The organism is Pseudomonas sp. 18175 (assembly GCF_050432925.1).
In the GTDB taxonomy this organism is placed as follows: domain Bacteria; phylum Pseudomonadota; class Gammaproteobacteria; order Pseudomonadales; family Pseudomonadaceae; genus Aquipseudomonas.
The window spans coordinates 1-99,470 of the sequence record NZ_JBKFTO010000025.1 but is presented as its reverse complement, the minus strand read 5'-3'; the positions used below and the strand labels follow the sequence as shown (position 1 = coordinate 99,470).

Here is a 99,470-nt window from a genome sequence, read left to right as displayed (position 1 = left end):
GCTTGCCTGCGATAGCGGTCTGTCAGTTGAAATCTATTGCGCTGACACACCGCTATCGCAGGCAAGCTAGCTCCCACAGGCGTGTTTGGTTGTTTTCGAAGGAGGTGTCCGGCAGGTAGACTTCCAGTCCCGTGTAAATGTCTGCAGGCTGGAGTCGGTAATGCGTAAAGATAAGAAACAGGTGATTGGTGACGAGATCGGCGACGACCAGATCAAGTTGTTCCTGGACTTCGAGCCGGTTGACGCGACTTCCCCGTCCCTGCACAAACTGATCAAGGCCTACCGCGGCTTGCGTATCGACGATTTCGAGCGCTTCCTTGGCTTTTTCAAGGAAGCGGGCCTGGATCTTGACGGCAAGGACGAGCATGGCCAGACCTTCGTCGACCTGATCAAGGACCAGCGCAACGCGGACGAGTACATCGAACTGATCGAAAACGCTCGCGGCTGATTTTCCGGCCCATAAAAAAACGCCCTGACCTCATGCAGAGGGCGGGGCGTTTTTGCTTTTACTGTAGGAGCGAGCTTGCTCGCGAAGAATCTAAGAGCGCCGCGTTATTCCATATGCGCTGCGTTATCGTTGACGTTTTTCGCGAGCGAGCTCGCTCCTACAGGTTCAACCAGCTCCAGGCTGATGTTGTTCTGCGCGTTGATCTTGCGGTACAGCTCGGCGTCCGTCTCCAGAACCTTTTCCCGTGCCGGGAAGATTTCCTGCAGCTTGGCAGCCCATTCGCCTGCAGCTTTGCCCGGGAAGCACTTCTCGATCAGTTCCAGCATGATCGAAACGGTCACCGAAGCACCCGGGGATGCGCCCAGCAGCGCTGCCAGCGAGCCGTCTTTGGCCGCCACCAGCTCGGTGCCAAATTGCAGCACGCCGCCTTTCTTCGGGTCTTTCTTGATGATCTGCACCCGTTGGCCGGCCACTTCCAGGCGCCAGTCTTCGGCTTTGGCCTCAGGGTAGAAGCGACGCAGGGATTCCAGGCGCTGCTCCATGGATTGGCGCACTTCGCTGACCAGGTACTTGGTCAGGTCCATGTTGTCGCGGGCCACGGCCAGCATCGGGCCGATGTTGCCGGCGCGAATCGACAGCGGCAGGTCAAGGAACGAGCCGTGCTTGAGGAACTTGGTGGTGAAACCGGCGTATGGCCCAAACAGCAGGGATTTCTTGCCATCGACCACACGGGTGTCCAAGTGCGGCACGGACATCGGCGGCGAACCCACGGCGGCCTGGCTGTAGACCTTGGCCTGGTGGTGCTTGACCACTTCCGGGTTGTCGCAACGCAGCCACTGGCCGCTGACCGGGAAGCCGCCAAAACCTTTACTTTCTTCGATACCCGAAGCTTGCAGCAGCGGCAGGGCCGCGCCACCGGCGCCGAGGAACACGAACTTGGCGTCGACTTCACGGCTATTGCCGCTGTTGACGTCCTTGATGCTCACGGTCCAGCCGGCGCCGTTGCGCTTGAGGCCGGTGACGCGCTTGCTGTACTTGACCTGGGCGTCTGGCGAGCTGGTCAGGTGACCCAGCAACTGGTTAGTCAGGGCGCCGAAGTTGACGTCGGTACCGTTGAGCACGCGGGTGGCGGCGATTTTTTCGTCGACTGGACGGCCCGGCATCATCAACGGCATCCACTCGGCCATTTCGCTACGGTCTTCGGTGTAGCGCATATCCGAAAACGCGTGGTGTTGGCTGAGGGATTCAAAGCGCTTCTTGAGGAAGTCCACGCCTTTTTCGCCCTGCACGAAGCTCAGGTGCGGCACCGGGCTGATAAAGGACTTGGAGGAGCCAAAGGTGCCCTTTTTGGTCAGGTACGCCCAGAACTGCTTCGACACCTCGAACTGGGTGTTGATGTGCACGGCTTTCTTGATGTCGATGGAGCCATCGGCGGCCTGCGGCGTGTAGTTCAGCTCACACAGCCCGGCGTGGCCGGTGCCGGCGTTGTTCCACGGGTTGGAACTTTCCGCGGCACCCGAATCCATCAGCTCAACGACTTCCAGCTTGAGGCCGGGGTCGAGCTCTTTGAGCAATACGGCCAGGGTGGCACTCATGATGCCGGCCCCTACCAGTACTACGTCGACTGCTTCGTTATGCGCCATTTAACGCGTCTCCAAAATCTGCAGCACCAAATTGACGGCATGGCTGCCAGGAGTGACGGGGCGGTTCACGTGTTGCCCCAGGTTACCCATGGCCAGGATCGCCATGTCCGTTTCGCAATTCTTTGCAACTTCAGCACACGCTTCCTGCCGGGCTAATCTGCCTATGAACGCATTCATGGGCGCCTGTGGCAATTCGACTTATGGTCAAAGCGTGCGATTCGTGCAACCAATCCGTAGCGGACAGGCTCAAGCTCCGGTTTTTAAGGCGTGCTCGGTCCTGTGTGGTGGGGCTGTTCCAGACGCTGATGGTGCTTGTACAAACGCCAAACTATTCATTTGCTCGCCACACTCTTGTGAAGTTGTGAAAACCCGTTTTTTTCACGCTCTTTTGAAGACGTGAACCTCAAAAAAGGGCTGCCCCAGCCTGGCACCTGGCCCGGATACCTTGCCGACACGCGGCAAAACGGGCAAACAACTCAAGTGGCCGAGCGCAATGGCAGCTCTGGCAGATTCGATATAAAGACGGGTGGTTTGCAACGAAAACAGCAAGCACGCCAGCTCTATTCGATCTGTGTGGGCGGCTCTCTGTGGGCGATTGGTGGGTTAATGCCGGGGCATTAACGATGCTGCGGGGCCCGATCAGGAGACGTCCTTATAATCGGGGGGAGATTGTAGCGAAGAACGCCAAAGAAATGGGCGTGTTTTATGACTTTTATTAGGTGTTCGGTCAGGCGGCCAACGGCTGGTGGCGGGGCGACCGTACTGGGCGTGGGCTCACACGGGCATGGGCCGGCAGTGGACGGTGCATCCAGCTCAGGCGAATCTCCTCGATTTCCACCCAGCCAGCACCTACGGGAGGCTCGATGCACGCTTTGAACGCTTGGCAACGGCCTTGGGCATCGAGCAGGGCAAACTGGCGAAGCGCGGGCTTGCGGGTAAACAGCGACCAGAGAAAATGCATGGCGATCAACCTCCTTCAGATTGAAGCCAAGCATGCCTTGGCGGGATGACGAGCCGATGTCTCGGCTGTGACATCTCGGTGACATCGAACCGCTGCCGCCCTTACAGGTCTGAGGTTGTAAGTGACGCTGGTTCACGGCAATGGCGCACCGCTATACTGCCGACCTGTCGGTACCTGAATTCTGGAGAGAAGCGCATGTTGCAACGCCTGTTGTTCGGTTTGATCACTGTGACCAGCTTGACCCTGGTTGGCTGCGCCAACAGCCCGCAGCAACTGAGCCCGGAACCGAAACTCACCACGCAGTTGGCCCCAGTGGGTCATGGCCAGCCGGTGTCGGTGCGTGTGGTGGACGGTCGTCCGTCGCCAACCCTGGGGTCCCGTGGCGGCCTGTACCCGGAGACCGCACTGGTATCCGTGAACGCGCAAGACGTGCTGCCCAAGCTGCAAGCCCAGGCCGAAGCGGCCGTGCGCTTGCTGGGTTTCACCCCGGCCAACTCCCCAGGCGCGCCGCAGTTGACCATCACCCTGGCCGAACTGAAGTACCAGTCGCCTAAAGAAGGCCTGTACGTGACCGAAGCCTCCATCGGCGCAACCTTCAAGTCCGACGTCACCGCCGGCACCCGCCGCTACAGCGGCCGCTACGGCGCATCGCTGAACCAGCGTTTCGGCATGGCACCGAACCAGGAAACCAACACCAAGCTGGTCAGCGACGTGTTGAGCGACGCCTTGACCCGTCTGTTCAAGGACCCAAGCATCGGTTCTTTGCTCAGCTCGCAATAACCGATCCTTAAAAAAACCGGGCCCCGCGATGGGCCCGGTTTTTTTTCGTCTCCAGTTTTAGGCGGCAGTGTCGATACAGAAGTCCAGCAGGCTCACCCCCGTCAACAGATCGGCCTCCGGCAAGTCGGCATGCTGGTGCCCGCCAAGGGCGCAATACACCAGCCAATGGCGATCCTGGACGTTGAACGCCAGGCCGCCGATCAGCGCCTCCTGCTCATCGCTTTGGGCTATCAGATACAGCCGATCCTGGTTGTGCGCGTGCAGCATGACAAGCTCCTGAACGTTCGAAGGGCAACAGAGTGGCTTGTTAAGGTGACGTTCAGGTGACGCCGTAAATTACTGGATACATTAGCCGTTCGTGGGGGATGGAGCGTTTGCGGCGCTGGAGGCCACTATCGTTCAGGTTTGTATCTGGACTGATACCCAGACACTGTTTTACCGAGGTTTTTGATGGCGCTGCATGCACTATTGATCAATGTTGTTGCTTTGGCCGTGGCTTTCCCGGGTGCAGCGTTGCTGTTCATCACACGCCTGCGCGAACAGCGCGCGATGGCCGAACTGACCGCGCAAAGTGAAGACCGCCCCATTGACCAGCCGATGCTGTTTCTGGATGTGCGCACCGAGCGGGCGCATCGTTTGGCTTATCGGATTGGGTTTGCTTGCCTGGGGTTGGCATTGCTGACCTCCTGGATCAGCACCCGGCTCTAAAGCACACCACAAAACCAATGTGGGAGGGGCGGTGCGACGATTCGACTTGCTCGCGAATGCGGTGGGCCAGCCAACATCTCTGTGTCTGACATACCGCCTTCGCGAGCAAGCCCGCTCCCACATAAGCCCGCTCCCACATTTTTTGCTTCGGTGTTTACAGCGGGATACCCGCCTTGACCCGGTACTGATTCCGCACCGGCGTCGCATACTGCACCACCAAAAACGGCCGGTGCTCCGCCGGGCATTCATTCAAGCGTCGCTCCCATTCCGCCTTGGCCTTGGCCAGCTCATCAGCCGGGAACACTTCGGCCGCCGTCGGTACTTGCAACTGCGGGTCGGCATCGCTCCACTGGGCATACGCCAGGTAGTGCACCGGAAACAGGCGATAGCCGCCGAGAATCTGCCGGTCCATTTCCACGGCCAGCAACTTGGTGTCTTCAAAGCGCTCGGTGATCGGCGGCGCAAAGTTCACGTGCACCCGGCCTTTGTAGCCGGTGATGCCCAGGGCAATGCTCACGTCATCTTCGCCCGGCGCCTTGCTGTAGGTGCCCGTGGTGGCGCGGATGTACAGCTCGCGGGCCTTGGCTGAGTCGCACGGGTCGTACTCGTAGCTGATGGACACCGGGGTCAGGTTCAGTGACTGGATGACCTCGGCGAACGGCTCGTCCTTGCGGCTGACGTGGAACATCTTGAGGATCGCCGACTCGGTGCGATCATCCCCATCCTTGGCGCGGCCTTCGGCCTGGGCGATCCAGATCGACTCGCAGTCGTTGCGGATCGAATGGTTGATATAGGCCGACAGCAGGTTGAACGCTGCCATCTTCTCCTTTCGCCCGGTGATCGAGCGGTGCACGATAAAGCTCTTGTTCAGGCGCATCAGGTCGCTGACAAACGGCTTTTGCAGCAGGTTGTCGCCGATGGCGATGCGCGGCGTCGGCAGGCCGGCGTGGTACACGGCGTAGTTGACGAAGGCCGGGTCCATCACGATGTCGCGGTGGTTGGCCAGAAACAGGTAGGCGGTGCCGGACTTGAGTTGCTCGACGCCGGTGTAGGTCACGCCGTCGGTCGCGCGGTCGATGGTGTGGTCGACGTAATACTCGACTTTGTCCTGCAGCGTGGCCACGGTGGTGACGCCGGCAAATTCACGGCGCAGCTTGCGGGCGATCATCGGCTTGAGCAGCCAGCCCAGGGCGCCGGCGAAGCGCGGGAAGCGGAAGTGGGTCAGGATGTCCAGAAAGGCCTTGTCACTGAACAGCCGGTCCAGCACTGCCGGGACTTCGCTGTCGTTGTAAGGTCGGATGGTATCGAATTGGCCCATCATGCTCTCTTGTTAGAAACGGCTAGGGTAAGTAAAGGAAACATCAGGGTGCGGCTCGAGTAATGGGCTCGGCCGGAAATAGCCCTGTAAATAGACCGGCGATTATACGCACAAGTCACCTTGGAGGCTGCGATGCTGGAAAACGCGACGTACGATTGTCCTTATTGTGGTGAATACGTTGAGACGACGGTGGATTTGTCCGGTGGTGACCAAACCTATATAGAGGACTGCCAAGTCTGTTGCCGCCCGATCGTTTTCGATCTACAGGTCCATGGTGAAGAGTGGATGCTTGAAACCCGCAGCGAAAACGAATAACAGGTACACCCATGCAGCGAATCTACGAACCGGAAAACCTGATGGAGGGCGAGTTGTTGCAGCAAATGCTCGCCAGCGAAGGCATCGAGGCGCATCTGGTGGGGCGCCATTTGCTCGGAGGCACTGGCGAACTGCCGATTTTTGGCCTGCTGGGTCTTGAGGTGGACAACGACCGGGCGCTGGATGCCCGTGAGCTGATTACCGCCTATATCGGCGCGCAGCCGATGCCCGGTGATGAACCCGACAGCTTCCCCGACGTGCTGGTCTGTTAGGCTGTCGGTCGGTTTACCCCAAGAGTCGTGTTGCCCCATGTGTGGACGTTATGCCCTGTTTCGCTGGAACCCCACCTTTGCTGCCTTGCCGGGCTTCCCGGCCGACCAGCAGGCCCAGTGGAACATCTCCCCGAATGATTCGGTGCTGATCCAGCGCGCCACCGACGGTCAACGCACCCTGGCCCGCGCCCGCTGGGGCCTGACGCCGCCGTGGCTGACCGACCTGTCCCGCACCCCCGCCCATGCCCGTGCCGAAACCCTGGCCGAGCAGCCGATGTTCCGCGAAGCCTTCCGCCAGCGGCGCTGCCTGCTGCCGGCCAATGGGTTCTATGAGTGGCGCGGCACCCAGCGCAAGCGCCCGTATTGGCTGACGCCGGGGGAGGGCTCCACGCTGTTTTTTGCCGCGATCTGGGAGGCGTACCCGGTGCAGGAGCAAGTGTGGTTGAGTACGGCGGTGGTCACCCAGGCTGCACAGAGCCAGCGCCGGCCTTTGATTTTGGATGCGGCGGGGCAGGAGGCGTGGCTCAATCCCGAGACGCCGCTGCATACCCTGCAAGCCTTGTTGGCCAGTGAGCCATCAGCGTTGCGTGAGCGTGTGCTGGCCAATATGGTCAACGATCCCAAGCTCAATGGGCCGGAATGCTTGACCCCCGGTTAGGGCTGGATGTGGGATGTATCCGAAAGTCTGCGGTTAAACGTCTGGTGTATCTGGCGTTGATACAATTGAGCGCCTACGATACGCGCCATGTTTTCAGGGAGCGTGTATATGAAGAAATCATTGGCGGTAAGTGGATTGGCGGCAGCGTTGCTTCTGGTCGGATGTCAGTCGGTCAACACCACCAGCGGCGGTGCCGTTGGGGTTGAGCGCAAGCAGTACATGTTCAGCATGCTGTCGAGCCAGGAAGTCGACCAGATGTATGCCCAGTCCTATCAACAGACCTTGGGTGAGGCCAGCAGCAAGGGCCAGTTGGACAAGACCAGCGCCAATGCCAAGCGTGTGCAGGCCATTGCCAACCGTTTGATCGCCCAGGCACCGACTTTCCGCCCGGACGCGGCGCAGTGGAAGTGGGAAGTGAACCTGATCAAGAGCGACGAGATGAACGCCAACTGCGGGCCTGGCGGCAAGATCTTTGTGTACAGCGCGCTGATCGACAACCTCAAGCTGACCGATGACGAACTGGCCGCAGTGATGGGCCATGAAATCGCCCACGCCTTGCGTGAGCATGGCCGCGAAGCCATGTCCAAGGCCTACGGTATCGAGATGGCCAAGCAGGGCGCCGGTGCATTGTTCGGCCTGGGCCAGGATAGCCTGGCGCTGGCGGATACGGTGGCCAACTACGGCATGACCTTGCCCAACAGCCGCAGCAACGAAAACGAAGCGGACCTGATCGGCCTGGAACTGTCGGCCCGCGCGGGCTACAACCCGAACGCGGCGATCACGTTGTGGAACAAGATGGCCAAGGCATCGGAAGGTGCACCGCCGGAGTTCATGAGCACTCACCCGGCGTCGGATAGCCGGATTGCGTCGTTGCAGGCGGCGATTCCGAAGGTGATGCCGTTGTATCAGCAGGCTAAGAAATCTTGATCTTCCAGATAGTGTGAAGATCCAAATGTGGGANCGGAGTTCATGAGCACTCACCCGGCGTCGGATAGCCGGATTGCGTCGTTGCAGGCGGCGATTCCGAAGGTGATGCCGTTGTATCAGCAGGCTAAGAAATCTTGATCTTCCAGATAGTGTGAAGATCCAAATGTGGGAGCGGGCTTGCTGTGGCGAGCAAGCTTGCTTGCGCTGGGGTGCGAAGCGCCCCTAAACAGCCGGCGCCAGCTTCGCTGTCGAACGGGAGCAAGCTCCCTCGCCACAGCAAGCCCGCTCCCACATTGGATTGGGTTTACAGATTTAGATCCAGCCGCTGCTCTGCATGGCCTTGTACACCGCCACAACCGCCAGCACGAAAAACGCCGTCGCCGCCAACCGGCGAATCAAGGTCAACGGCAGTTTCTCCGCCGCAAAATTACCCGCCAATACCACCGGCACGTTGGCAATCAGCATGCCCAGCGTGGTGCCGATAATCACCAACCACAGCTCAGGGTATTGCGCCGCCAGCATCACCGTGGCGATCTGGGTCTTGTCACCGATTTCCGCCAGGAAGAACGCGATCAGCGTGGTCAGGAATGGCCCGAACTTGCGCGTAGTGCTGGCTTCGTCGTCGTCGAGTTTGTCCGGTACCAGGGTCCACAGTGCGGTGGCGCAGAAGCTCGCCGCGAGGATCCAGTGCAACACCGCATCTGAGAAGAAGCTGCCAAACCAGGCGCCCACGGCACCGGCTGCCGCATGGTTGGCCAGGGTCGCGGCGACGATGCCGGCGATGATGGGCCAGGGTTTGCGAAAGCGTGCAGCGAGGATGAGCGCGAGCAGTTGCGTCTTGTCGCCGATTTCGGCCAAGGCAACGATTGCGGTAGGTACGAGTAGTGAATCCAGCATCAGGTAAGTTTCCAGGGGCGGGTCGACACGGCTATGACACGTACAGCCTTCCCGCCCCGGGTAAGGTGTGCGTGTCATAGGTCTTGTCAAACCCCGGTCCGTCTGTGCGGACTCCTGGGTCGCATACGCCATGGTCTGTTGACCAAGTATGTTGACGTATGCCGGACGAGCATGGCGCTCGTGGGAGACTACTCCCCTAGGACGGAGCGGATTCTGCCTAGGCAAAATCCATTCGGCAAGCCTTCTTTTTCAAACGCCCGTCAGCCGCGCTTGGCGCGGTAAATGCGAAAACCATTGCCTTCGGCCTTGATCGCGCACACGCCCAGATGCTCTTCGATCAGCGGTTGGTACTTCAGGAAGCTGTTGGCCACAAGCCGAAGTTCGCCGCCTTTTGCCAGGTGTTTTGCCGCTTTTCGCAGCAGGTTCTCGGTGGCGAAATAATCGGTGTGCACGCCCACGTGAAACGGTGGGTTGCTCAAAATCGCGTTCAAACCCATCGGTGCTGCGTCAATGCCATCACCGGTCAGCACCTCGGCTTCCAGGCCGTTGGCAGCCAGGGTCAGGCGGCTGCTGGCGGCGGCGAAGGCGTCCACATCCAGCAGCGTCACGGTGTTGTGCGGGTAGCGACGTTTTACCGCAGCCCCCAGCACGCCCGCACCGCAGCCGAAGTCCAGCAAATGGCCGCTGGGCAGTTTGTCCAAGTGCTCTAGCAGCAGCTCGGTGCCGCGATCCAGGCGGCCATGGCTGAACACGCCTGGCAGGCTCACCACTTTCAGCGGGCCTTCGGCCAACGGCACGTCAAACACTTGCGCCAGGCTTTCCAGTTCCACCGCTTGCGGTGCGTTGGCCACGGTGACTTGCCACAGCTGGCAATGCCGCGCGCTATCCAGCTTGCGCGGTTTGCCGAAGGGGCTCATCTGCTTGGCGGCACTTTCGATGCCGGCTTTTTTCTCCCCCACCAAAAACAGCTCGACACCGGGCAAGCGTGCCGCCACGGCGTTGAGCAGGTAGTCGGTGAGGTCCTTGGACTTGGGCAGGAAAATCACCGCCCCATCGAAGGCCCGTTGCGGCACATTTACACCAAACTGGCTGCGCTCGGGGAAGCGTGCGTCCAGCGCTGCCTGGTCGCCGGCATGCCAGCACCAACCGTGGGCGTTGGGCAGGCGGCCCAACAGGTCGTCGGCAGGCAAACCGACCAGCAGCAGGTTGCCTTGAAAAAGTTCGGCCTGACGAAGCAGTACTTCACTGCGCGGATCCATGGTCTGCTCCTTGAAAAGGGGCGCAGTTTATCAACTGACGACACGCAGCGGGGCGCCGCTGAAAAAGCCCCGGGCGTTTTCCGCCAGTTGGCCGACGATCCGTTGGCGCGCTTCGCGACTGCCCCAGGCATTGTGCGGAGTGACGATCAGCCGGGGGATGTCATCGGCCAGCAGCGGGTTGCCGTTGACCGGTGGCTCCACACTCAACACATCGGTGGCCGCGCCGCCCAAGTGACCGCTGCGCAAGGCATCGGCCAGGGCCTGTTCGTTGATCAAACCACCGCGCGCCGTGTTGACCACAAACGCGCCCGGCTTGAGCAGCGCCAGTTCGCGGGCGCCGATAAAGTCGCGGGTGTGTTCGTTGAGCGGGCAGTGCAGGGTCAGCGCATCGACTTGCGCGAGCAATTCATCCAACGGCACACGGTCTGCGCGGGCAGGGCGGCCGGGGATTGCACCGAGCACCACGCGCATGCCAAAGGCTTCGGCCAGGCGCGCTACGGCGCCGCCCAGTTCACCGTGGCCAAGCAGGCCGAGGGTCTTGCCTTCCAATTCGACAATCGGGTGGTCCAGCAGGCAGAACTGCTTGGCCTGCTGCCACTTGCCTGCGCTCACATCCCGTTGGTAGTCCTTCAAGCGGGTCGCCAGGTTGAGCAGCAGCATGATCGTATGTTGTGCCACCGACGGCGTGCCGTAGCCCTGGCAGTTGCTCACCGTGATGCCGTGGGCGCGGGCGGCTTGCAAGTCGACGTTGTTGGTGCCGGTGGCCGAGACCAGGATCAGCTTGAGTTCCGGGCAGGCTGCCAGGGTTTCGGTGTTGAGCGGGATCTTGTTACTGATGGCCACCTGGGCGCCTTGCAGGCGTTCGATCACGTTCTGTGGCGTGGTATCCGAAAACAACTGCAGGTCGCTGAAGCTGTTGTGCAGTTCGCCGAGGTTCAGGTCCCCCAGGTCCAGGGAAGGGTGATCAAGGAATACGGCGCGGCGATTGTTCGTCATCAACTGTACCTTTTGCGACAGGGTTCGTAGGCGTAATCTGCCGAGCCTATCAGATGAAATAATCAGTTACTCAATTGGAGTGAGCATGTACCTCGCCGAGTTTTTGACCGTAGCCTTGATCCACTTGTTGGCGGTGGCCAGCCCCGGCCCAGACTTTGCCGTGGTGGTGCGCGAAAGTGTTACCCACGGCCGCCGCGCCGGCACCTGGACCGCACTGGGCGTGGGCTCGGCGATTTTCCTGCATGTGGGCTATTCGTTGTTGGGGATTGGCTTGATCGTGTCCCAGTCCATCGTGCTGTTCAATGCACTCAAGTGGGCGGCGGCGGCGTACCTGCTGTACATCGGCTTCAAGGCCCTGCGCGCGCAACCGGCCAAGCCGGCTGCCGAGGGCGAGTTGCACCGTGAAGCGGGCGAGCGCACACCGCGTGGCGCGTTTACCGCAGGGTTCGTGACCAATGGCTTGAACCCCAAGGCCACGTTGTTCTTCCTCTCGTTGTTCACAGTGGTGATCAACCCGCATACGCCGTTGGCGATCCAGGCCGGTTATGGCGTGTACCTCGCGGTGGCGACCGCGCTGTGGTTCTGCCTGGTGGCGATGTTGTTCAGCCAGCAACGGGTGCGCGCCGGGTTTGCGCGGATGGGGCATTGGTTTGATCGGACCATGGGGGCGGTGTTGATTGCGATTGGGGTAAAACTGGCTTTCACCAGCATGAAATAAGCGCGAATACTGGCCCAAAGCTAGCATTCATTGCCCCCTGCAAATCATTCCTTTGGCTGATTTGGCTGAAACATAAGCGCTCTACAGTGCAGATCTTTCAGCCAAGACCATGCAGTCATAAAAGGGATTCCTATGTTGCAGACCCGCGTTATCCCGCCCGCCGAAGGCGCGTACCAATACCCGCTGTTGATCAAACGCCTGTTGATGTCCGGCACTCGCTACGAGAAAACCCGGGAAATCGTCTACCGCGACAAGCTGCGCTACACCTACCCCACCCTGATCGAGCGGGTCGCGCGCCTGGCCAATGTGCTGACCGAAGCCGGCGTGAAGGCCGGTGACACTGTTGCAGTGATGGATTGGGACAGCCATCGTTACCTGGAATGCATGTTTGCCATCCCGATGATCGGCGCGGTGATCCACACCATCAACGTGCGTCTGTCGCCGGAACAGATCCTCTACACCATGAACCACGCCGAAGACCGCTTTGTGCTGGTCAACAGCGAGTTCGTCGGGCTGTACCAGGCGATTGCCGGGCAGCTCACCACCGTCGATAAAACCCTGCTGCTCACCGATGGCGAATCCAAGACCGCTGAGTTGCCCAACCTGGTCGGCGAGTATGAAACCCTGCTGGCCGCGGCCAGCCCCCAGTACGACTTCCAGGACTTCGACGAGCATTCCGTCGCCACCACCTTCTACACCACCGGCACCACCGGTAACCCCAAGGGCGTGTACTTCACTCATCGCCAATTGGTGCTGCACACCATTGGCGTTGCGACGATCATGGGCAGCGTCGACAGCGTGCGCCTGCTGGGCACCAACGACGTTTACATGCCGATCACGCCGATGTTCCACGTCCATGCTTGGGGCCTGCCCTATGTGGCGACCATGCTGGGCCTGAAACAGGTCTATCCCGGCCGCTACGACCCCGAATTCCTGGTGGAGTTGTGGCGCAAGGAAAAGGTCACGTTCTCCCATTGCGTACCGACCATCCTCCAAATGCTGCTCAACGCCAAGGCCGCCCAAGGCGTGGATTTTGGCGGGTGGAAAATCGTCATTGGCGGCAGCGCGCTCAATCGCACGCTGTACGAAGCGTCCAAGGCCCGTGGGATTCAACTGACGGCTGCGTACGGCATGTCCGAGACCGGGCCGCTGGTGTCTTGCGCCCACCTCAACGAAGAGCTGATGGCTGGCACCGAGGATGAGCGCACCACCTACCGCATCAAGGCCGGCGTGCCGGGGCCGCTGGTGGACGCGGCAATTGTCGATGGCGACGGTAACTTCCTGCCTGCCGACGGCGAGTCTCAGGGTGAGCTGGTGTTGCGTGCGCCGTGGCTGACCGAGGGCTATTACAACGAGCCGCAAAAGGGCGCCGAACTCTGGGCTGGCGGCTGGTTGCACACTGGCGATGTGGCCACCCTGGATGCCTTTGGCGTGATCGACATTCGCGACCGCATCAAGGACGTGATCAAGACCGGCGGCGAATGGATCTCCTCCCTGGCGCTCGAAGACCTGGTCAGCCGTCACCCGGCGGTACGCGAAGTAGCGGTGGTGGGCATCGCCGATCCGCAGTGGGGCGAGCGCCCGTTTGCGCTGTTGGTGGTGCGTGATGGCCATGTGATTGGGGCCCGTGAGCTCAAGGAGCACCTCAAGCCATTCGTGGAACTGGGCCATTTGAGCAAGTGGGCGATTCCAAGCCAGATCGCCGTTGTTACGGAAATTCCCAAGACCAGCGTCGGCAAGCTCGACAAAAAACGTATCCGCATTGACATCATCGAATGGCAGGCCAACAACAGCACGTTCCTGTCCACCCTCTGAACCCCTTCGCCGCGCCCGTCCGGGCGCGGCAATGCTCTATCTTGCGCCTTTACTTGTGATTTGCCGATTTTCAGCCATCCTTGCCGCGCCGACCTTCGTCGGTGTGGCGAAAGGGTTGAGGCAGACGGGTCGGTGATGCAAATCACACTTTAGAGGGATCAAGCACTACCCCCTGCTGGCTATAGTCCCTTCCAGAGTTTTTCAAGGATGTTCCGCTTCGGGCCATGGGGGCTCGGCTGCCGAGCGGCATTGGAATCGTTGTATTCCGGCCGTTACATGCATCCACAAGAAAGAACTCTCTGCCATAACAATAATGCACATGGAGTAGCGTCGATGACCTCAGTAAACCAGTTCTGGCGCCGGGCAAGATTGCCCCTGGCCGTCAGCCTCGCCTCTACGCTCGCCGGGCCCGCATTCGGCGTCAGTTTCAATATCGGTGAAATCGAAGGGAGTTTTGACTCGTCTCTTTCCGTGGGGGCAAGTTGGAGTACGTCCAAGGCCAACCGTGACCTGATCGGCGTCAATAACGGGGGTAAGGGCTTGTCCCAGACCTCCGACGACGGCCACTTGAACTTCAAGCGCGGGGAGACCTTCTCCAAAATCTTCAAGGGCATTCATGACCTGGAACTGAAGTACGGCGATACCGGTGTGTTTGTGCGGGGCAAGTACTGGTATGACTTCGAGCTCAAGGATGAAAACCGCGAGTTCAAGGACATCAGCGACAAAGGCCGCCCGATGGGCGCGCGTTCCTCGGGTGGGGAAATTCTCGACGCCTTTATCTACCACAACTACTCGATTGCCGATGAGCCCGGTTCGGTGCGTTTCGGCAAGCAGGTCGTGAGTTGGGGCGAAAGCACCTTTATTGGTGGCGGTATCAACTCCGTCAACCCAATCGACGTGGCGGCGTTCCGTCGTCCAGGTGCCGAAATCAAGGAAGGCCTGATTCCGGTCAATATGTTCTATGTGTCGCAGACCTTGACCGACAACTTGTCGGCGGAAGCCTTCTACCAGTTGGACTGGGAAAAAACTGTGACCGACAACTGCGGGACGTTTTTCTCGCAGGCTGACGTGATTACTGGTGGCTGCGATGACAACCTGCGCTTGCTCAGCAAACGTTCGACGCTCGCAGCGGCAGGTGCATTACCGTTCCTGGCGCCCTACGGCCTCAACATCAACGAAGAGGGTGTCCTGGTTAAGCGCGATGGCAACCGCGACGCCCGTGATGGCGGCCAATTCGGTGTGGCCATGCACTACAACTTCGAGCCGCTGGACACCGAGTTCGGCGCCTACTTCATGAACTACCACAGCCGGGCGCCGATCTTCAGTGCCAAGGGCGCTTCGGCTGCTACTTACGCGGCGGCCGGGGCATTCCCGATCGGGACGTTGCGCCCGCTCATCGTCGCCGGTAACTCCAGCTATTTCATCGAGTACCCAGAAGATATCCGTCTCTATGGCTTGAGTTTCTCTACGACGTTGCCAACGGGTACAGCCTGGAGCGGCGAAATCAGCTACCGGCCAAACGCGCCAGTGCAACTCAACACCACCGACATCCTCTACGCGGGTGTCACACCTTTGGTTGGCTATGAAAATGCTTCGCCGCTCAAAGGGGTGGCCGGGCAGGATCTGCATGGTTACAACCGCAAGGAAGTTACCCAGATCCAGACCACGTTCACCCACTTCTTTGATCAGGTGATGGGGGCAAGTCGTCTGACATTGGTCGGCGAGATCGGTTTGACGCATGTCGGTGGCTTGGAAAGCAGCGACAAGGCCCGTTACGGGCGTGACCCTGTGTTCGGTCCTGGCCGCGGCGCAATGTGTACCGCACTTAACACCGGTACGTTCAACGGTGCCGGCGCAGGCGTTGACCGCAGCAACCTCACCACCAACTGCAACAACGATGGCTTCACTACAGCCAACTCCTGGGGCTACCGTGGCCGAGCTATCTGGGAGTACCCGGATGTGTTTGCCGGTGTGAACCTCAAGCCTAACGTGGCCTGGTCCCATGACGTCAGCGGCTACTCGCCTGGCCCTGGCGGCAACTTTGAAGAAGGTCGTAAGGCCGTCAGCCTTGGGCTCGATGCCGAGTACCAGAACACCTACACCGCAAGCCTGGCCTACACCAACTTCTTCGGCGGCAAGTATTCCACTGTGGATGACCGAGACTTTGTAGCCCTGAGCTTCGGCGCGAACTTCTAAGCAAATTCTTTTCAGATGCCTGCATTTCAGGAAGAACCAGAACATGAAAATAAGTAAAAGAAGTCTGTTGCACGTAGGTGTGCTTGGGCTGTCGATCCTGGCCAGCAACGTCATGGCGGCAGTGTCGGCCAATGAGGCGGCCCAGTTGGGCACCACCCTGACCCCGATGGGCGCCGAAATGGCCGGTAACGCGGCTGGCACCATTCCGAAATGGTCGCCACTGCCCACCAATGCCGGCGCCGTCGATGCCCGTGGCTTCCTGGCCAACCCTTACGCCAGTGAACAACCGCAGTTCACCATCACCGCTGCCAACGTCGAGCAGTACAAGGACAAGCTGGCGCCGGGGCAGTACGCGATGTTCAAGCGCTACCCGGACTCCTTCAAGATGCCGGTCTACCCGACCCATCGCGGCGCCACGGTGCCGGCGGATGTGTTCGCGGCCATCAAGAAGAACGCCACCACCACCAACCTGGTGTCCGGTGGCAACGGCCTGGAAAACTTCGAAACCGCTGTGCCGTTCCCGATTCCAAAAAGCGGTGTGGAAGTGATCTGGAACCACATCACCCGTTATCGCGGCGGCAGCGTGACCCGCCTGGTCACCCAGGCCACCCCGCAAACCAACGGCTCGTTCAGCCTGGTGTATTTCAAAGACCAGTTTGTGTTCCGCGACAAGATGAAGGACTTCGACCCGAAAAACCCGGGCAACGTGTTGTTCTACTTCAAGCAGCAAGTGACCGCGCCAGCCCGTCTGGCCGGTGGTGTGCTGCTGGTGCACGAAACCCTGGACCAAGTGAAGGAGCCGCGTTCGGCGTGGGTCTATAACGCTGGCCAGCGCCGCGTGCGCCGGGCGCCGCAAGTGTCCTATGACGGCCCGGGTACAGCCGCCGATGGCCTGCGTACCTCCGACAACCTCGACATGTACAACGGTGCGCCGGATCGCTATGACTGGAAGCTCGAAGGCAAGAAAGAAATCTACATCGCCTCCAACAGCTACAAGGTCGATGATCCGAAGCTCAAGTACGCCGACATCATCAAGGCCGGCCACATCAACCAAGACCTGGCGCGTTACGAGCTGCGCCGCGTCTGGCACGTGGTCGCGACCTTGAAGGAAGGCCAGCGCCACATCTACGCCAAGCGTGACTTCTTCATCGACGAAGACACCTGGCAAGCGGCGGTGATCGACCACTACGACGGTCGTGGCCAACTGTGGCGCGTCGCCGAAGCCCATGCCGAGAACTACTACGACAAGCAAGTGCCGTGGTACGCCCTCGAAACCCTCTACGACCTGCAGTCCGGCCGCTACCTCGCCCTGGGCATGAAGAACGAAGAGAAACAGGCCTATGACTTCGGCTTCACCGCTACCACCAGCGACTTCACCCCGGCAGCGTTGCGCCAGGATGGTGTTCGCTAACGGCTGCTGACCGAGGCCGCATCCTCGTAAGCGAAGCCCCGACTGGTTCGGGGCTTTTTTATTTGAAGATATTTTTTGTCTCAGTTCTTTTTCAGTCATTTGTTGCAAAGATCTACAATCCCGCCGCTTTTACCGCTAGTCTGCGGACATCTGCAATGCCGACAACAGCCTTCTACAAGAGCCCGGCGATGACTGATCTGTCCCGAATCCAAGGGCCTGCCAGTGCGGTAATCCCGACCCTGGAAGGTCGCTTCTACAGGCCACCCCTGCCTGACGGCTACGTGCTGCGACCGCGGCTGTGCGAACGGCTGAGTGCCGGTCTGGAAGGGCGGTTGCTGCTGGTCAGCGCACCGGCAGGGTTCGGCAAGAGTTCGTTGGCGGTGGAGTTCTGCCAAGGCCTGTCGGCCCATTGGCACAGCCTATGGCTGGGCCTGGGTTCGCGGGACAACGACCCCGGCCGCTTCCTTGAACGCCTGCTCGACGGCTTGCAGCAATTCTTCCCGCAACTCGGCGCCCAATCCCTGGGCCTGCTGAAAATGCGCCAGCGTCACCAACCCTTTGCCTTTGAAGAATGGCTCGATGGGCTGCTTGATGAACTGACCGTGCACCTGTCCCCTCGCGCGCCACTGTTGTTGGTGCTGGATGACTACCATCTGGCCCAAGGCCCGGTGCTGGACCGTTGCCTGCAGTTCTTTCTCAATCATTTGCCCGATGGTTTGGTGTTGTTGGTGACCAGCCGCCAGCGCCCGGACTGGCACTTGGCACGGCTGCGTCTGTCGCGGCACCTGCTGGAACTGCATGAGCAAGACCTGCGCCTGACCCATGAAGAATCCCTGGCCGTGTTGGATCGCCATAGCAGTTCGTTGCAGGGCGAGGCCCTCGACAACCTGATCCGCCGCAGCGAGGGCTGGGTAGCCGGCCTGCGCTTCTGGTTGTTGGCTGCTTCCGAAGCGGGCGACGAAGAGGCCTTGCCGCAAAGCCTGCACGGCGGCGAAGGGCTCATCCGCGATTACCTGCTTGAAGAGGTGATCGATTGCCTGCCCATGGAAGTACAGGCGTTCCTGTTCGACACCGCACCTCTGGAGCGTTTTTGCAGCGAGTTGTGTGATGGCGTGCGTGAAGCCCACGACAGCGCTGAAATCCTGCGTTACCTGCAAGCCCATCAAGTGTTCCTGGTGCCCTTGGACGAACAAGGCCACTGGTATCGCTACCACCATTTGTTTTCTGATTTGCTGCGCACCCGGCGTGCCAGCAGCAACGTATTGCCGGCCGCCAGCCTGCACCTGCGGGCGTGCCGCTGGTTCAATGCCCAGGGTTTGATTGATGAGGCGGTGGAGCAGGCGCTACGTGCCGGTCACTTGGATGTGGCGGCTAACCTGGTGCAAAACCTCTCCGAAGAGCAACTGCTGGCCGAGCAGAATGTGGGCATGCTGCTGCGCTGGAAGATGGACTTGCCCGACAGCCTGTTGATCAGCACGCCACGTTTGATCGTGCTGTACAGCTGGGCCTTGGGCCTGGCCTGCCAATTGGATGCGGCGGAGGAGTTATCCGGTTACCTCAGCCGGTTCCTGCCGGCACCCTCGGCCACTGCGCAAAAGTCGATGCTGGCGCAGTGGTTGGCGTTGAGTGGGATCATCGCCAGGGGCCGTGGCAATCGCGAATTGACCCAGCGCTATTGCAGCGAAGCCTTGGAAAGCCTGCCGCAACGGCGCTATGGCCAGCGCTTGATGTGCCTGTCGACACTGTCCAACCTGGCGATTGTCGACGGCGATTTATGGCGTGCCCGGGGCCTGAACCGCGAATCCCTGGAGCTGGCGCAGCGTGTCGGCAACCCATTGTTCGAGGCGCTTGCCCATTACGACCGCGCGCGAGTACTGCAAGCACGTGGTGAAATCCTGCGTTCCCTTGACGAAGTGCGCCAGGGCCTGCAACGCCTACATGGCCTGGCGCCGCAGCGGTTGTACGCGGTGCGCGCTCGGTTGTCGCTCTATGAGGGCTTTCTGCTGTTGGTGCGCTGCCAGCCCGAAGCCGGTATCGCCCGATTGCGCGCCGGCCTCACCGAGGCTCGGGCCTGCCGCGATATCAGCGTGCTGATCGGGCATTGCGTGATTGCCAACTTCGAAGGTCGGCGCAATGACTTTCCCAAGGCCTTCGCCGAACTGGCCGAGGCCGAGCGCCTGATGCATATCTGGGACGTGCCGCCGATCTACTACCTGGCGATGATCACCCTGATCAAATGCGAGCTGTGGCTGGCCCAGGGCCGAACCGACCTGGCTGATGCTTGGCTTAGCCGACTGGGGCAGACCTACAACGGCGAACATGCCGCTGCCGCGCCGGAATTTCATCCGCACTTGTCGCAACATATCGGCTTGCAACAAGCGGCGCTGGATGCCACGCGGCATCAACCCGACGCGGCGCTGCAACGCCTTGAAACGCTGGCGCAGCAGGCCCAGGACAACGGGCGCCAGATGATCGCCTTGATGGCCCTGACCCAGCAGGTGCAACTGCTGCTGGACAGTAGCCAGGAAGCCAGGGCGTGCCCGGTGTTGGCTCGTGCGCTTGAGGCTGGAGCGGGCGGTGCACTGCAACCTTTCCAGCGCTTGCTGGAAAACCACCCCGACTGGATGCGCGAGCAACTCGGCAAAGACCCCCATGGCCTGCTGAACCAGAGCCTGCTGGCGCTGTTGCCTGCGGTGGTGGTAGCCGAGGCGACATCAACTCATGAGACCCTGAGCGTCCGGGAGTTGGCCGTGCTGCAACTGATTGCCCAAGGCTGTTCCAATCAGGAAATCAGCAACCGGTTGTTTATCTCCCTGCACACCGTGAAAACCCATGCGAGCCATATCAACAGCAAGCTGGGGGTCGAGCGGCGCACACAGGCAGTGGCGCGGGCGCAGGAGATAGGGCTGTTGGGATAGTCGTTGAAACATGCAGGAAGAAACTTGTGTGCTTTCTTGCCTATTGGAATGCCCGTAGAATCTGAATCCTTTTCCATGAGCTTAGCAGCGGCTCCTCAAGCGTAAGGCACATGCATGAAGCTCGAAAAAATGACCTTGCAAAACTTTCGCTGCTTCGATCAGGTAGAGGTCGAATTGCACCCTTATCTCACCGTGCTTGTAGCGGAAAATGGGCAGGGTAAGTCTGCCTTGCTTGATGCCATTCGAATTGCGCTGTGGCCGTATGTAAGCAGTTTTGATTTGGCACGAAATAGTTTTAATGATCCTGGCAACGGTATTGCTATAGACGATGTGCGCCTTCTGAAGTTGACGAGTGGCGATATGGCACGGCAGCTGCCCTCCCGAATTGCTATGACGGGAGATTATGGTTTAGGTGACGGTATGCCATGGGCGCGCTATCGGGACAGTGAAGCCAAAGCAACGAAAACCAAAGACGAAGCTAGCACCGCTGATTTGAAGCGATACACAGCGAATTTGCAGAAGTCCATCCGCCACCCTGATCAGCCTCTAAGCCATCTGCCTGTTTTTGGTTACTACGGAACGGGCCGCTTATGGGCGCAAAAACGCCTGATGGACTCCAAAAAAGGCAGGGACGATACTCAGGACGCTGATTTTTATGTCCGCACGTTTGCTTACGTCAATTGCCTTGATCCCGCGTCGTCATATAAGCATTTCAAAGAGTGGTTTATATGGGCCTTTGAAAGTTATCGAGAGCAACAAATCAAGCAGCTCGAAAACCGAGGAACCCCACAAGATATGGACGTTGCTCGGCTACGAGTCGAGGTCGTTCAGCAGGCCATTGACTGTTTGCTTAAGCCGATCACAGGCTGGTGTTTGCTGGAATATAGCGTCAGTCAGCAAAAGTCGCTGATTCTTCATCATGAGCAGCATGGCGTGCTGGATGTTGACTTATTGAGCGATGGTATTCGTAGCATTTTGGCGATGGTCGGAGATATCGCGTACCGCTGTATAAAATTGAATCCACACTTGGGGATTGACGCTGCTCGAAGCACCGCCGGGGTCGTTTTGATTGATGAAGTGGATATGCATCTTCATCCGAGTTGGCAGCAGAGAGTGCTTGAGCAGTTACGTACAGCATTTCCAAGCATTCAGTTCGTCGTAACGACGCATAGCCCCCAGGTGCTTACAACGGTGGATGCAAAATGCATCAGGGTTTTAGCAACCGAAGTAGATCAGGACACCGGGCTTGCTCGAACGGTTATTCGCCATGTCAGTCAGCAGACACAAGGGGTGGCGAGTTCTGAGGTGATGGCCGACGTTATGGGGACTGATGCTGTACCTGATACGGCGGCTTCGCGAAAATTGAGTGTTTATATTGCACTTATCGAGCAGGGCCTCAACAACACGGACACTGGTATTGCTCTATTGGCGGACCTTGAGCAACATTTCGGAGAAAACCATCCGAGCATGCTCGAATGCCAACGGCTATTGCGTCTTCAAGTGCTAAAAAGCAAGTTACCTATGCATGTCTCATCGCCTCGCCGGGATTAGCCCATGCGCAAGTTGAATAGAAATCAGGCCCCGGTCTGCCTCTCACGTTATAAGCACGGGACCCATAATTGGGCCGATCTTACTTCTCAAGATAGAGCCGATATCTGGACGGCCTTGAAAGAGATGCAGGGTGATAATTGTGCCTACTGTGAGGCAGGCATTGATGAAAAAGACCGTCATATTGAGCATTTTCGGCAAAAGGGACGGGATGCGCGCGTGACTTTTCAATGGGACAACCTTTTCGGTTCTTGTGACCGCTATGAGTCATGCGGCAGACATAAAGACCGCTGTGGTGTCTATGACCCTGCTGTGTTGATAAAGCCAGATACCGATGAGCCTGACGATTACTGGGTATTTGTATCGGATGGGACAATCAGGGCTCGCTCTGGTCTTGATGCTCAACAGTTGGCTCGAGCAGAAGAAAGCTTGCGGATTTTCAACATTGATGCCGAGCGAGGAAAGTTACGCAGTAAGAGGCGAGAGGCTGTCAGGGGCTATTTGGAAACGGCGGAAGTCCTGGCCGAATTGTTTGAAGAGGCAGGGCCGCAGGCCTGGCAGCAACTTGTTGACGAAGAGCTGAGTGCAACACAGGGCCAACCTTTTGCGACGGCTATCAGGCATGTTCTTACTGGCGCATGGCGTCGTGTCTAGATAAAAGCTTGGCGTGATTTGATATTGTTTTGAGTGTTGAAGGGCTTATGACTGCTACGTTGATCCGCGAAACCTTCCCCGTCGGCCCGCTGCAGTGCAACTGCACCATCATCGGCGACCCCATCACCAAAAAAGCCATCGTGGTCGACCCCGGTGGCAACCACGAGCTGATCCTGGCGCGGCTGGATGCCTTGGGCCTCAAGGTGGTGAGCATCATTCACACCCATGCCCATCTCGATCACTTCCTGGCGTCCGGCCAGTTGAAGGAGAAGACTGGCGCCACCCTGCACCTGCACAAGGAAGACCAGTTCCTGTGGGACAACCTGGAGATGCAGTGCCAGATGTTTCGCGTGCCCTATACCCCTGTGCCGTCTCCGGATCGCTGGCTCGAAGATGAAGAGGAGTTGGCCTGCGGTTGCGGCGTGGCGTTGCACACGCCAGGGCATACGCCGGGCTCGATGAGCTTCTGGTTTGCCGATGCCAAGTTGCTGATCGCCGGCGACACCCTGTTTCGACGCGGGGTAGGGCGCACAGATTTGTGGGGCGGCGACCAGGCGACCATCGTGCGTTCAATCAAGCAGCGGCTGTATACGTTGGACGAGGGCGCAACCGTGGTGGCTGGCCACGGGCCGGATACGCGATTGGGGGATGAGATGCGCGAAAACCCGTTTGTACGGGCGTGAATCGCTATAAGGCCTACAAGCATTGCAGCAAAAACTCAGGTTGCGTTCAGCGTGTGTCTGCTACGGTTTCTGTAGCAGGCCAAATGCCGAATGTTTTGTTACAGCTCGGCGCGTGGTCATGGAATTTTTGCCGTTTGTCGCGTTCCAAACTCGGCACGGGTCCATTGCCAATGTCCTTTGCACCATAGAATGCAAAAGTAGGAGCTTCCCTCATGTTCACTTCGCGTCGTCTGCTTGTTGTCGCCACCGTTGTCGCCCTGTTGAGCGGCTGTGCTAACCAAAATCCTTACGACGCCAGCAGCCAGGGGCAGGCCAGCAATGAATCCGGCGGCATGAGCAAGACCGCCAAGTACGGTGGCCTGGGTGCCCTGGCCGGTGCATTGGCGGGTGCGGCCATCGACCATAACAACCGCGGCAAGGGCGCACTGATTGGTGCGGTTGTTGGAGGTGCTGGCGCAGCAGGCTACGGCTACTACGCCGACCAGCAGGAAAAGAAACTGCGCGAAAGCATGGCCAATACCGGTGTTGAAGTGCAGCGCCAAGGCGACCAGATCAAGCTGATTATGCCGGGTAATATCACCTTCGCCACCAACTCGGACGCGATCTCCAGCAGCTTCTATACGCCGCTGAACAACCTGGCCAACTCCCTCAAGCAGTTCAACCAGAACGCTATCGAAATTGTCGGTTACACCGACAGCACCGGCAGCCGTCAGTTGAATATGGATCTGTCACAGCGTCGGGCGCAGAGCGTGGCCAACTATCTGACCTCCCAGGGTGTTAGCTCTGCCAACTTGAGCGTACGTGGTGCCGGCCCGGATAACCCGATTGCCAGCAACGCCGACGTCAATGGCCGTGCCCAGAACCGTCGCGTAGAAGTCAATCTGCGTGCAATCCCAGGCCAACAGTACGGCCAGCCAGGCGCGCAGGCGCCGCAACAGAACAATCAGTTCCAAGGCAACCCGTACTCGCAGTACCAGTAACGCACCTATAAGAAGGGCGCCCACAAGGCGCCCTTTTTTGTGCCTGGATGTTTTACAGGCGGAAACGTCCGACGAGGGTGTTGAACGACAGCGCCAGGTTCGACAGTTCCTGGGTTGAGGCATTGGTCTGGTGCGCGCCGGCTGCGGTTTGTGTGGACAGATCCTGGATGTTCACCAGGTTGCGGTCCACCTCGCGGGCAACGTGGGCTTGTTCTTCGGACGCGGTGGCGATGACCAGGTTGCGTTCGTTGATCTGGGAAATCCCTTCGGCGATCAACTCCAGTGCTTCGCCAGTCGCCTGGGCCAGGGCCTGGGTGTCGTTGACCAGTGCCTGGCTTTTGCCCATGGCGCCCACAGCCTGGTCGGCGCTCGATTGCACGGCGTTGATCATGCCTTCGATCTCCCCGGTCGAGGCCTGTGTGCGGGCGGCGAGGGCACGTACTTCGTCTGCCACTACCGCGAACCCGCGACCCTGCTCGCCAGCCCTGGCGGCCTCGATGGCGGCGTTGAGTGCCAGCAGGTTGGTTTGTTCGGCGATACCGCGAATCACATCCAGCACCTTGCCGATGTCTCGCACTTGGCCGGCGAGGTCCTTGACCATGGTGGTGGACGTATCGATCTCGGTGGTGGCGTGGTTGATCGCCGTAACGGCCTTGCGGGCCTGGTCGCGGCCGTTGCTGGCCTGCTCGCTGGTGGTGTGGGACGCCTCGGAGGTGGACACCGCATTGCGGGCCACTTCCTCAACCGCCGAGGTCATCTCGGTGACAGCGGTTGCGGCTTGTTGGATCTCATCGTTCTGGCGCACCAGACCACGGCTGCCGTTATCGGTGACCGCCGTCAGTTCCTCTGCTGCGGACGCCAGTTGATCGGACGCACTGGCAATTTGATGGATGGTTTGCTTGAGGCTCGATTGCATATCCGCCAGGGCGCTCAGCAGTTGGCCGGTTTCATCGCGGCCGGTGCTGACGATGGCTTGGGTCAGGTCGCCATCGGCAATGCGTCGGGCACTGGTCACGGCGGTGGCAATCGGGCGGCTGATCAGGCGGCTGATAAACAGGCCCAGCAGGATCGCGGCGATGAACGCGAGAACTATGCCCGCGTACAGGGTGTTACGCGCAGACGATTCCTGCACCACGGCATCTGCCGCGCTTTCAGCAACTTGGCGGTCGTTGGAGTCGACAATGATGGTCTGTTCGTCCATCACCACCCGATAGGCTTTTTGCAAATCGCCGAATAGCAGCGTGCGGGCTTTATCCAACTCACCGGCGTTCAGCAGGCCAATGTACTGCTGCACCATGGCCTGGTACGCCGGCCAGTCGCGCTCCATTTTGTCGCCGGCTGCGCGTTCGTCGTCGGCCATGGGGCGCTGGCGATACAGGGCAAAGGCCTTCTCGCTGGCCTGACGGTTGGCGTTCATCGAGGCGATGAATTCGTCTTTCACGCTTTGGGGGGCGTCGCTGGTGTAGGCGGCATACAGGCGATACAGATCGCGGCTCTGCCCCACGGCCTTGACCTTGTTTTGCGCGGTGTTGGCAATGGACACCAGGTTGTTGTCGAACACCGACTTGAGGCTTTCCGACAGCGCCGACACCCCTCGGCTTCCCAGTACGCCCACACCCAGCGTGATAAGCGCACACAGTGAGAAGGATGTGATCAGTTTGGTGGAGAGTTTTGCGTCGTTAAGCCAGCTCATCGGTTCGTCCTGGAAAGATGCTGATTGATTCATCAACGAAGTGAGTACCGGCACCGATACAGGGGCCGGCAGTGGTCGTACTACTATCGACAGATGCGTCCAGGACTTAAGGGTTGCTGAATGTTTCTACAGATTAATTCGCTGCAAAATAGGCTTTTTTATGTGTTTTTGTCGTGTTTTTTACAGGTAAAACGAGATTTTCATAATGCGTAAAATTAGTCGAAAACCTTCTATTTATGTATAAAATTCTTTATTTATCAGATAGATATGATTTTTTTTGGATGTTTTTCGATTTTTTAAAAAATAGCGGATAACAGCACAAACATCCAAGCATGGTGAAATCTCACAGAAAACCGTCCAGTTTTCCTAAAAATCTCATTAACGTTGCCAGGGTTATGACGACAGAGGCTCTGGAAGCACTGATTTAGACGCTTCATTGCGAAACAGAGATTGATGGCAATTCGCCTTTAACTTGTTGCCAAATATTGCTTTGCGTGAAATATTCACACCTTGCTGTTGTATGACAACCGATAACGATATGAGCTATTCGAAGAGCCAATAGAGCTTAAGAATCCGTGAAAGCCATGAGTGCAATTGCGTAGGGTAAAAAGACATGCCGCGTAAAACGGTTAGGGAAAAAGGCATCAGGCATGCCTTGGCGGGCGTTCTGTCGCTTGTCGTTTGGGGGGCCGGCAGTGCGTATGGCCAGGCGTTGGATGCCAGCGCATCACCAGGCAAGCGCCTGGCCGTGGCGGCGGATTGCGTGGCGTGCCACACCGCGCCAGGGGGCAGGCCTTTTGCGGGTGGTTACCCGCTGAGTTCGCCGATGGGGGTGATCTACTCGACCAACATCACCCCGTCCAAATCTGCGGGCATCGGCGGCTACACCGCTGAGCAATTTGCGCGGGCGGTGCGCGATGGCGTGACGCCGGATGGCACACACCTGTACCCGGCCATGCCGTACACCTCGTACGCGAAGATGACCGACGCCGACGTCGCGGACCTCTACCACTACTTCATGCACGAAGTGCAGCCCGTCGACGCCACCACCGCCAAGACCGCGCTGGACTTCCCATTCAATATCCGCGCCTCCATGCTCGGTTGGAACGCCTTGTTCCACAGCCAGAAACGCTTTACCCCAGACTCAGGCAAATCCGCCGAAGTGAACCGTGGCGACTACCTGGTCAACGCGCTGGCCCACTGCGATACCTGCCACACCCCACGCAACGTGCTGATGGCGGCCGATAACAGCAAGCCACTGGCCGGCGGCGCTTTAGGCAGTTGGTATGCGCCCAATATCACCTCCGACAAAACCAGCGGTATCGGCGCGTGGTCCAGTGATGAGTTGGTCGCCTACCTGCGCACCGGCCATGTCGAAGGCAAGGCCCAAGCTGCCGGGCCGATGGCCGAAGCGGTGGAACATAGCCTGCAACACCTGGACGCAGTGGACCTCAAGGCGATTGCCGCCTACCTGCTGCAAACCCAACCAATCAGCACCGGCGAAACCAAGGCCCGCCATGAATTCGGTAAGCCCTCCACCGACGAGTTGACCTTGCGCGGCGGCAAGCCCGAAGACAATCCCGGCTGGCACATCTTCAGCGGCACCTGCGCCAATTGCCATCAGGCCAACGGCCAGGGCACCCGCGAATACCCGTCACTGTTCCACAACACCGCCACCGCCCGCAGCGACAACTTGATCGCAGCCATTGTCTACGGCGTGCACCGCGAAGTGGATGGCGTTGCGATCGACATGCCGGCATTCGGCCCGGACGCACTGTTCACCGACCGTCTCAACGACCAGCAGATTGCAGACGTCAGCAATTACGTGCTGTCGCGTTATGGCAATGACGCGTTGAAAGTGACCGCTGCCGATGTCGCCCAAGTGCGTGAAGGCGGGCCAAAGGCACCGTTGGCGGTGATGGCCAGGTTCACCATCCCGGCCATTGTCGTCGCTTGCATCCTGATCGCCCTGACGGTGATCGTTCTTGTCCGTCGCCGACGTCGGGAGGTTTGACCATGGACTCATCAATCAATGCACTGTCACGCCGCAGTTTGTTGCGCGGTTCGGTCACCCTGGGGCTGACGGCCCTCGTCAGTGGCCTGATGCCTTGGCAATCGGCCATGGCGGCGGCTCAGTCGGACGCGGAGTTTGCGGGCCTGTCTCAGTTCCTGGTTAGTCGTCCGGTCAATGCGGTCCTGGCTGCGCGTTACTACGCCGCCCTGGACAAGCGTGCGCCGAACTTCTCAACCAACGTGATCGCCCTCAAGCAGTTGATCGCCGAGCGCGGCCTGAAACATGTAGACGATTACCTGGTCCTGGCCGACGCCGACCCGTCCCTCAAGGCGACGGCCACCAGCATCATTTCGGCCTGGTACCTGGGCATTGTCGGCGAACCGGCTGACGCAGAGTTGGTTGCCTACAGTGAAGCGCTGATGTACCGGCCCACCCACGGCACCCTCATCATCCCCACCTACGGTGGCGGCCCGGATTCATGGGGCCCCAAACCCAAAGCGCCACAGGACCTCACACTATGAGCAAGGCACAATTGGATGCCGATGTCGTCATCATCGGCTCTGGTGTTATGGGCGGGTTGATCGCGACCGGCCTGGCGAAGGCCGGCAAGTCGGTGATCGTTCTGGAGGCAGGCCCCAGGGTCAATCGCCGTGACGTGGTGGAAACCTTCCGCAATGCGCCGGTCAAGTTATCCCTGGCCAATGCCAAATTGCAGGGTGCGGGTTCTCCCTACCCAAGCCTGCCGCATGCGCCGTCGACCTATGGTGACTACTTGCAGCAGGTCGGTCCGGTCAAATACAACACCTCCTACCTGCGGGTGGTGGGCGGCACCACCTGGCACTTCGGCTCGTCGCTGTGGCGCATGCTGCCCAATGACTTCCGCTTGAAGTCGCTGTATGGCCAGGGCCGGGATTGGCCGATCAGCTATGACGAACTCGAACCGTTCTACGCGCGTGCCGAGACCGAGCTGGGCGTGTCTGGCGTTGATGGCCAGGACGAAAGCGGGCAGGGCGGCGAGGCGTTTCCACCGCGCTCGATCCCATACCCGATGGAAGGACTCAAGCCCAGCTATATGTTTACCCGCCTCTCAGAGATGCTGGGCAAGGGCGGTTACAACCCGATCCTCGAACCCAACGGCCGCGCCACTCGCCCCTACGGCAAGCGTCCGCCGTGCGCCGGCAATAACAACTGCAACCCGGTGTGCCCGATTGCCGCCAAGTACGACGGCTCGATGCATATCGACGAGGCCGAGCGCCATGGCGCCAAGGTGCTGGAAAACTCGGTGGTGTACAAAATCGAGGCAGGGGAGGATGGCAAAATCACCGCTGTCTGGTACATGCGCCCCGACAAGTCCACCCACAAACTGACGGCGCGTTACTTTGTGTTGGCAGCCTATGGCATCGAGTCGCCGAAGTTGTTGTTGATGTCGACCTCCGACAAATACCCCAACGGCATCGCCAACTCATCCGACCAGGTGGGGCGCAACCTGATGGACCACACCGGCATCAGCATGAACGTGATGACCAAGGAAGACATGTGGCCGGGCGAAGGCCCAACCCAATTGTTGGTGTACCTGAACAGCCGCGATGGGGCCTTCCGCAAGGATTACCCAGGCTACAAGATCAAGGTGCGCAACACTGTGCCGACGTCGCAGATCACCTCCAACCTGATCGCCAAGGGGGTGTTGGGCTCCAAGCTCGATGAGCAGATTCGCCTGCAATCGGCGCGCTCGCTCAATTGGGCAGTCGACTTCGAAACCCTGCCGCTGCCGGAAAACCGCGTAACGCCCAGCAAAACCAAATTCGACGCCATCGGCCTGCCGGTGCCGGAGATCTACTACAGCGTCCCGGACTACTGGCATGCGGGCAAAGAGAAGGCTCTGGAAGACTTCAAGCAATTCGCCAAGCTGCTGGACGCCGACATCCTCAGTACCGACGTGGGTTTCCAGAACCGCCAGCACATCATGGGCACTACCATCATGGGCGATGACCCCAAGGACTCGGTGGTGGACCGCGATTGCCGCAGCCATGACCACGCCAACCTGTTTATCGCCGGTACCAGTGTGATGCCGTCGTCGTCCTGCGTGAACCCGACGCTGACGGGGGCGGCGTTGAGTATTCGCATTGCGGATGTGTTGGTGAGCGAAGTCTGATTCTGATCAGCACAATAAAAAAGCCCCCTGACGCCATTGGCGCAGGGGGCTTTTTGGTTGCTACAGGTGGGCTGGATCAGTCGATGTACTCGAACACCTTCACGATCTTCTGCACACCAGATACGCCCTGCACCAGGTTGGCGGCACGGGTGGCTTCTGCCTGGGTCAGTAGGCCCATCAGGTAAACGATACCGTTGTCGGTCACCACCTTGATGCGCGAGCCGGGGATCGCGTTATCAGTGAGCATCTGCGCTTTGATCTTGGTCGTCAGCAGCGCGTCATTGCTGATAGCCAGCAGGGTGATCGGGTCCATGACCTGCAATTCGTTGTGGACCTTTTTCACCCGCTGCACAGCCGATGCAGCTTGCTCGGCCTGGGCCTTGAGGTCGGCACGCGGTGTCTGGCCGGCCAGCAGGACCACGCCGTTGAAGCTGGTGACGACGATGCGCGAAGCACCGTTGCCCAGGTCGGTGGCGGCCTTGGCGACGTTGACTTCAACCTTGGTTTCGATCAGCGAGTCATCGATCTTGCTGCCGAAGGTACGGGTGCCCTTGTCATCCTGGATAGGGGTGTCACGTGTTGCAGTGATGGCCGTGCTGCAGCCGCTGATCGCGAGGCACAGGGTGATGGCCAAAAGGCTGAGGCGGTTAACGGTCATTCTTCACTCCCAAACAGTTGGCTGTCGATCAGATCGCACAGGCAGTGGATCGCCAGCAGGTGGACTTCCTGGATACGTGCGGTGACATTGGCCGGAACGCGAATCTCCACGTCTTCGGGCAATAGCAACGAAGCCATGCCGCCGCCATCGCGGCCGGTCAATGCTACGACAATCATTTCGCGATCATGTGCGGCCTGGATCGCTTGAATAATATTGGCCGAGTTGCCGCTGGTGGAAATCGCCAGCAGTACATCGCCGGGTTGGCCCAGGGCGCGGATTTGTTTGGAGAAGATTTCGTTGTAGCTGTAGTCGTTGGCGATCGAAGTGATCGTCGACGAATCGGTGGTCAAGGCGATGGCCGGCAGGCTTGGGCGCTCGCGCTCGAAGCGGTTGAGCAGCTCGGACGAGAAATGCTGGGCATCGCCGGCCGAACCGCCGTTGCCGCACGAAAGCATTTTGCCTTCGTTGAGCAGGGCGTTGACCATGACCTGACTGGCTTGCTCGATGTGCGGTGCAAGTACGTCCATCGCCTGTTGCTTGGTGTCGATGCTGGCCTGGAAAAGCTGGCGAATTCGGGATTGCATGTCCATCTGTGTGACCTTAAGTAGCGCGGCTGTTTGGCACAGGAATGTGCAGCCCGCAAAGCAAAGAGCAAAAGTGTGTGGTGAAAATGTCCGGCGAATCAGCTGTCGAAGGCATTTTGGAGCCAGTTCAGATCAGCCAGACCAGACGGTGTGCTTTCTATGGCAACCACGTCGAAACGGCAGGGGGCGTCGGCCCAGCGATGCTCTTTTTGCAAAAAAAACTGCGCGGCGAGTATCAGTTTCTGACGCTTGCGCCCGTCGATACTGGCGAGCGCGCCACCCCATTGTGCGTGTTTTCTGTAGCGGACTTCGACGAATACTACTGTATCGCCGTCAAGCATGACCAGATCAAGCTCGCCGCGTTTACACAACCAGTTCTGCGCCAGCAGGCGCAGACCCTGTTGTTGCAAGTGCTGCAGAGCGTGAAGTTCGGCATCCTTGCCGCTTTGTGCGCTGGACCGCTCGGGCATCAGCGCGGGGTATCTGGCAGGCGTTGGATGTCGCCGCCGACGAACTTGGCCCATGGCATCTGGCGGTCAACGCGCTGGTTGGCGCTGATGCCCAGGCTGCCCGACAAGCCGTCAACACGGGTGTCCGGCAGTGCCTTGAGTTGGCCCAGGCGCGGCGCCAGGCGGTAGGCATCCACGCCCATCGCATACAGGCGGCCGAGGCTGCCATTGGCTTGCGGCCATTGCGCGGCAACCTGGTTGCGCAGCGGGTCGGTGGTGTTGAGCAGCCAAGGGGTTTCGCAGAACATCACGTTGGTCATGTCCAGGTACTGGTTCTTGTCGCCGCTGGCACTGAACACGTGGGAGGTTGCGTACACGGGTACGTCACCGGCGTACTGGAAGTTCAGGGTCGGCTTGATCTGCTGGGCCAGTTGCGGGGTCACGGCCAGGAAGATGAACTCGATGTCCTGGCGGCGCGACGGCTGCGCGGCGACGTCGGTACCCACGGTACTTTGCAGGCTCTTGGCGCGGCCTTCGCTTTTACGCAGTTGGAACAGGTCGGCAATTTGCTGGGCCAGGGCGACCGGTTGGTCAACGTATTCGACGCCAACTACCGTGCCGCCATTGGCTTCCCAATCCTGGCGGAAGGCTTTGTAGACGCGCTCGCCCCATTCGCCACGCGGCACCATTGCGGCGGCGCGGTGCAGGCCGTCGGCACGGGCGCGGCGCGATACTTCGCGGGCTTCGTCTTCAGCGGCCAGGCCAAACTGGAACAGTTGCGCCGGGTTGCGGTCGGTCTCGCTGTAGTTCAGTGCCAGGGTGGTGATCGGCAGTTGTGGGCGGGCAGCCAGCTGCTTGACCAGCGGCTTCTCCAATGGGCCGACCACCAATTGCACGCCGGCGGCCTGGGCCTTGGCGTAGAAATCATCAATGGAGTTCAGGCGCGAGCTGTCATAGAACTCGATGACCGGCGGCTTCTGCCCGGCTTGTTCAGCCTGGTAGTGCGCAGCCATGAAGCCTTCGCGCAGTGCCTTGCCGACGGAGGCCAGCGGGCCATCCTGGGGCAGCAGCACAGCGATCTTGTTCAGCGGTTGGCTGGCCAGCTCCTTGAGTTTGGTCAGCGGCAGTGGCAGTTGCACGGCCGCCGGGTGGCTCGGGTTTTGTGCGCGCCAGGTGTCGATGGCGGCTTGTTGTTGCTCAAGCGTGCCGGCGCTCTTGACCGACTGGGCCAGTGTGATCCAGCCGTCGAGCGTCGGGTTGCCGCTGGCTTGCAGTTGATCGGCAGGCAGGGCGGCGATCAGTGCCCAGATGGCTTCATGGTTGCTTGCTGCGGCATCGCCGGTAAGCAGCGGGGCCATGGCGACACGTTCGCGGGCGGCGGCCAGGGTCTGGCCATCCGCTTCATAGGCGCGGGCATGCACGCTGCCGGTGCGGATCTGCTGGTCAGCCGGCAGGTCCTTGAGGCTTTGCAGGCTCGGATGGTTCAAGGCAGACAAGGCCGCCTTGGGCTGATTGCGTGCCATGGCCAGTTCGGCGGCCAGGGTGCTGGCAAATACTTGCGCGGCGGGCTTGAGAACATCCAATGGCACTTGCGCAAGGATCTGCGACGAGCGGCCAGGGTTGTTCTGCTTATAGGCCATGTCTGCCGCACTCAGGCGCAACAGTGCGGCCTTTTCTGGCGTCTTGGCGGTGGTGGCCTGTTCGAGCAGTTGCTCGATACTGGCGTCCGGGGTCCGTGGAAGGTCGCCAAGGCTGGACGAGGGCGAGCTGGCGCAAGCGGCCAACAGGGCAGCGAGGCAGAGGGCGGAGAGCAGCCGCAGGCAAGCGATCATGTAAGTGTTCCTGATACCGATCAAATTAGCGTGGAATTGTACCCAAGCACTGGCCCAGGCGCGATGTTACTGGCGTGAAACCGTCGATTTAGGTCGTGCAATTGTTGCTATTGGCGATCGACGGCAGAAAAGGCATCGGCCGTGATGGCATATTTTCAAGGCGGCTACGCGTTACAATGCGGCTTTTGCCAACCATCGAGGTGTGCGTTTTGACTGCTCCAGGTCCTTTGAATTCCACTGCAGGCTCGCTTTTTGTCGTGGCGACGCCCATTGGCAACCTGGACGACATCAGTGCCCGGGCGCTGAAAGTGCTGCGCGAGGTTAAATTGATCGCGGCCGAAGACACGCGGCACTCCCAGCGCTTGATGCAGCATTTTGGCATTAGTACGCCATTAGCGGCCTGCCACGAACACAACGAGCGTGAAGAAGGCAGCCGATTTATCGTGCGCCTGCTGGCCGGCGATGATGTGGCGCTGATCTCTGATGCAGGCACGCCGCTGATTTCCGATCCGGGCTACCACCTGGTTCGCCAGGCGCGGGCCGCTGGTATCAATGTAGTGCCTGTTCCGGGTGCGTGCGCGCTCATCGCGGCATTGTCGGCGGCGGGGCTGCCGTCTGACCGCTTTATCTTCGAAGGTTTTCTGCCGGCCAAGGCGGTGGGGCGTCGGGCACGTCTGCAGGCGCTGAAGGAAGAGCCGCGCACCCTGATCTTTTATGAAGCCCCCCATCGTATCCTTGAATGCCTACAGGACATGGAGCAGGTGTTCGGCGGCGAACGCCTGGCACTGCTGGCCCGCGAGCTGACCAAAACCTTCGAAACCCTCAAGGGCCTGCCCTTGGAAGAATTGCGCGCCTTTGTCGAAGGTGACAGCAACCAGCAGCGCGGCGAGTGCGTGGTGTTGGTGGCAGGCTGGACCGCGCCGGAAGATGAAGATGCCGTGGGCAGCGAAGCCATGCGCATTCTGGACCTGCTGCTCAAGGAAATGCCCCTCAAGCGCGCTGCGGCCCTGGCTGCGGAAATTACCGGTGTGCGCAAGAACCTCTTATATCAAGCGGCGCTGGATAAACAGAAAGATGAATAGTTCCGGGGCTAAACCGGTATCTCGTCTGAACGTGATGGCAATACTGCACTTTTAATACTTGTCCTAAGTCCGCCGTGCCGTTAACCTGCGCGGCGGAGAGTCGATTGGACAGTCGCTGCCCTCTATGAAAATTAGGGGGGGGAGGAAAGTCCGGGCTCCATAGGGCGAAGTGCCAGGTAATGCCTGGGAGGCGTGAGCCTACGGAAAGTGCCACAGAAAATAACCGCCTAAGCACTTCGGTGCCGGTAAGGGTGAAAAGGTGCGGTAAGAGCGCACCGCACGACTGGCAACAGTTCGTGGCTAGGTAAACCCCACTTGGAGCAAGACCAAATAGGGTCCCAAGGCGTGGCCCGCGCTGGGACCGGGTAGGTTGCTAAAGGTGTCCAGTGATGGCCATCGTAGACGAATGACTGTTCAAGACAGAACCCGGCTTACAGATCGACTCTCCACCTTTTTTCCTCTGTTCGAATCTCGAGCAGAAACTCGGTAATAACGCAAGAAACCCTCCCTGCCAAATCATTGGCAGATGCATCTTCGTAATACCAAAAAAATCTTACTCTTAATAAATCACTTTAACTTTAAGTCGTAGCTCTCTGAGCCATTTGTGCTTGTTAGGTCCAAAACCTCGCCAAACTCTGGTTTCCCCTCCGTTTACGCTCCTAAATCTCCGTTCTGTAAGGCTTTTCCTTGAATCCGCGCCTTGACGGTGTGGTGGGCGCATTCCTATAGTGTGCGCAAGTGGCGGAAAGTGGCACAAAGTGGGTTTTTTGAACGTAAAACGCTAAAATTTGGAGAAACGCATCTGTGTTTCGCGGAGCTAACGCTATCAGTCTCGATGCAAAAGGCCGTCTCGCCATGCCGAGCCGGTATCGTGACGAGCTGATTTCGCGAAGTTCCGGGCAGTTAATCATCACCATTGATGCCGTTGATCCTTGTTTGTGTGTTTACCCCCTCGATGAGTGGGAGTTGATTGAAACCAAGTTGCGCGCTCTGCCTTCATTGCGTGAAGAAAACCGCCGTTTGCAGCGTTTGCTGATCGGTAATGCCGTCGACCTCGAACTCGATGGCAGTGGTCGTTTCCTGGTGCCTCCGCGTCTGCGCGAGTACGCCAAGCTCGACAAGCGCGCAATGCTGGTGGGCCAACTGAACAAGTTCCAATTGTGGGACGAAGATGCCTGGGATGCTGTTTCTGCAGCAGACCTGGCTGCTATTCAACAACCGGGCGCTATGCCTGATGAACTGCGTGATTTGATCCTGTGACTATTGATAGCGGCTTTAACCACATCACCGTACTGCTTGACGAAGCCGTTGAGGCTCTCGCCGTACGCGCGGATGGCTGCTATTTGGATGGCACCTTTGGCAGGGGCGGGCATAGCCGGTTGATACTCAGCCAGCTCGGGTCCGACGGTAAGCTCCTCGGGTTCGACAAAGACCCCCAAGCGATTGCCACCGGGCAAGCGCTAGCGGCCGAAGACGGCCGCTTTGTCGTTGTGCAGCGCAGCTTTGCCGAGCTGGGTGCCGAAGTCGCCGAGCGCGGCATGGCGGGCAAGGTGGCCGGGGTTTTGCTCGACCTGGGCGTGTCTTCGCCACAGCTTGACGACCCGGAGCGCGGATTCAGCTTCATGAACGACGGCCCCCTCGACATGCGCATGGACCCGACTCGGGGTATCAGCGCTGCCGAGTTCATCGCCACTGCGCCGCACGAAGAAATCACCCGCGTGTTCAAGGAATACGGTGAAGAACGCTTCGCCGGCCGCATGGCCCGCGCCGTGGTCGAGCGTCGCGAAATCCAACCGTTCGAGCGTACCGCCGACCTGGCCGAAGTGCTGAAAGTCGCCAACCCTGCCTGGGAAAAGGGTAAGAACCCTGCCACCCGTGCGTTCCAGGGTCTGCGCATTCACGTCAACAACGAATTGGGCGATCTGGAGGCCGGCCTTGAGGCTGCCCTCGACGCACTGGAAGTGGGCGGTCGCCTGGTGGTGATCAGCTTCCACTCCCTGGAAGACCGCATCGTCAAATTGTTCATGCGTCGCCTGGTCAAGGGCGAGTCCGACAACCTGCCGCGCAACCTGCCGGTACGTTTCGAAGCCTTTGTGCCGAAAATCAAAATCCATGGCAAAGCGCAGTTCGCTTCCGAAGCTGAACTCAAGGCCAACCCACGTTCCCGTAGCGCCGTCATGCGTGTCGCGGAGAAGTTGCGGTGAGCAAGCTTTTCGCCAAGCCCCTCCCGGGCGGCAGCTTCTTCATGATGCTGCTGTACGTCGGCGTGCTGGTGTCCGCGATTGCGGTGTCTTACAGCGCGCACTACAACCGCCAGTTGCTCAACACCTTGTACGGGGAATTGAGCGTGCGCGACAAGGCGCAAGCGGAGTGGGGCCGGCTGATTCTGGAGCAAAGTACCTGGACGGCCCACAGCCGCATCGAAGTGCTGGCCACCGAACAATTGAAAATGCACATCCCTGGCGCGGCTGAAGTCCGCATGGTGGCGCCATGATGAAGCTCGAAGGCGCACTCTACCCATGGCGCTTCCGCCTGATGCTTGGCTTGCTGGCATTGATGGTGGGTGCAATTGCCTGGCGGATTATCGACCTGCAAGTGGTCGATCGCGACTTCCTGATCGGCCAGGGCGATGCCCGTAGCCTGCGTCATATCCCGATTCCGGCACACCGCGGCTTGATCACCGACCGTAATGGCGAGCCTTTGGCCGTCAGTACCCCGGTGACCACCCTGTGGGCCAACGCCAAGGAATTGCAGGTTGCCAAGGACCGCTGGCCGGCCCTCGCTGCTGCACTTGGCCAAGACCCCAAAGCCCTGGCCGAGCGCCTCGAAGCCCAGGCCAACAAAGAATTCATCTACCTGGTTCGCGGGCTTACTCCCGAGCAAGGCCAGCAAGTGCTCGACCTTAAAGTCCCCGGTGTCTACGGCATCGAGGAATTTCGTCGTTTCTATCCGGCCGGTGAAACCACCGCCCATATGGTCGGCTTTACCGATATCGATGACCACGGCCGCGAAGGTGTGGAACTCGCCTACGATGAATGGCTGGCCGGGGTTCCCGGCAAACGACAAGTCATCAAGGATCGGCGCGGCAGGTTGATCAAGGATGTCCAAGTCACCAAAAACGCCAAGGCCGGTAAGCCCTTGGCGTTGTCGATTGACCTGCGCCTGCAATACCTGGCCAACCGCGAACTGCGTAACGCGATCATCGAGAACGGCGCCAAGGCCGGCAGCCTTGTGATCATGGACGTCAAGACCGGCGAGATTCTCGCCATGGTCAACCAGCCGACCTACAACCCCAACAACCGTCGCAACCTGCAACCGGCGATGATGCGCAACCGCGCCATGATCGACGTGTTCGAGCCGGGTTCGACCATGAAAGCCATCTCCATGAGTGCCGCCCTCGAAACCGGGCGCTGGAAACCCAGCGACAAGGTCGAGGTGTACCCAGGCACCTTGCAGTTGGGCAAATACACCATTCGTGACGTGTCCCGCACTGAAGGCCCAGTGTTGGATTTGACAGGTATTTTGATCAACTCCAGTAACGTGGGCATGAGTAAGGTCGCCTTCGATATCGGCGGCGAAACCATTTACCACCTCGCGCAAAAAATCGGCCTGGGCCAACCCACTGGCCTCGACTTCCCAGGCGAACGCGTGGGCAACCTGCCGAACTACCGTGACTGGAAAAAGGCCGAGACCGCCACGCTTTCCTACGGCTACGGCCTGTCGGTAACCGCGATCCAACTGGCCCACGCCTTCTCCGTGCTGGCCAACAACGGCCGCATGGTGCCGCTGAGCCTGATCCACGTCGACGAAGCCCCGAAAGCCACCCAGGTGATCCCGGAAAACGTCGCCAAGACCATGCAAGGCATGCTGCAACAAGTGATCGAAGCACCACGCGGCGTATTCCGTGCCCAGGTGCCGGCGTATCACGTGGCAGGCAAGTCCGGTACCGCCCGTAAAACATCGGTGGGCACCAAGGGCTACGCAGAAAACTCCTACCGCTCGCTGTTCGCCGGTTTCGGCCCAATGAGCGATCCGCGCTACGCCATCGTCGTAGTGATCGATGAACCGAGTAAAGCGGGCTACTTCGGTGGCCTGGTATCGGCGCCGGTGTTCAGCAAAGTGATGTCCGGCACCCTGCGCCTGATGAACATCACCCCGGACAACCTGCCGCCGACCCAACAAGCGAACGCCGGACCACCGGCCGCTGCTGTCAAAGCCAATGGAGGGCGCGGCTGATGTCTCTTAGCCTGAACAAGATTTTCGCCCACGCTGGCCGCGATCTGCTGATTCGTGAGTTGAGCCTGGACAGCCGCAATGTGCGCGCCGGAGACCTGTTCCTGGCGGTGCCGGGCGGCAAGTACGATGGCCGTGCGCACATTGCCGATGCGTTGCAGCGCGGCGCCGCTGCCGTAGCGTATGAAGTGGAAGGCGCCACCGTACTGCCGATCACCGACGTGCCGCTGATTCCAGTCAAGGGCTTGGCCAAGCAGTTGTCGGATATTGCCGGGCGCTTCTATGGCGACCCGAGTCGCCACCTGAACCTGGTCGGCGTCACTGGCACCAACGGCAAGACCAGCGTGACCCAATTGGTCGCCCAGGCACTTGACCTGCTGGGCCAGCACTGCGGCATCGTCGGCACCCTCGGCACCGGCTTCTATGGCGCGCTGCAAAGCGGCCTGCACACCACGCCGAACCCGATTGCCGTGCAAGCGACCCTGGCCGACCTGAAAAAGGCCGGTGCCAAGGCGGTAGCCATGGAAGTGTCGTCCCACGGGCTGGATCAGGGCCGTGTGACGGCCTTGGCCTTTGATGTGGCGGTGATGACCAACCTGTCCCGCGATCACCTGGATTACCACGGCACCATGGAGGCCTACGCCGCCGCCAAGGCCAAGCTGTTTGCCTGGAATGACTTGAAGTGCCGGGTGGTGAACCTGGACGACGAGTTCGGCCGCCAACTGGCCGCGCAAGAACGTGAATCGCGCCTGATCAGCTACAGCCTGCACGACGCCAGCGCGTACCTGTATTGCCGCGAAGCCCAATTCACTGACGAAGGCGTGCGCGCCACACTGGTGACGCCACAAGGCGAACATCACCTGCGCAGCACCTTGCTCGGGCGTTTCAACCTGAGCAACGTCCTCGCCGCCATCGGCGCGTTGCTCGGCCTGGACTACGCGCTCGACGAAATTCTCAACGTGCTGCCCAAACTCGAAGGCCCGGCTGGTCGCATGCAGCGCCTGGGCGGCGGCACCCAGCCGTTGGTGGTGGTCGATTACGCCCACACCCCGGACGCGCTGGAAAAAGTCCTCGAAGCCCTGCGCCCTCACGCCAAGGGTAAATTGCTGTGCCTGTTCGGCTGCGGCGGTGACCGTGATCGCGGCAAGCGCCCACTGATGGCCGAGATTGTCGAACGCCTGGCCGACGGTGTGCTCGTCACCGACGACAACCCGCGCAGCGAAGACCCAAGCCAGATTTTCGATGACATCCGTGCAGGCTTTAAAGACGCGTCCAAAGCCACCTTCGTTGCCGGTCGTGGCGCAGCCATCGCCCAATTGATCGCCAGTGCCAGTGCTGACGACGTGGTGGTGCTGGCCGGTAAAGGCCATGAGGATTACCAGGAAATCAACGGCGAGCGCCATACCTTCTCCGATCTGGTCGAGGCCGATCACGCCCTGACCGCCTGGGAGGTTGCCCATGCTTAAAGCGATGAAATTCAGCGAACTGACCCAGGCCCTGTCGGCCCGCGTACTGTCGAGCGATTGTAGCTTCGACGGTGTCAGTATCGACAGTCGCAACATCAAGCCAGGGCAACTGTTTGTTGCGCTGGCTGGCCCGCGCTTCGATGGGCACGACTACCTCAATGACGTCGCCGCCAAAGGTGCCGTCGGCGCGCTGGTGCAACGCGAAGTGCCGGACTCGACCTTGCCGCAATTACTGGTGGCCGATACCCGCTTAGCCCTGGGCCAGCTGGGTGCGTTGAACCGCGCCGCTTTCGACAAGCCGGTTGCAGCCATCACCGGCTCCAGCGGTAAGACCACGGTCAAGGAATTACTTGCTGGCGTCCTGCGTACGCGCGGCCCGGTCCTCGCCACCCGTGGCAACCTGAACAATGATTTCGGCGCACCGCTGACCCTGCTCGAACTGGCCCCGGAACACACGGCGGCGGTGATCGAACTGGGTGCCTCGCGCATCGGCGAAATCGCCTACACCGTGGCGCTGACCAAGCCCCACGTGGCCATCATCAACAACGCCGGTACCGCCCATGTCGGCGAGTTCGGCGGCCCGGAAAAAATCGTCGAAGCCAAGGGTGAAATCCTCGAAGGCCTCGACGCCTCGGGCACCGCTGTACTGAATCTGGACGACAAGGCCTTCGAAACCTGGCGTGTACGTGCCGCCGGGCGCAAGGTACTGACGTTTGCCGTGCTTAACGCGGCGGCTGATTTCCATGCCTCCAACATCACCGTCGATGCCCGTGGTTGCCCGTCCTTCACCTTGCGCACGCCGCAAGGCAGTGAACACGTACAGTTGAACCTGCTGGGCAACCATAACGTGGCCAATGCCTTGGCTGCTGCTGCCGCTGCCTACGCCCTGGGCGTGTCGCTGTTCGGTATCGCCACTGGGCTGGGCGCGGTGCAGCCAGTCAAGGGCCGTACCGTGGCGCAGTTGGCCACCAACGGCATGCGCGTGATTGATGACACTTACAACGCCAACCAGTCCTCGGTCTGTGCCGCCATTGACCTGCTCAAAGGCTTCGACGGCCGCAAGGTACTGGTGTTGGGTGATATCGCCGAACTGGGTGACTGGGCCGAGCAGTCCCATCGCGAAGTCGGCGCCTACGCCATCGGCAAAGCTGATGCGCTTTATGCGGTAGGCCCGAACATGGCCCACGCCGTCAACGCCTTCGGCCCCGGTGCACGGCATTTCGCCACCCAGGCCGAGCTGATCCTGGCGCTGACGGCAGCCGAACAAAACAAACACACAACCATTTTGATCAAGGGATCGCGCAGTGCGGTGATGGAAAACGTCGTCGCAGCCTTATGCGGTTCAAGTACGGAGAAACATTAATGCTGCTGCTGCTGGCTGAGTATCTGCAACAGTTCCACAAAGGCTTCGCGGTCTTTCAGTACCTGACCCTGCGCGGGATTCTGGGTGTGCTGACCGCGCTGTCTTTGTCGCTGTTCTTGGGGCCGTGGATGATCCGCACCCTGCAGAACCTGCAAATTGGTCAATCGGTTCGTAATGACGGCCCGCAGTCGCACCTGTCCAAGTCCGGCACCCCGACCATGGGCGGCGCGCTGATCCTGTCGTCCATCGGCATCAGCACCTTGCTGTGGGCCGACCTGCACAACCGCTACGTGTGGACGGTGCTGTTGGTGACCCTGTTGTTCGGCGCCATCGGTTGGGTGGACGACTACCGCAAGGTGATCGAAAAGAATTCGAAAGGCCTGCCAAGCCGCTGGAAGTATTTCTGGCAATCGGTGTTTGGCCTGGGCGCAGCGGTGTTCCTGTTCATGACCGCGCCAAGTGCAGTGGAAACCACCTTGATCATCCCGATGCTCAAGGACGCCAGCATTCCCCTGGGCGTGGGCTTCGTGGTGTTGACCTACTTCGTGATCGTCGGCTCCAGCAACGCGGTGAACCTCACCGACGGCCTCGACGGCCTGGCGATCATGCCGACGGTGATGGTGGGCGGTGCACTGGGCATCTTCTGCTACCTGTCGGGTAACGTGAAATTCGCTGAATACCTGCTGATCCCTTATGTACCGGGCGCAGGCGAGCTGATCGTGTTCTGCGGCGCACTGATCGGTGCCGGCCTGGGCTTCCTGTGGTTCAACACCTACCCGGCGCAAGTGTTCATGGGTGACGTCGGCGCACTGGCGCTGGGCGCGGCCCTGGGCACCATCGCCGTGATCGTGCGCCAGGAAATCGTGCTGTTCATCATGGGCGGTGTGTTCGTGATGGAAACCCTGTCGGTGGTCATCCAAGTGGCCTCCTTCAAATTGACCGGGCGCCGCGTGTTCCGCATGGCGCCGATTCACCACCACTTTGAACTCAAGGGCTGGCCCGAGCCGCGTGTGATCGTCCGTTTCTGGATCATCACTGTGATTCTGGTCCTGGTCGGCCTTGCCACCCTGAAACTGAGGTAGAAACGAGTGTCCCTGATCGCTTCAGACCACTTCCGCATCGTTGTCGGCCTCGGCAAGAGCGGCATGTCCCTGGTTCGCTTCCTGGCGAACCGGGGCAAGCCGTTTGCCGTGGCCGACACGCGGGAAAATCCACCGGAGCTGGTCACGCTGCGCCGTGACTACCCGCACGTGGAAGTGCGTTGTGGCGAGCTGGATGTCGAGTTTCTGTGCCGCGCCGATGAGCTCTACGTGAGCCCCGGCCTGGCCTTGGCGACACCGGCCCTGCAAGCGGCAGCCGCGCGTGGCGTGAAGCTGTCCGGCGATATCGACCTGTTCGCGCGTAACGCGCAGGCGCCGATCATCGCCATCAGCGGTTCCAACGCGAAAAGCACCGTGACCACCCTGGTGGGCGAGATGGCGGCTGCGGCCGGCAAACGCGTGGCAGTGGGCGGCAACCTGGGTGTACCTGCATTGGACCTGCTCAGCGACGACGTCGAGCTGTACGTCATGGAGCTGTCGAGCTTCCAATTGGAAACCACCCACGACCTCGGCGCCGAAGTGGCTACCGTATTGAACGTGAGTGAAGACCACATGGACCGCTACAGCGGCCTACCGGCCTATCACCTGGCTAAGCACCGGATCTTCCGTGGCGCCAAGCAATTTGTGGTCAACCGCCAGGATGCCCTGAGCCGTCCGCTGATGGGCGAGGGCATGCCTTGCTGGACCTTCGGCCTGGGCAAACCTGATTTCAAAGCGTTCGGCATTCGTGAAGAGAACGGCGAGAAATACCTGGCCTTCGAATTCCAGAACCTGATGCCGGTGCGCGAGCTGAAAATCCGTGGCGCCCATAACCAGTCCAACGCCTTGGCGGCCTTGGCACTGGGGCATGCCGTGGGCTTGCCGTTCGATGCCATGCTGTCGGCCCTGCGTGCTTTTGGCGGCCTTGAGCATCGCTGCCAGTGGGTGCGCGATCTTGACGGCGTGAGCTATTACAACGATTCCAAAGCCACCAACGTCGGTGCGGCCCTGGCGGCCATCGAAGGCCTGGGTGCCGATATCGACGGCAAGCTGGTGCTGATCGCAGGTGGCGACGGCAAGGGCGCCGACTTCAAGGACCTTAAAGGCCCGGCGGCCGAGCATTGCCGCGCCGTGGTGCTGATGGGCCGCGACTCCGACTTGATCGCCGCCGCCATCGGTGACGGTGTGCCGCAAGTGCGCGCCACCTCCCTGGACGACGCTATTGCCCAGTGCAAAGCCCTCGCCCAGCCGGGTGACGCGGTGTTGCTGTCGCCGGCGTGCGCCAGTTTCGACATGTTCAAGAACTACGAAGAGCGCGGCCAGTTGTTCGCCCGTGCCGTGGAGGCGTTGGTATGAGCCTCGGTCTAAGAAACATCATCAAGCCGTACCCGTCGCCGATTATCACTGGGCGCGGTATCGACCTGGACTTCCCGATGCTCGCCGGCTGCCTCGCGCTGCTGGGCCTGGGCTTGGTGATGATCACCTCGGCGTCGTCCGAAGTGGCCGCCGTGCAGTCGGGCAACACCCTGTACATGATGATCCGTCACTTGGTGTACCTGGTGCTCGGCCTGGGCGCGTGCATCGTCACCATGATGATTCCTATCGCCACCTGGCAGCGCCTGGGTTGGCTGATGCTGATCGGAGCCTTTGGCTTGCTGATCATGGTGATATTGCCCGGCATCGGCCGTGAGGTGAACGGCTCGATGCGTTGGATCGGCTTCGGTGCGTTCAACGTGCAGCCATCGGAAATTGCCAAGGTGTTTGTGGTGATCTACCTGGCGGGCTACCTGGTACGTCGCCAGAAAGAAGTACGCGAAAGTTGGATGGGCTTCTTCAAACCATTCATTGTGCTGCTGCCCATGGCTGGCCTGTTGCTGATGGAGCCCGACTTCGGTGCCACCGTCGTGATGATGGGCGCTGCGGCAGCGATGCTGTTCCTGGGTGGGGTTGGGCTGTTCCGCTTTACCTTGATGGTGGTGCTGGCGGTTGCCGCTGTGACCATTCTGGTCCAGGCGCAACCTTACCGGATGGCCCGTCTGATTACCTTTACCGACCCCTGGTCCGACCAGTTCGGCTCCGGCTACCAGTTGACCCAGGCGCTTATCGCCTTTGGTCGCGGCGAGTGGCTGGGCGTGGGCCTGGGCAACAGCGTGCAGAAGCAGTTCTACCTGCCGGAAGCCCACACCGACTTCGTGTTCTCCGTACTCGCCGAAGAACTCGGCGTAGTGGGTTCGCTGTGCACCGTCGCGCTGTTCGTGTTCGTGTGTGTGCGCGGCATGTACATCGGCTTGTGGGCCGAAAAGGCCAAACAGTATTTCGCCGCTTACGTAGCGTACGGCTTGTCGTTCCTGTGGATCGGCCAGTTCCTGATCAACATCGGTGTGAACGTCGGCTTGCTGCCGACCAAGGGCCTGACCTTGCCGTTCCTCAGTTACGGCGGCAGTTCGTTGGTGATTTGCTGCGCCTGTCTCGGCTTGTTGCTGCGCATCGAGTGGGAGAGTCGAACCCACTTGGGCAGCGAAGAGATGGAATTCAGTGAAAGCGACTTTGCCGAGGAGCCAGCCCATGGGCGCTAACGTGCTGATCATGGCGGGCGGTACCGGGGGCCACGTGTTCCCGGCCCTGGCGTGTGCGCGCGAATTCCAGAGCCGTGGCTACAGCGTGCACTGGTTGGGTACCCCGCGTGGCATCGAAAACGAATTGGTACCGAGTGCCGGTTTGCCGCTGCACCTGATCAACGTCAGCGGCTTGCGTGGCAAGAGCAAGTTGTCGTTGCTCAAGGCGCCGTTCGTGTTGCTCAAGGCGGTGTGGCAGGCGCGCAAGGTGATTCGCGACGTGAAGCCGGTGTGTGTGCTGGGCTTTGGTGGTTATGTGACCGGCCCGGGTGGCGTTGCCGCCAAGCTCGCTGGCGTGCCAGTGATCGTGCACGAGCAGAACGCGGTAGCCGGTACGGCCAACCGCCTGTTGGTGCCGTTGGCTGCACGGGTGTGCGAGGCCTTCCCGAAGACCTTCGGTGCCTCGGACAAACTGCGCACCACCGGCAACCCGGTGCGTACCGAACTGTTTATGGACATCGCCCGTGACGCGTTGGCCGGGCGCAAGGCGCACCTGCTGATCATGGGCGGCAGCCTGGGCTCCGAGCCCTTGAACAAATTGCTGCCTGAGGCGCTGGCGCAACTCCCTGTAGAGCTGCGGCCAGAGATCTTCCATCAGGCTGGCAAGAACCACGGTGAAGTCACCGCCACGCGTTATCGCGAAGCCGGTGTCGAGGCGAACGTACAGCCCTTCATCAAAGACATGGCCCAAGCCTATGGCTGGGCCGACCTGGTGGTCTGCCGCTCCGGCGCGCTGACCGTCAGTGAACTGGCCGCCGCCGGTCTGCCGTCCATGCTGGTGCCTTTGCCCCACGCTATCGACGATCACCAGACCCGTAACGCCGAATATTTGGCCGGGGAGGGCGCTGCCTTCCTGCTGCCGCAAAGAACGACTGGCGCCGCCGATTTGGCCGCACGCCTGACTGAGGTTTTGATGCAACCGGAACGACTGAACAGCATGGCGAGTACCGCAAGCCGCCTGGCCAAACCTGACGCAACCCGCACCGTGGTCGATATCTGCCTGGAGGTGGCCCATGGTTGAGAATCAGAAAGCCATGCCACAACCCGAGATGCGCCGTATCCGTCGTATCCACTTCGTCGGTATTGGCGGCGTGGGCATGTGCGGCATTGCCGAAGTGTTGCTGAACCTGGGCTACCAGGTGTCTGGCTCGGACTTGAAAGAGTCGCCGGTCACCGACCGCCTGAAAACCTTCGGTGCGCAAATCTTTATCGGCCACCGCGCCGAGAACGCTGCCGAAGCCGATGTGCTGGTGGTGTCCAGCGCCGTGAACACGTCCAACCCGGAAGTGGCCACGGCCCTTGAACGGCGTATTCCCGTGGTACCGCGTGCCGAAATGCTCGCCGAACTGATGCGTTATCGCCACGGCATCGCCGTCGCCGGTACCCATGGCAAAACCACCACCACCAGCCTGATCGCTTCGGTGTTCGCCGCCGGTGGCCTGGACCCGACGTTCGTGATCGGTGGCCGCCTGAATGCAGCGGGCACCAATGCCCAGCTCGGCACCAGCCGCTACCTGATCGCCGAAGCCGATGAAAGTGATGCGAGCTTCCTGCACTTGCAACCGCTGGTCGCCGTCGTCACCAACATCGACGAAGACCACATGGCCACCTACGACGGCGACTTCAACAAGTTGAAGAAAACCTTCGTCGAGTTCCTGCACAACCTGCCGTTCTACGGTTTGGCCGTGGTGTGCCTGGACGATCCGGTGGTGCGCGAAATCCTGCCGCTGGTCAAGCGCCCAACCGTCACCTACGGCTTCAGTGAAGATGCCGACGTGCGTGCGATCAATGTGCGTCAGGAAGGCATGCAAACCTTCTTCACCGTGCTGCGTCCAGACCGCGAGCCGTTGGATGTGTCGGTGAACATGCCGGGCAACCACAACGTCCTCAACTCCCTGGCGACCATCTGCATCGCTACTGACGAGGGCGTCAGTGATGAAGCCATCGTCGCTGGCCTGTCGGGTTTTGCTGGCGTGGGTCGTCGCTTCCAGGTCTACGGCCAGTTGCCGGTAGAAGGCGGCGACGTGATGCTGGTGGACGACTACGGTCACCACCCGACCGAAGTCGCTGCCGTGATCAAGGCCGTGCGCGGCGGTTGGCCGGAGCGCCGCCTGGTGATGGTGTACCAGCCGCACCGCTACAGCCGTACCCGCGATTTGTACGACGATTTCGTCAATGTACTGGCCGATGCCAACGTGCTGCTGCTGATGGAGGTGTACCCCGCCGGTGAAGAACCGATTCCGGGCGCCGACAGCCGCAAGCTGTGCAACAGCATCCGCCAGCGTGGCCAGTTGGACCCGATCTACATCGAGCGCGGTGTGGACCTGGCGCCGATCGTCAAGCCGCTGCTGCGTGCCGGTGACATCTTGCTGTGCCAAGGCGCCGGTGACATTGGCGGCCTTGCCCCTAAATTGCTGGCGAGCCCGCTGTTTGCCGCCGCTGAAAAGGGGAAGTCGAAATGATCACTGACTACGCCTCCCTGTTTTCCACAATCCCACCAGCCGACTTCGGTCGTGTGGCTGTGCTGTTCGGCGGCAAGAGCGCTGAGCGCGAAGTGTCGCTCAAGTCCGGCAATGCCGTGCTGGAAGCCCTGCAAAGCGCCGGTGTGAACGCGTTTGGTATCGATGTGGGCGATGACTTCCTCGCCCGCCTGCAGGCCGAGAAGATCGATCGCGCCTTCATCATCCTTCACGGCCGTGGCGGTGAAGACGGCAGCATGCAAGGCCTGTTGGAGTGCGCTGGCATCCCTTATACCGGCAGCGGCATCCTGGCTTCCGCGCTGGCCATGGACAAATTGCGCACCAAGCAGGTGTGGCACAGCCTGGGTATTCCCACCCCGCGTCACAGTGTGCTGTGCAGCGAAGACGATTGTATTTCTGCAGCCAAGGAACTGGGCCTGCCTTTGATCGTCAAACCTGCCCATGAAGGCTCCAGTATCGGCATGGCCAAAGTGAACTCGGCCGCTGAATTGATCGACGCATGGAAAGCGGCAAGTACCTACGATTCGCAAGTGTTGGTGGAACAGTGGATCCAGGGTCCCGAGTACACCATCGCCACCCTGCGTGGCCAGGTATTGCCGCCTATCGCATTGGGCACGCCCCACACCTTTTACGACTACGACGCCAAGTACGTGGCTTCCGATACCCAGTACCGGATCCCGTGTGGCCTTGACGCAACCAAGGAACAGGAATTGATGGACCTCACGGCGAAAGCTTGTGAGGCGCTGGGTATCGCCGGTTGGGCGCGGGCAGACGTGATGCAGGATGACCAAGGGAATTTCTGGTTCCTGGAAGTCAACACCGCTCCGGGCATGACCGACCACAGCCTGGTACCTATGGCTGCTCGTGCCGCCGGTTTGGACTTCCAGCAGTTGGTGCTGGCGATCCTGGCGGCGAGCATTGAGGTTCGAGGCTAAGCACATGAACGGCGCATCGCTTCGTCATCAGCCCCCACAAGCACCCGGCCGCAAGCCGGTGCCACGGGGTGCCAGCCGAATGGTGGCTAAAGAGCCGATGTCGGCGCGCCTGCCCAAAGCCAACTTTGGGTTCCTCAAGTCGCTGTTCTGGCCGGTGCTGCTGGTGGTGTTGGGCTTTGGAACCTACGAAGGTGCACAGCGTCTGTTGCCGTATGCCGACCGGCCGATCACCAAGATCAGCGTGCAGGGCGACTTGAGCTACATCAGCCAGCAAGCGGTACAGCAGCGCATCGGCCCGTACCTGGCGGCGAGCTTCTTTACCATCGACCTGGCCGGTATGCGCTCGGAGCTGGAACAAATGCCGTGGATCGCCCACGCCGAAGTCCGTCGCGTGTGGCCGGACCAAGTAACGATCCGCCTGGAAGAACAACTGCCCGTGGCCCGTTGGGGTGACGAAGCGCTGTTGAATAACCAGGGCCAGGCGTTTACGCCGCGTGAGTTGGCCAACTACGAGCACCTGCCGCAGTTGTTCGGACCGCAGCGGGCGCAGCAACAAGTGATGCAGCAGTACCAGGCCTTGAGCCAGATGCTGCGGCCAATGGGCTTCTCCATTGCACGCCTGGAACTGCGTGAACGGGGTAGCTGGTTTTTGACGACCGGGGCAGGCAGTTCCGGCCCGGGCATCCAGTTGTTGCTGGGACGCGACCGCTTGGTGGAAAAGATGCGCCGCTTCATTGCCATCTATGACAAGACCTTGAAAGAACAGATTACGAACATTGCGAGCGTCGACCTGCGTTACGCCAACGGCCTTGCCGTCGGCTGGCGTGAACCGGCTGCGCCCACGGCAGCGCAACCCGCTGTCGCGAAGAATTAAGAAGAGGCAGGACCCATGGCAAACGTGCAAAGCGGCAAAATGATCGTCGGTCTCGATATCGGCACCTCCAAGGTGGTGGCGCTGGTGGGCGAGGTCGGCGAAGACGGCGTGATCGAGATCGTCGGTATTGGCACGCATCCGTCCCGGGGCCTGAAGAAGGGCGTGGTGGTGAACATCGAGTCCACCGTGCAATCGATCCAGCGCGCCATCGAAGAAGCGCAGCTGATGGCCGGTTGCCGGATCCACTCGGCGTTCGTCGGCGTGGCCGGCAACCATATCCGCAGCCTGAACTCCCACGGCATCGTGGCGATCCGCGACCGTGAAGTCAGCGCCGCCGACCTTGAGCGTGTACTCGATGCCGCCCAAGCCGTGGCGATCCCGGCTGACCAGCGCGTGCTGCATACGCTGCCGCAGGACTACGTGATCGACAACCAGGAAGGCGTTCGCGAGCCTTTGGGCATGTCGGGCGTACGTCTGGAAGCCAAGGTTCACGTGGTGACCTGCGCCGTCAACGCTGCACAGAACATTGAAAAATGCGTGCGCCGCTGTGGCCTGGAAATCGACGACATCATTCTGGAGCAACTGGCTTCGGCTTACTCCGTACTGACCGACGACGAAAAAGAGCTGGGCGTGTGCCTGGTGGACATCGGCGGCGGCACCACCGACATCGCGATCTTCACCGAAGGTGCGATCCGTCACACCGCCGTGATCCCGATTGCCGGCGACCAGGTGACCAACGACATCGCCATGGCGCTGCGCACACCGACCCAGTACGCCGAAGAAATCAAGATCCGCTACGCCTGCGCCCTGGCCAAGCTGGCCGGTGCTGGCGAGACCATCAAGGTGCCAAGCGTGGGCGACCGCCCACCGCGTGAACTGTCGCGCCAGGCCCTGGCCGAAGTGGTCGAGCCGCGCTACGACGAACTGTTCACCCTGATTCAGGCTGAACTGCGCCGCAGTGGCTACGAAGATTTGATCCCGGCCGGCATCGTGCTGACCGGTGGTACCTCGAAGATGGAAGGCGCGGTCGAGTTGGCCGAGGAGATCTTCCACATGCCGGTTCGCCTGGGCGTGCCCCATGGCGTGAAAGGTTTGGGCGACGTGGTACGCAACCCGATTTATTCCACTGGCGTGGGCTTGCTGTTGTACGGCCTGCAAAAGCAGACCGACGGCATTTCCCTGTCGGGCCCAAGCATCCGTGACAGCTACCGCAACGATGACGAGGCCAAAGCGCCGTTGTTCGAGCGGTTGCAGGCATGGGTCAAGGGCAACTTCTAACGATTTACCGCAACACCGCTGGAAGCAGTAGGCGAAAAAACTAGAGAAATGAAAGGAGAGGGAACATGTTCGAACTCGTAGACAACATCCCCGCAAGCCCGGTTATTAAAGTAATCGGTGTCGGCGGTGGCGGCGGCAACGCTGTCAACCATATGGTCAAGAGCAACATTGAAGGCGTTGAATTCATCTGCGCCAACACTGATGCCCAAGCGCTCAAAAGCATCGGCGCGCGGACCATCCTGCAATTGGGCACAGCCGTAACCAAAGGCCTCGGCGCTGGCGCCAACCCGGAAGTCGGCCGTCAAGCCGCCCTGGAAGACCGCGAGCGTATTGCCGAAGTGCTGCAGGGCACCAACATGGTGTTCATCACCACGGGCATGGGCGGTGGTACCGGTACCGGTGCTGCACCGATCATCGCCGAAGTGGCCAAGGAAATGGGCATTCTGACGGTTGCGGTCGTGACCCGTCCGTTCCCGTTCGAAGGCCGCAAGCGCATGCAGATCGCCGACGAAGGTATCCGTCTGCTGTCTGAAAGCGTCGACTCGTTGATCACCATTCCCAACGAGAAGCTGCTGACCATCCTGGGCAAGGACGCAAGCCTGCTGTCCGCATTCGCCAAGGCTGACGATGTACTGGCCGGTGCCGTTCGCGGTATCTCCGACATCATCAAGCGCCCAGGCATGATCAACGTCGACTTTGCCGACGTACGTACCGTGATGAGCGAAATGGGTATGGCGATGATGGGCACTGGCTGCGCCAGCGGTCCGAACCGTGCGCGTGAAGCCACCGAAGCGGCCATCCGCAACCCGTTGCTCGAAGACGTGAACCTGCAAGGTGCACGCGGCATCCTGGTGAACATCACCGCCGGTCCTGACCTGTCCCTGGGTGAGTACTCCGACGTGGGTAGCATCATCGAAGCCTTCGCTTCCGAGCACGCCATGGTCAAAGTCGGTACCGTAATCGACCCAGACATGCGCGACGAGCTGCATGTGACCGTGGTTGCCACCGGCCTGGGTGCAAAAATCGAGAAGCCTGTGAAGGTCATCGACAACACCCTGCACACCAGCCAGGCGAGCCAAGCGGCTGCTGCTCCAGCGCCTTCGCGCCAGGAACTGCCGTCGGTGAACTACCGCGACCTGGATCGTCCGACCGTGATGCGCAACCAGGCTCAGGCCGGTGCTGCAGCGTCCCGTAGCCCGAATCCGCAAGATGACCTGGACTACCTGGACATCCCGGCATTCCTGCGTCGTCAGGCCGATTGATGGAATGTATCAGGGCTATGAAGGTGATTGGTGTTCAGCAAAGGTCTGGTCTGCTATCATCGCCAGCCTTTGTTGATACCAGTTCGCAATTTGCGCTCAAGCGGTCCAAGCCATGATTAAACAACGCACCCTGAAGAATATTATCCGTGCCACAGGTGTAGGTCTGCACTCCGGGGAGAAGGTATACCTGACCCTCAAACCTGCACCTGTCGACACCGGCATCGTGTTTGTTCGTGCCGACCTGGACCCTGTGGTGCAGATTCCTGCTCGCGCGGAAAACGTTGGCGAAACCACGATGTCGACCACATTGGTCAACGGTGACGTCAAAGTGGACACGGTGGAGCACTTGCTCTCGGCCATGGCTGGCCTGGGCATCGATAACGCCTACGTCGAGCTCTCCGCGTCCGAAGTCCCCATCATGGATGGCAGCGCTGGACCTTTCGTATTCCTGATTCAATCTGCCGGCCTGGAAGAACAGGACGCAGCCAAGAAGTTCATTCGCATTCTGCGGGAAGTGACAGTAGAAGACGGCGACAAACGCGCCACCTTCGTCCCGTTCGAAGGCTTTAAAGTGAGCTTTGAGATCGATTTCGATCACCCGGTATTCCGTGACCGCACCCAAAGTGCAAGCGTGGATTTTTCCAGCACTTCGTTCGTAAAAGAAGTCAGCCGCGCCCGTACCTTTGGTTTCATGAGTGACATCGAGTACCTGCGCAAGCACAACCTCGCACTCGGCGGCAGCGTTGAAAACGCCATTGTGGTCGACGCGGATGGTGTACTGAACGAAGACGGCCTTCGCTATGAAGACGAATTTGTGAAGCACAAGATCCTCGATGCAATCGGTGACCTCTACCTGCTGGGCAATAGCCTGATAGGCGAGTTCAAAGGCTTCAAGTCGGGCCACGCCCTTAACAACCAGCTGCTGCGCAAGTTGATTGAGCAGACAGACGCTTGGGAAGTCGTGACCTTCGAAGATGCCAGCACCGCACCGATCTCTTACATGCGTCCCGTTGCGGCGGTGTAAGTAACAACTCTCTTTCTTTAGTTTTGAAAGGCTGCCTTCGGGTGGCCTTTTTTTATGTGTGCTATTCAGAGCCAATGAAGATCAAAATGTGGGAGCGGGCTTGCTCGCGAATGCGGAGGGTCAGTCAATCCTTGTATCGACTGATACACCGCCTTCGCGAGCAAGCCCGCTCCCACATCAGATCTCACTGACCCGAAATAGCAGCGTCCACAATCCGATTACGCCCCGTATGCTTGGCCTCATACAACGCCTGGTCTGCACTCAACAGCAATGCCTCCAGCGACATACGGCTGCGCTTGTCCCACGTGCTCATCCCGATGCTCACCGTGATCGGCCGCTCGTCCCCCGCTACCCGTGGCAAGTGCTCGATGCTGCTGCGGATATGTTCGGCAATCACCAGGGCGCCCTTGGCGTCAGTGTGGGGCAACACCACGGCAAACTCCTCACCGCCATAGCGCGCCGCCAGGTCGGCGGGGCGGCGGATGTTGGTGGCGATCACCTGGGCCACGGTGCGCAACGCCTCATCGCCGCCGTGATGGCCGTGACGGTCATTGAAGGCCTTGAAGTGGTCTACGTCGATCATCAACAGGGTCATAGGGTCGGCCGATCGCTGGGCGCGGTCCCATTCCAGGCGCAACCGTTCGTCGAGGATGCGGCGGTTGGCAAGGCCCGTGAGGGCGTCGGTGGCTGCCAGTTCTGACAGCACCCGTTCCGTGCGATAACGGCGTCGCAGTTCCCGACGCAGCATCCAGGTCAGCCAAAACAGGCCAATGCACAGTACGCCGGTGGCGCCACCGGTAAGCAGGGCGGCGCGCTGCCAGGGGGCGAACACGTCATCTGCCGCCAGAGCCACCACGACGATCAGCGGTAACTCACCCACGTTGCTGAAGGTGTACAGGCGTTCCTGGCCAGTGATGGCAGAGATCGCCCGGAAGCTGCCTTCGCCTTCACGCAGCATGCGCTTGAAGTTGGGCCGGTCGCTCAGGTCCTTGTCGATCATGTCGCGCTCCAGCAACGGTTGCTGGGCCAAGAGAATGCCCTTGGTGTTCAGCAGGTTGACGGTGCTGCCATTGCCGATAGTGAGGCGGTTGAATAATTGGTCGAAGTACGCCAGACGCATGGTGGCCACAGCCACCCCGGCAAATTCGCCATCGGGCCCTGAAACCCGGCGGCTGAACGCAATGCGCCAGACCTGATCGCACGCACAATGAATCTTGAACGGGCGGCTGATAAACAGGCCCGCCTGAGTGCTGTTTTTATGGGCCAGGAAATAGTCGCGGTTGGCGAAGTTGCGTGGCGACGGCCACAGGGTCGAAGAGTCGGCGATGACCGCACCGTTGGCATCCAGCAACAGCACTTCGCCTTTGAACGGCGCTGCGATGGATTGATCAAACTGCACCAGGTGCCGAATGTCCGGGGACACCTGGGACAAATCCCTGCGCGTAGTCGCGGTGATCAGCCCTTGCAGGGCCAAGTCATAGAGTTCGACGTTACGCAGCACATCGGCATTGATCAGTTGGGTAATGTTGGTGGTCGCGCGTTTGGCCGCCTGCAGGGTGCTGGTGTGCTCGCGTACCAGTAGCGCTGCGACAATCACCATGATCAGGGCAACAGTGAGGCCGCTGCCCAGAATCAGAAAAAGCTCTGGGCGTGCCGGCAGGGTTCGAGTGTGGGGTTGACTCATCGGGCAGACTTCAGCGGTGACAATGCTGGCAGTTTAGTTCTACCCGATGAAAATTAAACGAGGGGCGGCAAAGAAAGATGCGCGCCTCAGAACACGTTGATCGGGTAGTCGACGATTACCCGGTATTCATCCACGTCATTGTCCACGGCTGAATAGCCGTTGCTGCCACGGTTGGTTGCCCATTGCAGGCGCACGGCCAAGTCTTTGGCCTTGCCGCCTTGCACCACGTATCTGAGGTCGATGTCCCGCTCCCAGTGCTTGGCGTCCTTGCCACCTGCGCTGTACCACTTGCTGTAGCCACGGCTTTGCGGGTCGACCTTGGTCAGGTCGGTCTTGCCGCTGATGTAGGACACGGCAGAGGTCAGGCCCGGCAGCCCGAGGCCTGCGAAGTCATAGGCGTACTTGAGTTTCCACGAGCGCTCGTTGGGGCCGTTGAAGTCCGAGTATTGCTGGGAGTTGTCCAGGTACACGCTGTCGCCCTGGGCGATGTAGTCGAACGGTGTGTTGCCGTTGACCCGCTGGTACGCGGCGGTGACGCTGTGGTTGCCCACGCCCACGGTGAAATGCAGGCTGTAGGTGTTGTTGTCGATATCCCCCAGCAGCGATTGGCCGGTGTCCTGGGTGTGATAGTAGTGCAGGCCGGGGTTGAGGCTGACCAGGTCATTGAGCGCGTAGGTGTAGTCCAGGTCGTAGTAGTACTGGTGCCACACGTCCTTGAGTTCGGAGGCGTAGAGGTTGCTGGTCAACCCGGCAATACCGCTGAATGACACGCCGGCCCAGTTCATGTGTTGGGGATCGGTATTGCCAGGCAGGGCGCCGTAGCTGGTGCCGATGCGCTGGTGGCCGCTCTGGTTGTAGAGCTTGGTGAAGCTGGCCTGGCCACCTTCGAACATCCAGCCGTCGAGGCTGTGGTTGGTCAGGCTGACGCCACGGAACGTCTGCGGCAGCATGCGCGTCATGCCGCCGGCGATCACGGGGTTGTTGAGGAACAGGTCGCCAGCTTTCAGCTCGGTGTCAAACGCACGCACTTTCAGGGTGCCGCCGGCTGTGGAGAACGAGCCCGGAGCCTTGCCGTTGCCACTGCCATAGGGAAGGATGCTGGAGCCGTCGGTGCCGCCACCACCGTCGAGTTTCAGACCGAGCATCGCGTGGGCGTCCAGGCCGAAGCCGACCGTGCCCTGGGTGTAGCCGGACTCAAAGGTGCCGAGAAAGCCCTGGCCCCATTCTTTGCTGTCATCGACGTGCGTGTCGCGACGGTCGCGGTTCATGTAGTAGTTGCGGGTGTTGATATTGAGGTGCGCACCTTCGACGAAACCGTCGCCGGGGGCAGAGTCTGCCGCATGGGCAAGGGGGGCAATCGTTGCTGCAATCGCGAGGAATAACGGGGTGAACGTCAGCGAGTTCTTCACCGGTAAAGCTCCTTGGGTCAATCGTAAACAGCCAGTGTCGTGGGGGTGTGCCTGGCCTTTTTTACGGCAAAAAAAAGCCGCTGATATCAGCGGCTTTAAGACAGATTCCCAGCGTAGAGCCCTGGAAATAAGTCGAGGGAAATTCGGGTAAGCGGGAGGCTGCCTTTGCCGTCGCGCTCATCGATGCGTCAAATTAACGCAGGCGAGCGGTACGATACAGAGTGTAACAAGATAATGACTGTTGCCCAAATCGCAACAGTTGAGGCGCAGGGTTTACCTGATGCACCGCGGTTCAAATGTGCGAGGGGGCTCGCCCCTGATGGCCATAGATATTTACACAACTATATGGCCTGACCAACCCCGCCCGAAGCTCTGGCTCTGGCTCTGGCTCTGGCTCTGGCTCTGGCTCTGGCTCTGGCTCTGGCTCTGGCTTTTGATTTGGCTTTTGATTGTGATCTTAGGCGCCCCGTTAAACCACGCTGGCCGAACGCAGGCTTGAATCCGTGGGTAACCCGGCAGGACGCCGGGTTAGCCGCCCCGCGCCATGGATGGCGCGTGGCGGCGGCCCACGGATTCAAGCCGGAGTGAGGGCATGCCGAGCCTAGGCGAGGCACCGAGTGGTGGGGCAAGAGCCTTTTGGTTACTTTTGGGCTCTTCCAAAAGTGACCCGCCGTAAGGGCGGAACCCAAAGCCGCCGTTACCCAAATAACGGATATGCACTCCGACCCAAACGCTCCAGCGCCATACACATAGCTTTCGCGAGCAAGCCCGCTCCCACATTTTTTATCTGCGGTGTTTAGACGGGCAAAGTAATGCCAAAGGTATTGCCACCCGCTTCACTGCGCACATACACATCCCCCCCATGCATCAACGCAATCGCCTTCACGATCGCCAGCCCCAATCCATGATTGGCCCCGCTGTTGCTGCGTGAGGCATCCACCCGATAGAAGCGTTCGAACAAGCGTGGCAGGTGTTCGCTGGCAATCGCTTCACCAGGGTTGGTGACACCGATGAATACCTGATGCTCCAGCACCTCAATGTTCACTTCAATGACCCGCCCCGGTGCGGTGTGCTGCACCGCATTGCTCAGCAGGTTAATCAGCGCGCGGCGCAGGTGGGCTGTTTCGATCTGGACCTGGGCGTCGCCGTGGACCCGCACCTGGACCTGGGCGTCTTCAAGGATGAAGTCCAGATAGTCGAGGGTGGTCGCTACTTCATCGGCCAGGGAGCTTTCGATCAGCTTGGTGGCCTTGCTGCCCTGGTCGGCGCTGGCGAGGAACAGCATGTCGTTGATGATCGAACGCAGGCGCTCCAACTCTTCGAGGTTTGATTGCAGCACCTCGAAATAATGCTCGGCCGAACGCCCGCGTGTCAGCGCCACTTGGGTCTGGCCGATCAGGTTGGTCAAGGGCGAGCGCAGTTCGTGGGCCACGTCGGCGTTGAACGATTCCAGGCGCGAATAGGCTTGTTCCACGCGGTCGAGGGTGGCGTTGAACGAGTTGACGAACTGGCTCAGCTCCGGCGGCAGCGGCGACAGTTGCAAGCGCCCGGAGAGTTTGGGCGGCGCCAGTTTCTGCGCTTCCTCCGAGAGTTTGCCCAGGGGCTTGAGGCCGATGCGTGCTACCCAGAAACCTAGCAGAGATGCCATGACCACGCCCATCAGCGCCAGGCTGATCAGCGCCACCAGCAAATGGTGCTGAGTGGCGCGGAAGTTTTCGGTGTCGATGGCGATCATAAAGCGCAGCGGCGGGCGCTGGTCCTTGGCCGGCAGCTCGGTCACCAGTACTTTGAACGGATATTCACGCCCCGGCAGGCGCAGGTCGCGCTTGCCGGTAGGCCCTTCGGCAAAGGCACGGATCTGCGCATCGGGGTTGCCGTATTCATAGTAGGGGTCAGTGCTCACCACCCAGAAGCGAATGCGCTTGTCTTCCTCACTCAAGAGCTTGAGCTTGGCTTGCATCTTCACCCAGTGATCCGGCGTACCGAAGCGGTTCACCGAGGATTCCAACACGCTATAGCGCGCATCCAGTTCAGCCCCCGGCAGCAAGCCCAGGCTGCGATCCACTTGCTGGTACAGCGCGCCACCGATCAACAGGAAGATCAGCAACGCCACCAAAGTGAACATAGTGCTCAGGCGCAGGGCGAGGGAATTAGCCGACACTGCGGCTCTCCAGCACATAACCCATGCCACGGATGGTGTGCAGCAGCTTGTGTTCGAATGGCCCGTCAAGCTTGGCCCGCAGGCGCTTGATCGCCACTTCCACCACGTTGGCATCGCTGTCGAAATTGATGTCCCAGACCATCTCCGCGATGGCGGTCTTGGACAGGATCTCGCCCTGGCGCCGCGCCAATACGCTGAGCAGGGAGAACTCCTTGGCGGTCAGGTCCAGGCGCAGGCCATTGCGGCTGGCCTTGCGGCTGATCAGGTCGATCCACAGGTCGGCGACAGTGACCTGCACCGGCTCATGGCCGCCGCTGCGGCGGGTCAGGGCTTGCAGGCGCGCCACCAGTTCCAGGAACGAAAACGGCTTGCCCAGGTAATCATCGGCGCCTTCACGCAGGCCGCGAATGCGGTCTTCCACGCGTTCGCGGGCGGTGAGCATGATCACCGGCGTCTGCTTGCGCGCACGCAGGGCACGCAACACGCCAAAGCCATCCAGGCCCGGCAGCATCACGTCGAGCACGATTACCGCATAGTCGTTCTCCAGCGCCAGGTGCAAGCCTTCGACGCCTTCGCGGGCCACGTCGACGGTGTAGCCTTGCTCCGTCAGGCCGCGGTGCAGGTAGTCTGCGGTTTTTTCTTCATCTTCAATAATCAGGACGCGCATGACACCGCCTCAGTGTGTGGTCGCCAACGCAGGCGTTGGTGTGGGCCGGTGAAAAAACTTTTCCAGGTACAAGTATATGACCGGTGTAGTGAACAGCGTCAGTGCCTGGCTCACCAGCAAACCACCCACCACCGCGATACCCAGGGGCTGGCGCAGCTCCGCGCCGGCGCCATAACCGAGCATCAGCGGCAGGGCGCCGAGCAAGGCGGCCAGGGAGGTCATGATGATCGGGCGGAACCGCGTGATACAGGCTTCGAAGATCGCATCATGGGGTGTTAACCCACGCTCGCGCTGGGCCTCCAGCGCGAAGTCGATCAGCAGGATACCGTTCTTCTTCACGATGCCGATCAACAACACCAGGCCGATCAGCGCCATGATCGAGAAGTCCTGGCCCAGCAACCACAGCATGATCAGCGCACCCAGACCGGCCGAGGGCAGGGTTGAGATGATGGTCAGTGGGTGCACGAAGCTTTCATACAGCACGCCAAGAATGATGTAGACCGCCACCAACGCGGCGAGAATCAACCACGGCTGGCTGGCCAGAGAGCTCTGGAACGCCTGGGCCGCGCCCTGGAAATTGCCGATGATCGAGGTCGGCATGCCGATCTCGTTTTTCGCCTGGTTGAGCAGGATCACCGCATCCCCCAGTGCCACCCCGGGCGCCAGGTTGAACGACAGGTTGGCAGCCGGGAACATACCGTCATGGCTGATGGACAGCGGGCCGACCGTGGGTGGGTCAACCTTGGCCAGTGCCGACAGCGGCACCATTTCGTTGGTCAGCGGCGAGCGCAAGTAGAAGTAGTTCAGGCTTTCGACCTTGCCGCGTTGTTGGGTGTCCAGTTCCAGCACCACCTGGTACTGGTTGATTTCGGTCTGGAACTCGTTGACCTGGCGCTGGCCGAAGGCGTCGTACAGTGCCTGGTCAACGTCGGTGGCGGTGAGGCCAAAGCGTGCGGCGGCGCGGCGGTCGATACTGATGTGGGTGATGCTGCCGCCCAGTTGCAGGTCATTGGAGATGTCGCGGAACTGCGGGATAGAGCGCAGTTTTTCCGTCAGGCGCTGGGTCCAGGTGTTGAGCGTCGCACCGTCGTTACTCTTGAGCACATATTGGTACTGGCTGCGGCTGGGACCGGAGCTGAGGTTGATGTCCTGGCCGGCGCGCAGGTACAGCACGATCCCCGGCACCTTGGCCAGCTTGGGCCGGATGCGGTCGATAAATTGGCTGGCGGACACGTCGCGGTCGCCCCGTGGCACCAGGGAAATCCAGAAACGGCCGTTGGCGATGGTCTGGTTGCTGCCTGTTACCCCAACCGAGTGGGAGAACGCCCGTACCGCCGGGTCAGCCTTCATGATCTCGGCCAGCGCCTTATGCTTGGCGACCATGTCCGGGTACGAAACATCCGCAGCCGCTTCGCTGGTGCCGAGGACGAAACCAGTGTCCTGGACCGGGAAGAATCCCTTGGGGATAAACACATAACCCACCACGGCCAGGCCCAGGGTCAACAGGAAGATACAGGCCATCGTGCGTTGATGGGCCAGGGCGCGGCGCAGGGTTTTTTCGTAGCCGGCCAACAGACGTTCGCCAAAGCCGGGTTTGTCATGGGGCCGATGGCTTGGCGCTTTCATGAACAAGGCTGCGAGGGTGGGGGCCAGTGTCAGGGACACCACCACGGAAATGAGGATGGTCGAGGTGGCGGTCAAGGCAAACTCCTTGAACAACCTGCCGACCACGCCGCCCATGAACAGCAGCGGAATGAACGCCGCCACCAGGGAGACGCTGATGGACACCACGGTGAAGCCGATTTCGCTGGAGCCCTTGATCGCTGCCTCACGTTTGTCCAAACCCGCCTCAAGGTGGCGGTGGATGTTCTCCACCACCACGATGGCATCGTCCACCACAAACCCCACGGCCACCACGATGGCCACCAGGGTCAGGTTGTTCAGGCTGAAACCCATCACGTACATCAGGGCGAAGCTGGCGATCAACGAAACGCCGAGCACGCTGGACACAATCACGGTGGCTGACCACTGACGCAGGAAAATCGCCATCACCCCAACCACCAGCAAGATGGCGATCAGCAAGGTCATTTCCACTTCGTGCAGCGAAGCGCGGATGGTGGTGGTGCGGTCCATTAGTACGCTGACCTGGACCGAGGCCGGGAGCATGGCTTCCAGGCGCGGCAATTCGGTCTGGATGCGTTCCACGGTCTCGACAATGTTGGCACCGGGTTGGCGGGTGATCACCAGGTTGACGCCTGGGGTGTCGATAGCCCACGCCTGGACGTAGGCGTTTTCTGAACCATTGACCACGTTGGCCACGTCCCGCAATTGCACGGGTGCACCATTCTTGTAGGAAATGATCAGGTCGCCGTATTCATCCGGCTGGAACAGTTGGTCGTTGGTCGCCAGGGTCGACACACTGTTCTTGCCGTACAGCGCACCCTTGGCCAGGTTCAGGCTCGACTGCTGGATCGCCAGGCGCACATCCGCCAGGGTCAGCCCGATGGCCGCCAGTTTGTCAGGCGAGGCCTGCACGCGGATCGCCGGGCGTTGTTGGCCGGTGATGTTGATCTGGCCGACGCCGTCGATCTGGCTGATCTGCCTGGCCAGCAGGGTTTCTACCAGGTCGCTCAGTTCAGTACCGGGCATGTCACGGGAGCTGACACTAACGATAAGCACCGGGCTGTCCGCCGGGTTCACCTTGCGCCAGGTCGGCAGGCTCGGCATATCGCTGGGCAGCTTGCCGGCGGCGGTGTTGATGGCTGCCTGGACTTCTTGCGCAGCGGTATCGATGCTTTTGTCGAGGGTGAACTGCAGGGTTAAAAGGGTTGAGCCCAGGGCGCTGCTGGAGGTCATCTGGGTCATGCCCGGAATGGCGCTGAATTGCACCTCCAATGGGGTTGCGACCGATGACGCCATGGTGTCGGGGCTGGCGCCGGGCAACTGCGCAGTCACCTGTATCGTCGGAAATTCTGCTTCCGGCAGTGGGGCGATAGGCAGTTTGGGGAAGGCAATCACCCCCAGTAACACCAGGGCGAAGGTCAGCAGCAGGGTGGCGACCGGGCGGTCGATGCACCAGGCGGAAATCGACCCCCGCGACGTCATGGCTGCACCTTGGCTTCAGCGGTCTGAATCACTTGGGGCTGCTCCTTGAGAATCTCGACCTGGGCGCCGGCCTTGAGCCGCGATTGCCCATCGCTGACCAGCACGTCACCGGCCTGGATGCCTTTTAGAATGTTGCGCTCGCTGTCCTGGTAAACCACCTGCACAGGCACGATTTCCACCTTGTCGCCGTTTACCCGGTACACAAAGTGCGAATCCAGGCCACGTTGCACCACGGTCGGCGGAACGGCGAGGGCGTTGCGGTCGAGGGCGGTCTGGATCTTGATCGTTACCAGTTGGCCGGGCCAAAGCTTTTGCGCACTGTTGCGGAACTCGGCCTTGGCACGCAGGGTGCCGGTGGTGCTGTTGATCTGGTTGTCGATCAGGCGTAAACGGCCTTCGCCCAGCAACTCACTGTGCTCACCATCGGTGTCGGCACCCTGGAAGGCGTCGACACTGGCGGGGTAGTTGGCGGCGATCAGGCCCTGCAATGTCGGCAGCATTTGTTGGGGCAAGGAGAATTCAACGGCGATCGGATCGATCTGCGTGACCGAAAACAGGCCTTGGGTATCGCTCATGCGCAGGAAGTTGCCTTCATCCACGGTGCGAATGCCAACGCGACCGGTAACCGGGGAGCGAATTTGTGTATAGGAAAGTTGTACCTGGGCTGAATCAATCGCGGCCTGATTGCCTTGCATCGTTGCCTTCAACTGGTTGACCAGGGCTTGTTGTTGGTCGTAGGTCTGCTTCGAAATGCCGTCATCGACGCTCAGTTCCTTGTAGCGCTTGAGGTTGACCAGCGCCACTTGCAGCTGCGCCTGGCTTTCTCCCAATTGCGCCCTGGCCAGGTCGAGGCTGGCGCGGATCGAGCGGTCGTCGATGGTTGCCAGCAGGTCTCCGGCCTTCACCAGTTGCCCTTCCTTGACCAATAACTGGGTGAGAATGCCGTCGACCTGTGGGCGGATGACCACGCTGTGCAGCGACAGCACTGAACCAATGCCGGTGACGTAGCGTGGCAAGTCTTGTTCTACGACTTTCATCACGCGTACTGGCACGGCCGTGGACGCGGTGAGCTTGGCCTTGGCCGGCCGGGTCAGCGCCCAGGCCGCCACAGCCAACACGATAAGGACTCCCACGATCAATACAGTTTTTCTTCTAAGAATGTGCATGCTGTAAGGCGCCAGGACGGGGGTTGGAGAGATGGGACGGTATTTATAGCCTGCGGACCCGGTCAGTAAAGTGACCGCTATCTGACAGCCGTGTCAGCAAACGCCTGACCATTCGTACGACGATGGTCAAAGAGTCGGGGTGCGCAGGTATACTTCCTACGAGCGTGCCCCGCAACTCATGGCCGCGTCACTTTTTGTACTCCCCGGAGCTTCCATGAATTCCCCGACACAACCCCCTGTTGACGCCGTCGACGCCGTTGATCAATCCGAAGCTGACGGTGTTGAGGTCGCCTCGAAAACCGAGATCCCGGCGTTCAAGTTTCCGTTCAAGCCGGGTGAGCTGGCCGGGGCCAAGGATGCCGCCCAGCCTTGGTATAAAAACGGCGCCAAGAACGGCCACACCAAGACACCGGGCATGGCTCCGCCGGGTACTCGCCGCTCCATGGGTAAACGTTAAGATTAGTGCCCTGTAAAGATTGGCGGATATTGCCTACAACTCCCGCTGATATTTCCGCTTGTAGGGTCGCGACTCTTTCTTGAAAGCTTGCACCGCCTCTGCCTTGCCCTGAGTGATTTCGGGGCGGGGCAGAGGGCGCTCTTTCCGGAAAAGGACGTTTCCCGTGGCTCTGATACATCTGTGTGTCGTGTTTGCCCTATGGCTCTCGGTGGATGCCGCTGCAGCCATTGATCCACCCCGGCGTGAAATCCGCTTTGCCGTTGCTGCACAATTTCCCCCCTTCCAGAGTCGCAACCCGCAAGGCCAGTTGGTTGGCCTGAACATCGAGCTGGGTAATGCCCTGTGTCTGCAGCTGAATGCGCGCTGTACCTGGGTCGATCAAGTACTGGCCGAGGACTTTCCTGCCCTTGAGGCCCGGCAGTTCGATGCAATCATGGGCATCGCCCCTACGCCCATGCGGCGGCGCTGGGTCAGCTTCACCGACAACCTTTATCCCTTCACCACCCGCTTGGTGGCGCGCAGGGATTCGGGTCTGGTGCCGACCCCAAAGGCGTTGAAGGGCAAGCGAGTCGGCGTGTTGCTGGGGAGTAATCGCGAAGCTTTCGCTCACTCGAAGTGGGGCCCCAAGGGCGTCATCATCAGGAGTTTCTGGCTCAACGATGAACTGATCCGCAGTCTGGTAGCCGGCGATATCGATGCCACCCTGCAGGGCACCGTGGAAATTCGTGACGCCCTGCTCGACACTGATAGAGGCGAGGATTTTGATTTTGTAGGCCCCGCCGTTTCCGCCGAGCTGTTGGGCGACGGGGTGTCGATCGCGCTGCGTAAGCCCGATACGGCGCTGCGCAATGAACTCAACCACGCCCTGGAACAGTTGATGCAAAACGGCGAATACCAGCGGATCGTGCAGCCTTATCGCTTGGAAATACCGTGATGGCTAACTAATTGCGCGGATCATGAGCTGGATCAGTATTTGCCCCATCGGTGCGCTTAGAGTCGACGCCCTGCCGACTCCTTCAATAATCACGAGCGCGCTTATCCATGAAGATCAATCTGCCGGTCACCGGTCGAAATGTGGACGTTGCCCCCGACGCCAATATCCTTTCGACCACCGACCTGACCAGCGCGATTACCTACGCCAACCAGGACTTTGTCGACGTCAGCGGCTACAGCCGTGACGAGCTGCTGGGTACGCCACATAACGTGCTGCGTCATCCGGATATGCCGCCCGAGGCATTTGCCCATATGTGGCGAACCTTGAAAACCGGGCGTTCGTGGATGGGCATGGTAAAAAACCGCTGCAAGAACGGCGACCACTACTGGGTCAGCGCCTATGCCACGCCCGTGGCCCGGGATGGGGTCACAGTGGAATACCAATCGGTGCGCACCCAGCCCGATGCGCGCCGGGTGGCAGCGGCGGAGCGGGCCTATGCGCGTTTGCGCGGGGGCAAATCGCTGCGCTGGCCGGCGGTGGGCATGGGGGGGAAGGTGTCGGCGTGGGTCGCCGCGACCGGTGGTGTGACCTGGGCCTTGGAACTGGGCCTGGCGACCTACTCGTTGACGTGGCAACTGCTGGCGTTGGTGGCGGGCTGCGTGGCAGGTGCTGGAGGGGCGAAGGTAATTCTTCGGCCTCTGGCCCAGTTGAATCAGCGCGCGCGAGCGATCGCCGACAACCCTTTGAGCCAGGCGATCTATACCGGACGTCGGGACGAGTGCGGGCAAATCGAGTTTGCCCTGCAGATGCTCGAAGCCCAGGTGGGCGCCGTGGTGGGGCGTATCGGCGATGCTTCCCAGCGCCTGTCAGGGCATGCAGCGCAGTTGGTTCGGCAACTGGACAGCAGCCACGCCAGCAGCCTGGGCCAGCAGACCCAGACCGACCAGGTGGCTGCGGCCATTCATGAAATGGCCGCCAGCGTGGCGCAAATGGCCAACCATGCGCAGCAGGCGTCCAAGGCGGCCGACCAGGCTGGCAACGAGACCCGTGAAGGCCATCAGCGCGTCGATGAAAGCCGTGATGCAGTGTTGCGCCTGTCCCAGGAACTGGCGCGGGCCACTGAAGTGATCCACCAGTTGGAAAACCACAGCGGCGAAATCAGCGGTGTACTGGAGGTGATCCGCACGATTGCCGAGCAGACCAACCTGTTGGCGCTCAACGCCGCCATCGAAGCGGCCCGTGCCGGTGAGCAAGGGCGCGGGTTTGCGGTTGTGGCCGATGAGGTGCGTGGCCTGGCGCAGCGCACCCAGCAATCGACCGATGAAATCCAGCGCATGATCAGCACCCTCCAAGGCGGCGCGCGGGATGCGGTGCAGGCCATGGCGCAAAGCAGCGAACACGTCGAGGCCAGCGTGCAGCAGGCGCAACGGGCCGCTGCAGCATTGGATGGCATCAGCCAGCGGGTCACGCAAATCACTGCCATGAGCCAACAGATTGCAATTGCCGTGGAAGAGCAAAGCGCGGTGAGCGAGGACATCAACCGCAATATCGTCGGCATTCGCAACGCTGGGGAGGCCACCGTCAGTGCTGGGCAGCAGAGCCAGCTCAGCTCGGGTGATGTGGCGGCGTTGGCGGAGGATTTGCGGCAGTTGGCGCGGGAGTTTTGGAGTGGGAGGCGCTGACTGTTGGCCTTGTGGTGAATTTGCTGGCCTCTTCGCGAGCAAGCCCGCTCCCACATTTGACCGAGTTCCAAGGTTGGAATGCAGTCGAGTGTGGGAGCGGGCTTGCTCGCGAAGGGGCCGGTAAGGCCTACGCCGCCCTCAGCGAAATAAACGCATAATTGGCCGGCACCTCAGTCGCCACCTGCGCCCCGGCATCCAGTACCTGCTCTGCAATATCCATCCCTGACACATGAAACACCCACTCATTGGCCACCGCCGGGCGGTGCGCTGCCAACGCAATCGCCTTGGCAAATGCGTCCATGTCCGGCAGGTACGCCGTAAACCCATCGCCCTTGAGCGCCGTAGTACGAATGCCCAGCAAGGCGCACACCGCTTCCTTGGTCTGCACGTCATCACGGTCGGCCTGGCGTGAGCGTTGGATCAACTCAGCCAGCTCCAGGTCCATCAACTCACCCCCGACGATCAACGCCGGGCCCTGTTCCCAGGACTCTGGCGGGCAGTCCTTGGCGGCGGGGTTCAGCGGGATGTGTGGGTTGATCTCCATCGGGTAGATGCGACACACCAACGGTCGCCGCTCATAAATGCGGCACAGGTTGTCTTCGTCAAGATTCCGGCAGCGCCCGGCGTTGTAGGCGGCAAAGGTGATCGCCACAAACGCCTCGGTGTTGCCGCTGGGCACCACCACCGAACGGCGTTCGGCATGTTCGCGTTGCTGCACGGGCAGGCCCAGGCCATTGCCCAGGAACCCTTCCACCAGAACGATGACGTTACCGCCATCTGCCGCCCACATGCGGGCTTCGTCGAGGGTCAGGGGGACGTGATGGTCGGTGCAGCATTTGCCGCAACCGACGCAGGAAAAATGAGTATTCATGGCGGATCTGTCACCAGGCAAGGTCAGAGGGCACGCTGTGACGGTGACGGGTTTTTACCTCTGTTCACCGATATACCTGCGGTGGAAGCAAGTTGTGCGCCAGTGCCTGTCAGTCTTCTTGCGCGACGTCCCGTAGGACAAATCTCATGCCCGCGCTTTCATACAGTTGCCGCGCGCGCAGATTGCTCTCCAGTACCTTGAGGTCCACATAGGGTTCGCCGCGCTGCTTGAACACCTGGAAACTGTGCAGCAACAAGGCACGGCCCAGCCCTTGGCCCTGGGCGCAGGGGTGGACGGATAGGTTCTTGATGAAGGCGCTGGTCCAGCATTGGGCCACGCCGAGGATGCCGCCGGCGTTACTCGCCACCAGGCACAGGGTGGGGTCGAACTCGGCATCGGTGGTGAACTGGTGCTGCCAGGTTTCCAGGTTGGGTACACGGCCGCCGCCTTGTTCCTGGGTCATGCGCAGCACCGCATGAATCGCCGGGGCCAGGTCGTCGCGGTAATGGTCCAACTGCGTATTGGCCGGCCACTGCGGGGCGGGCAGGCTGCCGGTTAAATCGCGGCGCAGCAGTTGGAAATATTCGCTCACAGGCCTTTTTGCGCCACGGTTTGTGCGGCGACCACCAGGCACTTGGTCAGCTCGGGTGAAGAGAATTTGGTCAGTACCGCGTCGGCACCGGCCAGGCGGGCTTTTTCGCTGTTCATCGCACTGTCCAACGAGGTGTGCAGCAGCACATACAGTGTCTGGAAGTCCGGTGTCTCACGCAGGGTGCGGGTGAGGGCGTAACCGTCCATCTCGGACATCTCGATGTCCGACACCACCACGTTGATCTGCTGCGCCGTGCCTTGCAGCTCCAGCAGCACATCAATCGCCTCTTTGGCACTGCGTGCGGTGTGGCACGTGAGGCCAAGATTACGCAGGGTATGCACCGACTGCTGCAGGGCCACCTGGCTGTCGTCCACCACCAGGATGCGTGCATGGCCCAGCACTTCGGCCTCCTCCATGGTCAGGTCGGTGGGCGCTGCCTCGATCTGCGCCGGGGCGATGCCGTGGATGACTTTCTCGATATCCAGTACCTGCACCAGCCCACCTTCTACCTGGGTAACCCCGGTGATAAACGAGCGATTGCCGCCGGAGCCAAAGGGTGGCGGGCGAATGTCGGTGGTCAGGCAGTGCACGATCTTGCTCACTGCCTGCACGTGCAGGCCCTGCTTGGAGCGGCTCACATCGGTGACGATCAGGCAGCCACCGTCCGGGTCCTGCAGGGGCATTTCCCCCAAGGCGCGACTCAGGTCGATCACCGACAGCGACGTGCCACGCAGGGTGGCGATGCCTTTGACGTGGGGGTGAGACTCCGGCAGCTTGGTCAGCGGCGGGCAGGGAATGATTTCGCTGACTTTCAGCAGGTTGATGGCCATCAGCTTGCCGCTGCGCAAGGTAAAGAGCAGAAGCGAGAGTGAATCTGCGCGGGCTTTGGTGGTGGACATAAAAACCTTCTGTGGATCAGGGATGCGATCTTCTATGGAAGGTTATCGACTCGCGTAATGAAAACTGTAGAGCAAGTTGTGGCGAGGTAGCTTGCTCCCGCTGGGCTGCGAAGCGGCCCCAAAAAACCTGGGAGCGCTTCGCACTCCAGCGCGAGCAAGCTCGCTCGCCACCAGTGCTCAGTCCTACAGCTGGTCCAGTGCTCAGCCCTTCCAGACCTGCGGGTTCACCAAGTTCTGCGGGCGCTCGCCCAGCAAGGCGCTGCGCAAGTTCTCTAGGGCGCGGTTGGCCATGGCTTCGCGGGTTTCATGGGTCGCCGAGCCGATATGCGGCAGGGTCACCGCGTTGCTCAGTTGGAACAACGGCGATTCGCTCAGCGGCTCCTGTTCATACACATCCAGCCCGGCACCACGGATACGCCCGGTTTGCAGCGCTTCGATCAGCGCCGGCTCATCCACCACCGGGCCACGGGAGATGTTGATCAGGATTGCGCTGGATTTCATCAAGCCCAGTTCGCGGCTGCTGATCAAGTGACGGGTCTTGTCGCTCAACGGCACCACCAGGCACACGAAGTCCGCTTCGGCCAGCAACTGGTCCAGGCTGCGAAATTGCGCACCCAGTTCTTGTTCAAGCTCGGTCTTGCGGCTGTTACCGCTGTACAGGATCGGCATGTTGAACCCCAGGCGACCTCGGCGGGCCACGGCGGCGCCGATATTGCCCATGCCGACGATGCCGAGCGTCTTGCCATGTACATCGCAACCGAACAGCGGTGCGCCGACGCTGGCTTTCCACTGGCCGGCCTTGGTCCAGGCATCCAGCTCGGCGACGCGGCGTGCGCTGCTCATCAACAGGGCAAAGGCCAGGTCAGCGGTGCTTTCGGTGAGGACATCGGGGGTGTTGGTGAGCATGATCCCGCGTTCATTGAAGTAGGGCACGTCGTAGTTGTCGTAGCCCACCGACACACTGGACACCACCTCCAGCTTGCTCGCGCCTTGCAACTGCTCGCGCCCCAGCTTGCGACCCACGCCGATCAAACCGTGGGCGTGGGGCAGGGCTTCGTTGAATTGAGCGTTGATGTCACCCAGCTTGGGGTTGGGCGCGATTACCTCGAAATCCTGTTGCAGGCGCTCGATCATTGGCGGGGTGACACGGCTGAAGGCGAGGACAGTCTTTTTCATTGCAGGCGGGCTCATCGACTACGGAAGAATGCCAAGCAAGCTAACATTCTTGCCCAGCGTTGTCAGGACACCACTGAACNCCCCCCCCCCCCCCCCCCCCCCCCCCCCCCCCCCCCCCCCCCCCCCCCCCCCCCCCCCCCCCCCCCCCCCCCCCCCCCCCCCCCCCCCCCCCCCCCCCCCCCCCCCCCCCCCCCCCCCCCCCCCCCCCCCCCCCCCCCCCCCCCCCCCCCCCCCCCCCCCCCCCCCCCCCCCCCCCCCCCCCCCCCCCCCCCCCCCCCCCCCCCCCCCCCCCCCCCCCCCCCCCCCCCCCCCCCCCCCCCCCCCCCCCCCCCCCCCCCCCCCCCCCCCCCCGCTCCCACATTCGATTTCTATCGTCTGTAAGTCATCAGTTCGCCAGGCGCACCCCGGCAACACTTCCACTCACTTCATACGCCACCAACTCCGCCTGATGCGCCGCCAGAATTTCCGGCAACGAACCGCGTAAGTACTCCACCCAAGTCTTGATCTTCGCATCCAGGTACTGGCGCGACGGGTAGATGGCGTACAGGTTCAGCTCCTGGGAGCGGTAGTTGGGCATCACCCGCACCAGGGTGCCGTTGCGCAGGCCTTCAATCGCCGCATACACCGGCAACAGGCCAACGCCCATGCCGCTGGTGATCGCGGTTTTCATTGCGTCGGCGGAGTTCACCAGGAACGGCGAGGTGTTGATGGCCACGCTTTCCTGGCCTTCGGGGCCGTTGAAGGTCCATTTGTCCAGCTGGATCACCGGGCTGACCAGGCGCAGGCAGGCGTGGTTGAGCAAGTCGTGGGGGCGTTGGGCACAGCCCTTGGCCTTGACGTAATCCGGCGAGGCGCAGGCGATGCTGTAGGTGATGCCCAAACGTTGCGACACGAAGCCTGAGTCCGGCAATTCGCTGGCCAGCACGATGGACACGTCGTAGCCCTCGTCAAGCAGGTCGGGCACGCGGTTGGCCAGGGTCAGGTCGAAGGTCACGTCAGGGTGGGTACGGCGGTAGCGGGCAATCGCGTCGATGACGAAATGCTGGCCGATACCGGTCATGGTGTGCACTTTCAACTGCCCGGCGGGGCGCGCATGGGCGTCGCTGGCTTCGGCCTCGGCTTCTTCGACGTAGGCCAGGATCTGTTCGCAGCGCAGCAAATAGCGTTTACCGGCCTCGGTCAGCGCAATGCGCCGGGTGGTGCGGTTGAGCAAGCGGGTTTGCAGATGGGCTTCCAGGTTGGAGACCGCGCGCGAGACGTTGGCAGTGGTGGTGTCCAGTTGCACGGCGGCGGCGGTGAAGCTGCCGGCTTCGGCCACGCAACTGAAAGCGCGCATGTTTTGCAAAGTGTCCATGGGGTGTTCTCAAGGGAGATGGCAAATTGTGACAGAAAGTTACGCCGTCCAGTGATCCCTACCAACGGATTATCGCTTGAACGGTAACAAAGATTCACAGGAATGCCAGCTTATCGTCCTATGAGCCGACGCCTAGAATTGCGCCACCTACTCCGCAACACCCTCTCAGGAATTCGCTTGCCGTGCCGCGTCGCATCAGCAGAGAGCTGAAGACTCTCAATAACAGAGGGCTGAAGGCTCTCAGTATTTGCGCCTTATCGTTAGCAATCAGCGGCTGCATCGGAACTGGAGGAATCGCCCCCCAAGGCCAGGCGCTAAGCGCCAATAACCTGGCCACCGACGAAGCGATCCAGAGCGCCGCCCAGGACGCCCACTGGCCCACGGCCCTTTGGTGGCAAGCCTATGGCGACCCCCAGCTCAACCGTTGGGTCGACCTGGCCACGCAAAACAGCCCAAGCATGGCCATGGCCGCCGCACGCGTTCGTGAAGCACGCGCCATGGCCGGTGTTGCCGAGTCGGCCGAATCGTTGCAGATCAACAGCGACACTACCCTCAAGCGCCATAACTGGCCCAAGGATCAGTTCTACGGCCCCGGCGATTTGAGCGGTGCCACCACCTGGGACAACAATTCATCCCTGGGTCTTAGCTATGCCCTCGACCTGTGGGGCCGCGAAAGCAACACCACCGAACGTGCCGTCGACCTGGCGCACATGAGTGTGGCTGAGGCACGCCAGGCCCAGCTCGAACTGCAGAACAACGTGGTGCGCGCCTATATCCAGCTGTCGCTGCACTACGCCAACCGCGATATCGTCGCCGCCACCCTGGCGCAGCAACAGCAGATTCTGGACCTGGCCAACAAACGTCTGAACGCCGGGATCGGCACGCACTTCGATGTCAGCCAGGCTGAAACCCCGTTGCCGGAAACCTATCGCCAGCTGGACGGCCTCGACGAAGAAATCGCCCTGAGCCGTAATCAGTTGGCCGCATTGGCCGGCAAAGGCCCGGGGGAGGGCGCACAGTTGCAACGCCCAAGCTTGTCCCTGGCCGCACCGCTCAAGTTGCCATCGAGCCTGCCCGCGCAACTGCTGGGCCAGCGCCCGGACGTGGTCGCCAGCCGCTGGCAAGTCGCCGCGCAAGCCCGTGGCATCGACGTGGCCCATGCCGGGTTCTATCCCAATGTTGATCTGGTGGGCAGCCTCGGCTACATGGCCACCGGCGGCGGCATGCTGGAATTTTTGGCCGGTAAGAAATTCAACTACAACGTCGGCCCGGCGATCACCTTGCCGATCTTCGACGGCGGGCGCCTGCGTGCCGAACTGGGCGAAGCCAGCGCGGGCTACGACATTGCCGTGGCCAAGTACAACCAGACCCTGGTCAATGCGCTCAAGGGCATCAGTGACCAACTGATCCGCCGCGAATCGATGGACAAGCAGTCGAACTTCGCCGCGCAGTCGGTGGCCTCGGCTCAGAAAACCTACGACATCGCCATGATCGCCTACCAGCGCGGCCTTACCGATTACCTCAATGTGCTCAACGCCCAGACCTTGCTGTTTCACCAGCAGCAGATCGAGCAACAGGTCCAGGCCGCACGCCTGAGTGCGCATGCCGAACTGGTCACCGCCCTGGGCGGCGGCGTGGCTGCCGGCAGCGACGTTCCCGAAGACACCAAGACCCTCCCAAGCAAGACCCCGGCGGCCCTCGCCGTGTTTGATCACTGAGTAGGATTCGATGACCCCCTTGCCTGCACCGCTGCGCTGGCTGCACACCCTTGAGTGGCGCCGCGGTTTCTTCGACTGGGCGCGCAGCGACGGCGTGACCTGGGTGTACATCTTCAAGGTGTTGATCGCCGCGTTCCTCACGCTGTGGCTGGCCATGCGCCTGGAACTGCCGCAACCGCGCACTGCGATGATCACCGTGTTTATCGTGATGCAACCACAAAGCGGCCAGGTGTTCGCCAAGAGTTTCTACCGCTTCCTCGGCACCTTGGCGGGGTCGGCGGTGATGGTGTTCTTGATTGCGCTGTTTGCGCAGAACACTGAGCTGTTCCTCGGCGCGCTGGCGATTTGGGTCGGTATCTGCACCGCTGGCGCGACGCGCAATCGCAACTTTCGCGCCTATGGTTTTGTGCTCGCCGGCTACACCGCTGCGATGGTGGGATTGCCCGCCCTGGCGCACCCCGACGGCGCCTTTATGGCGGCGGTGTGGCGTGTGCTGGAAATCTCCTTAGGCATTCTGTGTTCCACCCTGGTGAGCGCGGCGATCCTGCCGCAAACCAGCAGCGCCGCCATGCGCAACGCCCTGTACCAGCGCTTCGGCGTATTCGCGCTGTTTGTCACCGACGGCCTGCGTGGACGCAGCCAGCGCGAAGGCTTTGAGGCCAGCAACGTGCGCTTTATCGCCGAAGCCGTGGGCCTGGAAGGTCTGCGTAGCCTTACCGTATTCGAAGACCCGCACATGCGTCGACGCAACGGTCGGCTCAGCCGCCTCAACAGCGAATTCATGAGCATCACCACGCGCTTCAACGCCTTGCACCAGTTGCTCGAACGGCTGCGCACCGACGAGGCCGATCACGTGGTAGCGGCGATCAAACCCGGCCTGCAAGACCTTGCCGAACTGCTCGACGGTTTCTCCGGGCGTGCCCTCACCAGCCCCGATGCTGCGCGGTTAGTCGCCCAGCTCACGGCCTACAAGGACGGCCTGCCCGCCAAGGTGCGTGCCTTGCGTGCAACCTTCCAGGAAGGCAACCCCACCGAAGCCGAGCAACTGGATTTCCACACGGCCTACGAACTGCTTTATCGCTTCGTCGACGACCTGCACAACTACGCACAAACCCACGCCTCCCTGGCGGACCACAGCCACGCCCGTGAAGACTGGGACGAACCCTACACGCCCAAAACCAACTGGCTGGCCTGCGCCGCCTCGGGCATTCGTGCGTCGTTCATCCTTATCGTGCTGGGCAGCTACTGGGTGGCCACCGCCTGGCCCAGCGGCGCCACCATGACCTTGATCGCGGCGGCCACCGTCGGCCTGTCCGCCGCCACGCCCAACCCCAAGCGCATGGCGTTCCAGATGGCCTGCGGCACCTTGATCGGTGCGCTGGTGGGCTTTGTCGAAATGTTCTTCGTGTTCCCCTGGATCGACGGCTTCCCGCTGCTGTGCGTGATGCTCGCCCCGGTGATCATCCTCGGCGCGTTCCTCGCCTCACGCCCGCAATACGCAGGCGTGGGCATCGGCTTGCTGATCTTTTTCAGCACTGGATCAGTGCCGGATAACCTCACCGTCTACAACCCCTACACCTTCATCAACGACTACATCGCCATGATCATCGGCATGCTGGTGTGTGCGGCGGCGGGAGCGATCATCCTGCCACCCAACAGCCGCTGGTTGTGGCGCAGGTTGGAGCAAGACCTGCGCGAGCAAGTGGTGTATGCGATCAGCGGCAAGCTCAAGGGCCTGGCGTCGAGTTTCGAAAGCCGCACCCGTGACCTGCTGCACCAGGCCTATGGCCTCGCCGTCGGCCAACCCCAGGTACAGCGCGACCTGCTGCGCTGGATGTTTGTGGTGCTGGAAGTCGGCCACGCGATCATCGAGTTGCGTAAGGAACAGGCGATTTTGCCCATCCACCCCGCGTATGCCGAATCCCAGCCGTGGCGCCAGGCGATCCGCGTGATGGGCCGCTCGTTGGTGCGGCTGTTTTTGCAACCGAGCGCGAGTAACCTGGAGCGCGGCCTGATTGCCGTCGACCATGCGATCAGCCGCGTGCAGGCCACCGACGAACCCTTCGCCCCACACTTCGACACCTCGGCCCTGCGCCGGGTAAAGAGCTACCTGCACTTTATCCGCACCTCGCTGATGGACCCGCAATCGCCCCTCGCTGCCCTTAAAGGAGCTGCGCATGCCGCGTGAAATAGCCTTTCATGGCATCTACATGCCGACCATGACCCTGATGTTCCTGATCGCAGCTGCCGTGGCCTGGGCCTTGGATCGATTCCTGGCCGAGTTCGACCTGTACCGATTTTTCTGGCACCCGGCGCTGCTGCGCCTGAGCCTGTTCGTTTGCCTGTTCGGCGCCCTGGCGCTGAGCGTCTACCGTTGAGAATGCCCTGATGAAAAAGTTTTTCAGCCTGCTCGCCACCTTGCTGGTACTGGCTTTGGCGATCTGGATTGGCCGCACGCTGTGGGTGCATTACATGCAAACCCCATGGACCCGCGACGGCCGCGTACGCGCCGACATCATCAACGTCGCCGCCGACGTCACCGGTGAAGTGGTGGATGTGCCGGTGCGCGACAACCAGCTAGTCAAAAAGGGCGACCTGCTGATGCAGATCGACCCCGAGCACTACCGCATCGCCGTCAAACAGGCGCAATCGCTGGTGGCGTCACGCAAAGCCACCTGGGAAATGCGTAAGGTCAACGCCCACCGCCGCGCCGACCTCGACGCCCTGGTGATCTCCAAAGAGAACCGCGACGACGCCAGCAACATCGCCGACTCCGCCCTGGCCGATTACCAACACGCCCTGGCGCAACTGGAAGCCGCCGAGCTGAACCTCAAACGCACCCAAGTGCTGGCAGCGGTGGACGGCTACGTCACCAACCTCAACGTGCATCGCGGCGACTATGCACGCATCGGTGAGGCCAAGATGGCCGTGGTGGATATGAATTCGTTCTGGGTGTATGGCTTCTTCGAAGAAACCAAGTTGCCCCATGTGAAGGTGGGCGACAAAGCCGACATGCAATTGATGAGCGGCGAGACGTTAAAGGGCCACGTGGAAAGCATCTCCCGCGGCATCTACGACCGCGACAACCCCGAGAGCCGCGAACTGGTGGCGGACGTGAACCCGACGTTCAACTGGGTAAGGTTGGCGCAACGGGTGCCTGTGCGGATTCATATTGATGAAGTGCCAGAGGGCGTGCTGCTAGCGGCGGGCATTACCTGCACCGTTATCGTGAACCAAACACAGAACTAAAGTGTGGGAGCGGGCTTGCTCGCGAATGCGGTGGGTCAGTCGACGGATTAGGTGACTGACCCACTGCATTCGCGAGCAAGCCCGCTCCCACATTTGATCTTTGTTGGTAGTACGGTCGGAGTAAGTCATTTCAGTGAATGAACGACTCGGCGGCGCTGATTTTTCGTCGACGTTTGACCCTCAACATGCTGGTGTAGCGACGGTGGTTTTTGGAGTTGAGAACCAAGAGGTAGAGCAAGGGGGTGATCAAAGTGAGCACGTTCAGAAGCGTGAGTGGATGGTTGCCAAGGTAAGGGATTGATAGCAGGACGCTCACGATTGGCACGGCGATGAGTATTCGAGAGGAATGACGTAATCCCTCACAAAGTCCAATTTGGCCTATAAGAAAAACTAGGCAGAGTGCTACACCGGCTATGAAAGCGACTTCGTCCGGTAGGCCTAAAGTTTTTGCGTAATACGAAAAGCTAGTCGTGGTGTTGATGGCGAGGCTGCTTAGACTCAGCAACAGTGCCCCTCCAAATGACGGCAAAAAACGGTAGGCATAGCGGCGCCACATTAGGTACTCGCGCAAGGGATCAACGTTGAAGTTCATGTTCGTCGAACTCCTCGTACAGTGCGATTACCAGTTGGTTGATGTTTCCGGATAAACCACTTCCGGTGAAAGCCAAGGCTGCGCCAATTTGATCTTTGATTTGAGTCAGGACGCGAAGGCGCACCTCAGGATTGCTGAAGCGCTTAGGCAATAGTCCAGCCAATTGCTTCAGACGAATGATTTCACGAGGATGGCGAGGATTATTCAGCCGAAGAACTTCGCTCGTTAGCTTGGCGCGTTCTTGACGGCTCATGGGTCTCAATATGTCGCTCATATTGCGCCCGGTCGAAGTCTTTATTGCCATTACGGTTTTGACTGTTGCAAAGGTGGAAGCCCCCGCACCAACCAGTGAAATGCCATCCAAAGCAACCGTCATGGTTTGATACCAACCGAGTGTGTCGTAGTAGTCATTCTTGGCCGGGTTAGTTAATTCGTTATGGGTTCTCCATACGCCGTTGAAGCACTGTGCGCCGCTGGCAGCCAAGCCTGTATAGGCTATGTAGGTCAATGTAAGGCTCGCGCCAGCAGTAAACGGCGCCGCTGCCATACCTGTTTTCGCGACAACAAAGCTCATAACTGCCCCACCGCAAGATAGAGCCATTCCCGAAGCTTCCCGCCATAACTGTGACTCACGAGGCGAGTTTGCGACCTGCTCGGCATACTCATCAGCACTCGCGATCTGCCCCGCCACCTCCCGCAAAATCACCCGCTTGGGCCTGATACTGCACAGCGGCACAAACTCCCTTAGCACCGTCACCTGATAATCACTGCCGATATGCACCACCCCGGCCCCGACGATAGCCGGGTCGGCGTCTATGGTTTGATAGAGTTTTGGCAGATCCAGCAGACTGGTCAGTCGCTGGCGCGTGGTGGTGTGCGCGGTTGGCACGCCGCTTTGGAGGAAATCCCTTGGCATCCTTTCACCTGTGGGTAGACAGAGGTGAAAGAGCCTGGGGATTGGTTCCTTGAAATGATGTCAGGCGGTTCGCTGTTTTTTGTAGTCCCTGGCCCGACTAGCCAAACACAAATCTAAGAATGTGGGAGCGGGCTTGCTCGCGAATACGGTGTGTCAGACGACACATTTGTTGCTGAACCACCGTATTCGCGAGCAAGCCCGCTCCCACTTTTTTTTACCGCGTCAGGCCTTGATAAAGGTTTCGTGCAGATGGCGCCACAGCAGCGCGCCACTTGCCATCTTCTCGAACACCACCGTTGCGCGGCGATCGGTCTGGGTGCCGCTGTCATCTACCTGATGCTCGCGGTAAGTCACCGTCGCCCCACGCGCATGCCGGTCGATCCCGACCATTTCACTCAAGGTGATCTTCAACCCCGGCCGCATGCCACCCAGGCGGGTAAACAGTGCATTGATCCCGGCTGCATTCACCCGTGTTCCAGTAGCCGGGGCGACCATCGTGAATTCCGGGGAGAAGCGGGCCAGCAGGTTTTGCAAGGTGCCTTCGGGGGCGACGCCGGCGAACCATTGTTCGATCTCGACGTGGGTTTGGGTGACTTCTTCGAAAAAATCGCTGTAGTCGATCATGGGGGGCTCGTTATCAGGCGCTTAACTGGCGAATGACATTCACCAGAACGGGGGCGAAGGGTTTCAGGCGGTTGTGGGTGTCGGGCTGTTCCAGTTCTTCCTTGAGTGCTGTCAACAGATCGATGTCTGCGACTTCAAGATCGTCGCCATCCATGCCGCTGTCGTAGAGCAGCGCATCCAAGATCGACTTCCTGGCACCGAACAAGGCGCGGTTGTTTTCGCGACAGTCGCCCAGGTTCAGTACCTGGATGGATGTTACGGCTCTGGGGCTGAGCCCTTCTACACGGCCCGACAGATAAAACTTCAACTCCGTTTCGCACTCGTGCATCAAGGATGTCAGCGGTAAAACCTGATGGCCGTGTGCTTTGCCGCATTGTTTGCTGCGGTTGCAACTGGCGACGATATTGGAGAAGTCCAGAGAGCGGTTGGAGGCGGTATCCCTGGCTTCGACATGTTCGTTGTGGGCGCTGTCTAGGGTTATCGCATGACAGCAATAAGCGCACAGACCGTGTTGTTCTTCGATGCAGGCATGGCGGATGCTGGTTCTTTCTTCAGCGCTTAAATCCGAGTAACGGCCCCTGGGGTGCGCACGCTTCCATTGCGTCAGGGTTGCCGGTTCATCTCCTTTGACGATCTTACGCACTGCGCAACTCCAGTTTGCGAATGAGGAGGGCGGCTTTGACCAATTCAATATGGTCGGGAGAAAGCTCAGCAGACAGTTTTTCGTAGAGGACTTTGGCTTCGTTCAGTCGTTTGTCTTGCAGCAACTCCACCAATCGGTCCAGTCGAGCCTGAACTTCGCTATTACGCACATCGGTGTCCATAACGCTGAGCAGTACTTGATTGGCGTCCAGACCATACAGGTCGTTGCGTTCTTCCAGTTCGCCGTCGTCGAGGACGTAGCACAGGACGTCTTTGGTATCGCTGATCACCAAGGGGGAGTGGGTGGTCAGGATGAATTGGCAGTTGGGGAAGGTTTCGGTGAGTTGGTGGATGAGGCGGCGTTGCCATTGTGGATGAAGGTGCAGATCGACTTCGTCAATGAGGACGGTACCCGCACCGTGCAGTGCGTTTTCCAGCGCCGGGTTCATGATTGCGAGACGGCGGGCTATGTCGCCTACCAATGCCATCAAGGATTTTTCACCCTGCGAAAGCTGCATTATGCTCAACGAGGTGCCTGCTTTATCTATAACCATTTCGAGTAATGGATAGCGCACAACGCGCAGATTGTTGAAGCCAGGCATGAACATAGAAATGGCGGTGCGCACTGCTGTTAGCTGACGATCTTTGGAGCGCGCGTTCAGTGCTTCGATTTCCTTCCATGAATCGCTGTTTGTACCCAGTCGGGTTGACAGCTTTTTCAGGGTGGAACTCGAGATTGCAGCCTCGTTCTCAATGTCTTCGCGGTCACGAAACCATTCGAAAAAACGCGCGAAGTCCACACCCTGGTTCAATGACTTGTCATAGCCATCCAACTGATAGATAGGCGGGTGCTTCTTGATTGCCAACGGCACTTTGAGGACTGAGCGCTCTACCGGGTAGTAAGCAATTAGCGGCAAAGATAACTGGCGATTGGAGAAAGTCAGTCCATCTTTGATGTTATCTGCAATAAGACGAGCCTCTGTGAGGTCGGCGCGACCCATCACCTTGAACCCTCTACGTGTTCTGGTCAGGGTCCAGTTCGAGGTTTTTTCGTCGAAATACGCAACTTCAATCGCTATAGCCGCAGTGCCCGCGTCGTTGTGAATCAGCGCTTCGTCGATCAGGTCGCCCCGACCTTGTTCTGTACGAAGGCTTTCCACGAACCAACTTAGCGAAGTCGCCAGCGACCGAAGAATGGTGGTCTTCCCCGCCCCATTATTCCCCACAAACACCGTCACCTTGGACGCATGCTTTTCGGTCGGCGCAAAGGCGACTTCCAAGTCGGTAAAACGACCGACGTTGTTCAGTCGAATTTTTCTGATTTCCATCGCATTACCCTTGTGGGGCCAGTCAGTTTCAAGAGGCAGGCGGCGATTATGGCACTCATCCTGGGTTTTGGCAGGGGGCTTCACAGTTGCTTACAACGTGCCATCCAGCCCAAAGCGCTTCTTCAATACTTTCTCTAACAAGCCTTTGGGCACCAGCGCCGCCATCCACGGCAACGCCCGGCTGCCATTGCCTGCGCGCAACAGGCGTGGCGGGGGTGTTTGTTGCACAGCCTTGAGCACCTGCGCCGCAAATTCGCTGGCGGGCGTGGGGTTGTCCTGCGAGGCCTGGGAGCGGGCGCGGATGCCTTCGCGCAGCGGCCACCACGGGGATTTTTCGCTGATCAGCAACTCAGCCTGGGCCCCGGCGTTTTTGGCAAAGCTTGTATCGATAGCGCCCGGCTGCACTTCCATGACGCGAATGCCAAACGGCGCCAGCTCCATGCGCAGCGCATCGCTCAAAGCATGCACGGCGGCCTTTGATGCGCAGTAGGCGCCGGCAAAGGGCGTCACCAACACGCCGGAAACACTGCCGATATTCACCACCAAGCCTTTGCTGCGGCGCAAGGCCGGGAACAGCGCCTGGGTCACGCCGACAATGGAAAACACATTGGTCTCGAACTGACGCTGCATCGCTTCGGTGCCGCCGTCGAGTAGCGGGCCCATGGCGCCGTAGCCGGCGTTGTTGATCAGCACATCCAGCTCGCCCAGTTGTTCGGCCAGGCGTTGCAGGGCGGTGCTGTCGTTGACGTCCAGTTCGACCGCGTTGAAGCCGGCGGCGGCGAGGGCGGTAACATCCTCCGGGCGACGGGCGCTGGCCCATACGTTGAAGCCAGCAGCTTTGAACGCGTCAGCCAATGCGCGGCCAATGCCGCTGGAGCAGCCGGTGATAAGTACGTTGGGCATGGGGCAGTCCTTTGTCAGTCCGAGAAGCCACCTTGCAGGTGTTCGGCACGAAATTCCAGGGTTTGCGGGCGGTAGCCGGGGCGCAGCGGCGGCGTGGGCAGGCAGTCTTCCCAGGTGCCGCCGGCCTGTAGCTCGCCCGGGCCGCGATAGCGGGGTGCGGCATACACGTTGTCGGCCAGGTTGACGGTGTCCCCCGGTGCGTAGGCGGCGAGGCGCCAGCGCAGTTCGGTGAGGGGCACATCATTACCGTTGTTCAGGGTCAGTTTCAGTGGGCGGTCGGCGGGGCATTCCTGCGGGGCGTAGGTGATGCGCAGTTCCAGGCGTGCCAGTTGGGAGGCTTCGCGATTGTCGAGCCACACCACCCAAATCGCCACGCAGCCCAGGCCCACGGCGGCGGCGAGGGATACTGGCAAGGCCTTGGCAGGGTAGCGCAGCAGCAGGATCAGCCAGGTGATGATCAGAAGAACGCCGAAGAACATGGAGACCACCTCGAATTGGGAACGAGCATCCTAACTTAAGCGTAGGTGGGAATGGCTAGCTTGAGATAAGTGTTGATTGGGCGGGCGCCATCGCAGGCAAGCCAGCTCCCACAGTTAACCGTGTACACCCTTTGGAATGCAGTCGAATGTGGGAGCTGGCTTACCTGCGATGACACCCTCACAGCCACCACAAAATCCCAAAAAAAAGCCCCCGCCCAACCGGCTGCGGATAGGGGACGCAGTCGGCTGGACGGGGGCTTCTTATTCGACGGTATTACTGCGCGATAGTTTTCACCGACACACCACGCTCAACCGGCGTCGAACGACCGTAGATATCTTCGAACCGCTCGATATCGTCTTCGCCCAAATAGCTGCCCGATTGCACTTCGATGATCTCCAACGGGATCTTGCCTGGGTTGCGCAGGCGGTGCACCGAGGCAATCGGGATGTAGGTGGACTGGTTCTCGCAGAGCAGGAACACATTCTCATCGCAGGTCACTTCGGCGGTGCCGCTGACCACGATCCAGTGTTCGGCGCGATGGTGGTGCATTTGCAGCGACAGGCACGCGCCCGGCTTGACCGAGATGTGCTTGACCTGGAAGCGCCCGCCCATGTCCACCGAGTCGTAGGAGCCCCACGGACGATAGACTTCGCAGTGGTTCTGGGTTTCGTTACGGCCCTGTTCGTTGAGGGTGTTGACCATCTGCTTGACGCCCTGGACCTTGTCCTTGTGGGCAATCATCATCGCGTCCTTGGTTTCCACCACCACGATGTTTTCCAGGCCGATCACCGATACCAGCTTGCCGTTGCCGTGGATCATGCAGTTCTTGCTGTCCTGGATCACCACGTCGCCCTTGGTGACGTTGCCGTTGACGTCTTTATCGTTGACCGCCCACAGCGACGCCCAGCAACCCACGTCGCTCCAGCCTGCACTCAGCGGTACCACGCAGGCGCGCTGGGTTTTTTCCATCACGGCGTAGTCGATGGAGTTGTCCGGGCAGCAGGCGAAAGTCGCTTCGTCGAAGGACACCGTGTCGGCGTCCTGCTCGCTGCGCTCAAGGGTCAGCAGGCAGGTGTCGTAGATGTCTGGATCGTGCTTTTTCAGTTCTTCGAGGAAGCGACTGGCGCGGAACAGGAACATGCCGCTGTTCCAGAAATAACCGCCGCTTTTGACGAACTCGACGGCGCGTTTTTCGTTGGGTTTTTCCACGAACTGCTCAACGCGGCTCACGCCTTCCGGCAGCAGCGAATCGGCGGTGGACTTGATGTAGCCGTAGCCGGTTTCCGGACGGGTCGCCGGTACGCCGAACAGCACCATCTCGCCGCGCTCGGCCGCCACGGTGGCCAGGGCCAGCGCACGTTGCAGGGCTTTCTGGTCGTCGATCACGTGGTCGGCGGGCAGCACCAGCATCAGCTCGTCGCGGCCTTCGTTGACCAGCATCATCGCGGTCAGGGCCACAGCCGGCGCAGTGTTACGGCCAAACGGTTCCATCAGGATGCGTTGGCATTCCAGCTTACGGTTGGCCAGTTGCTCGTTGACGATAAAACGATGGTCCTTGTTGCAGACCACAATCGGGGTGTCCATGCCTTCGAACACCAGACGCTCCAGGGTTTGCTGGAACAGCGTGTGCTCGCCGGTCAGGGCCAGGAATTGTTTTGGAAACTGTTTACGGGAAAGCGGCCAAAGACGTGAGCCGCTACCACCGGAAAGGATTACTGGGATCATGGGTGTTTCTCCTTGAATCGATTGGGGTCAGAGCCCACCCCGACAGGGGCGGGCCTCAAGTTGAAAAGCTAATCAGCGGGTCGATACCGGGCGTTTCACCCAGACTGGCGATAGGCTCGAACCGGAGCCCGTCACATACAGCACCGCCGCTTCACCACGTTCCAAAGCAACCGGCTTCACATCGCCGACTTTCTTGTCACCGTCATACAACGCCAGGCTCACTTTCACCGGGTTGATTTCACGCTCGCCACGGCTCTTGGCGGCCACCGACTTAACCACATCGGTCTTGCCGTCGGCGGTCTTCAAGGTCAGGGCCTTGTCACTCAGGTTTTGCACACGTACCAGGGATTTTTGCTTGTTCTTGAATGGCGGCTCTTCGATCAGTTGCGGCTGGCCGCTGCTGTTGTTGACCAAGGTGTAGTAGTGGTCGGCCGCGAGTTTTACCGGCACAGTCTGGCTGCCGATCTTGGCGCTGTAGTCACCGCCCGGCATAAAGCTGAAATCGCTGCTGGCCAGCGGCGCAACGTCGCTCAGATTGGTGGCGCCGACGGTGGCGCTCACTTCCTGGTTGCTGGCGTTGTACACACGCACAAAGCTCGAACCTTTAGGCGCGGTCGGGCCGTACAGGGCGGCGTCACCACCGGCGAAGGCAGACAGGGAGACGACGCTCAGGCCGGCCGCGAGTGCCAGGGTTTTAGCGAGACGACGAGGAGTTGTAGTGAAAGTCATGTGAGTTACCTCTCTTTCAGTTTTGCGCCCGGTCGGGCGTCTCGGATTTTTTAAGGGTGTTCAAAGCCATGTTTTGTTGGCGCGAACCGGCTTGTTTAAGTTGCGCAACCCACTGCGGGTCGGCATCACCGATTTCGTTGTTTACAGGCAGATAACGTTCAGGAAACTCCCAGATCAGCACCTGTGGCGGGCTGTTCTTGAAGTCATCACTTTTCAGGTAGCTGAGCATCGGCAGGATCGGGCCGTGGCCGTCTTCGGAGTAGTTGATGACGTCACTGTGCAGGGCTTGCTTGAGCGCGCCGACGAAGTTCCAGTTGGGGTTGGCGCTGTAGCTGGTGCCTACCAGGGCCACTGGGGTTTCGCTGTTACTGAACAACGCGTCGTCGCCACCGGTTTCGGCCAGGTGGGTCACGCGTTTTTCCAGCGGCTCCTTGGGTGGCATCAGGTTTTCAAACAACGGGTCCAGGGGCAGGAACAGACGCAAGTCGCCTTTGTGCGGTGCGGTGTTCTCGGCCTCGGTGACAAAGCGCTGCGGCTCGCCGCTCAGCGGGGTTTTCTCGGCAATGCCCTTGGCCAACTGCTTGGCGGCGATTTCGGCGCCGTCTGGGGTCCAGTGGGTGTCGGTGCGCAGGAACACTTGCTTGCCGGCCAGCTTGGCCTGTTGCAGCGGGCCCAGCAGGTCCGGGGCCGGGATGTTGTCGGCGGCGACCCGGGCGTGGAAGTCCTGGTACAGGTTGGCGTGGATGCTCGCCGGTTTCACATCACCGACGTGTTCCGGGTACAGGCGCACCTTGGCCGGGACAATCGCCATGACCAACTGGATGCCCTGGGCCTTGAGCTTCTGACGCACGCCTTCGACCAGTGCGTAGTTGCCTTGCAGGTTCTGGTCTTCGTTGACGATGGGGTTGAATTCCTCGTCGCTGTACAACCAGTGATCGCGGCCCAGCACCACGCCAGGGCGGCCTTCGTTGAACAGCTTGTAGTCCAGCGCCGCCCAAAGGTTGGTGCCGATGCGCTTGATCGGGAACTCGTCGTCGTAGTGCGTCTCGACGGCTTTGGTCCAGCGACCGTTAAGCACGGTGGCGTCGGCGTTGGTGCTAAAGCCGAAGAAACTGCGCAGCGACCAGGCGCCCAGGGCCAGCAGCACCACCAGGAACAGGCCGATATAGAGGACGCGTAATGAACGGGTCATGGTCGGCTCCCTCAAAATTGGAAGTAAAGGAACGGCGAGAAACTCTGCGCCGACAGTTTGAGAATCGACGCCACGAACAGCAGCAGCACCGCAGCGCGCATGGCGTAGCGTGGCCAGTCAGCGGTCCAATAGGCCGGTTGTACGGCGGCGTCCTGGCCCACGGTGAAGCCGGGCTGGTGGATGCTGCCGGGGTTGTCGCCAGGCACTGCCTTGATCAGGCTTGGGTCGGCCGGCTTGGTTTTTTCGGCAGGGCGGTTGGTGTAGAAATCCCGCAGGCCAAAGAACGCCAACGTCGCATACGCCACCACCAGGGTTGCCACTTGCAGGCCGGTGAGGCTGGCGCGATTGAGTTCCGACAGAGACCATTCGCCAAAGCTGAACATCGCACCGTACATACGGCCGGCGACGTGCAGGTTTTCAGCGCGGAAGATCACCCAGCCCATTACCACCAGCAGGAAGGTGAAGGCCCAGCGCAACACGTTGAAGCTGCGCGGCGCGGTGTTGAGGCCGATGGCTTTTTCAATCGCCAGCCACATGCCGTGCCAGGCACCCCACACGATGTAGGTGATGTTCGCGCCGTGCCACAGACCACCGAGCAGCATGGTCAGGAACAGGTTGCGGTAGGTGGTCAGCGTGCCTTTACGGTTGCCGCCCAGGGTGATGTAGAGGTAGTCACGCAGCCAGGTGGAGAGGCTGATGTGCCAGCGGCGCCAGAACTCGGTGATCGACTGGCTGATGTACGGCTGCTTGAAGTTTTCCATGAAGCGGAAACCCATCATCAAGCCCAGGCCGATGGCCATGTCGCTGTAGCCGGAGAAGTCGAAGTACAGCTGTGCGGTGTAGGCCAGCGCGCCGAGCCAGGCATCGCCCGTGGTCGGGTTTTGCAGGGCGAAGCAATGGTCGGCCACCACCGCGAGGGTGTCGGCAATGAACACCTTCTTGATGAAACCCTGCATGAACCGCGTGCAGCCCTCGGAGAACTTGTCGAGGGTGTGGGTACGGTTGTTGAACTGGTCGGCCAGGTCGCGAAAACGCAGCACGGGGCCGGCAATCAAGTGCGGGAAGATCGCCACGAACGCCGCAAAGTCGATCAAGTTGCGGGTGGCCGGGGTGTCGCCGCGATACACGTCGATGATGTAGCTGATGGACTCGAAGATGTAGAACGAGATCCCGATCGGCAACAGCACGTGGGTGAGGATGAACGGCTCCAGGCCCGCCGACTTCATCATCACATTGATGCTGTCGACGCCGAAGTTGGCGTACTTGAAGTAGCCGAGGATGCACAGGTCGACGGCGACGCCGAGCAGCAGCCAGCGCTGGGCCGGCTTGGTGCGCACGCCCGCTGCGCCGACCTTGAGGCCGATCCAGTAGTTCCACAGCGTGACGGCGGCGAACAGCGCCAGGAAGTCCACTCGCCACCAGGCGTAGAACACATAGCTGGCAATCAGCAGCAGCAGATTGCGATAGCGTTGCCCGCTCAAGTAGTACAAGCCGAGAAAGATCGGCAAGAACAAAAACAGGAACACATTGGACGAGAAAACCATCCCGATCTCTCCATGTTTAACCACAGTCAAGGGCCGCAGCCCCCCCAAACCCCCCCACGATTTCGAAGGANCCCCCCCCCCCCCCCCCCCCCCCCCCCCCCCCCCCCCCCCCCCCCCCCCCCCCCCCCCCCCCCCCCCCCCCCCCCCCCCCCCCCCCCCCCCCCCCCCCCCCCCCCCCCCCCCCCCCCCCCCCCCCCCCCCCCCCCCCCCCCCCCCCCCCCCCCCCCCCCCCCCCCCCCCCCCCCCCCCCCCCCCCCCCCCCCCCCCCCCCCCCCCCCCCCCCCCCCCCCCCCCCCCCCCCCCCCCCCCCCCCCCCCCCCCCCCCCCCCCCCCCCCCCCCCCGCTCCCACATTGGGACCCTGTTCCTTCAGTTAGTTACTCAAGAACCTTTGTTGCCTTTTTCATGCGCCGGGTCGTAGACCTTGGTCAGGTCACCGCCGAGGCGGAAGGTCTTGAACGGCTGCATCCCGTGCTTGCGCTCGATAACATCCGGCGCACAGGTGTAGAGGGTGCAGAAGGGTTCAAGCCAGGCATATTTCATGTCTTCCTTGAGGTCCTTCATGTCTTGTTCCTTGCCGTTCTTCTGCTCGAAGATCTCTGGATCTTTGACCCCGGCCAGCACTTTGTCGCCCAGGCGTTTGAGCGCGCTGTTGTTTTCCTGGCGCAGGTCCACACCGTTGACCAGGGCAAAGCTTGCGATCATCGACAGCGGCGGCAGGGCGTAGTTGTGGTACGACAAGGCCCGTTGTTGGCGCTTCAATTCGTTGGGCAAGAAGCCTTGGTCATCGACCTGGTTCACGCCGACTTTGTATTCCTTCACCGCCCAATCAAACAGGTCGCGGCGGTTGGTGGCGACGGACGTTGCCATCACCGACCAGGCGGCCCAGTAGGAGTGGTTGTTGGTTTTTTCCAGCGGTAGGTTGTCCCAGTCGCTCACCACTTGGTCGGCCAGTTTGTTGAACCAGGCTTCGATCAACTGGGCTTCCTGCTGGTGGTTGGCCAGCGGGTGGGAGTCGGAAAACTTTAGGCGTACATAAGCCGAAGCCATGCTGCCCAACGCCCATTTGCGCATGGACTTGCCGGTGTGGTTGAAGTCCTTGGACATCAACGCATCGGCCTTGGCCCAACTGGTCAGCCAGTTGAGCGTGCATTCCAGCTGCTCCGGGCGACCATCGCGCATGAATTGCATCACGCGCTTGCTGGTGTCTTTTTCCAGCTTGGTGATGTCGGCGGTGCTGTCGCGAAAAGCTTTTTCGGACTGCACGTTCAGCGTGGAACGGGCCTTGTCCGAGCCTTCGTACTTGCTGCGAAATTGCAGCGAGCCGGTGTACGGCGCCGGCATGGCGTCGCAGTCATTCTTGAAGTCGCCGGTCTTGAAGGCTTCCACCGGGGCGAAATAACCCTTGGGTGGACGCAGTGGGGCGGCGGCGTTGGCTGTGCCGGCGAAGATCGCCAGGCCCAGCAACGTGGGAATCAATAACTTCTGCATAGGTAACCTCATTGCCCGAGTTGAGCGGTTTTTTGACCGCCGCTTGGGAATACGTTGCGTGTGCAAATTTTCGCTTCAACCTTCTGCGCGCCCTTTTCTGGACCCTGCACTTCCACGGCCAGCAAGTTTTGCGAGGCCCAGTCTTCATCGGTGCGCAGTTCGAAGGCGAAACGCCCGTCTGTGTCGGATGTTTCGGGTTTCTCGATTTTGATGTCCTCGTGGCGCCCGTTCATGTACCAGAGGGTGGCTTGCAGGGTTTTCACCGACGGGTCGGCGAAGCGGATATCAACCTGGTGATTGGCGTTACGCAGGTCTTTGTTCGAACTGTTAACCATCAATTCGTTCTTGCCCGGCTTCAAAGAAGTGCTGGCGGTCATCTGCGCGGGCTTGCCTTCGCAGCCGTTGTCCAGCAGCGACATCATCTGGCGGTAGATGGTCTCTTGGTCCAGGCGGTACAGCGGCGAGAATTCCCAGATGAGGATTTTCGGTGGGGTCTTCTGGAATTCATCGCTGCCCAGGTACTGGATCATCGAACCTTCCAGGCCGCCACCGGGGAAGGCCACGTTGAGGATGTCCGCACCGATTTCCTGTTCCAGGAAACCGGCGAAGTTGTAGTTCTTGCCGCTGTGGCTGGTGCCCACCAGGGTGATCTGCGGGTTGCCCGAGTCGCCGAACAGGTCGCCGTCGCCCGCTTCGCCCTTGGGCTCGGTGGTGAACTGGTCCATGTACTGGATCGCGTAGCTGGTGCCGCACAGTTGCCCGGCCATGTTGTGCAGGGTGCCGGTCTTGCCCATGCGCCCGGAGCGCTTGGTCTCGAATTCACGCTGGGGAATCCCGGCAAACTCCGGCATGGCGCGCACTTTGGCGCCGACGATCTTCGCGGTGCGCTGGGCGCCGTAGGGGGTCCAGTGTTGGTCACCGCGGAAGTAGAAATCGTGGGCCGGCAGTTCATCCGGCAACTGCTCGTTGGTGAGCGGCGACAGGTCCGGCACCACGTAACCCATCTTGGCGAAACGGCCGAGCATGGTTTTGTAGTTGCCCAGGGCCTTGTCGAAATCGAACTTGGCTTTTTCTTCGGGGTTGAGCTTGTTGCGGTTTACCAGACCACGGGTCGGCTGGTAGACCACCACCAGTTCCACGCCTTTTGCCTTGAACGCATCGTGCAGTTGCTGCATGCGTTTGTAGCCGGCCGGGGAGGTGTCGAACTCGGTGCGCAGGTCTTCCTGGGTGCGGAACAACCAGTCGCCCTGGGCTTGCACCAGGGTGGTGAAGTTCTGCTGGTAGCGCGTGGTGTAGTTCTTCGCATCATGGGCGGCGGGGCACAGGCTGCAGCACGGTTCGGCGGTGAAAGTAGGCGCCTGTACTTCATCGGCGCGCACGCCCTGGCTGGCCGCAAGCAGGCCGAGGGTCAGACCCGAGAGGCTCAGCAGTTTGATCATGTGTGGGTGCATAAGGGTCATCCTCAGTCCTGCATTTCGGTCTGGCGTTCGACAGGGTCGATCAGCACGGCTTTCTGCTGGCGTACCAGCAGGTCGAGAATCTCTTCCTGGCGATCACCCAGCACACCGTTGAAGCTGATGCCGCTGGATTTGGTCGGCGCCAGCATCGACACGCGGTACAGCTCCACGCTCAAGGGCGAGTCGATGGACAGCGGCCCGCTGCCGTTACCGGCCAGCTCACCACCGACCACGATCAGCGACACCTGGGCGTCGAACGGGTCGAGGGCGATGTCGCGGTCGGTGTCGGTCAAGTCCTTGATGTGGCCGTACAGGCCGGTCAATCCGTTGGCCATCGAGGTGTTCTCGTACAGCTTGATGTTCACGCTGTTACGCACGCGAATCCCGTGGCGACGGTTGGCAATCACCTTGTTGCCCCACAGCAGGTTGTCACCGCTCTCATAGAGGGTGATGCCGTCGGTGTGGTTGCGGTAGAACTCGTTGTCGGCCACTAGGTTGTTGACGCTGTTGCGGTCCAGCACCAGGCCCGAGAGCTTGTTGTCGTAGCTACGGTTATTGAAGATGAAGCTGTCGTTCACCTCCCGCGAGATGATGATGCCGTGCTTCTTCTTGGTGCCGTGAACGGTGTTGTCCGCGATGATCAAACCGTGGGAACGGTCGTGGGGGTCAATGCCGTAGACGATGTTGTCTTTGTAGGTATTGCTCTTGATCACGAAGTTCGTGGTCTCGTAGCAGTAGAAGCCGTACCACATGTCCGAGAACTCGGAATCAATGATCCAACCGGTCGGTTCCGGGCGCTTGAGCACCTTGGCCATGTTCGGCGTGTACTGGGAAATACTCACCCCGTACGACTTACTGTTGGCGTAGCCGAAGCTGGCCATCTTGGTCTTGGAGATATAGGTCTCGGTGCCGCCCCAGGCCAGCAGGAACGGGCGGAACTCCTTGGGCGACTTGAACAGCGCCGGGCCGTTGGCCTTTTCGCTCCAGCCGGTGACCTTGGTGTCGCGCACAAACAGCTGGCCATCATTGATCAGGAACGAACCGGCTTCCTGGGACAGGCGCAATTCTTGAGTCTTGCCGTCGATGTCGAGGATGCCTTTGCGGCCCACCACAATCGGCAGCTTGGCCAGGAACACACCGGGCGACGTCTCGCTGAAGTACTGCTTGGGCACCTTGCCCAGCAGGTCCTTGAGGTTCATGTAGCCGTCGTCGACAAAGATCGCCTGGGGAATGCCGTGTTGGCGCACCACCCATTCGGCCATCTTGTTGTCACCGCCGATAAAGTCCTTGAGGGCGTCTTCCTGCATCATGCGGCGCAGGCTGATTTTGCCCGGCTTGGTCCGCACGATTTTCTTTTCCATCGCAGCGGCGGTGTAGCCCGACAGGTCAGGCAGGGCCGGCTTGGCCATTTCCAGCGGCGCGGTCGGCGGGCTGGAAATGGTGTAGGTCTTGGCCTGTTGCAGTTCTTTGGCGATGGTCGGCGCCTTGACCGGCTGCGTGGTATCCGCGAAGGCTGTGGCGTTGGCCATCAGTATCGCCGCGACCAGCAAACTTCTGCCTTTGGAGGGGTGAGCTTTCATCGCGCAGGCTCCCATCAGAATTTCCAGATCACGTCGACAAACGCGCGGTGCATGTACGAGTCAACGTTGCTGCCATAGGCGTCGCCCGGCTTGAACACGCCAGCACGGAAACGCACCAGGGCCGAAGGCTCATCGATGGACTGGCTGAGGGCTGCCGGCAGCAGGCCTTTCTTGAAGTACTTGGTGACCACCAGGTCCATTTCTTGGCCCAGGTCTTTTTTGCCATCGGCCAGTGGCAGCGAGGTGCTGGAGACGATGTCACCGGCGGCGTCGGTGGTGTTGTCCACGGCGGCGATGCCGTTGCTGCTGACCGGCTTGTTGCCGTCCACGCGCCAGAACTTGTGGTACACCAGGCTTGCGTCATAGTCCTCGCGCAGCTGCCAGGAACCGAACAGGCTCATGGACTGCATGTTGTTCATCTCGCCGCGAAATGCTTCGCCGAAACGGTGTACGCGGGACTGGGTACCGGTCCAGTTCGAGCGGTTGCTTTGCAGGCCGTTCTGCTCGTAGTCGGCGCTGGCACGGGCATAGGCCGCACCCACTTGCCACTGCGGGTCGAGACGCAGGCGCACGCCGATGTCGGTGGCCCAGCCACTCAAGTCGTCGCTGTTCTTGGCTTGCGCCGGGCGCTCGCCGTCGGCAGTCAGGGCGTTGACCTTGTCGCGATCACCGCGCATGCCGGTGACGCTGGCCCAGTAGTTGACGGTGTTGGTGTTGCGCCAGTTGTAGGCGTCGCTGTTGGCTTCGATGCCGAGCCAGGTCAGGTCGCCGTTCTCGCGCTTGTCCAGCGAGTCGGTGGCCACGCCCGGTTGCGGGTAGTCGAGCTTGCCGTTGTCATGGGTGTGGTGAGCGCGCAGGCCGATCCACTGGCCGGGCGTCCACTGGTAGGCGGCGTCGGCGTAGAGGTGCTGGCGGTCTTTGTCGACGGGCGACAGTTCCTTGAGGTCGGTGCGGTATTCGCTGAACCGCTCGGCGACGCCCACGTTGGCTTTGAGCAAGGTGGTGTCGAAGGTCCAGTTCAGTGCTTCGATATTGGTGTCGCGCCATTGGCCGTCGTCATTGCGCAGGCGTTGGCGGCCCAGCTTGAGGATCTCTCCAGGGTAGGGCGTGAAGCCGCTGTAGCCGACCCAGAACTCGCGCATGGCCAGGTAGTTTTTCTTGGCCTTGCGATCGTTGTTGGTGGTCTGCTGGTTCACGTCATCGGAGGACTGTTGCAGGGTGTCAGTCTCGATGATGTCGCTGGACACCACGGCCTGGCCCATGGCGTAGGCGCTCCACGCGCCGCTTTCACCGTAGATCCATGGGCGCAGGTCGAGGCCGATGCCGTTAACGTCGCCGCCTTTCTGGGTGCCGAGGTCGCGGTCATCTTCGGACTGGGCGGTGGCTTTGACTTCCAGGCCGAAATTCTTGGCTTCGGTCAGCGCCGCCAGGGTCGGGCACGACCACAGCAGGGCGAAGGTCAGGCCGATACCAGCCTTGACGAATGGGTTGAGCTTCATAGGGATTCCTCGCCGTCGTCTTCTTCCAGGGCGTGCAATTGCAACGTGCTCTGGGCCAGGGTGCCGCGGGTCGCCAGCTCTTGTTGCACCAGGCGTTGGCCTTGGGTGCGTTGCTCCGGTGTCAGCGGGGCCTCAAGTTGGGTGGCCAAGTCGTTGGCCTCTGGCGTGTCCTGGGCTTTAGCCAACTGGCTGAAGACATAGGCATTCAATGGGTCGGGCTTGGTGCCCTTGCCTTGGGAAAACAATTGAGCGATGGCGAAGTCGGCGCTGTTCTGGCCGTTGCGCGCAGCGGTCAGCAAGTGGTCCAGGGCTTTTTGCGGGTAAACCTTGCCCAGGTAGCCACGGCGGTAGATCTGGCCGAGGTAGTAATCGGCGGCGACTTCCTTGCCTTGGGCTTTTTCGAAGTGGGCTTCGGCGGCCTTGGCGTCGGCGGGTACCCACTTGCCTTCGTAGTAGAGCTTGCCCAGCAGCAGCTCGGCGCGGGGCTGGTCGGCGGCGCGGCCGTTGTCCAGGTACTTCATCATCTGGTCAACGTCGCCCAGTTCCGGGAAGTCGTAGAGCAGTTGCGCCAGGCTCACCCAAGAAGCCGGGTAGCCAGGGGCGATTTTTTCCAGCAACGCCTGGGCGGTTTTTTCGTCCGGGGTGCCGAGGGTGGCATCGCCGAGTACGCGGGCCACGCTGTCCACGCGCTGGGCGGTGACGGTGCCACGGCTGTAGCCGGCTTCCATTTGCTTGAGCAGTTCGGCTTGTTTCTCGGGTTCGGCTTTTTTCTGGTAGACCGTGGCCAGCTCGACGTAGCAGATATCGGTGGTGTTCAGCGCGGCCTTGCAAATGCGTTCCACATCATCCAAGTGCTGGTCGTAAGTGCCTTGGGTGCGATACAGCAGCACCTGGGCCAGACCGGCTTCGGGGTAGCCCGAGGCTTGCCATTTGCTGATCTGCTGCTGGGCGTTCACGTTTGGGAAGCTGTGGGGGTATTGCAGGTACAGCATCGCCAGCGGAATCAGGGTGTTGCCTTCGCCATTGGCAAAGGCTTTTTTCAGCAGGGTTTCGGCTTCGTGGTGCTCGGCTTCGGTGCTGCCGGGCTTGGCCACCAGCAGGCGACCCAGACGAGCCTGGGCGCGTGGGGAGGTGTCGGCCGCCGCACGGTAAGTGGCTTCGGCCTGTTTGATCTGCGCCGGGTCGCGGGTGCCCACCTGGATATCGGCCAGGCCCACTTGGGCCTCGCTGTAGCCCAGGTCTGCCAGTTGCTGGTAGTTCTGCTGCGCGGTGACGGTGTCGCCGCGTTTGAGCGCTTCGTTAGCCAGGCGTTGATCGGGCAGGCCGGCGCAACCGGCGAGGCTCACCGCCAATGCCAATGTGCACAGAGAACCCATGTGGGAGCGGGCTTGCTCGCGAAGGGGCCCTGTCAGTTGATACATGTGCTGGCTGACACACTGCTTTCGCGAGCAAGCCCGCTCCCACAGGGACCGCGGTGTTTTTATAGGAGTCATCACAGGCATGTCCTCGCTTACAGACCGTTAGCCATGGCTTTGTCGATCAGCCAGTTCAGCGATGGGCCACGGTCGCTGGTCACTTCCACCGGGCGACCGGCGTAGGTGCTGTCCAGCGGTGCGTCAGGCTTGATCTGCACGCGGATGTCGGAGGACAGGTCGGCGCTGTTCAGGCTGGTGCTGCTGACGATGGTGCCGGTACGCAGTTGTTCTTCGTCGGCGACCTGGAAGCTCACCGGGGTGCCTGGGCGCACATCGGCGAATTGGCGGTAGGTAAAGCGCGCTTCCACATTGGCCAGGCTGCCGCGTGGTACCAGTTGGAAGATCACGTCGCCTTTGTTGGCGTACTGACCGTCGGCGACCATTTGCTGGGCCACCACGCAATCACACGGCGAGGTCAGGGTGCCGGTCATTTGCTTGCCGAACAGTTCTTCAACCTTGGCCGGTTGCAGTTGGTCTTCGTCCAGGTGGCCCTTGAGTACATCCAGCATGCTAGTGCTGAAGCTCGCCAGCGGTGCGCCTTTGGCGGCGATCCCGTCACCTTTGAGCAGGCTTTGCACGGTGCCGTCGCGGGGCATGGTCACGTTCATGCCGGGCACGCTCACCACACCGGCCTGGGCGTGGCTGACGAAGTACATGCCGTACACCGACTTGAAGATGAAACCGAAAGCGGCCAGGCCGACGATGAAGATACCGGCACTGAACACCACAGCGCGCAGGCGGCCAGCCGCGCTCATGTTGCTGCCGCTGTCCTTGACCTTGCGCGCCTTGGTGAAGTTGTCCCGTTGCAGGGTGGCCAGCACTTCACCCATCGACACGATATCGCCGGACAAGTGAGAGGTGATCAGGTGGCGCAGGGTAGAAATATCCTGCAATTCGAGGTTCTGGAACTGGCAACCGGTGCGGCCGCTCTGGCGGTCGTAGGAGCGGATCTGCAACTCCACGTCCATCGCCAGGCCCAGGTTATCGATCACAAACTGCAAGCGGCCCTTGTGCACTTCGCCCACATTCAGCGGCTGGGTCGCGGTGAATGCCAGGCCGCCGGCGGACAGGTCGATCACCCGCGCTTCGGTGGGTTTGCCGTCATTGCCGAAGAAGCGCAGTTTGGCCGGGATTTTGACCCGTGCGTGTTGGCGCTGGGCTTCGGATTCGTGGACAACATTGACGTTTGCTTGGCTATTCATGGTGTGTAGTTCCTAGTTAATTCAGGCTTGGCAGGTTCAGACCATCATCAGCAACACGGCGACGAAGATGCTGCCGGCGGAGAAGGTCATGGTCCGAGACGACCAGGTGTTGAACCAACGTTGAAAGCTGGCCAAATCGCGGGTCAGTTTGGTGTCCTGGCGGGTCCAGGACTGTTGATCGAGGCGGAAGAACACGTAGATCTTCACCAGCGCGCCCATGATCTGGTTGTAATAGAGAATCGCCGGGTAAGCCGGGCCGATCTTGTGGCCGGAGCACGACAGCAGCAGGGTGAGGATCAGGCGGGTGATTCCGATCCACAGCAGGTACGCGAGGATGAACGCGCCGCCGTACTTGAAGGTGGCGATGAACGCGACCGTCAGGCCCAAGAGCGAGGTCCACATCGACACACGCTGGTCGAACAGTACGATGCTGGTGAACACACCCAGGCGACGCACGCCCAGGCCCAGGGCACGGGAGTTCTGGCGCAGGTTGTTGCCGTACCAGCGGAACATCAGCTTGCGGCTGGCCTTGATAAAGCTCTTTTCCGGCGGGTGTTCCACGGTGTGGATCGCAGCGTCCGGCACGTAGAAGGTGTCGTAGCCCAGGCGCATCAGGCTGAACCAGCTGGACTTGTCGTCGCCGGTGAGGAACTTGAAGCGGCCCAGGCGCCAGTGTTGCAGCGAGTCGCTTTCTACGTCGGCGATAAAGCCCGGGTCGGTCACGACGCTGGCACGGAACACCGACATACGGCCGGTCATGGTCAGCACGCGCTTGGACAGGGCCATGGAGCACATGTTGATGTGGCGCTGGGCAAAGCGCAGCTTGTGCCACTCGCTCATGATGTAGCCGCCGCGCACTTCGCAGAACTCGTTGGTGGTCAGGCCACCGACATTGCCGAACAGTTGGAACCACGGCACGGTCTTGCGTACGACGCCTTCGGCGAGCACGGTGTCGCCATCGATCACGGCCACCACGGCGCGGTCATCCGGCAGGTGGCGGGAGATGGCGCGGAAACCAAAAGCCAGGCCGTCGCGCTTGCCGGTACCGGCGATGCGCACGAAGTCGAGCTTCACGTGATCCGGCGGCGCCATGCGTTCCCACAGGCTTTTCACCAGCAGCTCATCGGACATTTCCACCAGCGAGCAGACCACGGTGGTGGGGAAGCCACATTCGATGGCTTCGCGAATCACCGAGCTGTACACCTGGGCGGTGGTCAATGCATCGATACGAAAGCTGGTGACCATCAGGAACACATGGGACGGGTCGGCGCTCTTGCCCAGCTTGCGCACTTTGCGGCGCAGATGCGGGTAGACCACGTACAAAAACAGCATGCCGCGAAAGAAATGCGTAGCACCCATCGAGTAGCGCCAGATACCCACGGCGCCAATCAGGAAAATAAAATTCTTCGACTCTGAGTCGAACGTACTCGCCGGCAACATCAAGGCGAGTCCCATCAGCAGGCTGAGGAAGAACAGCCAGCCGGCGGATTGCAGTAGGACGTGTTTTAACTTGGACATAAGCATCTTCCGAAGGTGAAGGAGGTTCCAGGCGGCGCGCGCTGGGGATGGAAACCCGCGCCGCCCGGAACTTGCCGTTGCTGTTACCAGCAGATGCCTTCGGTGCGACCGGTGGTGCAGGTCGCGTTGGCCATGAAGCCGACCAGGTCGATCACTTGCTTGCCGTGCGGTGCGTTCTGCGCCAGGGCACGGAATTTCTCGTCGCGGTTGCCGAGGATGATCACGTCGGAGTTGTTGATCACCTCATCGAAGTCCGAGTTGAGCAGGGACGACACGTGCGGGATCTTGCCTTCGATGTAATCCTTGTTCGCACCGTGGACACGGGCGTACTCGACGTTGCTGTCGTAGATGCTCAGGTCGAAGCCCTTGCCGATCAGCATTTCCGCCAGCTCTACCAGCGGGCTTTCACGCAGGTCGTCGGTGCCGGCCTTGAAGCTCAGGCCCAGCAGGGCGACTTTGCGCTTGTCGTGGCTGTTAACGATGTCGAAGGCGTTTTGTACCTGGGACTCGTTGCTGCGCATCAGCGAGTTGAGCAGCGGTGCTTCGACGTCCAGGGAACCGGCGCGGTAGGTGAGGGCGCGCACGTCTTTTGGCAGGCAGGAGCCACCGAAAGCGAAGCCTGGGCGCATGTAGTACTGGGACAGGTTGAGGGTCTTGTCCTGGCAGACCACTTCCATCACTTCACGGCCATCGACGCCGACCGCTTTGGCGATGTTGCCGATCTCGTTGGCGAAGGTGACTTTGGTGGCGTGCCACACATTGCAGGTGTACTTGATCATCTCGGCGACAGCGATGTCCTTGCGGATGATCGGCGCGTCGAGTTCTTCGTACAGCGACTGCAGCACATCGCCGCTGGCTTTGTCGAACTCGCCGATGACGGTCATCGGTGGCAGGTCGTAGTCGGCGATGGCGGTGGATTCACGCAGGAATTCCGGGTTGACCGCCACACCGAAGTCGACGCCAGCTTTTTTGCCGGAGCAGTCTTCGAGGATTGGGATCACCACGTTGGCCACGGTGCCTGGCAGTACGGTACTGCGCACGACAACGGTGTGGCGGGTGGCTTTGTCACGCAGGACAAAACCGATTTCGCGGCACACGGCTTCGATGTAATCGAGTTCCAGGTCGCCGTTTTTCTTGCTTGGCGTACCGACGCAGATCATCGACAGGTCGGTATCGCGGATGGCTTCGGCGAAGTTGGTGGTGCCACGCAGGCGACCGGTCTCGATCCCCTTGCTCAACAGCTCGCCCAGGCCTGGTTCAACGATCGGCGATTTACCGGCATTGATCAGGTCGATCTTGTCCTTGGAGATGTCTACGCCGACCACTTCGTGGCCACGGGCAGACAGGCAACCGGCACAGACTGCGCCAACGTAACCTAGACCAAATATGCTGATGCGCATCGCATTTACCTCTTTGTTAATCATGCCAATAATTGGCCGGAGTTCATGTTTGCAAGCGTCACTGATGCCACGAAAGTTGGGCGAATAGACGCCGACTTACCGTGTACAGGCATGTTGAATAACGAGTGACTAACTATTGCACTCAAGTTGTGCGCAACTTGGCCTTGTTATTGGGGCTTGCCCTCAAATGCAGCCGGCCTTCTGGGGGGAAGGTCCCGACGCCAGTGCCGCAAGGCGCAGATAGAGGCGTTAAGCCTTTATTTATCAACGTCTTGGGTGTCATCACTGACACATCTGGGTAAGCGTTGCCTTGGCCTATAGGGGATAGCAATGAATCCTTATCGCCGCCCTCAACTCATATCAGTTGATGATGTGACCCATGAGTCAAAGTTGATGGGGCAACTTCGCTACTTCCTTGGGTCGCTGTGTAAGTTATCTCCTACAGAAACAGAGAATTTCGTTACCGGTGGTATGAGCCGCCCGTTTAGGCGAAGTTCCAGGCCGCTCATCCTGTTTCCGGAAATTTCTTGAAATATTAGGAAAGATGGCACTGGTACTATATTGATAGCACTTGCTATTTGGGCCAGTAGTTATAGGGAGTTGGCGTGGGGGGATAGTTTTGTGCCACTAGTGATTTAAAAAAGTGGTGCCACTACGAAAAAAAATGACGAATGTCGAGTGAAAGAATCGTTAGGAATGCGTCAAGATGTTTTTTGACGCCAAAATAATGACTATTTTTGAACTGGAATGCAGAAAAAAGTGGGAGCTGGCAAGCCAGCTTGTATGGTTAGACTTGTAGGGGTGGTGGGACTAAAAGCCAGCATCTGACTCTAGCCAGTACAGACCGTGGGAGACTTCGCCCCACCCCTTCAC

85 protein-coding genes, 1 other RNA gene, 1 pseudogene and 1 riboswitch are annotated in these 99,470 nt (G+C 60.4%); of the genes and pseudogenes, 45 read left to right on the top strand and 42 right to left on the bottom strand.

Annotated elements, in window-relative coordinates:
• Positions 1-160: 160 nt before the first annotated feature.
• Entirely contained in the window at positions 161-448 is a 288-nt protein-coding gene (locus tag ACLD1Y_RS26340) for a PA4642 family protein (RefSeq protein WP_016976601.1), read from the top strand.
• Positions 449-552: 104 nt separating this feature from the next.
• Here the strand turns inward: ACLD1Y_RS26340 and mqo are convergent, their stop codons facing one another.
• Together mqo and ACLD1Y_RS26330 are read right to left on the bottom strand one after the other, a co-directional pair.
• A complete protein-coding gene (gene mqo / locus ACLD1Y_RS26335; protein WP_429480658.1) occupies positions 553-2,091 on the bottom strand; it encodes a malate dehydrogenase (quinone) in 1,539 nt (512 codons plus the stop codon).
• 727 nt (positions 2,092-2,818) lie between these two features.
• Entirely contained in the window at positions 2,819-3,052 is a 234-nt protein-coding gene (locus ACLD1Y_RS26330) for a hypothetical protein (protein WP_429480657.1), read from the bottom strand.
• Positions 3,053-3,247: 195 nt separating this feature from the next.
• Between ACLD1Y_RS26330 and ACLD1Y_RS26325 the strand changes: the two genes are divergently transcribed.
• Positions 3,248-3,832, top strand: coding sequence for a YajG family lipoprotein (locus ACLD1Y_RS26325; RefSeq protein ID WP_185708379.1), 585 nt, complete (start codon positions 3,248-3,250; stop codon positions 3,830-3,832).
• A 57-nt stretch (positions 3,833-3,889) separates the two neighbouring features.
• Here the strand turns inward: ACLD1Y_RS26325 and ACLD1Y_RS26320 are convergent, their stop codons facing one another.
• The gene (locus ACLD1Y_RS26320; protein ID WP_078731597.1) at positions 3,890-4,099 is read right to left on the bottom strand and encodes a hypothetical protein; all 210 of its coding nucleotides are present in this window, start codon (positions 4,097-4,099) and stop codon (positions 3,890-3,892) included.
• A gap of 183 nt (positions 4,100-4,282) precedes the next feature.
• Between ACLD1Y_RS26320 and ACLD1Y_RS26315 the strand changes: the two genes are divergently transcribed.
• The gene (locus tag ACLD1Y_RS26315) at positions 4,283-4,540 is read left to right on the top strand and encodes a hypothetical protein (protein ID WP_429480656.1); all 258 of its coding nucleotides are present in this window, start codon (positions 4,283-4,285) and stop codon (positions 4,538-4,540) included.
• A gap of 154 nt (positions 4,541-4,694) precedes the next feature.
• On the opposite strand, the gene ACLD1Y_RS26310 is transcribed toward ACLD1Y_RS26315, so the two are convergent.
• The gene (locus ACLD1Y_RS26310; RefSeq protein ID WP_429480655.1) at positions 4,695-5,858 is read right to left on the bottom strand and encodes a 1-acyl-sn-glycerol-3-phosphate acyltransferase; all 1,164 of its coding nucleotides are present in this window, start codon (positions 5,856-5,858) and stop codon (positions 4,695-4,697) included.
• A gap of 132 nt (positions 5,859-5,990) precedes the next feature.
• On the opposite strand from ACLD1Y_RS26310, the gene ACLD1Y_RS26305 reads away from it, so the two are divergent.
• The 4 genes from ACLD1Y_RS26305 (at position 5,991) to ACLD1Y_RS26290 (ending at position 8,030) form a co-directional block, all read left to right on the top strand.
• Complete coding sequence (locus ACLD1Y_RS26305) at positions 5,991-6,173, top strand: CPXCG motif-containing cysteine-rich protein (RefSeq protein ID WP_429480654.1); 183 nt, start codon at positions 5,991-5,993, stop codon at positions 6,171-6,173.
• An 11-nt stretch (positions 6,174-6,184) separates the two neighbouring features.
• On the top strand, positions 6,185-6,445 hold the full coding sequence (locus ACLD1Y_RS26300; RefSeq protein WP_429480653.1) for a putative signal transducing protein: 261 nt from the start codon (positions 6,185-6,187) through the stop codon (positions 6,443-6,445).
• A 37-nt stretch (positions 6,446-6,482) separates the two neighbouring features.
• Entirely contained in the window at positions 6,483-7,103 is a 621-nt protein-coding gene (locus ACLD1Y_RS26295; protein WP_429480652.1) for an SOS response-associated peptidase, read from the top strand.
• A gap of 108 nt (positions 7,104-7,211) precedes the next feature.
• Positions 7,212-8,030 (top strand): M48 family metallopeptidase, encoded by an 819-nt coding sequence (locus tag ACLD1Y_RS26290; RefSeq protein ID WP_135287451.1) that lies wholly within the window; start codon positions 7,212-7,214, stop codon positions 8,028-8,030.
• Between the two features lie 312 nt (positions 8,031-8,342).
• On the opposite strand, the gene ACLD1Y_RS26285 is transcribed toward ACLD1Y_RS26290, so the two are convergent.
• The 3 genes from ACLD1Y_RS26285 to ACLD1Y_RS26275 all read right to left on the bottom strand — a co-directional run bounded on the left by ACLD1Y_RS26285 (position 8,343) and on the right by ACLD1Y_RS26275 (position 11,182).
• Complete coding sequence (locus tag ACLD1Y_RS26285) at positions 8,343-8,927, bottom strand: TMEM165/GDT1 family protein (protein ID WP_016974259.1); 585 nt, start codon at positions 8,925-8,927, stop codon at positions 8,343-8,345.
• An 88-nt stretch (positions 8,928-9,015) separates the two neighbouring features.
• Positions 9,016-9,137, bottom strand: a riboswitch (yybP-ykoY riboswitch).
• Positions 9,138-9,187: 50 nt separating this feature from the next.
• On the bottom strand, positions 9,188-10,186 hold the full coding sequence (locus tag ACLD1Y_RS26280; RefSeq protein WP_429480651.1) for a methyltransferase: 999 nt from the start codon (positions 10,184-10,186) through the stop codon (positions 9,188-9,190).
• A 30-nt stretch (positions 10,187-10,216) separates the two neighbouring features.
• A complete protein-coding gene (locus tag ACLD1Y_RS26275) occupies positions 10,217-11,182 on the bottom strand; it encodes a 2-hydroxyacid dehydrogenase (RefSeq protein WP_429480650.1) in 966 nt (321 codons plus the stop codon).
• 85 nt (positions 11,183-11,267) lie between these two features.
• Between ACLD1Y_RS26275 and ACLD1Y_RS26270 the strand changes: the two genes are divergently transcribed.
• The 9 genes from ACLD1Y_RS26270 to ACLD1Y_RS26230 all read left to right on the top strand — a co-directional run bounded on the left by ACLD1Y_RS26270 (position 11,268) and on the right by ACLD1Y_RS26230 (position 24,105).
• Complete coding sequence (locus tag ACLD1Y_RS26270) at positions 11,268-11,900, top strand: LysE family translocator (protein ID WP_429480649.1); 633 nt, start codon at positions 11,268-11,270, stop codon at positions 11,898-11,900.
• 132 nt (positions 11,901-12,032) lie between these two features.
• A complete protein-coding gene (locus ACLD1Y_RS26265) occupies positions 12,033-13,715 on the top strand; it encodes a fatty acid--CoA ligase (RefSeq protein ID WP_429480648.1) in 1,683 nt (560 codons plus the stop codon).
• A 333-nt stretch (positions 13,716-14,048) separates the two neighbouring features.
• On the top strand, positions 14,049-15,911 hold the full coding sequence (locus ACLD1Y_RS26260; protein ID WP_429480647.1) for a DUF1302 domain-containing protein: 1,863 nt from the start codon (positions 14,049-14,051) through the stop codon (positions 15,909-15,911).
• A 43-nt stretch (positions 15,912-15,954) separates the two neighbouring features.
• Positions 15,955-17,322, top strand: coding sequence for a DUF1329 domain-containing protein (locus ACLD1Y_RS26255; protein ID WP_429480646.1), 1,368 nt, complete (start codon positions 15,955-15,957; stop codon positions 17,320-17,322).
• 188 nt (positions 17,323-17,510) lie between these two features.
• Positions 17,511-20,240, top strand: coding sequence for a LuxR C-terminal-related transcriptional regulator (locus ACLD1Y_RS26250; RefSeq protein ID WP_429480645.1), 2,730 nt, complete (start codon positions 17,511-17,513; stop codon positions 20,238-20,240).
• Between the two features lie 114 nt (positions 20,241-20,354).
• A complete protein-coding gene (locus tag ACLD1Y_RS26245; protein ID WP_429480644.1) occupies positions 20,355-21,791 on the top strand; it encodes an AAA family ATPase in 1,437 nt (478 codons plus the stop codon).
• A gap of 3 nt (positions 21,792-21,794) precedes the next feature.
• Positions 21,795-22,442: a retron Ec78 anti-phage system effector HNH endonuclease PtuB gene (ptuB, locus tag ACLD1Y_RS26240; protein ID WP_429480643.1), complete on the top strand. Its 648-nt coding sequence runs from the start codon at positions 21,795-21,797 to the stop codon at positions 22,440-22,442.
• Between the two features lie 47 nt (positions 22,443-22,489).
• Positions 22,490-23,125 (top strand): MBL fold metallo-hydrolase, encoded by a 636-nt coding sequence (locus ACLD1Y_RS26235; protein ID WP_429480642.1) that lies wholly within the window; start codon positions 22,490-22,492, stop codon positions 23,123-23,125.
• A 212-nt stretch (positions 23,126-23,337) separates the two neighbouring features.
• Positions 23,338-24,105 carry an OmpA family protein gene (locus ACLD1Y_RS26230; RefSeq protein ID WP_429480640.1) on the top strand — a complete coding sequence of 256 codons (768 nt, stop codon included), beginning with the start codon at positions 23,338-23,340 and terminating at the stop codon, positions 24,103-24,105.
• A gap of 52 nt (positions 24,106-24,157) precedes the next feature.
• Here the strand turns inward: ACLD1Y_RS26230 and ACLD1Y_RS26225 are convergent, their stop codons facing one another.
• Positions 24,158-25,798 carry a methyl-accepting chemotaxis protein gene (locus ACLD1Y_RS26225; RefSeq protein WP_429480639.1) on the bottom strand — a complete coding sequence of 547 codons (1,641 nt, stop codon included), beginning with the start codon at positions 25,796-25,798 and terminating at the stop codon, positions 24,158-24,160.
• A gap of 613 nt (positions 25,799-26,411) precedes the next feature.
• Between ACLD1Y_RS26225 and ACLD1Y_RS26220 the strand changes: the two genes are divergently transcribed.
• The 3 genes from ACLD1Y_RS26220 to ACLD1Y_RS26210 are packed head-to-tail and all read left to right on the top strand — an operon-like array spanning position 26,412 to position 29,964.
• Entirely contained in the window at positions 26,412-27,812 is a 1,401-nt protein-coding gene (locus ACLD1Y_RS26220) for a cytochrome c (protein ID WP_429480638.1), read from the top strand.
• Between the two features lie 2 nt (positions 27,813-27,814).
• A complete protein-coding gene (locus ACLD1Y_RS26215; RefSeq protein WP_429480637.1) occupies positions 27,815-28,333 on the top strand; it encodes a sugar dehydrogenase complex small subunit in 519 nt (172 codons plus the stop codon).
• Positions 28,330-29,964 (top strand): GMC family oxidoreductase, encoded by a 1,635-nt coding sequence (locus tag ACLD1Y_RS26210; RefSeq protein ID WP_429480636.1) that lies wholly within the window; start codon positions 28,330-28,332, stop codon positions 29,962-29,964. The genes ACLD1Y_RS26215 and ACLD1Y_RS26210 overlap by 4 nt, the downstream gene beginning before the upstream one ends.
• Before the next feature lie 76 nt (positions 29,965-30,040).
• Here the strand turns inward: ACLD1Y_RS26210 and ACLD1Y_RS26205 are convergent, their stop codons facing one another.
• From ACLD1Y_RS26205 to ACLD1Y_RS26190, 4 genes are all read right to left on the bottom strand, one after another.
• Positions 30,041-30,622: a BON domain-containing protein gene (locus ACLD1Y_RS26205; RefSeq protein WP_286842446.1), complete on the bottom strand. Its 582-nt coding sequence runs from the start codon at positions 30,620-30,622 to the stop codon at positions 30,041-30,043.
• Positions 30,619-31,212, bottom strand: coding sequence for a phosphoheptose isomerase (locus tag ACLD1Y_RS26200; protein ID WP_007904374.1), 594 nt, complete (start codon positions 31,210-31,212; stop codon positions 30,619-30,621). Before ACLD1Y_RS26200 ends, ACLD1Y_RS26205 begins: the two co-directional genes overlap by 4 nt.
• Before the next feature lie 92 nt (positions 31,213-31,304).
• A complete protein-coding gene (locus tag ACLD1Y_RS26195; RefSeq protein ID WP_429480635.1) occupies positions 31,305-31,676 on the bottom strand; it encodes a YraN family protein in 372 nt (123 codons plus the stop codon).
• Positions 31,676-33,487 (bottom strand): penicillin-binding protein activator, encoded by a 1,812-nt coding sequence (locus ACLD1Y_RS26190; RefSeq protein WP_429480634.1) that lies wholly within the window; start codon positions 33,485-33,487, stop codon positions 31,676-31,678. The genes ACLD1Y_RS26195 and ACLD1Y_RS26190 overlap by 1 nt, the downstream gene beginning before the upstream one ends.
• 176 nt (positions 33,488-33,663) lie before the next feature.
• On the opposite strand from ACLD1Y_RS26190, the gene rsmI reads away from it, so the two are divergent.
• The 18 genes from rsmI to lpxC all read left to right on the top strand — a co-directional run bounded on the left by rsmI (position 33,664) and on the right by lpxC (position 53,178).
• Positions 33,664-34,569 (top strand): 16S rRNA (cytidine(1402)-2'-O)-methyltransferase, encoded by a 906-nt coding sequence (gene rsmI, locus ACLD1Y_RS26185; RefSeq protein WP_429480633.1) that lies wholly within the window; start codon positions 33,664-33,666, stop codon positions 34,567-34,569.
• A 96-nt stretch (positions 34,570-34,665) separates the two neighbouring features.
• Positions 34,666-35,019: RNase P RNA component class A (gene rnpB / locus ACLD1Y_RS26180), an RNA gene on the top strand.
• 354 nt (positions 35,020-35,373) lie between these two features.
• Positions 35,374-35,829: a division/cell wall cluster transcriptional repressor MraZ gene (gene mraZ / locus ACLD1Y_RS26175; protein WP_003171868.1), complete on the top strand. Its 456-nt coding sequence runs from the start codon at positions 35,374-35,376 to the stop codon at positions 35,827-35,829.
• Positions 35,826-36,773: a 16S rRNA (cytosine(1402)-N(4))-methyltransferase RsmH gene (gene rsmH, locus ACLD1Y_RS26170; protein ID WP_167496641.1), complete on the top strand. Its 948-nt coding sequence runs from the start codon at positions 35,826-35,828 to the stop codon at positions 36,771-36,773. Before mraZ ends, rsmH begins: the two co-directional genes overlap by 4 nt.
• Complete coding sequence (gene ftsL / locus ACLD1Y_RS26165; RefSeq protein WP_017738702.1) at positions 36,770-37,063, top strand: cell division protein FtsL; 294 nt, start codon at positions 36,770-36,772, stop codon at positions 37,061-37,063. The genes rsmH and ftsL overlap by 4 nt, the downstream gene beginning before the upstream one ends.
• Positions 37,063-38,805 (top strand): peptidoglycan D,D-transpeptidase FtsI family protein, encoded by a 1,743-nt coding sequence (locus ACLD1Y_RS26160; RefSeq protein WP_165447909.1) that lies wholly within the window; start codon positions 37,063-37,065, stop codon positions 38,803-38,805. Before ftsL ends, ACLD1Y_RS26160 begins: the two co-directional genes overlap by 1 nt.
• Positions 38,805-40,268 carry a UDP-N-acetylmuramoyl-L-alanyl-D-glutamate--2,6-diaminopimelate ligase gene (gene murE / locus ACLD1Y_RS26155; protein ID WP_429480632.1) on the top strand — a complete coding sequence of 488 codons (1,464 nt, stop codon included), beginning with the start codon at positions 38,805-38,807 and terminating at the stop codon, positions 40,266-40,268. The genes ACLD1Y_RS26160 and murE overlap by 1 nt, the downstream gene beginning before the upstream one ends.
• Entirely contained in the window at positions 40,261-41,631 is a 1,371-nt protein-coding gene (locus ACLD1Y_RS26150; protein ID WP_429480631.1) for a UDP-N-acetylmuramoyl-tripeptide--D-alanyl-D-alanine ligase, read from the top strand. Before murE ends, ACLD1Y_RS26150 begins: the two co-directional genes overlap by 8 nt.
• Positions 41,631-42,713, top strand: coding sequence for a phospho-N-acetylmuramoyl-pentapeptide-transferase (gene mraY, locus ACLD1Y_RS26145; RefSeq protein ID WP_135287471.1), 1,083 nt, complete (start codon positions 41,631-41,633; stop codon positions 42,711-42,713). The genes ACLD1Y_RS26150 and mraY overlap by 1 nt, the downstream gene beginning before the upstream one ends.
• 6 nt (positions 42,714-42,719) lie before the next feature.
• A complete protein-coding gene (murD, locus tag ACLD1Y_RS26140; RefSeq protein ID WP_429480630.1) occupies positions 42,720-44,066 on the top strand; it encodes a UDP-N-acetylmuramoyl-L-alanine--D-glutamate ligase in 1,347 nt (448 codons plus the stop codon).
• Complete coding sequence (gene ftsW / locus ACLD1Y_RS26135) at positions 44,063-45,286, top strand: putative lipid II flippase FtsW (RefSeq protein ID WP_429480629.1); 1,224 nt, start codon at positions 44,063-44,065, stop codon at positions 45,284-45,286. Before murD ends, ftsW begins: the two co-directional genes overlap by 4 nt.
• Positions 45,276-46,346, top strand: coding sequence for an undecaprenyldiphospho-muramoylpentapeptide beta-N-acetylglucosaminyltransferase (gene murG / locus ACLD1Y_RS26130; protein WP_429480628.1), 1,071 nt, complete (start codon positions 45,276-45,278; stop codon positions 46,344-46,346). The genes ftsW and murG overlap by 11 nt, the downstream gene beginning before the upstream one ends.
• On the top strand, positions 46,339-47,787 hold the full coding sequence (gene murC / locus ACLD1Y_RS26125; RefSeq protein ID WP_429480627.1) for a UDP-N-acetylmuramate--L-alanine ligase: 1,449 nt from the start codon (positions 46,339-46,341) through the stop codon (positions 47,785-47,787). The genes murG and murC overlap by 8 nt, the downstream gene beginning before the upstream one ends.
• Positions 47,784-48,740 (top strand): D-alanine--D-alanine ligase, encoded by a 957-nt coding sequence (locus tag ACLD1Y_RS26120; RefSeq protein WP_429480626.1) that lies wholly within the window; start codon positions 47,784-47,786, stop codon positions 48,738-48,740. Before murC ends, ACLD1Y_RS26120 begins: the two co-directional genes overlap by 4 nt.
• 4 nt (positions 48,741-48,744) lie before the next feature.
• The gene (locus tag ACLD1Y_RS26115) at positions 48,745-49,614 is read left to right on the top strand and encodes a cell division protein FtsQ/DivIB (protein WP_429480625.1); all 870 of its coding nucleotides are present in this window, start codon (positions 48,745-48,747) and stop codon (positions 49,612-49,614) included.
• Positions 49,615-49,629: 15 nt separating this feature from the next.
• Positions 49,630-50,892, top strand: a complete 1,263-nt coding sequence (ftsA, locus tag ACLD1Y_RS26110; protein WP_122487589.1) for a cell division protein FtsA — start codon at positions 49,630-49,632, stop codon at positions 50,890-50,892.
• A gap of 65 nt (positions 50,893-50,957) precedes the next feature.
• Positions 50,958-52,154, top strand: coding sequence for a cell division protein FtsZ (gene ftsZ / locus ACLD1Y_RS26105; protein WP_122487590.1), 1,197 nt, complete (start codon positions 50,958-50,960; stop codon positions 52,152-52,154).
• A gap of 112 nt (positions 52,155-52,266) precedes the next feature.
• Entirely contained in the window at positions 52,267-53,178 is a 912-nt protein-coding gene (gene lpxC / locus ACLD1Y_RS26100; RefSeq protein WP_003171886.1) for a UDP-3-O-acyl-N-acetylglucosamine deacetylase, read from the top strand.
• Positions 53,179-53,362: 184 nt separating this feature from the next.
• Here lpxC and ACLD1Y_RS26095 read toward each other — a convergent pair whose 3' ends face one another.
• The 6 genes from ACLD1Y_RS26095 to ACLD1Y_RS26070 form a co-directional block, all read right to left on the bottom strand.
• Positions 53,363-54,862, bottom strand: coding sequence for a sensor domain-containing diguanylate cyclase (locus ACLD1Y_RS26095; RefSeq protein WP_429480624.1), 1,500 nt, complete (start codon positions 54,860-54,862; stop codon positions 53,363-53,365).
• Positions 54,863-54,948: 86 nt separating this feature from the next.
• Positions 54,949-56,271 (bottom strand): OprD family porin, encoded by a 1,323-nt coding sequence (locus ACLD1Y_RS26090; protein ID WP_429480623.1) that lies wholly within the window; start codon positions 56,269-56,271, stop codon positions 54,949-54,951.
• A gap of 796 nt (positions 56,272-57,067) precedes the next feature.
• Entirely contained in the window at positions 57,068-58,432 is a 1,365-nt protein-coding gene (locus tag ACLD1Y_RS26085; protein WP_429480622.1) for a heavy metal sensor histidine kinase, read from the bottom strand.
• The gene (locus ACLD1Y_RS26080; protein ID WP_017138176.1) at positions 58,422-59,099 is read right to left on the bottom strand and encodes a heavy metal response regulator transcription factor; all 678 of its coding nucleotides are present in this window, start codon (positions 59,097-59,099) and stop codon (positions 58,422-58,424) included. Before ACLD1Y_RS26080 ends, ACLD1Y_RS26085 begins: the two co-directional genes overlap by 11 nt.
• 9 nt (positions 59,100-59,108) lie before the next feature.
• A complete protein-coding gene (locus tag ACLD1Y_RS26075) occupies positions 59,109-62,204 on the bottom strand; it encodes a multidrug efflux RND transporter permease subunit (protein ID WP_429480621.1) in 3,096 nt (1,031 codons plus the stop codon).
• A complete protein-coding gene (locus ACLD1Y_RS26070; RefSeq protein WP_429480620.1) occupies positions 62,201-63,370 on the bottom strand; it encodes an efflux RND transporter periplasmic adaptor subunit in 1,170 nt (389 codons plus the stop codon). The genes ACLD1Y_RS26075 and ACLD1Y_RS26070 overlap by 4 nt, the downstream gene beginning before the upstream one ends.
• Positions 63,371-63,584: 214 nt before the next feature.
• On the opposite strand from ACLD1Y_RS26070, the gene ACLD1Y_RS26065 reads away from it, so the two are divergent.
• The 4 genes and pseudogenes from ACLD1Y_RS26065 to ACLD1Y_RS26050 all read left to right on the top strand — a co-directional run bounded on the left by ACLD1Y_RS26065 (position 63,585) and on the right by ACLD1Y_RS26050 (position 66,443).
• A complete protein-coding gene (locus ACLD1Y_RS26065) occupies positions 63,585-63,827 on the top strand; it encodes a hypothetical protein (RefSeq protein WP_429480619.1) in 243 nt (80 codons plus the stop codon).
• Positions 63,828-63,990: 163 nt separating this feature from the next.
• On the top strand, positions 63,991-64,761 hold the full coding sequence (locus ACLD1Y_RS26060) for a transporter substrate-binding domain-containing protein (protein WP_429480618.1): 771 nt from the start codon (positions 63,991-63,993) through the stop codon (positions 64,759-64,761).
• A 107-nt stretch (positions 64,762-64,868) separates the two neighbouring features.
• Positions 64,869-65,150: pseudogene (locus ACLD1Y_RS26055) on the top strand (PAS domain-containing protein); the annotation flags it as partial.
• Positions 65,151-65,384: 234 nt separating this feature from the next.
• Positions 65,385-66,443 (top strand): methyl-accepting chemotaxis protein, encoded by a 1,059-nt coding sequence (locus ACLD1Y_RS26050; protein ID WP_429480660.1) that lies wholly within the window; start codon positions 65,385-65,387, stop codon positions 66,441-66,443.
• Between the two features lie 127 nt (positions 66,444-66,570).
• Here ACLD1Y_RS26050 and ACLD1Y_RS26045 read toward each other — a convergent pair whose 3' ends face one another.
• The 5 genes from ACLD1Y_RS26045 to ACLD1Y_RS26025 form a co-directional block, all read right to left on the bottom strand.
• Positions 66,571-67,314: a YkgJ family cysteine cluster protein gene (locus tag ACLD1Y_RS26045; protein ID WP_429480617.1), complete on the bottom strand. Its 744-nt coding sequence runs from the start codon at positions 67,312-67,314 to the stop codon at positions 66,571-66,573.
• 109 nt (positions 67,315-67,423) lie between these two features.
• Positions 67,424-67,906 carry a GNAT family N-acetyltransferase gene (locus ACLD1Y_RS26040; protein WP_429480616.1) on the bottom strand — a complete coding sequence of 161 codons (483 nt, stop codon included), beginning with the start codon at positions 67,904-67,906 and terminating at the stop codon, positions 67,424-67,426.
• Positions 67,903-68,805 carry a chemotaxis protein CheV gene (locus ACLD1Y_RS26035; protein ID WP_429480615.1) on the bottom strand — a complete coding sequence of 301 codons (903 nt, stop codon included), beginning with the start codon at positions 68,803-68,805 and terminating at the stop codon, positions 67,903-67,905. Before ACLD1Y_RS26035 ends, ACLD1Y_RS26040 begins: the two co-directional genes overlap by 4 nt.
• Before the next feature lie 201 nt (positions 68,806-69,006).
• Complete coding sequence (locus ACLD1Y_RS26030; RefSeq protein WP_429480614.1) at positions 69,007-69,981, bottom strand: 2-hydroxyacid dehydrogenase; 975 nt, start codon at positions 69,979-69,981, stop codon at positions 69,007-69,009.
• A gap of 385 nt (positions 69,982-70,366) precedes the next feature.
• A complete protein-coding gene (locus tag ACLD1Y_RS26025; RefSeq protein ID WP_429480613.1) occupies positions 70,367-71,335 on the bottom strand; it encodes a LysR family transcriptional regulator in 969 nt (322 codons plus the stop codon).
• A gap of 182 nt (positions 71,336-71,517) precedes the next feature.
• Between ACLD1Y_RS26025 and ACLD1Y_RS26020 the strand changes: the two genes are divergently transcribed.
• The 4 genes from ACLD1Y_RS26020 to ACLD1Y_RS26005 are packed head-to-tail and all read left to right on the top strand — an operon-like array spanning position 71,518 to position 76,302.
• A complete protein-coding gene (locus tag ACLD1Y_RS26020) occupies positions 71,518-73,053 on the top strand; it encodes an efflux transporter outer membrane subunit (protein WP_429480612.1) in 1,536 nt (511 codons plus the stop codon).
• A gap of 10 nt (positions 73,054-73,063) precedes the next feature.
• Positions 73,064-75,241 carry an FUSC family protein gene (locus tag ACLD1Y_RS26015; RefSeq protein ID WP_429480610.1) on the top strand — a complete coding sequence of 726 codons (2,178 nt, stop codon included), beginning with the start codon at positions 73,064-73,066 and terminating at the stop codon, positions 75,239-75,241.
• Positions 75,231-75,431: a DUF1656 domain-containing protein gene (locus ACLD1Y_RS26010; RefSeq protein WP_429480609.1), complete on the top strand. Its 201-nt coding sequence runs from the start codon at positions 75,231-75,233 to the stop codon at positions 75,429-75,431. The genes ACLD1Y_RS26015 and ACLD1Y_RS26010 overlap by 11 nt, the downstream gene beginning before the upstream one ends.
• Positions 75,432-75,441: 10 nt before the next feature.
• A complete protein-coding gene (locus ACLD1Y_RS26005; RefSeq protein WP_429480608.1) occupies positions 75,442-76,302 on the top strand; it encodes an efflux RND transporter periplasmic adaptor subunit in 861 nt (286 codons plus the stop codon).
• Positions 76,303-76,432: 130 nt separating this feature from the next.
• Here the strand turns inward: ACLD1Y_RS26005 and ACLD1Y_RS26000 are convergent, their stop codons facing one another.
• The 19 genes from ACLD1Y_RS26000 to ACLD1Y_RS25910 form a co-directional block, all read right to left on the bottom strand.
• Entirely contained in the window at positions 76,433-76,894 is a 462-nt protein-coding gene (locus tag ACLD1Y_RS26000) for a hypothetical protein (RefSeq protein ID WP_429480607.1), read from the bottom strand.
• The gene (locus tag ACLD1Y_RS25995; protein ID WP_429480606.1) at positions 76,878-77,810 is read right to left on the bottom strand and encodes an NAD synthetase; all 933 of its coding nucleotides are present in this window, start codon (positions 77,808-77,810) and stop codon (positions 76,878-76,880) included. Before ACLD1Y_RS25995 ends, ACLD1Y_RS26000 begins: the two co-directional genes overlap by 17 nt.
• A 222-nt stretch (positions 77,811-78,032) precedes the next feature.
• Positions 78,033-78,434, bottom strand: coding sequence for a DUF4440 domain-containing protein (locus tag ACLD1Y_RS25990; protein WP_429480605.1), 402 nt, complete (start codon positions 78,432-78,434; stop codon positions 78,033-78,035).
• A 13-nt stretch (positions 78,435-78,447) separates the two neighbouring features.
• Positions 78,448-79,077, bottom strand: a complete 630-nt coding sequence (locus ACLD1Y_RS25985; RefSeq protein WP_429480604.1) for a TIGR02646 family protein — start codon at positions 79,075-79,077, stop codon at positions 78,448-78,450.
• Positions 79,070-80,404 (bottom strand): AAA family ATPase, encoded by a 1,335-nt coding sequence (locus ACLD1Y_RS25980; RefSeq protein ID WP_429480603.1) that lies wholly within the window; start codon positions 80,402-80,404, stop codon positions 79,070-79,072. Before ACLD1Y_RS25980 ends, ACLD1Y_RS25985 begins: the two co-directional genes overlap by 8 nt.
• Positions 80,405-80,494: 90 nt before the next feature.
• On the bottom strand, positions 80,495-81,307 hold the full coding sequence (locus tag ACLD1Y_RS25975) for an SDR family oxidoreductase (protein WP_429480602.1): 813 nt from the start codon (positions 81,305-81,307) through the stop codon (positions 80,495-80,497).
• 14 nt (positions 81,308-81,321) lie between these two features.
• The gene (locus ACLD1Y_RS25970; protein ID WP_429480601.1) at positions 81,322-81,786 is read right to left on the bottom strand and encodes a multidrug transporter; all 465 of its coding nucleotides are present in this window, start codon (positions 81,784-81,786) and stop codon (positions 81,322-81,324) included.
• A 274-nt stretch (positions 81,787-82,060) separates the two neighbouring features.
• Entirely contained in the window at positions 82,061-83,512 is a 1,452-nt protein-coding gene (locus tag ACLD1Y_RS25965) for a mannose-1-phosphate guanylyltransferase/mannose-6-phosphate isomerase (protein ID WP_429480600.1), read from the bottom strand.
• A gap of 72 nt (positions 83,513-83,584) precedes the next feature.
• On the bottom strand, positions 83,585-84,241 hold the full coding sequence (locus ACLD1Y_RS25960; protein WP_429480599.1) for an alginate O-acetyltransferase AlgF: 657 nt from the start codon (positions 84,239-84,241) through the stop codon (positions 83,585-83,587).
• A gap of 16 nt (positions 84,242-84,257) precedes the next feature.
• On the bottom strand, positions 84,258-85,433 hold the full coding sequence (locus ACLD1Y_RS25955) for an alginate O-acetyltransferase (protein WP_429480598.1): 1,176 nt from the start codon (positions 85,431-85,433) through the stop codon (positions 84,258-84,260).
• Between the two features lie 11 nt (positions 85,434-85,444).
• Positions 85,445-86,977: an MBOAT family O-acyltransferase gene (locus tag ACLD1Y_RS25950; RefSeq protein WP_185708433.1), complete on the bottom strand. Its 1,533-nt coding sequence runs from the start codon at positions 86,975-86,977 to the stop codon at positions 85,445-85,447.
• Between the two features lie 379 nt (positions 86,978-87,356).
• The gene (locus ACLD1Y_RS25945) at positions 87,357-88,466 is read right to left on the bottom strand and encodes a mannuronate-specific alginate lyase (RefSeq protein ID WP_429480597.1); all 1,110 of its coding nucleotides are present in this window, start codon (positions 88,464-88,466) and stop codon (positions 87,357-87,359) included.
• An 8-nt stretch (positions 88,467-88,474) separates the two neighbouring features.
• Complete coding sequence (locus ACLD1Y_RS25940; RefSeq protein WP_429480659.1) at positions 88,475-89,917, bottom strand: alginate O-acetyltransferase; 1,443 nt, start codon at positions 89,915-89,917, stop codon at positions 88,475-88,477.
• A gap of 11 nt (positions 89,918-89,928) precedes the next feature.
• The gene (gene algG / locus ACLD1Y_RS25935) at positions 89,929-91,518 is read right to left on the bottom strand and encodes a mannuronan 5-epimerase AlgG (RefSeq protein ID WP_429480596.1); all 1,590 of its coding nucleotides are present in this window, start codon (positions 91,516-91,518) and stop codon (positions 89,929-89,931) included.
• Complete coding sequence (locus tag ACLD1Y_RS25930; RefSeq protein WP_429480595.1) at positions 91,518-93,002, bottom strand: alginate export family protein; 1,485 nt, start codon at positions 93,000-93,002, stop codon at positions 91,518-91,520. The genes algG and ACLD1Y_RS25930 overlap by 1 nt, the downstream gene beginning before the upstream one ends.
• Positions 92,999-94,378, bottom strand: coding sequence for an alginate biosynthesis TPR repeat lipoprotein AlgK (algK, locus tag ACLD1Y_RS25925; RefSeq protein ID WP_429480594.1), 1,380 nt, complete (start codon positions 94,376-94,378; stop codon positions 92,999-93,001). Before algK ends, ACLD1Y_RS25930 begins: the two co-directional genes overlap by 4 nt.
• Positions 94,379-94,512: 134 nt before the next feature.
• A complete protein-coding gene (locus ACLD1Y_RS25920) occupies positions 94,513-95,679 on the bottom strand; it encodes a PilZ domain-containing protein (RefSeq protein WP_429480593.1) in 1,167 nt (388 codons plus the stop codon).
• Positions 95,680-95,715: 36 nt separating this feature from the next.
• Positions 95,716-97,197, bottom strand: coding sequence for a mannuronan synthase (gene alg8 / locus ACLD1Y_RS25915; RefSeq protein WP_429480592.1), 1,482 nt, complete (start codon positions 97,195-97,197; stop codon positions 95,716-95,718).
• Positions 97,198-97,280: 83 nt separating this feature from the next.
• The gene (locus ACLD1Y_RS25910) at positions 97,281-98,597 is read right to left on the bottom strand and encodes a nucleotide sugar dehydrogenase (protein WP_429480591.1); all 1,317 of its coding nucleotides are present in this window, start codon (positions 98,595-98,597) and stop codon (positions 97,281-97,283) included.
• Between the last annotated feature and the right edge of the window lie 873 nt (positions 98,598-99,470).

Bases quoted from the DNA above. Each gene is read 5' to 3' on its own strand.
- ACLD1Y_RS26340 (WP_016976601.1), top strand. From the start codon at position 161: ATGCGTAAAGATAAGAAACAGGTGATTGGTGACGAGATCGGCGACGAC.
- mqo (WP_429480658.1), bottom strand. From the start codon at position 2,091: ATGGCGCATAACGAAGCAGTCGACGTAGTACTGGTAGGGGCCGGCATC.
- ACLD1Y_RS26330 (WP_429480657.1), bottom strand. From the start codon at position 3,052: ATGCATTTTCTCTGGTCGCTGTTTACCCGCAAGCCCGCGCTTCGCCAG.
- ACLD1Y_RS26325 (WP_185708379.1), top strand. From the start codon at position 3,248: ATGTTGCAACGCCTGTTGTTCGGTTTGATCACTGTGACCAGCTTGACC.
- ACLD1Y_RS26320 (WP_078731597.1), bottom strand. From the start codon at position 4,099: ATGCTGCACGCGCACAACCAGGATCGGCTGTATCTGATAGCCCAAAGC.
- ACLD1Y_RS26315 (WP_429480656.1), top strand. From the start codon at position 4,283: ATGGCGCTGCATGCACTATTGATCAATGTTGTTGCTTTGGCCGTGGCT.
- ACLD1Y_RS26310 (WP_429480655.1), bottom strand. From the start codon at position 5,858: ATGGGCCAATTCGATACCATCCGACCTTACAACGACAGCGAAGTCCCG.
- ACLD1Y_RS26305 (WP_429480654.1), top strand. From the start codon at position 5,991: ATGCTGGAAAACGCGACGTACGATTGTCCTTATTGTGGTGAATACGTT.
- ACLD1Y_RS26300 (WP_429480653.1), top strand. From the start codon at position 6,185: ATGCAGCGAATCTACGAACCGGAAAACCTGATGGAGGGCGAGTTGTTG.
- ACLD1Y_RS26295 (WP_429480652.1), top strand. From the start codon at position 6,483: ATGTGTGGACGTTATGCCCTGTTTCGCTGGAACCCCACCTTTGCTGCC.
- ACLD1Y_RS26290 (WP_135287451.1), top strand. From the start codon at position 7,212: ATGAAGAAATCATTGGCGGTAAGTGGATTGGCGGCAGCGTTGCTTCTG.
- ACLD1Y_RS26285 (WP_016974259.1), bottom strand. From the start codon at position 8,927: ATGCTGGATTCACTACTCGTACCTACCGCAATCGTTGCCTTGGCCGAA.
- ACLD1Y_RS26280 (WP_429480651.1), bottom strand. From the start codon at position 10,186: ATGGATCCGCGCAGTGAAGTACTGCTTCGTCAGGCCGAACTTTTTCAA.
- ACLD1Y_RS26275 (WP_429480650.1), bottom strand. From the start codon at position 11,182: ATGACGAACAATCGCCGCGCCGTATTCCTTGATCACCCTTCCCTGGAC.
- ACLD1Y_RS26270 (WP_429480649.1), top strand. From the start codon at position 11,268: ATGTACCTCGCCGAGTTTTTGACCGTAGCCTTGATCCACTTGTTGGCG.
- ACLD1Y_RS26265 (WP_429480648.1), top strand. From the start codon at position 12,033: ATGTTGCAGACCCGCGTTATCCCGCCCGCCGAAGGCGCGTACCAATAC.
- ACLD1Y_RS26260 (WP_429480647.1), top strand. From the start codon at position 14,049: ATGACCTCAGTAAACCAGTTCTGGCGCCGGGCAAGATTGCCCCTGGCC.
- ACLD1Y_RS26255 (WP_429480646.1), top strand. From the start codon at position 15,955: ATGAAAATAAGTAAAAGAAGTCTGTTGCACGTAGGTGTGCTTGGGCTG.
- ACLD1Y_RS26250 (WP_429480645.1), top strand. From the start codon at position 17,511: ATGACTGATCTGTCCCGAATCCAAGGGCCTGCCAGTGCGGTAATCCCG.
- ACLD1Y_RS26245 (WP_429480644.1), top strand. From the start codon at position 20,355: ATGAAGCTCGAAAAAATGACCTTGCAAAACTTTCGCTGCTTCGATCAG.
- ptuB (WP_429480643.1), top strand. From the start codon at position 21,795: ATGCGCAAGTTGAATAGAAATCAGGCCCCGGTCTGCCTCTCACGTTAT.
- ACLD1Y_RS26235 (WP_429480642.1), top strand. From the start codon at position 22,490: ATGACTGCTACGTTGATCCGCGAAACCTTCCCCGTCGGCCCGCTGCAG.
- ACLD1Y_RS26230 (WP_429480640.1), top strand. From the start codon at position 23,338: ATGTTCACTTCGCGTCGTCTGCTTGTTGTCGCCACCGTTGTCGCCCTG.
- ACLD1Y_RS26225 (WP_429480639.1), bottom strand. From the start codon at position 25,798: ATGAGCTGGCTTAACGACGCAAAACTCTCCACCAAACTGATCACATCC.
- ACLD1Y_RS26220 (WP_429480638.1), top strand. From the start codon at position 26,412: ATGCCGCGTAAAACGGTTAGGGAAAAAGGCATCAGGCATGCCTTGGCG.
- ACLD1Y_RS26215 (WP_429480637.1), top strand. From the start codon at position 27,815: ATGGACTCATCAATCAATGCACTGTCACGCCGCAGTTTGTTGCGCGGT.
- ACLD1Y_RS26210 (WP_429480636.1), top strand. From the start codon at position 28,330: ATGAGCAAGGCACAATTGGATGCCGATGTCGTCATCATCGGCTCTGGT.
- ACLD1Y_RS26205 (WP_286842446.1), bottom strand. From the start codon at position 30,622: ATGACCGTTAACCGCCTCAGCCTTTTGGCCATCACCCTGTGCCTCGCG.
- ACLD1Y_RS26200 (WP_007904374.1), bottom strand. From the start codon at position 31,212: ATGGACATGCAATCCCGAATTCGCCAGCTTTTCCAGGCCAGCATCGAC.
- ACLD1Y_RS26195 (WP_429480635.1), bottom strand. From the start codon at position 31,676: ATGCCCGAGCGGTCCAGCGCACAAAGCGGCAAGGATGCCGAACTTCAC.
- ACLD1Y_RS26190 (WP_429480634.1), bottom strand. From the start codon at position 33,487: ATGATCGCTTGCCTGCGGCTGCTCTCCGCCCTCTGCCTCGCTGCCCTG.
- rsmI (WP_429480633.1), top strand. From the start codon at position 33,664: ATGCGGCTTTTGCCAACCATCGAGGTGTGCGTTTTGACTGCTCCAGGT.
- ACLD1Y_RS26160 (WP_165447909.1), top strand. From the start codon at position 37,063: ATGAAGCTCGAAGGCGCACTCTACCCATGGCGCTTCCGCCTGATGCTT.
- murE (WP_429480632.1), top strand. From the start codon at position 38,805: ATGTCTCTTAGCCTGAACAAGATTTTCGCCCACGCTGGCCGCGATCTG.
- ACLD1Y_RS26150 (WP_429480631.1), top strand. From the start codon at position 40,261: ATGCTTAAAGCGATGAAATTCAGCGAACTGACCCAGGCCCTGTCGGCC.
- mraY (WP_135287471.1), top strand. From the start codon at position 41,631: ATGCTGCTGCTGCTGGCTGAGTATCTGCAACAGTTCCACAAAGGCTTC.
- ftsW (WP_429480629.1), top strand. From the start codon at position 44,063: ATGAGCCTCGGTCTAAGAAACATCATCAAGCCGTACCCGTCGCCGATT.
- murG (WP_429480628.1), top strand. From the start codon at position 45,276: ATGGGCGCTAACGTGCTGATCATGGCGGGCGGTACCGGGGGCCACGTG.
- murC (WP_429480627.1), top strand. From the start codon at position 46,339: ATGGTTGAGAATCAGAAAGCCATGCCACAACCCGAGATGCGCCGTATC.
- ACLD1Y_RS26120 (WP_429480626.1), top strand. From the start codon at position 47,784: ATGATCACTGACTACGCCTCCCTGTTTTCCACAATCCCACCAGCCGAC.
- ACLD1Y_RS26115 (WP_429480625.1), top strand. From the start codon at position 48,745: ATGAACGGCGCATCGCTTCGTCATCAGCCCCCACAAGCACCCGGCCGC.
- ftsA (WP_122487589.1), top strand. From the start codon at position 49,630: ATGGCAAACGTGCAAAGCGGCAAAATGATCGTCGGTCTCGATATCGGC.
- ftsZ (WP_122487590.1), top strand. From the start codon at position 50,958: ATGTTCGAACTCGTAGACAACATCCCCGCAAGCCCGGTTATTAAAGTA.
- lpxC (WP_003171886.1), top strand. From the start codon at position 52,267: ATGATTAAACAACGCACCCTGAAGAATATTATCCGTGCCACAGGTGTA.
- ACLD1Y_RS26095 (WP_429480624.1), bottom strand. From the start codon at position 54,862: ATGAGTCAACCCCACACTCGAACCCTGCCGGCACGCCCAGAGCTTTTT.
- ACLD1Y_RS26080 (WP_017138176.1), bottom strand. From the start codon at position 59,099: ATGCGCGTCCTGATTATTGAAGATGAAGAAAAAACCGCAGACTACCTG.
- ACLD1Y_RS26075 (WP_429480621.1), bottom strand. From the start codon at position 62,204: ATGACGTCGCGGGGGTCGATTTCCGCCTGGTGCATCGACCGCCCGGTC.
- ACLD1Y_RS26070 (WP_429480620.1), bottom strand. From the start codon at position 63,370: ATGCACATTCTTAGAAGAAAAACTGTATTGATCGTGGGAGTCCTTATC.
- ACLD1Y_RS26065 (WP_429480619.1), top strand. From the start codon at position 63,585: ATGAATTCCCCGACACAACCCCCTGTTGACGCCGTCGACGCCGTTGAT.
- ACLD1Y_RS26045 (WP_429480617.1), bottom strand. From the start codon at position 67,314: ATGAATACTCATTTTTCCTGCGTCGGTTGCGGCAAATGCTGCACCGAC.
- ACLD1Y_RS26035 (WP_429480615.1), bottom strand. From the start codon at position 68,805: ATGTCCACCACCAAAGCCCGCGCAGATTCACTCTCGCTTCTGCTCTTT.
- ACLD1Y_RS26030 (WP_429480614.1), bottom strand. From the start codon at position 69,981: ATGAAAAAGACTGTCCTCGCCTTCAGCCGTGTCACCCCGCCAATGATC.
- ACLD1Y_RS26025 (WP_429480613.1), bottom strand. From the start codon at position 71,335: ATGGACACTTTGCAAAACATGCGCGCTTTCAGTTGCGTGGCCGAAGCC.
- ACLD1Y_RS26015 (WP_429480610.1), top strand. From the start codon at position 73,064: ATGACCCCCTTGCCTGCACCGCTGCGCTGGCTGCACACCCTTGAGTGG.
- ACLD1Y_RS26010 (WP_429480609.1), top strand. From the start codon at position 75,231: ATGCCGCGTGAAATAGCCTTTCATGGCATCTACATGCCGACCATGACC.
- ACLD1Y_RS26005 (WP_429480608.1), top strand. From the start codon at position 75,442: ATGAAAAAGTTTTTCAGCCTGCTCGCCACCTTGCTGGTACTGGCTTTG.
- ACLD1Y_RS26000 (WP_429480607.1), bottom strand. From the start codon at position 76,894: ATGAACTTCAACGTTGATCCCTTGCGCGAGTACCTAATGTGGCGCCGC.
- ACLD1Y_RS25995 (WP_429480606.1), bottom strand. From the start codon at position 77,810: ATGCCAAGGGATTTCCTCCAAAGCGGCGTGCCAACCGCGCACACCACC.
- ACLD1Y_RS25990 (WP_429480605.1), bottom strand. From the start codon at position 78,434: ATGATCGACTACAGCGATTTTTTCGAAGAAGTCACCCAAACCCACGTC.
- ACLD1Y_RS25980 (WP_429480603.1), bottom strand. From the start codon at position 80,404: ATGGAAATCAGAAAAATTCGACTGAACAACGTCGGTCGTTTTACCGAC.
- ACLD1Y_RS25975 (WP_429480602.1), bottom strand. From the start codon at position 81,307: ATGCCCAACGTACTTATCACCGGCTGCTCCAGCGGCATTGGCCGCGCA.
- ACLD1Y_RS25970 (WP_429480601.1), bottom strand. From the start codon at position 81,786: ATGTTCTTCGGCGTTCTTCTGATCATCACCTGGCTGATCCTGCTGCTG.
- ACLD1Y_RS25965 (WP_429480600.1), bottom strand. From the start codon at position 83,512: ATGATCCCAGTAATCCTTTCCGGTGGTAGCGGCTCACGTCTTTGGCCG.
- ACLD1Y_RS25960 (WP_429480599.1), bottom strand. From the start codon at position 84,241: ATGACTTTCACTACAACTCCTCGTCGTCTCGCTAAAACCCTGGCACTC.
- ACLD1Y_RS25955 (WP_429480598.1), bottom strand. From the start codon at position 85,433: ATGACCCGTTCATTACGCGTCCTCTATATCGGCCTGTTCCTGGTGGTG.
- ACLD1Y_RS25950 (WP_185708433.1), bottom strand. From the start codon at position 86,977: ATGGTTTTCTCGTCCAATGTGTTCCTGTTTTTGTTCTTGCCGATCTTT.
- ACLD1Y_RS25945 (WP_429480597.1), bottom strand. From the start codon at position 88,466: ATGCAGAAGTTATTGATTCCCACGTTGCTGGGCCTGGCGATCTTCGCC.
- ACLD1Y_RS25940 (WP_429480659.1), bottom strand. From the start codon at position 89,917: ATGCACCCACACATGATCAAACTGCTGAGCCTCTCGGGTCTGACCCTC.
- algG (WP_429480596.1), bottom strand. From the start codon at position 91,518: ATGGGAGCCTGCGCGATGAAAGCTCACCCCTCCAAAGGCAGAAGTTTG.
- ACLD1Y_RS25930 (WP_429480595.1), bottom strand. From the start codon at position 93,002: ATGAAGCTCAACCCATTCGTCAAGGCTGGTATCGGCCTGACCTTCGCC.
- algK (WP_429480594.1), bottom strand. From the start codon at position 94,378: ATGGGTTCTCTGTGCACATTGGCATTGGCGGTGAGCCTCGCCGGTTGC.
- ACLD1Y_RS25920 (WP_429480593.1), bottom strand. From the start codon at position 95,679: ATGAATAGCCAAGCAAACGTCAATGTTGTCCACGAATCCGAAGCCCAG.
- alg8 (WP_429480592.1), bottom strand. From the start codon at position 97,197: ATGTCCAAGTTAAAACACGTCCTACTGCAATCCGCCGGCTGGCTGTTC.
- ACLD1Y_RS25910 (WP_429480591.1), bottom strand. From the start codon at position 98,597: ATGCGCATCAGCATATTTGGTCTAGGTTACGTTGGCGCAGTCTGTGCC.